This window comes from Variovorax rhizosphaerae, from assembly GCF_037889975.1.
GTDB classification, from domain to species: domain Bacteria; phylum Pseudomonadota; class Gammaproteobacteria; order Burkholderiales; family Burkholderiaceae_C; genus Variovorax; species Variovorax rhizosphaerae.
Genome location: NZ_JBBKZT010000013.1, coordinates 1 through 113,140 on the forward strand (window position 1 = coordinate 1; position 113,140 = coordinate 113,140).

At 61.8% G+C, this 113,140-nt stretch carries 106 protein-coding genes and 2 pseudogenes (1 of these 108 cut by a window edge); 68 read left to right on the top strand and 40 right to left on the bottom strand.

The annotated features are described in order from the left end of the window. Both WKW82_RS25445 and WKW82_RS25450 read right to left on the bottom strand, forming a co-directional pair. The coding region (locus tag WKW82_RS25445; protein WP_340345210.1) for a hypothetical protein at positions 1-354 on the bottom strand (354 nt) is incomplete at its 3' end. A gap of 121 nt (positions 355-475) precedes the next feature. After that, complete coding sequence (locus tag WKW82_RS25450; RefSeq protein WP_340345212.1) at positions 476-1,840, bottom strand: replication initiation protein; 1,365 nt, start codon at positions 1,838-1,840, stop codon at positions 476-478. 607 nt (positions 1,841-2,447) lie between these two features. Between WKW82_RS25450 and WKW82_RS25455 the strand changes: the two genes are divergently transcribed. From WKW82_RS25455 to WKW82_RS25485, 7 genes are all read left to right on the top strand, one after another. Beyond that, the gene (locus WKW82_RS25455; RefSeq protein ID WP_340345213.1) at positions 2,448-3,605 is read left to right on the top strand and encodes an AAA family ATPase; all 1,158 of its coding nucleotides are present in this window, start codon (positions 2,448-2,450) and stop codon (positions 3,603-3,605) included. Between the two features lie 205 nt (positions 3,606-3,810). Then, positions 3,811-4,896 (top strand): ParB/RepB/Spo0J family partition protein, encoded by a 1,086-nt coding sequence (locus tag WKW82_RS25460; protein WP_340345214.1) that lies wholly within the window; start codon positions 3,811-3,813, stop codon positions 4,894-4,896. A gap of 1,414 nt (positions 4,897-6,310) precedes the next feature. Continuing rightward, entirely contained in the window at positions 6,311-6,601 is a 291-nt protein-coding gene (locus WKW82_RS25465) for a hypothetical protein (protein WP_340345216.1), read from the top strand. Beyond that, complete coding sequence (locus WKW82_RS25470) at positions 6,589-7,494, top strand: phage integrase family protein (RefSeq protein ID WP_340345218.1); 906 nt, start codon at positions 6,589-6,591, stop codon at positions 7,492-7,494. Before WKW82_RS25465 ends, WKW82_RS25470 begins: the two co-directional genes overlap by 13 nt. After that, a complete protein-coding gene (locus tag WKW82_RS25475) occupies positions 7,495-8,541 on the top strand; it encodes a tyrosine-type recombinase/integrase (RefSeq protein ID WP_340345220.1) in 1,047 nt (348 codons plus the stop codon). It begins immediately after the preceding gene. Between the two features lie 130 nt (positions 8,542-8,671). Further along, entirely contained in the window at positions 8,672-8,929 is a 258-nt protein-coding gene (locus WKW82_RS25480) for a hypothetical protein (RefSeq protein ID WP_340345221.1), read from the top strand. Between the two features lie 44 nt (positions 8,930-8,973). Then, positions 8,974-9,453, top strand: a complete 480-nt coding sequence (locus WKW82_RS25485) for an SET domain-containing protein (protein WP_340345223.1) — start codon at positions 8,974-8,976, stop codon at positions 9,451-9,453. A gap of 457 nt (positions 9,454-9,910) precedes the next feature. On the opposite strand, the gene WKW82_RS25490 is transcribed toward WKW82_RS25485, so the two are convergent. After that, positions 9,911-10,219, bottom strand: coding sequence for a hypothetical protein (locus WKW82_RS25490; RefSeq protein WP_340345504.1), 309 nt, complete (start codon positions 10,217-10,219; stop codon positions 9,911-9,913). Here WKW82_RS25490 and WKW82_RS25495 point away from each other — a divergent pair. After that, positions 10,143-11,729: an MFS transporter gene (locus WKW82_RS25495; RefSeq protein ID WP_340345224.1), complete on the top strand. Its 1,587-nt coding sequence runs from the start codon at positions 10,143-10,145 to the stop codon at positions 11,727-11,729. The two genes, WKW82_RS25490 and WKW82_RS25495, sit on opposite strands and share 77 nt — an antisense overlap. 371 nt (positions 11,730-12,100) lie before the next feature. Here the strand turns inward: WKW82_RS25495 and WKW82_RS25500 are convergent, their stop codons facing one another. Next, positions 12,101-12,997, bottom strand: coding sequence for a LysR family transcriptional regulator (locus WKW82_RS25500; RefSeq protein WP_340345225.1), 897 nt, complete (start codon positions 12,995-12,997; stop codon positions 12,101-12,103). Between the two features lie 94 nt (positions 12,998-13,091). Here WKW82_RS25500 and WKW82_RS25505 point away from each other — a divergent pair, with 94 nt between their 5' ends. The 14 genes from WKW82_RS25505 (at position 13,092) to WKW82_RS25570 (ending at position 27,440) form a co-directional block, all read left to right on the top strand. Continuing rightward, on the top strand, positions 13,092-13,775 hold the full coding sequence (locus tag WKW82_RS25505; RefSeq protein WP_340345227.1) for an RraA family protein: 684 nt from the start codon (positions 13,092-13,094) through the stop codon (positions 13,773-13,775). Positions 13,776-13,825: 50 nt separating this feature from the next. Beyond that, the gene (locus WKW82_RS25510; RefSeq protein WP_340345228.1) at positions 13,826-14,809 is read left to right on the top strand and encodes a Bug family tripartite tricarboxylate transporter substrate binding protein; all 984 of its coding nucleotides are present in this window, start codon (positions 13,826-13,828) and stop codon (positions 14,807-14,809) included. Positions 14,810-14,888: 79 nt separating this feature from the next. Further along, positions 14,889-15,527, top strand: coding sequence for a 4-carboxy-4-hydroxy-2-oxoadipate aldolase/oxaloacetate decarboxylase (locus WKW82_RS25515; RefSeq protein ID WP_340345229.1), 639 nt, complete (start codon positions 14,889-14,891; stop codon positions 15,525-15,527). Between the two features lie 174 nt (positions 15,528-15,701). Beyond that, the gene (locus tag WKW82_RS25520) at positions 15,702-16,304 is read left to right on the top strand and encodes a 2-hydroxychromene-2-carboxylate isomerase (RefSeq protein WP_340345230.1); all 603 of its coding nucleotides are present in this window, start codon (positions 15,702-15,704) and stop codon (positions 16,302-16,304) included. 355 nt (positions 16,305-16,659) lie between these two features. Further along, the gene (locus WKW82_RS25525) at positions 16,660-17,436 is read left to right on the top strand and encodes a GntR family transcriptional regulator (protein ID WP_340345491.1); all 777 of its coding nucleotides are present in this window, start codon (positions 16,660-16,662) and stop codon (positions 17,434-17,436) included. 239 nt (positions 17,437-17,675) lie between these two features. Continuing rightward, positions 17,676-18,926 carry a CoA transferase gene (locus WKW82_RS25530; protein ID WP_340345232.1) on the top strand — a complete coding sequence of 417 codons (1,251 nt, stop codon included), beginning with the start codon at positions 17,676-17,678 and terminating at the stop codon, positions 18,924-18,926. A gap of 31 nt (positions 18,927-18,957) precedes the next feature. After that, positions 18,958-20,271, top strand: a complete 1,314-nt coding sequence (locus tag WKW82_RS25535) for an MFS transporter (protein ID WP_340345234.1) — start codon at positions 18,958-18,960, stop codon at positions 20,269-20,271. 84 nt (positions 20,272-20,355) lie between these two features. Then, on the top strand, positions 20,356-21,216 hold the full coding sequence (locus WKW82_RS25540) for an HTD2 family dehydratase (protein ID WP_340345235.1): 861 nt from the start codon (positions 20,356-20,358) through the stop codon (positions 21,214-21,216). A gap of 124 nt (positions 21,217-21,340) precedes the next feature. Further along, positions 21,341-22,120 carry an enoyl-CoA hydratase/isomerase family protein gene (locus WKW82_RS25545; RefSeq protein WP_340345237.1) on the top strand — a complete coding sequence of 260 codons (780 nt, stop codon included), beginning with the start codon at positions 21,341-21,343 and terminating at the stop codon, positions 22,118-22,120. A 76-nt stretch (positions 22,121-22,196) separates the two neighbouring features. Then, positions 22,197-23,180 (top strand): tripartite tricarboxylate transporter substrate binding protein, encoded by a 984-nt coding sequence (locus tag WKW82_RS25550; protein WP_340345239.1) that lies wholly within the window; start codon positions 22,197-22,199, stop codon positions 23,178-23,180. 10 nt (positions 23,181-23,190) lie between these two features. After that, entirely contained in the window at positions 23,191-24,327 is a 1,137-nt protein-coding gene (locus WKW82_RS25555) for a CaiB/BaiF CoA transferase family protein (RefSeq protein ID WP_340345240.1), read from the top strand. 17 nt (positions 24,328-24,344) lie between these two features. Continuing rightward, entirely contained in the window at positions 24,345-25,202 is an 858-nt protein-coding gene (locus WKW82_RS25560) for an HpcH/HpaI aldolase/citrate lyase family protein (protein ID WP_340345242.1), read from the top strand. Next, on the top strand, positions 25,199-26,749 hold the full coding sequence (gene citF / locus WKW82_RS25565; RefSeq protein ID WP_340345244.1) for a citrate lyase subunit alpha: 1,551 nt from the start codon (positions 25,199-25,201) through the stop codon (positions 26,747-26,749). The genes WKW82_RS25560 and citF overlap by 4 nt, the downstream gene beginning before the upstream one ends. Before the next feature lie 40 nt (positions 26,750-26,789). Beyond that, entirely contained in the window at positions 26,790-27,440 is a 651-nt protein-coding gene (locus WKW82_RS25570; RefSeq protein ID WP_340345245.1) for a DUF2889 domain-containing protein, read from the top strand. A 142-nt stretch (positions 27,441-27,582) separates the two neighbouring features. Here the strand turns inward: WKW82_RS25570 and WKW82_RS25575 are convergent, their stop codons facing one another. After that, positions 27,583-28,515, bottom strand: a complete 933-nt coding sequence (locus WKW82_RS25575; protein WP_340345246.1) for a LysR family transcriptional regulator — start codon at positions 28,513-28,515, stop codon at positions 27,583-27,585. Between the two features lie 328 nt (positions 28,516-28,843). Between WKW82_RS25575 and WKW82_RS25580 the strand changes: the two genes are divergently transcribed. The 8 genes from WKW82_RS25580 (at position 28,844) to WKW82_RS25615 (ending at position 37,568) form a co-directional block, all read left to right on the top strand. Next, complete coding sequence (locus WKW82_RS25580) at positions 28,844-29,833, top strand: Bug family tripartite tricarboxylate transporter substrate binding protein (protein ID WP_340345248.1); 990 nt, start codon at positions 28,844-28,846, stop codon at positions 29,831-29,833. A gap of 163 nt (positions 29,834-29,996) precedes the next feature. Next, the gene (locus tag WKW82_RS25585; RefSeq protein ID WP_340345492.1) at positions 29,997-31,256 is read left to right on the top strand and encodes an MFS family transporter; all 1,260 of its coding nucleotides are present in this window, start codon (positions 29,997-29,999) and stop codon (positions 31,254-31,256) included. Then, on the top strand, positions 31,253-31,906 hold the full coding sequence (locus WKW82_RS25590; RefSeq protein WP_340345249.1) for an alpha/beta hydrolase: 654 nt from the start codon (positions 31,253-31,255) through the stop codon (positions 31,904-31,906). The genes WKW82_RS25585 and WKW82_RS25590 overlap by 4 nt, the downstream gene beginning before the upstream one ends. A 141-nt stretch (positions 31,907-32,047) precedes the next feature. Beyond that, positions 32,048-33,208 (top strand): acyl-CoA dehydrogenase family protein, encoded by a 1,161-nt coding sequence (locus WKW82_RS25595; protein WP_340345250.1) that lies wholly within the window; start codon positions 32,048-32,050, stop codon positions 33,206-33,208. 41 nt (positions 33,209-33,249) lie between these two features. Continuing rightward, complete coding sequence (locus WKW82_RS25600; RefSeq protein ID WP_340345251.1) at positions 33,250-34,764, top strand: class I adenylate-forming enzyme family protein; 1,515 nt, start codon at positions 33,250-33,252, stop codon at positions 34,762-34,764. A gap of 25 nt (positions 34,765-34,789) precedes the next feature. Beyond that, positions 34,790-35,680 (top strand): amidohydrolase family protein, encoded by an 891-nt coding sequence (locus WKW82_RS25605; protein WP_340345253.1) that lies wholly within the window; start codon positions 34,790-34,792, stop codon positions 35,678-35,680. Further along, a complete protein-coding gene (locus WKW82_RS25610) occupies positions 35,677-36,471 on the top strand; it encodes a crotonase/enoyl-CoA hydratase family protein (protein ID WP_340345254.1) in 795 nt (264 codons plus the stop codon). Before WKW82_RS25605 ends, WKW82_RS25610 begins: the two co-directional genes overlap by 4 nt. A gap of 14 nt (positions 36,472-36,485) precedes the next feature. Continuing rightward, complete coding sequence (locus WKW82_RS25615) at positions 36,486-37,568, top strand: hydroxyacid dehydrogenase (RefSeq protein WP_340345255.1); 1,083 nt, start codon at positions 36,486-36,488, stop codon at positions 37,566-37,568. A gap of 432 nt (positions 37,569-38,000) precedes the next feature. Here the strand turns inward: WKW82_RS25615 and WKW82_RS25620 are convergent, their stop codons facing one another. Genes WKW82_RS25620 through WKW82_RS25640 form a run of 5 tightly spaced genes read right to left on the bottom strand, consistent with a single transcriptional unit; the run spans position 38,001 to position 43,316 of the window. Then, a complete protein-coding gene (locus tag WKW82_RS25620; RefSeq protein WP_340345256.1) occupies positions 38,001-38,891 on the bottom strand; it encodes an SMP-30/gluconolactonase/LRE family protein in 891 nt (296 codons plus the stop codon). A gap of 18 nt (positions 38,892-38,909) precedes the next feature. Beyond that, on the bottom strand, positions 38,910-40,136 hold the full coding sequence (locus WKW82_RS25625) for a CaiB/BaiF CoA transferase family protein (protein ID WP_340345258.1): 1,227 nt from the start codon (positions 40,134-40,136) through the stop codon (positions 38,910-38,912). Further along, the gene (locus WKW82_RS25630) at positions 40,137-41,105 is read right to left on the bottom strand and encodes a hydroxymethylglutaryl-CoA lyase (protein WP_340345260.1); all 969 of its coding nucleotides are present in this window, start codon (positions 41,103-41,105) and stop codon (positions 40,137-40,139) included. Between the two features lie 31 nt (positions 41,106-41,136). Beyond that, positions 41,137-42,066, bottom strand: coding sequence for an HpcH/HpaI aldolase/citrate lyase family protein (locus WKW82_RS25635; RefSeq protein WP_340345261.1), 930 nt, complete (start codon positions 42,064-42,066; stop codon positions 41,137-41,139). Then, positions 42,063-43,316: a CaiB/BaiF CoA transferase family protein gene (locus WKW82_RS25640; protein WP_340345262.1), complete on the bottom strand. Its 1,254-nt coding sequence runs from the start codon at positions 43,314-43,316 to the stop codon at positions 42,063-42,065. The genes WKW82_RS25635 and WKW82_RS25640 overlap by 4 nt, the downstream gene beginning before the upstream one ends. Positions 43,317-43,489: 173 nt before the next feature. On the opposite strand from WKW82_RS25640, the gene WKW82_RS25645 reads away from it, so the two are divergent. From WKW82_RS25645 to WKW82_RS25655, 3 genes are read left to right on the top strand one after another with little or no spacing between them, the layout of a single operon-like run. Then, positions 43,490-44,467: a Bug family tripartite tricarboxylate transporter substrate binding protein gene (locus WKW82_RS25645; RefSeq protein WP_340345263.1), complete on the top strand. Its 978-nt coding sequence runs from the start codon at positions 43,490-43,492 to the stop codon at positions 44,465-44,467. Between the two features lie 32 nt (positions 44,468-44,499). Continuing rightward, positions 44,500-45,471: a Bug family tripartite tricarboxylate transporter substrate binding protein gene (locus WKW82_RS25650; RefSeq protein WP_340345264.1), complete on the top strand. Its 972-nt coding sequence runs from the start codon at positions 44,500-44,502 to the stop codon at positions 45,469-45,471. An 8-nt stretch (positions 45,472-45,479) separates the two neighbouring features. Continuing rightward, a complete protein-coding gene (locus WKW82_RS25655; protein WP_340345265.1) occupies positions 45,480-46,310 on the top strand; it encodes an amidohydrolase family protein in 831 nt (276 codons plus the stop codon). A gap of 20 nt (positions 46,311-46,330) precedes the next feature. On the opposite strand, the gene WKW82_RS25660 is transcribed toward WKW82_RS25655, so the two are convergent. From WKW82_RS25660 to WKW82_RS25670, 3 genes are all read right to left on the bottom strand, one after another. Continuing rightward, positions 46,331-47,185, bottom strand: a complete 855-nt coding sequence (locus WKW82_RS25660; RefSeq protein WP_340345267.1) for a LysR family transcriptional regulator — start codon at positions 47,183-47,185, stop codon at positions 46,331-46,333. 631 nt (positions 47,186-47,816) lie between these two features. Continuing rightward, a complete protein-coding gene (locus tag WKW82_RS25665; protein ID WP_340345268.1) occupies positions 47,817-49,445 on the bottom strand; it encodes an FAD-dependent oxidoreductase in 1,629 nt (542 codons plus the stop codon). Between the two features lie 8 nt (positions 49,446-49,453). Further along, on the bottom strand, positions 49,454-50,434 hold the full coding sequence (locus tag WKW82_RS25670) for a tripartite tricarboxylate transporter substrate binding protein (RefSeq protein ID WP_340345269.1): 981 nt from the start codon (positions 50,432-50,434) through the stop codon (positions 49,454-49,456). 143 nt (positions 50,435-50,577) lie between these two features. Between WKW82_RS25670 and WKW82_RS25675 the strand changes: the two genes are divergently transcribed. Further along, positions 50,578-51,465 (top strand): LysR family transcriptional regulator, encoded by an 888-nt coding sequence (locus WKW82_RS25675; protein ID WP_340345271.1) that lies wholly within the window; start codon positions 50,578-50,580, stop codon positions 51,463-51,465. Here the strand turns inward: WKW82_RS25675 and WKW82_RS25680 are convergent. The 3 genes from WKW82_RS25680 to WKW82_RS25690 are packed head-to-tail and all read right to left on the bottom strand — an operon-like array spanning position 51,460 to position 54,071. Further along, positions 51,460-52,068 (bottom strand): hypothetical protein, encoded by a 609-nt coding sequence (locus WKW82_RS25680; RefSeq protein ID WP_340345272.1) that lies wholly within the window; start codon positions 52,066-52,068, stop codon positions 51,460-51,462. The two genes, WKW82_RS25675 and WKW82_RS25680, sit on opposite strands and share 6 nt — an antisense overlap. Beyond that, positions 52,061-53,095 (bottom strand): zinc-dependent alcohol dehydrogenase, encoded by a 1,035-nt coding sequence (locus tag WKW82_RS25685; protein ID WP_340345274.1) that lies wholly within the window; start codon positions 53,093-53,095, stop codon positions 52,061-52,063. Before WKW82_RS25685 ends, WKW82_RS25680 begins: the two co-directional genes overlap by 8 nt. 16 nt (positions 53,096-53,111) lie before the next feature. Further along, positions 53,112-54,071, bottom strand: a complete 960-nt coding sequence (locus WKW82_RS25690) for a Bug family tripartite tricarboxylate transporter substrate binding protein (RefSeq protein WP_340345275.1) — start codon at positions 54,069-54,071, stop codon at positions 53,112-53,114. Positions 54,072-54,195: 124 nt separating this feature from the next. Here WKW82_RS25690 and WKW82_RS25695 point away from each other — a divergent pair, with 124 nt between their 5' ends. Together WKW82_RS25695 and WKW82_RS25700 are read left to right on the top strand one after the other, a co-directional pair. Further along, positions 54,196-55,113, top strand: coding sequence for a LysR family transcriptional regulator (locus tag WKW82_RS25695; RefSeq protein ID WP_340345277.1), 918 nt, complete (start codon positions 54,196-54,198; stop codon positions 55,111-55,113). A 556-nt stretch (positions 55,114-55,669) separates the two neighbouring features. Beyond that, positions 55,670-56,416, top strand: a complete 747-nt coding sequence (locus tag WKW82_RS25700) for an aldolase (RefSeq protein WP_340345278.1) — start codon at positions 55,670-55,672, stop codon at positions 56,414-56,416. On the opposite strand, the gene WKW82_RS25705 is transcribed toward WKW82_RS25700, so the two are convergent. Beyond that, a complete protein-coding gene (locus WKW82_RS25705) occupies positions 56,409-57,131 on the bottom strand; it encodes a helix-turn-helix domain-containing protein (protein ID WP_340345279.1) in 723 nt (240 codons plus the stop codon). The two genes, WKW82_RS25700 and WKW82_RS25705, sit on opposite strands and share 8 nt — an antisense overlap. A 332-nt stretch (positions 57,132-57,463) precedes the next feature. Here WKW82_RS25705 and WKW82_RS25710 point away from each other — a divergent pair, with 332 nt between their 5' ends. The 7 genes from WKW82_RS25710 (at position 57,464) to WKW82_RS25740 (ending at position 64,950) form a co-directional block, all read left to right on the top strand. After that, entirely contained in the window at positions 57,464-59,218 is a 1,755-nt protein-coding gene (locus tag WKW82_RS25710; protein WP_340345281.1) for an MOSC domain-containing protein, read from the top strand. 17 nt (positions 59,219-59,235) lie between these two features. Further along, positions 59,236-59,793, top strand: coding sequence for a nuclear transport factor 2 family protein (locus WKW82_RS25715; RefSeq protein ID WP_340345283.1), 558 nt, complete (start codon positions 59,236-59,238; stop codon positions 59,791-59,793). 18 nt (positions 59,794-59,811) lie between these two features. Next, complete coding sequence (locus WKW82_RS25720) at positions 59,812-61,062, top strand: metal-dependent hydrolase family protein (protein WP_422823582.1); 1,251 nt, start codon at positions 59,812-59,814, stop codon at positions 61,060-61,062. A gap of 63 nt (positions 61,063-61,125) precedes the next feature. Further along, positions 61,126-61,935 carry an ABC transporter permease gene (locus tag WKW82_RS25725; RefSeq protein ID WP_340345285.1) on the top strand — a complete coding sequence of 270 codons (810 nt, stop codon included), beginning with the start codon at positions 61,126-61,128 and terminating at the stop codon, positions 61,933-61,935. Between the two features lie 24 nt (positions 61,936-61,959). Beyond that, a complete protein-coding gene (locus WKW82_RS25730; protein ID WP_340345286.1) occupies positions 61,960-63,030 on the top strand; it encodes an ABC transporter ATP-binding protein in 1,071 nt (356 codons plus the stop codon). A gap of 6 nt (positions 63,031-63,036) precedes the next feature. Next, positions 63,037-64,113, top strand: coding sequence for an ABC transporter substrate-binding protein (locus WKW82_RS25735; protein ID WP_340345287.1), 1,077 nt, complete (start codon positions 63,037-63,039; stop codon positions 64,111-64,113). A 3-nt stretch (positions 64,114-64,116) separates the two neighbouring features. Continuing rightward, positions 64,117-64,950, top strand: coding sequence for an ABC transporter permease (locus WKW82_RS25740; RefSeq protein WP_340345288.1), 834 nt, complete (start codon positions 64,117-64,119; stop codon positions 64,948-64,950). Between the two features lie 353 nt (positions 64,951-65,303). Here WKW82_RS25740 and WKW82_RS25745 read toward each other — a convergent pair whose 3' ends face one another. The 9 genes from WKW82_RS25745 to WKW82_RS25785 form a co-directional block, all read right to left on the bottom strand. After that, positions 65,304-66,788, bottom strand: coding sequence for a mannitol dehydrogenase family protein (locus tag WKW82_RS25745; RefSeq protein WP_422823593.1), 1,485 nt, complete (start codon positions 66,786-66,788; stop codon positions 65,304-65,306). Between the two features lie 61 nt (positions 66,789-66,849). Next, positions 66,850-68,058 (bottom strand): D-mannonate dehydratase ManD, encoded by a 1,209-nt coding sequence (gene manD, locus WKW82_RS25750; RefSeq protein WP_340345290.1) that lies wholly within the window; start codon positions 68,056-68,058, stop codon positions 66,850-66,852. Beyond that, a complete protein-coding gene (locus WKW82_RS25755) occupies positions 68,055-68,996 on the bottom strand; it encodes a sugar phosphate isomerase/epimerase family protein (protein ID WP_340345291.1) in 942 nt (313 codons plus the stop codon). The genes manD and WKW82_RS25755 overlap by 4 nt, the downstream gene beginning before the upstream one ends. Then, positions 68,993-69,775 (bottom strand): amino acid ABC transporter ATP-binding protein, encoded by a 783-nt coding sequence (locus tag WKW82_RS25760; RefSeq protein WP_340345293.1) that lies wholly within the window; start codon positions 69,773-69,775, stop codon positions 68,993-68,995. The genes WKW82_RS25755 and WKW82_RS25760 overlap by 4 nt, the downstream gene beginning before the upstream one ends. Further along, positions 69,772-70,431, bottom strand: a complete 660-nt coding sequence (locus tag WKW82_RS25765; RefSeq protein ID WP_340345294.1) for an amino acid ABC transporter permease — start codon at positions 70,429-70,431, stop codon at positions 69,772-69,774. The genes WKW82_RS25760 and WKW82_RS25765 overlap by 4 nt, the downstream gene beginning before the upstream one ends. After that, a complete protein-coding gene (locus WKW82_RS25770) occupies positions 70,428-71,093 on the bottom strand; it encodes an amino acid ABC transporter permease (RefSeq protein ID WP_340345295.1) in 666 nt (221 codons plus the stop codon). The genes WKW82_RS25765 and WKW82_RS25770 overlap by 4 nt, the downstream gene beginning before the upstream one ends. A 36-nt stretch (positions 71,094-71,129) precedes the next feature. Next, the gene (locus WKW82_RS25775) at positions 71,130-71,981 is read right to left on the bottom strand and encodes a substrate-binding periplasmic protein (protein ID WP_340345296.1); all 852 of its coding nucleotides are present in this window, start codon (positions 71,979-71,981) and stop codon (positions 71,130-71,132) included. Positions 71,982-72,067: 86 nt separating this feature from the next. Beyond that, on the bottom strand, positions 72,068-72,799 hold the full coding sequence (locus tag WKW82_RS25780) for a FadR/GntR family transcriptional regulator (protein ID WP_340345297.1): 732 nt from the start codon (positions 72,797-72,799) through the stop codon (positions 72,068-72,070). Positions 72,800-73,557: 758 nt separating this feature from the next. Continuing rightward, complete coding sequence (locus tag WKW82_RS25785; RefSeq protein WP_340345298.1) at positions 73,558-74,232, bottom strand: GntR family transcriptional regulator; 675 nt, start codon at positions 74,230-74,232, stop codon at positions 73,558-73,560. Positions 74,233-74,434: 202 nt separating this feature from the next. Here WKW82_RS25785 and WKW82_RS25790 point away from each other — a divergent pair, with 202 nt between their 5' ends. The 10 genes from WKW82_RS25790 to WKW82_RS25835 all read left to right on the top strand — a co-directional run bounded on the left by WKW82_RS25790 (position 74,435) and on the right by WKW82_RS25835 (position 86,538). Next, the gene (locus WKW82_RS25790) at positions 74,435-75,001 is read left to right on the top strand and encodes an NAD(P)-binding domain-containing protein (protein WP_340345299.1); all 567 of its coding nucleotides are present in this window, start codon (positions 74,435-74,437) and stop codon (positions 74,999-75,001) included. A gap of 77 nt (positions 75,002-75,078) precedes the next feature. Beyond that, positions 75,079-75,720: a 4-carboxy-4-hydroxy-2-oxoadipate aldolase/oxaloacetate decarboxylase gene (locus WKW82_RS25795; protein ID WP_340345300.1), complete on the top strand. Its 642-nt coding sequence runs from the start codon at positions 75,079-75,081 to the stop codon at positions 75,718-75,720. A 23-nt stretch (positions 75,721-75,743) separates the two neighbouring features. Beyond that, a complete protein-coding gene (locus WKW82_RS25800) occupies positions 75,744-76,718 on the top strand; it encodes a Bug family tripartite tricarboxylate transporter substrate binding protein (RefSeq protein ID WP_340345301.1) in 975 nt (324 codons plus the stop codon). A gap of 127 nt (positions 76,719-76,845) precedes the next feature. Continuing rightward, positions 76,846-78,180: an MFS transporter gene (locus WKW82_RS25805; RefSeq protein WP_340345302.1), complete on the top strand. Its 1,335-nt coding sequence runs from the start codon at positions 76,846-76,848 to the stop codon at positions 78,178-78,180. A gap of 113 nt (positions 78,181-78,293) precedes the next feature. After that, a complete protein-coding gene (locus WKW82_RS25810; protein ID WP_340345303.1) occupies positions 78,294-79,238 on the top strand; it encodes an amidohydrolase family protein in 945 nt (314 codons plus the stop codon). Between the two features lie 77 nt (positions 79,239-79,315). Then, complete coding sequence (locus WKW82_RS25815; RefSeq protein WP_340345304.1) at positions 79,316-82,282, top strand: FAD-binding and (Fe-S)-binding domain-containing protein; 2,967 nt, start codon at positions 79,316-79,318, stop codon at positions 82,280-82,282. 363 nt (positions 82,283-82,645) lie between these two features. After that, entirely contained in the window at positions 82,646-84,241 is a 1,596-nt protein-coding gene (locus WKW82_RS25820) for a Re/Si-specific NAD(P)(+) transhydrogenase subunit alpha (protein ID WP_340345305.1), read from the top strand. 13 nt (positions 84,242-84,254) lie between these two features. Beyond that, positions 84,255-85,667 carry a Re/Si-specific NAD(P)(+) transhydrogenase subunit beta gene (gene pntB, locus WKW82_RS25825; protein WP_340345306.1) on the top strand — a complete coding sequence of 471 codons (1,413 nt, stop codon included), beginning with the start codon at positions 84,255-84,257 and terminating at the stop codon, positions 85,665-85,667. An 89-nt stretch (positions 85,668-85,756) separates the two neighbouring features. After that, a complete protein-coding gene (locus WKW82_RS25830; protein WP_340345308.1) occupies positions 85,757-86,254 on the top strand; it encodes a Rossmann-fold NAD(P)-binding domain-containing protein in 498 nt (165 codons plus the stop codon). Then, entirely contained in the window at positions 86,164-86,538 is a 375-nt protein-coding gene (locus WKW82_RS25835; RefSeq protein ID WP_422823583.1) for a LysR family transcriptional regulator, read from the top strand. Before WKW82_RS25830 ends, WKW82_RS25835 begins: the two co-directional genes overlap by 91 nt. Before the next feature lie 77 nt (positions 86,539-86,615). On the opposite strand, the pseudogene WKW82_RS40670 reads toward WKW82_RS25835, so the two are convergent. The 3 genes and pseudogenes from WKW82_RS40670 to WKW82_RS25845 all read right to left on the bottom strand — a co-directional run. Beyond that, a pseudogene (locus WKW82_RS40670) lies at positions 86,616-86,912 on the bottom strand (Crp/Fnr family transcriptional regulator); the annotation flags it as partial. Positions 86,913-88,587: 1,675 nt separating this feature from the next. Further along, entirely contained in the window at positions 88,588-89,055 is a 468-nt protein-coding gene (locus tag WKW82_RS25840) for a PaaI family thioesterase (RefSeq protein WP_340345310.1), read from the bottom strand. A 16-nt stretch (positions 89,056-89,071) separates the two neighbouring features. Beyond that, entirely contained in the window at positions 89,072-89,956 is an 885-nt protein-coding gene (locus WKW82_RS25845) for a beta-keto acid cleavage family enzyme (RefSeq protein WP_340345311.1), read from the bottom strand. A gap of 252 nt (positions 89,957-90,208) precedes the next feature. Between WKW82_RS25845 and WKW82_RS25850 the strand changes: the two genes are divergently transcribed. The 5 genes from WKW82_RS25850 to WKW82_RS25870 all read left to right on the top strand — a co-directional run bounded on the left by WKW82_RS25850 (position 90,209) and on the right by WKW82_RS25870 (position 94,265). Further along, entirely contained in the window at positions 90,209-91,186 is a 978-nt protein-coding gene (locus WKW82_RS25850; protein ID WP_340345313.1) for a fumarylacetoacetate hydrolase family protein, read from the top strand. 10 nt (positions 91,187-91,196) lie between these two features. After that, the gene (locus WKW82_RS25855; RefSeq protein WP_340345314.1) at positions 91,197-92,204 is read left to right on the top strand and encodes a fumarylacetoacetate hydrolase family protein; all 1,008 of its coding nucleotides are present in this window, start codon (positions 91,197-91,199) and stop codon (positions 92,202-92,204) included. A gap of 60 nt (positions 92,205-92,264) precedes the next feature. Beyond that, on the top strand, positions 92,265-92,837 hold the full coding sequence (locus WKW82_RS25860) for a cupin domain-containing protein (RefSeq protein WP_340345315.1): 573 nt from the start codon (positions 92,265-92,267) through the stop codon (positions 92,835-92,837). Between the two features lie 84 nt (positions 92,838-92,921). Next, a complete protein-coding gene (locus WKW82_RS25865; protein WP_340345316.1) occupies positions 92,922-93,326 on the top strand; it encodes an MBL fold metallo-hydrolase in 405 nt (134 codons plus the stop codon). Positions 93,327-93,581: 255 nt separating this feature from the next. Next, positions 93,582-94,265 carry a TetR/AcrR family transcriptional regulator gene (locus WKW82_RS25870; RefSeq protein WP_340345317.1) on the top strand — a complete coding sequence of 228 codons (684 nt, stop codon included), beginning with the start codon at positions 93,582-93,584 and terminating at the stop codon, positions 94,263-94,265. Between the two features lie 90 nt (positions 94,266-94,355). Here the strand turns inward: WKW82_RS25870 and WKW82_RS25875 are convergent, their stop codons facing one another. From WKW82_RS25875 to WKW82_RS25890, 4 genes and pseudogenes are all read right to left on the bottom strand, one after another. Beyond that, positions 94,356-94,727 (bottom strand): Bug family tripartite tricarboxylate transporter substrate binding protein, encoded by a 372-nt coding sequence (locus tag WKW82_RS25875; RefSeq protein ID WP_340345494.1) that lies wholly within the window; start codon positions 94,725-94,727, stop codon positions 94,356-94,358. A gap of 46 nt (positions 94,728-94,773) precedes the next feature. Then, positions 94,774-95,166, bottom strand: a pseudogene (locus WKW82_RS25880) (Bug family tripartite tricarboxylate transporter substrate binding protein); the annotation flags it as partial. 217 nt (positions 95,167-95,383) lie between these two features. After that, positions 95,384-96,268, bottom strand: coding sequence for an ABC transporter substrate-binding protein (locus WKW82_RS25885; protein ID WP_340345319.1), 885 nt, complete (start codon positions 96,266-96,268; stop codon positions 95,384-95,386). 21 nt (positions 96,269-96,289) lie between these two features. Continuing rightward, positions 96,290-97,270: a Bug family tripartite tricarboxylate transporter substrate binding protein gene (locus WKW82_RS25890; protein ID WP_340345320.1), complete on the bottom strand. Its 981-nt coding sequence runs from the start codon at positions 97,268-97,270 to the stop codon at positions 96,290-96,292. Between the two features lie 283 nt (positions 97,271-97,553). Here WKW82_RS25890 and WKW82_RS25895 point away from each other — a divergent pair, with 283 nt between their 5' ends. The 6 genes from WKW82_RS25895 to WKW82_RS25920 are packed head-to-tail and all read left to right on the top strand — an operon-like array spanning position 97,554 to position 101,515. Beyond that, the gene (locus WKW82_RS25895) at positions 97,554-98,501 is read left to right on the top strand and encodes a VOC family protein (RefSeq protein WP_340345321.1); all 948 of its coding nucleotides are present in this window, start codon (positions 97,554-97,556) and stop codon (positions 98,499-98,501) included. Positions 98,502-98,510: 9 nt separating this feature from the next. Beyond that, positions 98,511-98,876 (top strand): Rieske (2Fe-2S) protein, encoded by a 366-nt coding sequence (locus WKW82_RS25900; RefSeq protein WP_340345322.1) that lies wholly within the window; start codon positions 98,511-98,513, stop codon positions 98,874-98,876. 10 nt (positions 98,877-98,886) lie between these two features. Continuing rightward, entirely contained in the window at positions 98,887-99,537 is a 651-nt protein-coding gene (locus WKW82_RS25905) for an MFS transporter (protein WP_340345323.1), read from the top strand. Then, positions 99,482-100,042, top strand: a complete 561-nt coding sequence (locus WKW82_RS25910; RefSeq protein ID WP_340345325.1) for an MFS transporter — start codon at positions 99,482-99,484, stop codon at positions 100,040-100,042. Before WKW82_RS25905 ends, WKW82_RS25910 begins: the two co-directional genes overlap by 56 nt. A gap of 16 nt (positions 100,043-100,058) precedes the next feature. After that, complete coding sequence (locus WKW82_RS25915) at positions 100,059-101,171, top strand: FAD-dependent monooxygenase (RefSeq protein ID WP_340345326.1); 1,113 nt, start codon at positions 100,059-100,061, stop codon at positions 101,169-101,171. Next, positions 101,168-101,515 (top strand): hypothetical protein, encoded by a 348-nt coding sequence (locus tag WKW82_RS25920; protein WP_340345327.1) that lies wholly within the window; start codon positions 101,168-101,170, stop codon positions 101,513-101,515. The genes WKW82_RS25915 and WKW82_RS25920 overlap by 4 nt, the downstream gene beginning before the upstream one ends. Positions 101,516-101,546: 31 nt before the next feature. On the opposite strand, the gene WKW82_RS25925 is transcribed toward WKW82_RS25920, so the two are convergent. From WKW82_RS25925 to WKW82_RS25955, 7 genes are read right to left on the bottom strand one after another with little or no spacing between them, the layout of a single operon-like run. Then, positions 101,547-102,539: an SMP-30/gluconolactonase/LRE family protein gene (locus WKW82_RS25925; RefSeq protein ID WP_340345328.1), complete on the bottom strand. Its 993-nt coding sequence runs from the start codon at positions 102,537-102,539 to the stop codon at positions 101,547-101,549. A 17-nt stretch (positions 102,540-102,556) separates the two neighbouring features. After that, entirely contained in the window at positions 102,557-103,453 is an 897-nt protein-coding gene (locus tag WKW82_RS25930) for an aldose 1-epimerase (RefSeq protein ID WP_340345330.1), read from the bottom strand. A 15-nt stretch (positions 103,454-103,468) separates the two neighbouring features. Next, positions 103,469-104,266, bottom strand: a complete 798-nt coding sequence (locus WKW82_RS25935) for an NAD-dependent epimerase/dehydratase family protein (RefSeq protein WP_340345331.1) — start codon at positions 104,264-104,266, stop codon at positions 103,469-103,471. 8 nt (positions 104,267-104,274) lie between these two features. Then, positions 104,275-105,114: an ABC transporter permease gene (locus tag WKW82_RS25940; protein WP_340345332.1), complete on the bottom strand. Its 840-nt coding sequence runs from the start codon at positions 105,112-105,114 to the stop codon at positions 104,275-104,277. Between the two features lie 2 nt (positions 105,115-105,116). Continuing rightward, the gene (locus tag WKW82_RS25945) at positions 105,117-105,977 is read right to left on the bottom strand and encodes an ABC transporter permease (RefSeq protein ID WP_340345333.1); all 861 of its coding nucleotides are present in this window, start codon (positions 105,975-105,977) and stop codon (positions 105,117-105,119) included. Continuing rightward, the gene (locus WKW82_RS25950) at positions 105,974-107,035 is read right to left on the bottom strand and encodes an ABC transporter ATP-binding protein (protein WP_422823594.1); all 1,062 of its coding nucleotides are present in this window, start codon (positions 107,033-107,035) and stop codon (positions 105,974-105,976) included. The genes WKW82_RS25945 and WKW82_RS25950 overlap by 4 nt, the downstream gene beginning before the upstream one ends. Then, entirely contained in the window at positions 107,032-108,237 is a 1,206-nt protein-coding gene (locus WKW82_RS25955; protein WP_340345337.1) for an ABC transporter substrate-binding protein, read from the bottom strand. Before WKW82_RS25955 ends, WKW82_RS25950 begins: the two co-directional genes overlap by 4 nt. A gap of 124 nt (positions 108,238-108,361) precedes the next feature. Here WKW82_RS25955 and WKW82_RS25960 point away from each other — a divergent pair, with 124 nt between their 5' ends. From WKW82_RS25960 to WKW82_RS25975, 4 genes are all read left to right on the top strand, one after another. Further along, positions 108,362-109,288, top strand: coding sequence for a LysR substrate-binding domain-containing protein (locus WKW82_RS25960; protein WP_340345339.1), 927 nt, complete (start codon positions 108,362-108,364; stop codon positions 109,286-109,288). An 87-nt stretch (positions 109,289-109,375) separates the two neighbouring features. Then, a complete protein-coding gene (locus WKW82_RS25965; RefSeq protein WP_340345341.1) occupies positions 109,376-110,464 on the top strand; it encodes a mannonate dehydratase in 1,089 nt (362 codons plus the stop codon). A gap of 14 nt (positions 110,465-110,478) precedes the next feature. Then, the gene (gene araD, locus WKW82_RS25970) at positions 110,479-112,209 is read left to right on the top strand and encodes an L-arabinonate dehydratase (RefSeq protein ID WP_340345495.1); all 1,731 of its coding nucleotides are present in this window, start codon (positions 110,479-110,481) and stop codon (positions 112,207-112,209) included. A gap of 265 nt (positions 112,210-112,474) precedes the next feature. Further along, positions 112,475-113,140: the start of an MFS transporter gene (locus tag WKW82_RS25975; protein WP_340345342.1), read on the top strand. 690 nt of this gene lie beyond the right edge of the window; the window shows 666 of its 1,356 coding nt (coding positions 1-666); it begins with the start codon at positions 112,475-112,477; the stop codon falls past the right edge of the window.

Consider the following 113,140-nt stretch of genomic DNA (forward strand, 5'->3'; position numbering starts at 1 on the left):
GGCTGGAATCATGTACGTCGTGCCTTCAGCAGTGGTAAGCCGACGATCGAGCCAAGTGAGCAAGGCGAAGGGCGATGCTTCGAAAGCTGTGAGCAGCCATTCGCTGTCGATTGCGCCTTTGTTGTCCAAGTTCTGCTCAGCTTGCGAGACTGCGCGGAGTGCCTGATCGACCGATGTGCCCGACTCGTGCGCCGACGATCGATTGCTGTAGGCAGCTTCGTCATCGAATACCAGGAATGCCATGGCCAGCGCCAGTGCTCGACTCTCTCGGCCGTCCTCCAAGTAGGAAGCGACGAGGTGACACAGATTCTGGAAACCGATCTCGAACATCGTCTCTTCAATGCGATCGGTCACGCTGATCGTCCCTCGTCAAAATGCACCGCAGATTTCGGACATAAATCCGAGTTTGGATTGTGAGTTGGAAAATCTCTCGCCGCCCTGCCCCATCCAACGACCAGCGGCGACAGCGGAGACTTCAGACACCGACCACACCGCGTTGCAAGGCGAAATCAAGCAGCACGCGGTCGGTGGGTTCTTCTGGCCAAGTCTCCTGAGCCAGCCATTTGAAAAACGTGGTGGCCGCGATGCGGCTCGCAGGCCCGTCTCGCCGCCAAGCTCGTGCGATTGGATTTGCCACCCGCTCTAGCCGCTCGGCCTCGAATCGAGTCTTCACTTCGGACTGCATGCTTTCGGGCATTTCGTTGAAAACGACTTTCGCCTCCCCCATCCTGTGGTTTTCCCAGAGTTCGCGAATGCGCCGAATTCGGTCAGCCTCTGACAAAGTCGGGCTGGGCGCCACGGGCGCGGGCACGGGCACTGGAGAGGACGACGGCACTGCGGTGACACCCGCATAGCCTTTCTTCAACGCGTCCTTGAAGTACGCAGCTGGCGACTTGAGAGGGGGCATTGCCGCGTTGCGCAGGCGAACATCGACATGCTCAAGCGTCGCTCGAATCTGTCCTTCATCTGTCGTTGCATAGAGATCCTGAGCCTCCTCCTGCTTGAGGCCTAGTGCAATGAGGCGTCCCACCAACTCCAGGTCGAACACGTTCCGGTTGGGCGCATCCATGTCGCCAAGGCGCTGTTGAAGCTTCGGTACCACCCTGAACTGAATCTCTTCAATCTTCCGTCCTCGCTTGTGCTCGATCAACTCAAGGCCGAAGTCTTCGCACAGCGCATCGATTTCCGCCAGCGCCTTGGTTATCACATCACGCTTCAGAAACCGATAGTCGACTTCCTTGATGTCGCTGCGACCCGTCAGCACCGCGGCCCACCAGATCACATCCTCCCGCATTGAAAGCCGTCCTGGAGACGTCAGGTAACGCGCGCCGATTTCATACAGCACCGCCGCCGAATAACTGCGCATCTGACTACTCATCTCGAGAAGGACGCGCGTGTACTGATGGGGTTTGACCAAGCGCTCCTTGATCTCGTCCGGGTAACGCCAAGTCACCATGCAGGGCCTTCCCCTCCCCTGCTCTTCTATGGTGACGGTTCCCAGGAGCTGGGAGGACACCCAGCGCTTGAGCGAACTGCTGCTGGTGGACCATTCGATTGTCGTCGCCTGCATGTCTCGCAGATGAGACTTGAGAAGCTCAGTGTTGTTTGAATTGAAGCGCGCGTCGCCGATCAGTTCGCTCAATGCGAGGCGATAAACCGGTTCGTCCACGCCCTGGCGCTGTGAGTGGTAAAGCAGCGCGTTGTAAATGCGCCGCGAAAGCAAGGTCAGGCGTCCGCGTTTCGGACGAATTGCGATCGCTTCATTGGCTTTAGAGACGGCCTGCTCTTCTGCAGTCGGTGCCTGGCGAGGCAAATTTCGCGAAGAGTCTTCCTCGGCCATCGGGCAGGTTTGTATCAGTTGGCTTCACATCATGCCTGTCTATTGTGATTTGGTCAATTCACAGAACCTTGCAACAGGTGTCTTGCTATGTTTGCAGTTAAACACTTGGGGGATTGAAGAGTTTGAGCGGGCGCTTTCGCTAATGCCGACAGTCACTTAGGAGCATCGACGTGAGGACCGTTGGGATTCATTGTGAGGTCCGATGGGATTTGCAGTGAGCGGATTTGGGTTTCTGATGACGCTGCGGTGAGTCCCGTTGGGCTTTGATGTGAGTGGATATGGGAAAGTGGACGACCAGACCCGCTACTGGTCCCCCTTCACTACGTCGCTGAGGCTGCAACCGGCCTTTTTCCCTGGCTCGGGGCTCTTTTGTCGTCGGTTTGGGCGCTTGGCCGCAGTACGCCACGACGGGGTTCCCCAATCCTGCTCACAATAGAGGAGCCAGCGGGAGAGTGGTGTTTTGCGAAACTTGTTCATTCGACGGATTCTCATAGAATCGCAGAATTCCGTTGAATGAGGGGTCTCGCTAATGTCAGTTCCTGCGTCCTTACTGCCTGGAAACCAGGTTTCCACTGAGCTTCAATCGCCGCCCCGCCAAGGCATAAACATGCAGAAGATTGCGGCCCTTGCCACGCGTGCAGGGTCGATGGTCGAGCAAATCCGGGGCATGCTTTTGGCGCCCGAGTCCCGAAAGCTTCCCCCGACCTACTCAACTGCGCAACTGGCCGGATTGTGCGGGGTAGACAAGGCGCATGTCGCCTATCGGATCACAAAAAACGATCTCCCCTCAGGACGCTTGACGCCATCGGGAGGCAAGCGAACCTTCGGGCTTGATGAACTGAGACTGTGGACCCGTACGTATCGCGGCGAGAAGATGCGCCCTGCCGGCCGCAAAGCGATCACCATCGCGGTGGGCAATTTCAAGGGCGGCGTTGCCAAGACGACGACAGCAATGGTTCTCGCACAAGGATTGAGTCTTCGAGGGCACCGCGTCCTCGCGATCGATACAGACCCACAGGGCTCATTGACTACGCTGCACGGCCTGCTCCCCGAGGCCGAAGTTACCGAGGACATGACCATTGCTCCCCTTTGCGAGGGCTCAGAGGCAGATATCCGTTATGCGATTCGGTCGACCTATTGGGATGGTATTGACTTGGTTGCTGCGGCGCCATTCTTGTTCTCGGCAGAGTTCGCATTGCCGGCCCGCCAGATGCAACAGCCTGGCGCCAAGTTTTGGGACGTCCTCAATGAAGGCTTGGAGTCAGTCCGGGACCTATACGACGTGATCATCATTGATACCCCGCCGTCTCTTTCTTATGTCACGATCAACGCCCTATGGGCGGCCAATGGAATTGTTGTGCCGGTTCCACCTTCTGGACTGGATTTCGCCTCCTCGGCGCAGTTCTGGTCTCTGCTGGCCGATCTCGGTGGCAACTTGGACGGACAGAGCAAGGATCGCGAAGGCAAGGCATTTGATTTCCTTCACGTCTTGCTCAGCCGGGTGGACGCTGCTGATCCTGCTATGCCTGCGGTTCGGCAATGGATTCAGGCGACTTATGGCGAATACACGCTGCCGGTTGAAATTCCCAAGACCAGTGTCACCAGCAACAAGGCCGCAGAATTCGCAACGGTGTACGACGTGCAAAAGTATGAAGGTGCCGCGAAAACGTACAAGCGTGCTGTCGACGCTTACGACTCGTTCGTTGAACTCGTCGAACAATCTGTGGTGGGTGCGTGGGCTGCTCAGGCACGGGCGACTTCATGACGTTGGCCACCTTATCTCGCACTGGAAACCAGGTTTCCATCCGAACGACCGGCAGGGTGGTGGAAACCTGGTTTCCAGTGCTCATGTTGAGAAAGTTCAGATGCATGATGCGCCTGAATGCGGGCGTCATACATTCTGAAGTGCGCGCCACCGCACCCGCGTCGGCAATGACGAAAACAAACTCGAGCCAGTTGGAGATATAAAAATGGCAAGTACCCGAAAGCGGCTTGAACTGTTGACAGCGGGCCTGTCCCTGCCGACCGACACGGCGAAGGAACCCGCTCCCGCTCGCCAAGCAGCGTCAACCAACGATGCACCGCCATCGGCCGCAACTGCAGTGGAAACCAGGTTTCCACCGGCGGTCGCCGGTGCGTTGGCTCCGCGAACAGCTCCTGGACAGATGATGGCGTTCCGCGGTCAGATCCAACAGGTCGAGGGCGAGATGGCGGCGCTACGCGACAGGCTTCGTGAGTACGAGGGCTCGTTGCCAACACGAAAGATGGATCCCAAGTCGATCCGGCCGAGCCGTTGGGCAAATCGCCACGAGGCGTCATTTGCGACCAGCGAGTTTGCCGGTTTGAAAGCCGACATGGAGCATGCTGGCGGCAATGTCCAACCGATCTTGGTTCGACCATTGACAGGGGAGGCCGGCCAATTCGAACTGGTCTTTGGTCACCGACGCCATCGCGCGGCCCTCGAGTTAGGCATCCCGGTGCTCGCATCGATTTGGGTCGACGAGTTGGGTGACGCGGCGTTGTTCGCCGCAATGGATCGCGAGAACCGGGAGCGCTCAGATTTGTCGGCCTACGAGCAGGGAGCTATGTATCGCCGGGCTCTCGAGGAGCAACTTTTTCCGACTCAACGGCAGCTAGCGGAAGGTCTTGGCGTTAGCCATACGTGGGTCCGCAAGGCGCTGATGGTGGCACAGCTCCCGGACGCGGTCGTCGAATGCTTTCGCAGTCCGCTCGAGATTACTTTCCGCCATGCCGAGCAAATTAATTCGGCCATGGAAAAGGATAGGCGCGGATTCCTCAGGCGGATCGAGAGGGTCCGCGGTCACGGCCTTTCGCCGTCCATGGTAGTGGCCCGACTCCTTGATGCCAAACCAGGCTTCGAACGGACAGAACGCTTGGACGTCCAAGCCGGCGGAGAAAAGCTGGGGGCGCTCGTCCGTTCTAAGACCGGGGAAATCGTTATCACGATCACACCGGAAGCAGCTGCGGCCGCCAGCCAGGAAACTCTCGAGGCAGCAATCGCCGAATCGTTAAAGAAAGCGCGGAGCTTGGGGTAGGGCTGATCTACAGCGCCAGCAGCTAAATGTGAGAGCCGTTGGGAATTGATGAGGCGAGCGGCGGCAAGGGAGCTTGCCGCGCAGCGCTCGGCTGACGGGTTGGAGTCCTTGCTTCGCGCGCGCAGCGTCTAGGTCCGCGAGTTGGTGCGTTGCCCTTGGCCTCTGATTGTCCTTCTTTGGGACCTCTCCCCGTTGGCGTTCCTGCTCGTTGTGATGGAAGGGCAGGGTAGGCAATGTGGTACCCGCTTGAACTAACAACGAAGCAATCCGGCTCGCAGGAATGCCCTCGCCGCGCCGCGCCGCGAAAACGCTCCCACTTTGTATATGGGCTCGCGCTGGGGGTCGCCGCGATGTCGAAGGTGTTCGCCGAAGGGTGCTAGCGATCCGCGATCTCGCGGTCCAGCACTGAGTATCGGAATGGGATAGGTACTCTCGTCATCTGTCGCTGATTGCAGCAACCTTTCACCCTTCAAAAGCTGATAGGGGCCTCCCGGTCGGGCGTCACGTCAAACCCTAACACTGCCCGGAAAAATCGTATGCTCAATGGAGGAGCACTTCCGCACAGAGTCGTTTAGTTGGCTTACCAACCTACACCCAATGGCCGAGAATCAAGCACGTCATGAATCCTGTGCCACGCCTCAACCCTATCCCGTGGGTGTCGGCACCGGAATCCCCAACTCCCAAGCTTCGGCCTCGGCCAGTTCGCTGGCCCCTTTGGGACGGGTGGGCAGGGCACGCCATTTCGACGTGACGAGACCGCCCCCGGGCCGTTTGCCCGTGCCGATAGGATCGATGCGGTGTAACCTCGACGCACCCTCGAAAGGGCCTCGATGAGGGCGCCTCGGGCCGATGGGCAAGGCGGTTCCATTTGTCTAGCGGTTCGCTTACATTAAGGGAGCGGCCGCCTAAGTTGTTGATTTCATTGGATTTCAGCACAGCAACTTCTCAAACTGCGGTTTTGGCTTCGCATTTCTGCACTGATGATAAGTTTAGTTATCATCAACGAAATCACGCTGGCCAAGTTAAAGTGGAGTCTGAACCTGTTTGAGGCGGCAAGGGAAGAAGGGCGGCCAAGTGCGCGATGGGATTCGTTGCTCGGAAGCGCCTTTTGAGCGCGATCCCCAAAGCGTCCGTGTTCTGCGTGGATCCTGCTGTCGGCCAGTCAGGCCCCCCAGAAGGTGAAAACCGGCCACCGTTCAAATTGCTACAAATCGAGTCGTTGATGAGGTTTGAGAAACAAGCGCTATGTGCCCGTCGTGTTTGGCAAAGTACGAGCCGGGCCCTGCGAGGCCGTGTAGAGGCGCAACTGCGCTGCGCGACCCCGAAAATCGCGCTTTGACGGACCCCCTCCCGAAACCTTGGTTGTCCTGTGGGCGGATCGTCCGCGGTTTACTCGGGTAGCCTCCGGATGATGATGGAATTTCCGACCTTGCAGAACGTTTCAGAACTCGACGACGAGCAGCTTGCGAGCCTGGCCGCCAACTGGCGCATGCGCGCGGGCTATGGGGACCGCGAGGCCTTTGGCGCGGCGCACATCCTGGAAGTCGAGCGGCGCCGGCGAGTGCGCCTCAGCGGGGTTGAAACGCTTCCTGCGTCTGTTCTGTCGCCGCCGGACTCCAAGGTCCCCTGGTGGAATTTCTGGTCCCGATCCCAAGGCCGCCCGGATCACCTCGGCACGCTCCCGCCGCGCAAATGGAAAAGATAAACCAGGCGCCAAGGAAACTTCACAGCGGGCATTTCGCCTTCATGCGCGCGCTCGCCCAGGGGCTGGACGAGAAGGCCAGCTGGAATCGGTACCTGCACCTGGAGGGCGAGTACACGGACGTGCGCACGGTGCGGCGCACGATCGCCTGGATCCGCGACCAGTTCGCCGCGGCCGCGCGGCGCGAGAACAAGCCGGGCACCGCGCGGCTGATCCTCATGGACGCCGAGCGAATCACGGCGGAGGCGCCGGCGGCGCCCGCGAAAGCGCTGCCGAGCCTGGCGGAATTTGCCGCGGCCAACGGGCTGGAGGATTTCTCGGAGGAAGAGCAGCTCGAGGCCTATCAGGACGCCTATCCCGCCGGAAAGAAGGAGAACGGGGCAGGGCAGGGCGGCGGCAGCAAGGGTCAACGGTCTCGCCGTGCGCGCGTGGTCGAGCGGCAGCTTGAGGCGCTGCGGTGGCTGCAGGCGCTCGTGGCTCAGGATCCCAAACCGGGCGACAGCGTCGCGGCCTGGATCAATCCATCGATGGCCGGTCGCCTCGAGCGCGCCGGACTGACGACGCTCTCATCATTGGTCGCGCATATCAACGGGGTCGGCGCGCGCTGGTGGGGCATGGTGCCGGGGGTGGGGGAGGGCAAGGCGGCGCGCATCGTCGAGTGGCTGCAGGCCAACGAGGCCGTGCTGGGCCTGCGGGTCGGCGTCCACGTGGCGCAGCCGCGCATGCAATTGGCGAGCGCCACGCTGGAGGCCGTGGTGCCGGCGGCGACGGCGATCCGGCCGTACGAGAAATTCGTACTTCCCGCTGAGCTCGACGGCAGGGCAGGGCGCTTCAGGGCGCCGCCGGAGAAATGCCTGCTCATGGCCGGCAACGACCACGAGGCGATCGGGGCCTAGTTGTCATCGAAGGCCGCGGGTGCCAAGGGAAACCTGTCGGCGACGCAGCGCGCCTATCGCAAGGAAGCGGAGCGGCTGTTGTTGTGGGCGGTGTTGGAAAGGAAGAAGGCACTTTCCTCGCTCACGCTCGAGGACGCGACGGCGTATCGGGAGTTTCTGGCCGACCCGCCGACGGGCTGGTGCGGGCCGCGCCACCACCAGCGATGGTCGCCGCTGTGGCGCCCGCTTGAAGGGCGGTTGAATGGCGTGACGCTGCGGCACTCGCTGACCGTGGTGCGCAGCCTGTTTGCCTTCCTGATGCGCCAGGGCTACCTGGTGGGCAATCCGTTCGTCGCTGTGGCCCTGCCGGTTCAGCCCCTGCGGCCGCTCGGATCGAGCCGGACCCTGACCTTCTCGCAATGGGATCACATCGACGCGTTGCTGGAGAAACACCAAGAGACGGAGGCGGACCGGCGCCTGCGGCGTGGCATGCGCTGGCTCTATGCGACGGGGCTGCGCCTGGCCGAGATCACGAGCGTGAAGTGCGAAGACCTGACGCCGGTCGAATACCGGGCCGCCGACGGAACCATGGCCACGGACTGGCTGCTGGCCGTGATCGGCAAGGGCAACCGCAGCCGCGAGGTGCCAGTGCCGGCCGAGCTCGTCATGGAACTCGGCGATGAACTGGCCCGGCATGGCTTCGAGCGACAGGTGGGGGCGGTGAGCAACCGCGGCGTCCATGTGATGAGCCGGTTTGACGATGACCTGAAACGGCCGGTGGCGTGGTCGGCGTCGGGGCTGTACCAGGCGATCAAGGCTTTCCTTGCCCAGGCCGCCGAGGGGCTCGATGCCGCCGATGCGTCTCAGCTAAAGAAGGCCAGCACCCACTGGCTTCGCCACGCGCATGCCTCGCATGCACTCAATGGAAGGGAAGGGCACTCGCCCGTGCCGCTGCAGATCGTGCAGAACAATCTCGGGCACGTTTCGTTAGGCACGACCTCAATGTACATCACCTCGGAACGCGACGAAAGATTGAAGGCGATGCGAGCGTTCTGGAAGACGAGTTGACTGCACGTGAGCGCACCCGGGTCCAAGTCGACGATTCGACGCATCCTCTACTTGCAATACGATCTCGACTCAAAATGATGACCCGTGTTGGATGTCGATGCAGCGAGGAGAGTCGGCGCTCTGGAAAGCCATGGCATCGAAGAAGACGAAGCACCACGCACCCGAAGATCTCGCGAAAGTCGCGAGGATGGACAGGCTGCGTCATGGGTTGCCCCTGGCTGCAACGCGCCTGAAGCAAGGCCAGGCTGACCGGATCGACAGCGGTGACATCGATGCGTACGTCCAACTGGACTGGCTCGAATGGCACGGAGGGCGCCTGCGATTGACGGACACGGGGCGCAATGTGTGCGCCCAAGAGGTGTTGAATTCGGCGCAGGATGATGAGTAACCGGAACCGGCGGCTGTCGTCGGTCATTCCAACGTTCGAACGACGTGAGCACCCGTACCCCGTACCTGCAAGTTGCCGACAGCCGCGTTCACGGGCTGGGCGTCTTCGTGACGCAGGATCTGCCGACGGCCACGCTTCTGGGTACGTATCAGGGTCGACGTTTCTCGGAAGACCAGTTGTGCAGGCGCCACTGGGATGACAGCCTGTCATACCTGTTTTCCTTGTCGAACGGCGAAACGATCGACGGAAGCCGCGGGGGCAACGCCACACGACACATCAATCATTCTTGCGAGCCGAACTGCGAAGCAGTCGAGGAGATTGACGCGAAGGGACGCCTGGCTCTGAGGATCTATGCGCTCAGACCGCTTCTTGCGGGCGAAGAGCTCTTTCTGGACTACGGGTTGATCGTGGACGAGGCGGCCACCGCGTCCGACTACAGGTGCCTTTGTGGTGCCACCTTGTGCCGGGGAAGCATGATCGCGGCCTTAGCAGAACAATCTCCAGCTCGCTGGGAGCGTGGCTGAGAACGGCAGGTCGCAGGGGCGTGTCAGCGGGCGAATGCCGGCGCCGACCGACGCGTTGGTGTGGATGGCTTGCGGACATTCAGGCCTTCGACAATCATCGTTGCTACAAGTCATGAGGCTGACGTGATGCGCGTGCTCAAAACTGCGGATGAGATTCAGGCGGAGGTTGCTCGCCTTGTCCACGAGAGCGATGCCGTGAGCAGCGATGGGGAAGAGGTCCATGTGTCGAGACCTGTCCTGCTACCGTCGTCCGAGCAGAAGGACGGATGCAATTGGACGATCAGGAGCTTCGGCAACGCGAGCGCATATCGGGCTGAGGTCGCTCAAGCGCTCGGTGCGGTCCAGGCGAAATGGAACCTAAATTCTTGATCGCGGCCCACCGACCAGCCCCGCTGCTGAAGCATCAACACCGCAGCTTCCGCCCGGCTGGCGGAGCACCGCCCAGTGATCACGCCTTCTATGTCGTGTGCAGGATCAACACCTGCTGCGCAGGGCAGTGCGCCGAGCGAGCGCATCCATCGTGAGGCGGCAGGAAGATCTCGACGCTCGCGCTCCCTGGAGCAGTGATCACGGTGTCGATGACAGTTGGGGCGGCTTCGAGTAGCCGATGATCCCGCGCGAATGAAACAATGAAGGCAATGCGCGGATTCTGAAAGATGCCGGCAACGCGACCGGCGCGGAAAGCAACGATGTCCCCATCACCCCATTCGCTTTGGGCGCCGTTGCGGCTGCCCGATTTTCGCGGCCTCTGGGCCGGCAGCGCCATCTACTTCACGGGCAATGCGATGCAAGTCATGGCGGCTTCGTGGCTGATGGTGGAACTGACGGGTTCGTCCTTTCTTGCTGCGTTGGTGCAAACGGCCGTGTTCTTCCCGATGTTCCTCCTCGCGCTGCCCGCGGGCGTTCTGGCTGACACGACGGATCGCAGGCGGCTGATTCTCAACGCACTGTGCGTCCAGGTTGGGGTCCTCCTGATCCTGTCCTTGCTTGCGGTGCTGGGCTGGGCGGGGGCCGCGACACTTTTGATTTTTACCTTCGCCGCAGGCTGCTGCACGGCGCTGCTGTCGCCGGCCTGGAGTACCAGCATGGCGGATGCGGTGCCGCGTGCACAAATGCCGCAGGCTATCACCGCAATGTCGATTGCGTGGAACAGCGCGCGCGCGTTGGGCCCCTCGATTGCGGGCTTCGTGTTTGCCTGGCTAGGAGCGGGCTGGGTGTTTGTGATGGCCATGATGAGCGCTCTGGCGATGATGCTTGCGGTGCGGCGCTGGCCGCCAGCCCCGCATGCGAAGTCGCCGTTGCCTGCCGAGCGCCTGTGGAGCGGCACGCTGGCGGGCCTGCGCTATGCGCGGCACTCCCCGATGATCCTGGCGCAGTTGCTGCGCACGGTCGCCTACAGCGGTACAGGTTCGGCGCTGTGGGCGTTGCTACCGGCCATCGCCGCGCAGCAATTGCAGTTGGGCGCCGCAGGCTTTGGGTTTCTCATGGGCTGCCTCGGCACGGGTGCGGTTGCCGCTGGCTTGGTGCTCGGAACATTGCGCGCGCGCCTCGGCTTGGAACGGCTTGTCGCGACAGGTTGTATCGTCTTTGCGGCGGTGATGCTTGTCGCGGCGTTCGTGCGTATCCCGGCGGTGATCTTCGTGGCCTTGGCCATTGGCGGTGCCGCGTGGATGGCCGTCATGGCCACCTTCAACACTGCGACGCAATCCAGCGCGCCACCCTGGGTGCGTTCGCGCGCTGTCGCGCTGCACACCCTCAGCGCGTTGGGCTCGTTCGCTATTGGCTCGGCGTTCTGGGGTGCCGTCTCCGGGGTCGCGGGGCTGCCGATCGCATTGGGGGTCGCAGCTGTGGCGATGCTGTCGGGAGTATTCCTCGCACGCTGGTTTCCGCTGCGAATGGGCGAAGCACTGGAGGTGACGCCGGTCGCCTTGTGGGACGACCTGCTGATCAAGGAGCAGCAGCCCCTCCCGGACGATGGTCCGGTTTCGGTGGAGGTGAGCTATCGCATTCGCATGGGCGAAGCCGAAGAATTCCTGCATGTGGTGACGGAACTGCGCGCCTCGCGAAGACGCGACGGCGCCACGCTCTGGCGCGTCTACCATGACTTGGGTGATCCGTCACGCTACGTGGAACGCTTCATCGTCGCCTCCTGGGCCGACTACCTGCATCAGCGTTCGCGCGCCACGCTGGCGGACCAGGAAGTCGAGGCCCGTGTTCGCGAGTATGTCGCGCAGGGCGAAGTCGTGACGACCCAACACTACATTGCCTTACGTTGAGCGGGCGGCCGGTGTGGGGCAGCCGCGTGGCCCATTGATACGAGATCCAGGCCTCGGTTTCTCCCCGGTTCGCTAGAGCAATGCGTAGCCGTCCTAGCCGCAATCCGATAGGGCTCTATAAAACCGCGTTATCGAGCTTTAAAGATCGGCCAGCGTCGCAACGCGGCCAACGCCGCGGCACAACGGACCGGCGGCTTCTTTGAGCGTCCACGCGACGCCGTGCCGGATATGCAGTTGCTATCGTCGATCGCCTAGCGGTGCCCGTCCGAGGATGTGCTTCTGGGCGCCGTTGGCACCTCTGGAAATCTCCCAGCAAACGGTGATCTGATGGAGTTGCGTCTCTACGCAAACTGGCGGGGCGCCACGAACTGCTATCTTGTCATCGACTGCAACAGCACGATGTCGAGAAACGCATCGACAAGTTGATGTCGAGCGCCTTCCAAGTAGATCGCGAAGACGTTCGCTGTCGTCTTGACGCCGCTGAGCGGAAGGAATCGGACGTCGCTTCGATTGTTGTCCGCTACAGATTTACCGACCAGCGCAAACCCCAGCCCGGCAGCCACGAGGCACAACGCCGTGTGGATTTCCTTCGCTTCATAAGCCACGCGAGGTTTGAGACCGGCTTCTTCCAGCGCCTGAAGAGTGTGTCTTGCGAAGCTGCTGTTTGGATCCTTCGGGTAGCTGACAAAGGGTATCTGGTCCAGGTCCTTCGGCATGAGGATCTTTCGTCGAGAAAGTGTGTTCTCTGATGACAACGCCACCAGCAACTGGTCGGTGAAAAGGGGAACGCACTCCAGGTCTTCCTCAATGCCGAACGGGCCGATCGTTCGTGCCAGGCCAACGTGGATCAATCCGTTGCGCAAAGCGTCGCCCTGATGCTCCGTGAGGATTTCGGTCAGATCGATCCGCACTTTCGGCGCGCTCGCGCTCAAGCTGCGCACAGCATTCGGCAAGACCGAGAAGATCGTGGAGCGTGTGAAGCCAATGCTGAGCCACCCAGATCGACCCAACGAGAGGTCTATTGCCTCTTCCATCATGCGCTGTGAATCGGACAGCAGAAGCTTGGCTTTCGGATAAAGAAATCGGCCAAGGGGAGTCAGCTTCATCGGGCGTGTCGAACGGTCAAACAGCTTGCCTCCAAGGAGACCCTCGAGCTGCGCGATCTGCATGCTCACCGCCGTCGGCACCACGTGCAATCGGCTTGCAGCCAGGCTCGCACTGTTGGCATCGACCACCTCGCAAAAATACCGAAGCGACTTCAAGTTCATGAAAATTGATCTTAAGGTCAGAAGACATTGGTTGTGTAACTGCTTTCGTGCACTGAGCATCGGGTTTGTTCTTTCCCAACCCTTGGAGACAAACTTGACTTCCGATGTGAACGAGCCGCAATGGCTCTCCCAGGCCCGATCGCTGTCGACCGCTGAGGTATCCGACGCGCTCGACTTCTTCAATTTGCCCGGCAGCGCCTTGGGCGTTCGGCCGGTCGCAGGACCGGCCAGGATCTTTGGGCAGGCCTTCACGGTTCGCTTTGCGGCGATCGACCACTCTCGACCCGGCACCGTGGGCGATTTCCTGGACCGGTTGAAGCCAGGCAGTGTCGCAGTGATGGACAACGGAGGAAGGCTGGATTGCACCGTCTGGGGCGGCATCCTGAGCCAGTTGGCCGCGCAGAAGCGCATCGGTGGCACCGTCGTCAACGGGGTCTGCCGAGACACTGCGGAGGCCGACGAGGTGGGATACCCGCTCTATGCATGCGGCAAGTTCATGCGTACCGGCAAGGATCGCGTCCAGGTCGAGGCCTACGAGCAACCTGTGATGCTCGGTGACGTTCGCGTGTGCCAGGGCGACCTGGTCATCGGCGATGCAGACGGCGTCGTCGTGGTGCCTCACCTGCGGATGCAGGAAGTGCTGACAAGGGCCCTCGAAACACGTGTCGTCGAGGCACAGATCCTGGACGCGGCGCTGGCGGGCATGCCTTTGGCCGAGGCCCGAAAGAAGTATGGCTATCACACGCTGCAGCGGTCGGCGACGACCCTCACGGCCTGAGCGGCTCGCGCTCTCGTCGACATCGATCAAACGAACCGGAGACCCGACTCATGAACGCAACATTCCAATTCCTTCGTTCTGCCGCATTGTGTGGGGCTGCAGTCGCGGCCGCCTGCGGTGCGCTGGCGCAAGAGGCGTACCCCTGCAAGGTGGTGAAACTTGTCTCGCCCTATCCGCCTGGCGGCACGACGGACATCCTTGCTCGGCTGGTCGCGCCCGGCTTGGGGAAGGAACTCGGCACCCCCGTCATCGTGGACAACAAGGGTGGCGCAAGCAGCAACATCGGCACCGAGTTCGTTTCAGGCGCGCCGCCAGACGGTTGCACGCTGCTGCTGGGCAACAACACGGGCATCGTCATCAATCGCAACCTGTACAAGCTGCGTCTTGATCCGGTGAAGTCGCTCGTGCCGATCGTCGAGGTGGCATCCGTGCCGCTGGTGCTCTACGTGAACGCGGCCGAGCCTTCGAAAACGGTCGAACAGTTGAGTGCAGCGATCAAGGCTGCGCCAGGAAAGTACAGCTTTGCTTCAGGCGGCAGCGGCAGCCCGCAACATCTGATGGGGGAAATGCTCAAGCTCGAGTTCAAGTTGGACATGACACACATTCCCTACCGCGGCCAAGGGCCCGCGCTCCAGGACGTGATCGCCGGCCAAGTGCCCGTTGCGTTTGAAACGACCACTGCCATCGCCTCTCAGTTGAGCGGCGGCGGGCGCATCCGCGCGCTTGCAACGACCGGCAGCGCGCGCTCGAAGAACCTTCCCGACGTACCCACGATGAAGGAACTCGGCTATGGCAACTTTGTGGTCGAGAACTGGTACGGCATCTTCGCTCCCGCCAAGACGCCGGCGGCGCTGACAGAGCGCTTGAATCGCGACCTCGTCAAGGTGCTCAAGAGTCCCGAGGTGTCCAAAAGTCTAGCCGACATGGGCTCCCGTGACGTCGCTGGTACTTCCGAGCAGTTCAGCCAGTTCATCGCCAAGGAACTGCCTTACTGGGAATCGCTGGTGAAACGCTCTGGTGCAAGGGTCGATTGAGACGCGCCCAAGCTTGTACGGGCCGCGGCTGCAGCCGGTGCGCTCATCCATCCAAAACAGTTTGCTGAAAGGATTTTCCATGGCTTCATCCGAACAAATCAATCAGCTGCGCGCTCTCGGCGCAGCGACCGTCTACGAAGCGCACGGCGCCAAGGGCGCACTCGACCATGGCATGAAGCCCATCGATCCGACCGTGCGTCTCGCCGGGCCAGCTCTCACGGTCGATTGCCGCCCGGGCGACAACTTGATGCTGCACTATGCGGTGGTGAAAGCGAAGCCCGGCGACGTGCTCGTGGTCGATGCCAAGGCGTTCATGGAAGCCGGGCCATGGGGCGACGTGCTCACGATCCAGGCGCAGAAGGTCGGCATCGCCGGCCTCGTCATCAATGGCTGCGTGCGCGACGCCAACCTCATCATCGAACTGGGTTTCCCCGTGTTTTGCCGTGGCTTGTCGATCAAGGGAACCGGCAAGAATCAACCCGGAAGTATCAACGTACCCGTCACCATCGGCGGTGTGCTTATCCACCCCGGTGACATCATCGTTGGCGATCGTGACGGCGTCGCCGTGGTTCCGAAAGATGAAGTCGATTCGGCGATCGTCAGCAGCTTGGCGCGCGAAGACAAAGAGGCTGGGCAACGCCGGGCCATCGAAGCTGGAGCCATGACCGCCGACTTGCTCAACCTGACAGATACGCTCAAGCGTTTTGGACTCGTCTGACGGCGAGCTGCATCGCTGACGGGCCAAACAGGGTTGTTGCCCCGATCCGTGCGCGCGGGCAAAGTGGCGCCGTGATTTCGTTGGGGGTCATCGCAGCACCGCCAGCCTTTGCTCCATGCCTCGACGGCGTTATCGCGCAGTGAGATGGAGGCGCGTATGAGAGGGAGCCTTGAAATGTCTACTCTGGAGTTCTGGTACGACTTCGCCAGTCCTTACTCGTACATTGCTGCCTCTCGAATCGCGACCCTTGCTTACAAGGTGCCACTTCGCATCTGCTGGAGACCATTCCTCTTGGGGCCGATCTTCAAAAGGCGGTCTGGCGGGGCGAGTGCGTTTCAGAATCCAGATGATTCGGAACGTCGCTATCGGCGACGAGACGTGGAGCGACTCTGTGAGCAGTACGACATCCCATTGCGTTGGCCGTCTGTCTATCCACGGGGGAGTCTTCTTGCCAGCCGGATCGCGCTCCTTGCCGCAAACGAGGGCTGGTGTGGCGAGATAACGCGCGCCTTCTTCCACGCCAATTTTTTCGATGACCGGGACATCGGATCGGAGTCGGTTGCTCGCGAACTTCTGACGTGTCTTGGAAAGGACGCGGACGCCATCCTTGCCGAGGCGACGTCGGCGGCCAACAAGGAACGGCTGGCCATGCAGGTGGAGGAAGCCATCGCCAGAGGTATTTTTGGCGCTCCAAGCTTCTTGACTGGAGGAGAACTTTTCTGGGGAAGCGATCGCCTGGAGCAGGCGATTGAATGGGCGACGCGCGACAAGACTTGAATGGAGAGCGCCTGCTATGACCAGGCCGAATTCCCATGGAGGGTTGCCGGCAGCCTCCGCTGCAAATCTCATTCGAGTCGAAGGCAATGGAGTTTACCCTAATGCGTCTCGATAGGGCGGACATTACAATGTACGGACATTACAACATGACCGCCAATGAACCCAGTTTTGTCCTCCGCTCCAGCGTCCGTTTCTTACGTTTTTTGTGCCCGCTGGCTGCAAGATGGACCGGAGGCAATCCGTTCAAAAGTGGCTCAGAAGGATGCGCGAAAATATGCTGAGGTGTGGAAGCTTGTGGTCTCTCGCGGGTGGCGCGAGGAAGGCGCGGCTGCCGCGACGGAAGGATACGAGAGCGATGGAAATTCAATCGACGGCGCAGGAACGCTTGGAACGCGTCGCGGGGCAACAGCCTCTCTATGCGGCCTTGGCAGGCATCTTGTCGCGCGACATCCGCGGCGGGAAGCACCAGCCGGCCAGCGTGTTTCCGTCCGAGAAGGAATTGACGGAGCGCTATGGCGTGAGCCGCCAAACGGTGCGGCAGGCGTTGCGGGTCCTTCGCGACCAGGGGCTCATTTCCTCCCATCCGGGCATCGGCACCATCGTACGGGACGCGGCGCAGGTGCGCGACCGGTTCAATGCGGTCAACTCAACCGAAGAGTTGCTGCAGTTCGTTGGCGACACCGAGATGCATGCGGTCTCGCGCAAGGAAGTGGTGGTCAATGCGGAGCTCGCTGCCCAACTGGATTGCGAGCCCGGAACTTTGTTGTCGGAAGTGGCGTTCCTTCGCATGACACCGGGGGCCGAACTGCCGATGAGTTATGTGCAGATCTACGTGCACCCGCGCTATGCCGCTGCGCAAGAAACTCCGCTGGTCTCGAGCAGTCCGATCTACCAGAACATCGAACGATTGTTCGGGGTGCGCGTCCACGAAATCCGTCAAGACGTGACCGCGACCGTTCTGGAAGGCAAGCTGGCCAAAGTGCTGGAGGCCAAGGCCGGGGAAGCTGCCTTGCAGATCACGCGCTTCTTCTACGACGAAAACAAGACACTCATCCAGGTCTCTGTCAGTTACTACCCCAGCAGCCGGTACACGCAATCGGCACGCTTCCGGGTCGCGACCAGCGCAGCCTAGCGCCTCGATCAGCCTGCATTGCAGGCGACTTTTTTAGGGCGCGACGCGCTCTTTCGGAAGCGGCTTGGCGCCCATCAGAAACGGGCGCGGTTGAAGCTTGTCCATCCCACTTCGGCTCCGCGCTCCGCGCTCGGCGCCTGAGGCGTACGTGCCTGTACTCATCACCTGCCCACCGTGCGCTGGGCAGCTCTTGCTCCTGAGCCGCTCCTCGCGGTCTCGTCTTCCTCTTTTCTACTCCCATGACCTACCCATTCCTCGGTCGACTGCGCGTGATCGAAAGCTCGGCTTTCATTGCCGCACCCCTGGCCGGCCTGACGCTCGCGCAATACGGCGCGGATGTGATCCGCATCGACATGATCGGCGGCGGCATCGACTACGCACGCATGCCCCGAATGCCTCATCCGGAGGGCCGCGGCCGCAGTCTCTATTGGACTGCCTTGAATAAAGGAAAGCGGTCGGTCGCGATTGACTTGCGCAAGCCTGAGGGCCGCGAGTTGATCCAGGCGCTGGTGACGGCACCAGGTCCGGATGCTGGGTTGCTGCTGACCAACATCGGCACGCCTTGGCTCTCGCACGAATCCCTCGCGCAAAAGCGAGCGGATGTCATCAGCTGCACGATCCAGGGAAACGGCGACGGAAGCACCGCCGTCGACTACACGGTCAACTGTGCGACCGGGTACCCCGTCATCACGGGCGGTGGCTCATCGGCCGCACCGGTCAACCACGTATTGCCGGCCTGGGACATCGCCTGCGCCTACCAGGCGGCATTCGCAGTGCTCGCTGCAGTGGATCATCGACGCCGCACAGGGCAGGGCGCCGAACTCAAGCTAGCGCTTTCCGACATGGCGTTCACGATGCTCTCGCATCTGGGCGTGCTTGCGGAGTCCGAACTTCTGCACCAGGAGCGGCCATCGATCGGCAACCATCTCTATGGTGCGTTCGGGCGCGACTTCGCGACCGCGGACGGCCAGCGCATCATGGTCGCGGCGATTTCCGCGGGGCAGTGGAAATCACTGGTCAATTGCTGCGGCATTTCCGACTCCATCGCTCAGGTCCAGCGCGAGCTGCAACTCGATTTCGCCGACGAAGCACAACGCTTCGAGGGGCGCGATGCCATCGCAGCGCTTGTGGAGCCCTGGTTCGCGCAACGCAACGCACAGGAGGCCGAGGCCGCACTTGAAGCGCACAAGGTGTGCTGGGGCCGTTACAGCACCGTGCAGGAATTGCTTGCGCAGGACGCACGTGTCAGTACCGACAACCCCGTGTTCGAACGGATCGATACGCCCGGAATCGGCCAGCACATTGCCGCCGGTGCGGCCGTGCGCGCGCCGGCCATGGAGCGCGCGCCGACCTCGGCGGCAGCACTTTTGGGCACTCACACGGACGAGGTGCTGGAACAGGTGCTCGGGCTGAGCCCAGAAGCGGTAGGTCGCCTGCACGACGCCGGCATTGTCGCAGGACCTGAGCGCGATCCGTCCGCCGCTGCCTGAGCCTTTCACGACTTTCATTCTGGAGACAACCATGAACCAAATTGCAGAAGCGAACATTCCTGGATCGACGGCCCACAAGAAGTGGCTGATCGTCATGCCGGCCGTGTTCGTGATGTACATGATTTCCTTCTTCGACCGCGTGAATATCGGCATGGCCTTGCCGTACATCACGAAAGAGATGTCGCTGTCGTCAGTTCAGGCCGGCTGGATTGGCAGTGCCTTCGCGTGGGGCTACCTGATCACCCAGCTCCTCGCGGGCTACCTCGCATTGCGATTTGGACCAAGACTTCTAATTGGCGCGTGCCTCGTATTGTTCGGCGGGATCGCTGTCGCAACTGGTTTCGCCAGGACCTTCGAGGAACTTCTGGCGATCCGCTTTCTGCTCGGCCTGGCGGAAGGACCGATCTACGCCGCCACCTCGATGCTGCTCGCACAATGGTTCATCAAGTCGGAGCGTGGCCGTGCTTTCGGCATCTGGAACTTGAGCGTGGCTGCGGGGGGTTTCCTTGCAGGTCCTGTGTCCGCAGCGATCCTTGCGCACCACGATTGGCGCATGATGATGGTCATCGAAGGTGCGCCCGCGTGGCTGTTCTGTCTGATCTGGTTCTGGGCGATCCCCAAGAGCCTCAAGAGCGCGAAATGGCTCGCAGCGTCTGACCGCGAGGCGATTGATCACAGCCTGGCCACCGAGCAGGCGTTGCACGGTGACAAGGCGACCGACTCTTGGGTTACGACATTCAAGGAGCCGTCTGTCTGGCTTCTCATGCTGGGCTTTTCGTGCAGCCAGATCATTCTGTATGGGCTGACCCTGTGGTTGCCCACCATCTTCAAGACACACGAACACCTCAGTGGGATGACGGTGGGGCTCTTGTCCGGCGCGCCATTCATCATGGCCATGTTCGGTGCCTACTACATCACCCATCGGTCCGACAAGCACGGACAAGAGCGCCGGCTGCATGCGGCCATCCCGATGATCATCATCGGCTTGATGCTCACGGCGCTGGCGAATATTCCGGATCGCCTCTTGGCCGTCCAGATCTGCTTGATCCTGCTGGTGGGATTCATGATGAAGATGCCCACGCCGCTGATCTCTTCCTACCTGACCGAGATACTTCCGCTGCGCCGGGCCATCCCCGCCGTGGGCGTCGTGATTGGCGGCGGGAGCTTTCTCGGACAGTTTCTCGGGCCACTGTTGATCGGCTACCTCAAGTCCCTCTCGCCGGGCTTTGGTTCGTCCTTCCTCGCACTGGGTGTCCTTGGCATCGTCGGGGGCAGCCTCCTGCTCGCGGCACGTGCAAACAAGAAAGTGCTGGCGCCGACCCTTGCAGCGTCTGCGTCGTCTTGAGTTTCGGCAGGTGGGCGCCGCGAAGGCAGTCGCTGGTCCGGCACCTCCACTTCGTAACAGCAATCTTGAAGGACGGAGTTTGAAATGACAATGAACGATTTCAACGACTGGGTCGGGCGCACAGAGACAAAGCACGCACTCATCGACCCGACGGCAATTGCCGCGCTGGCGGCCACATTGGACGTGGCGGATGCACCAGGCAGCGGCGAGTCGGTGCCGCCTGGTTGGCAATGGCTGTTCTTCAATCCTGTCGCGGCGCAACGAGTGCTCGGGGAGGATGGGCACCCGCGCAGGGATGTCGAAGGCAGTTTCTTGCCCCCTATCCCGCTGCCACGCCGCATGTGGGCTGGCAGCCGGATCAACTATCTCGCTGCTGTCCCGATCGGTTCGCAAGCGGCGCGGACCAGCCAGATTCTCAAGATTTCGCCCAAGGCAGGGCGCTCGGGCAGCATGTGCTTCGTGACCGTGTCTCACACCATCGCCGTCGACGGTCGCGTGTGCGCAGTGGAGGAGCAGGACATCGTCTACCGTGAGGCGGCCACTGCCACGGCGACAGCCCCGGTGGTGGCCGAAGCCGCATCCCCAGCTCCTGTGCAGTGGCGCGACCATCTCGTCCCCAGCACGACGCTGTTGTTCAGGTATTCGGCGCTCACCTTCAACGGACACCGGATCCACTACGACTTGCCTTACGCGCGCGACGTGGAGTTCTATCGGGGCCTGGTGGTTCATGGACCGCTGACGGCCACGCTGTTGCAGCAATTCGCAGCTCGCTGCAAGCCTGGGCAGCGGCTGGCGAGTTTCGAGTTCAAAGGGGTGAGCCCGTTGTACTGCGGAGAGCCGATGGAGCTACAAGCCTGGGAGGACCCATTGACCAGCGCACTTCACCTGCGGGCAGTCAATGCTCAGGGGGCGGCAGGGATGCAGGCGTCGGCCAAATGGGCATGAACGTAGTCGCCCGGAGCTAGGAAAGCAGGGTTACTACCAGTGATCTGCCCACATTCTTCGTCTTAGAATGTACGTACATTACAACATCCGACTATTCGCATCAATAGGAGGCCAAAGACACCACATGACCGATACCAAGCTCAATATCGAACGGGGTGACCGCTATGCCGTCATCTTTCTGGACAACCCGCCGATGAATGTCGTGTCGGCACCGCTCACGAGGCAGCTTTATGCCGCCTTGAAGTCGATGGAAACCGACGGCAGTGTGAGGGCGGTGGTGCTCACAGGTGCAGGCGATCGCGCGTTCTGCGCGGGCTCGGACATCTCCGAACTCACCGAGATGTCGGCGCCTGGCGCCGCGCTCGAGAAGAAGCTGATCTTCCAGAACAAGGTCTTCGAGTTGCTGCGCTCGTTTCCCAAGCCGACCATTGCCGCCCTGAACGGCTACACCTACGGCGGTGGACTCGAAATCGCCGCCTGCTGCGATCTGATCGTGGCCGAGGCGCAGGTCAAGCTGTGCCTTCCGGAGATCAAGCTCGGCGTGTTCCCGAGCAGCGGCGGAACCTACCGGGTGGCGCGTCGCATCGGCGAATCCCGTACGAAGGAAATGATCTTCCTTGGCGAACCGATCACGGCCGCGCAGGCCCACGCTTGGGGACTGGTCAATCGTCTGGTGGACCAGGGCGGCGCTTTGGCGGAAGCGAAAGCGATTGCGCAGAAGCTTGGCCGCGGCCCCGGCATGGCCTTGCAGGCCGCCAAATCCATCGTCAATCTTGCATTTGACCGTTCGGATTCGGAAGCCGTCGGCGAGTCGCTCAGGGCCAGCGACCGCGTGTTCTGTTCCGCCGACGCCAAAGAGGGCATTGCCGCATTCATGCAGAAACGTCCGGCTGCGTTTTCCTGAGCCGTCCCGGGCGACCGAGGCGTCGTTTGCCTTGCAACCGATGTTCCACCGTTCAACTTTCATTGGAGACAACACCGTGAACTCTTTTCATCGCCGTTCCTTGCTGGCCGTGGCCGCCGGGGCCGCGCTATTCGCAAGCGTTCCAGCCCTGGCTGCCAACGACGCCTATCCCTCAAGGCCGATCAAGGTCATCGTTCCATTCCCAGCTGGCGGAACCACGGACACCCTGATGCGAACCGTGGCGCCCCGATTGAGCAAGGCGCTGGGCCAACCGGTCGTCATTGAAAACAAGTCGGGCGCGTCGGCCACGGTCGGTGCAGACTTCGTCGCCAAGTCCGCCCCTGATGGCTACACGGTGCTCGTCGGTGCGGCACACCACACCATCGCGCAAGCGGTGTTCACCAAGCTGCCCTACAGCTTCGACCGCGACCTGACGCCTGTGGGGATGATGGCGCTGGTTCCGAATGTCGTGGTCGTCAACGTCGCGGTCCCGGCCAAATCGGTGCAAGAACTCGTTGCCATCAGCAAGGCAGACCCCGACAAGTACAACTACGCCTCCGCAGGTCCAGGGTCCGCCCATCACCTGATCGGTGAGATGTTCAAGCTGCGCACCGGGGCCAAGCTCACGCACATCCCATACCGAGGCAGTGCGCCGGCAGTCGCCGACCTGCTCGGCGGCCAGGTGTCCGTGATGTTTGACACCGTGACGTCTTCGCTGCCGCACATCAAGGCACAAAAGCTCAGAGCACTTGCCGTCACGACCGCCAAGCGCTCCAGCGCACTCCCGGACGTCCCGACCCTTGCCGAGGCGGGTGTTCCCAACTTCGACGTCGGCACCTGGTTCGGACTGATGGCCCCTGCGGCCACGCCGCCCGCAATCGTCGACAGGTTGAATCGCGAAGTGACCACGATCCTGAGGGACCCCGAGGTCCAGAAGCAGTTGCTTTCTCAAGGCATCGAACCCATGCCCGGCACACCCGCCGAACTGAAGACTCGCGTCGCCAAGGAGCTGACCGAGTTCAGCACACTGGCCAAGCAAGCCAAACTTTCTGTTGAATAAGGAGCATCTCTTGAAACCCCTCGAAGGCTTGCGCATTCTTTCGATCGAGCAGTTCGCTGCTGGCCCCTACGGCTCGATGTTCCTCGCGGACATGGGTGCCGAGGTCATCAAGATCGAGAACAAGGACATTGGCGGCGACCCCGCACGGTTCATGGGACCGTACTTTCTTGGCACGGGCGACAGCCTGGTGTTCCAGGGCTGGAACACGAACAAGCAGAGCGTCTCCCTCGACCTCAAGACACCACAGGGCAGGGCCGAATTCGAACAACTGGTTGCGGGCGCGGATGCGGTCGTGAACAACCTGCGCGGCGATCAGCCCGGCAAGCTCAAGCTCGAATACAAGGATCTGGAAGCCATCAAGCCGGAGATCGTCTGTCTTCATATCTCAGCCTATGGCCGCCACAACTCGCGTGAAGCCTGGCCCGGATATGACTTCCTGATGCAAGCCGAGTCCGGCCTGATGGATTTGACGGGCGATCCGGAAGGCGAACCTGCGCGCTTCGGTGCCTCGGTGATCGACTACATGACCGGGATCACCGGCATGCTGGGCCTGCTCGGCGCAATTCGTCGCGCGCAGATCACGAAGAAGGGCTGCGACGTGGATGTCAGCCTCTTTGACGTGGCGCTGCATCAGCTCGGCTACGCCGGCACGTGGTATCTGAACGAAGGCCATGCATCGAGGCGGCTGCCGCGTGGTGCCCACCTGTCCGTGACACCAGTGCAGACCTTCAAGACCGGGGATGGCTGGATCTACATCATGTGCATGACCGACAAGTTCTGGCATGCGCTGCTTGGCGTGATCGGCGACCCGGTGCTGACGGCCGACGAGCGGTTCAAATCACAGAAGCTTCGCGCGGAGCACCGCGCGGAGTTGACCGAAGCGCTTGACACGGCATTCGGGAAGAAACCGACGGCTCACTGGCTGCAGGTGCTGACCGGTGTACTGCCGATTTCGCCGGTGCTCAACGTCCGGCAAGCCCTGGACAACCCGTTCCTGCAGGAAATTGACATGGTGAAGGACGTGCCACATCCGGCAGACCCCGAGATGAAGCTGCTTGCCAACCCCATTCGATTCGATGGCGGCCGGCTGGAGCAAGTGGCCTGCCGGCCGCTTGCGGCGGCGCTGGCCGAGGCCGTTACGGTGTGACTACTTCGAAGGGCACCATGTCAAATTTGAAGTCGAAACGATGCGATGCCGCACGGAGCTTTTTGTTCGTGCCAGCCAATCGACCGGAGCGATTCGAAAAAGCGTTGAAGAGTGGCGCCGACGTCGTGATCCTCGACCTCGAGGACGCGGTGCCAACGCAGGACAAGTCAACGGCGCGCGAGGCGATTGCCGAACACTGGCCACGCATCGCGTCGCATGATGTCGCTGTAGTGATCCGGATGAACGCAGAAGGCAGTCCTGCGTGGGATGCCGACATCGAACTCGCTGGCCAGCTTCCCGGTCTTGCAGCAATCATGGTTCCCAAAGCAGAGGCACCGGCGACCCTGCAAATCCTTGAAGAACGCCTCCCTGGACTGCAGGTCCTTCCGCTGATCGAAAGCGCCGCCGGGCTTGAGAATCTCAAGGCGATTGCGAAGATGCCGAACGTGCTTCGCCTCGTGGTGGGCCACATCGACTTCATGGCCGACACTGGCATCACCTGCAGCGAAGACGAGCGGGAACTCGATCCGCTGCGATTTGCCGTGTCGATGGCATCGCGAGGTGCCAGCCTTGCACCTCCGGTAGACGGCGTCACAGTGCAGACTGGTGATGCGCAACGTCTTCGGGCCGACACCCATCGTGGCAAGCGTTTTGGCTTCGCCGGCAAGCTGTGCATTCATCCGCAGCAGGTCGCCGGCGTTCACGCAGCGCTGGCCCCTTCCGACGAAGAGGTGTCATGGGCGCGCCGCGTCGTGGAAGCGGACGCAAGCTCGAATGGCGCTGCCGTCCAACTCGACGGTCGCATGGTCGACTTGCCGGTTGTCTTGCAGGCTCGGAGGACCTTGGCGATGGTCGGAACGGCGGCGGTTCGATGACTGCTTCTGCCGCGCGCGCCGTTCCATCTCAGATCGATGGTTACGGACCGACTCGCCCGTTCACCGGCGTAGGCCTTCCACCTGACGTCATCACCCGAGCATCGGCCAAAGTCTCTCCATCAGTCCACGGCCGAGACAAGCAACTCAGGAATCTTGAAGCTGCCTTCGATGCGTGCGGCATTCGGGATGGCGCCACGCTGAGCTTTCACCATCACCTGCGCAATGGAGACCAGGTGCTGAATCAGGTCTTGGCAGTTGCATCCGCGCGCGGTCTGCGCGACCTGCGCATCGCAGCCAGCTCGCTATTTCCCGTTCATGCCCCGCTGGTTGACCACATCCGAAACGGAGTAGTGACGAGAATCTGCACGGCCTACATGTCGGGTCCGGTCGCGGATGCCGTGTCCCGCGGCCTGCTTGCCACCCCTGTGGTCATGCAAACCCACGGCGGGCGCGCACGCGCGATCGAGGCAGGTGAGCTCCAAATTGATGTGGCGTTCGTGGGCGCGCCGGCCGCCGACCGGTGCGGAAATCTCAGCGGCGCCGAAGGACGCGCAGCCTGCGGACCACTGGGCTATGCGATGGTCGACGCGCAATACGCCCGGAGGGTCGTCGCCGTGACCGATCACATTGGAGAGTACCCCCTTGTGCCAATTGACATCTCGCAGGAGCAGGTGGACTTTTTGGTGCTTGTGGACAGTATCGGAGACCCCGCCGGCATTCTGTCGGGAAGCACGCGCCCGACGACCGATCCTGTGAGCCTCCAGATCGCCGAGACCGCAGCAAGGGTGATCGCGGCTTCTGGTCTTCTCGTCGATGGCTTTTCGCTTCAGACGGGCGCCGGAGGGATCTCCCTTGCCGTCTCCCAGTATGTCCAGGCATCCATGCGCGAGCGCAAGGTGCAGGGCAGCTTTGGCGCGGGTGGCGTGACTGGCTACCTCGTCGACATGCTGGAGGAGGGGCTTTTTCGCAGCCTCTTCGATGTCCAGTGCTTCGACCTCAGGGCGGTAGAGTCGTACCGGCGTGACCGGCGTCACCAGGCAATGTCGGCCTCTATGTACGCCAATCCACACAACCGAGGCGCCATTGCCGATCAGCTCGACGCGATGCTGTTGGGCGCCGCCGAAGTGGATCTCGATTTCAACGTCAACGTGACAACGGGCAGTTCGGGCCGCATCCTGGGGGGATCGGGTGGTCATGCTGACACTGCGGCCGGCGCGAAGCTTGCATTGGTTGCCACCCGCTTGGTGTCAGGGGGAGGGCCAAAGATTGTTGAGAGCGTTGGTTGCGTCACGACGCCGGGAGAGTCCATCGACGCGGTCGTGACCGAACTCGGTGTTGCGGTCCACCCAGAACGAGTTGAGTTGCGCGATCGCCTGTTGCACTGCGGAGTCAATGTTCTCGACATCAGCGTCATGCGTTCCAAAGCAAACACCCTCGCTCAGAAGGCACCCGCCACACCCGAGCCAGGTCGACGCGTCGTGGGCGTGATGGAATACCGAGATGGTCGCGTGATAGACGTGATTCGAGAGGTTAGCCAGAATCGTTAATTGGTGAACGCTTGCGTTACACGAGCGGGGCGTCACTGCAATGCATAACGCAGATGAGTGCAATCCTTCAACCTGCGCGGCGCAGATCGACCGCAGAATTGAGCACATGACAGTCTTGCCACCGGCGGCCCGCCGTCAACCGATCCATCAACGGGCGATTACGACCCAAGGCTACCTGCGCGATGATGGACTGTGGGACCTTGAGGCGGAACTCGTAGACACCAGGGCCTACACAGCCAAGACGCACGACGAGGGCGTTCGCATCGCCGGCGAACCGGTGCACCACATGCGCATCCGCCTGACCATCGATGACGATTTCGTCGTGCACAATGCGGTCGCTGCAATGAGCAGCACCCCCTTTCCTGAATGCGCACCGGCCGTGGACCCGTTCGTTGGATTGGTTGGCGCGAGGATCGGGGCAGGGTGGCGCAAGCAGGTCGACGCGATCATGGGGGGCACCATCGGCTGTACGCACTTGCGGGAGTTGCTCGGCGTGATGGCAACAGTCGCCTTTCAGACCGTGCCAGGATACCGGCGGCATGAACAGCGAATGCGGGGAGAACCTGTTTTGGCTGCCGCTGATCCGGCGCATCAAATGGGCAAATGTCTGGCTTGGGATTTCGATGGCCCAGTAATTGCGCGGGTTGCGCCAGAATTCATCGGCTATCGGCGCAAAAAGCCTGCAGTCTGAAAACGCCGTTTCTCTGAAACGCAGGGTGCCTAACGGCAACGTGGCATTTGTCAGCTAACGAAGCGTTCGTCGCAAGGTCCCCGGATGCAGACCCTTCTGAAAAGACAACGATTGGACGTTCATCGAGAGCCGGATAACAAATTCACGCCCCAAGCCAGCGCGCTTCGAACCATTCACCACCCCGGGTTGCTTCCTCTACGCAGCCCACAAGCAAGTCCGACACGCGTCGCACAGGCGGGCCGACAACCCGGTTGGCCGGGAGCGCCAAGACGATCTTGCGCGTGATTCGCGGGTCGCTCAAGGGTGCTGCCGAACCTGATTTGCGAGCCATGTCTTCGGCCACGGCAATCGCCGGAAGGATCGTCAAGCCGTGTCCACCGATGGCCAGGCTGCGCTGCACGCTCATCGCATTTGTCTCGGCGGCAATCGTCAATTCGACACGCGATACGGCACAGGCGTGATCGACTAGCGTGCGGATGCCGTGTGACGTGCTGGGCAGGATCATCGGCTTGCCGACGAGGCTCGCGAGCGTCACGGGCTGGTTCTTGCGCAGCTTGGCGGACGTCGGCCCAAGCACCCACAGAGCCTCCTCGATAAGAGGGGTCGCTTGAATATTGGATGACCGCTCCGCTCCGTAGAGCAACGCAGCATCCACCTCGCCCGACTCCAGCCATTGCGCCAGCGTGCCGGCGTAGCCCGTCACGATCCTGATGCGGATGCCCGGGTGTGCATCTGCTACCGCTTTCACGAGCGGGCTGGATAACAGTTCGCAGGTGCTCGGAAGCAGTCCCAATGTCACGAGGCCGCTGATACCGGTCGTCGAACCGCTGATTTCGGCTCGCGCGCGGTCCAGTTCGAGCATTGCGCGCCTTGCGTAGCCGACCAGTGCCTTGCCTGCATCGGTGAGCACCATGCCATGGCGTTCTCGTTCGAATAGCTCCGTGCCGACATCCTCCTCCAGCAGACGGACTTGCCTGGAGACCGCGGGTTGCACGAGGTTGAGCAGCTCCGCGGCACGGGTCACGTTGCGCGTGTCGCAGACGGTGAGGAAGGCACGCAGTTGCTTGAAGTCCATGGCTGGTCCTGTGCGATGTCAATCGTTGATGATGACATCACTTCTTACTATTGGATTTGAAGTGGCATCAGATTCTATGATTTCTTTATCACGTCTTTTCCAACAGCGGAGTATTGATCGCAAGCGAGCACCGTCTCGGCCGACACCAATGTGCCGTGGGCCTCACCCTTCGGTGGTTGCAGGAAAGCAGGCCCCGGCCGCGAGAACGGCATCGACGCGATGTGGGAATACGTGCAGGTCAGTAACGTGAGGATCAACAGCGATGCGGTTGCGGGCAATCCGTTCGTCATGCGCTGACCCGGTCGAAACAATCAACGGAGACAAGAGCATGAACATTTCGAACCTGTCGCGGCGCGACCTGATGAAGTGGGGCGTGGCCTCCACGCTCGGCGCCCCCCTAGCATCCGCATTCGCCCAGGCGTCGAAAGGGCCCATCACCCTGGTCGTGCCCTTTGCGGCGGGGGGCGCCACGGACGTCGTTTCCCGCCTGGTCGCCCAGAAGCTCACCGAGCGCATCGGTCGCAGCGTCATCGTGGAGAACGTCGCCGGAGGCGGCGGCGCCATCGGTGCGGCCAAGGTGGCGAAGGCGACGGCCGACGGCAGCGTGCTCTTGATGGGCACGGTCGCGACGCATGCCATCAATCCACTCTCGACACCGCCGGCGCCCTACGACGCACAGCGCGACTTCACGCCCATCTCGCTCGTGGCGACCGTGCCCAACGTATTGCTGGTCAGCAAGAGCTTCAAGGCAAAGGACGTGCGCGAACTCGTCGCGTTGTTGAAGGCAGAGCCTGGCAAGTTCAGCTATGGCTCGTCAGGTGTCGGCACGCCTCCGCACCTGTCGGGGGAGCTGTTCAAGTCTATGACGGGCGTCGACATCGGGCACGTTCCGTACAAAGGCGGCGGCCCGGCTATGACCGACTTGGTCGGCGGCCATATTCCGATCCTGTTCGACGTCTTGACAGGTGCGGCATCGCACATTCGCGCTGGATCGGTGCGCGCGCTGGCGGTGACGACCAGCAAGCGCTCGCCGTCATTCCCGGACATTCCGACGCTCGCGGAGGCAGGTGTTCCCGGCTATGAAACGTACACCTGGAACGCCGTCTTTGGCCCCGCGAAGTTGCCGGCCGCGTTCGTCGAATCGACGAGCCGTGAAATGCAGGCGGTGGTGGCGCAACCGGACGTTCAGGCCAAGCTGAAAGAGCTGAGTGCAGCGCCGGTCGGGTCGACGCCCGAAGTGCTCGCCACGCTGGTCAAGACCGAGCTCGACAAGTGGGGCGCGGTGATCAAGTCCATCGGTGGCCTGAAGCGGGATTGAACCCTGCGTAAGTGACCCTCCGCTTTCGAATGACGAGCACCCGCAGAGGCCCGCCGTCATCCATACCGCATTTTGAGAATGAAGGAGACATACCGTGTCTGAAGTGTTGTCCGCGCGCGGCCCCCACGAGGTCGGCGGCTTTTCCCCATCGCCCGTTCCGAAGCTGTCGGCCATCAAGTCGATCCTGATTGCCTCGTCGGGCAACATCGTCGAATGGTTTGATTTTTTCGCCTACGCATTCACTGCGATCTATTTCGCCCCCGCGTTCTTTCCATCCAGCAATCCGACAACGCAGCTGCTCAACACCGCGGGCATCTTTGCAGCCGGCTTCTTCATGCGGCCGCTCGGTGGTTGGGTGTTCGGCCGGATCGCAGACCGGCAGGGTCGGAAGACGTCGATGGTCCTGTCCGTCATCCTGATGTGCGTCGGCTCGCTGATCATCGCGTGCCTGCCGACTTACGAGTCCATCGGCTTGTGGGCGGCCGCGCTGCTCCTTGTCGCGAGATTGCTGCAAGGGCTGTCCGTTGGCGGGGAGTATGGAACGAGCGCGACGTACATGAGCGAGGTTGCGACCGAAGGCCGGCGCGGTTTCTATGGGTCCTTTCACTACGCGACCATCATCGCGGGGCAGCTTCTTGCGGTGATGGTGATCGCCGTGCTGCAGCAGGTGCTCTCGCTGGATGAGCTAAAGGCCTGGGGCTGGCGCATTCCGTTCTTCATCGGGGCGGCGGGCGCGCTGGTGGCCCTGGTGGTTCGGCGGTCGATGGTGGAGACGAGGGAAAACAACCACGGCAAGGATCCCGAAAGCGGAACGATCCGCGGCGTTCTTGCGCATCCGCGGGCCTTGCTGATCGTGCTCGGCTTCACCGCGGGCGGATCGTTGATCTTCTACACCTTCACGTCGTACATGCAGAAGTACCTCGTGAACTCGGCGCACATGGACGCGAAAGTGGCCAGCCACGTGATGACCGGCGTGCTCTTCATCTTCATGTGCATCCAGCCGCTTTTCGGTGCGCTGTCGGACCGCATCGGCCGCCGCAACTCGATGCTGATCTATGGCCTGTTCTTCACCTTTGCGACCGTTCCGTTGATGACGTCGATCGGTGCCGCGCAAGATGCCGGCACGGCCTTCGCACTGGCCCTGGTGGCACTGGTGGGGATGAGCTTCTATACCTCGATCAGCGGCCTGGTCAAGGCGCAGATGTTTCCCGCACAGATCCGCGCCCTCGCGGTAGGGCTGCCCTATGCGATTGCCAATGCGATGTTCGGCGGCACCGCCGAATTCGTGGCGCTGTCGTTCAAGGCGAACGGCACAGAGAGCCACTTCTTCTGGTACGTCACGCTGATGGGCGCCGTGGTGTTCATCTCCGCGCTGCTCATGCCGGACGAGCGAAAGAGTGACTACCTCCGGGCCAGGCAATGACGCAAGCCCGTGTCGAGACCGGCACCATGCTGCTCGACGGACCGGTCGGATCGATGGAGGTGATCGTTGATGCGCCCGCCGATCCTCTGCGCGGCATTGCGGTGGTGGCACATCCGCAGCCGCTGCTCGGTGGGAGCGCCAGCCACAAGATCCCTCATTTGCTCTCGCGGGCGATGAGAGACGAAGGTTGGCTTGTCGCGCGACCCAACTTTCGCGGGGTTGGCGCCAGCCAGGGCACGCATGACGGCGGCGTCGGAGAGGCGGACGATGTGGTGGCAGTGGTTGAGTGGCTGCGCTCCATGCATCCCGGAATGCCGCTTGCACTTGTCGGGTTTTCCTTCGGTGCCTTCGTGCAATCACGCGTGGCGCGCAGGCTGGCAGATCTAGGAGAGCCTGCGCGCCACGTTGTCCTCGCCGGCCTGCCGGCTGGCGAGGTCGAGGGGCAGCGGCGCTATGAGCCTGAGGGCGGGTTGTCCGGCGTGCTGATCGTCCACGGTGAGAACGACGACCGCGTCGCCCTAGGCGCCTTGCTTGACTGGGCGCGCCCGCTCAGCCAGCCAATCATGGTCGTTCCCGGGGCCGATCACTTCTTCACAGGACGCCTGCCGGTCTTGCGTTCTCTCGTGTTGTCACACCTAGCCCGCACCTGACATTTCCGGAGAGACCACAAGGTCCTTTGGACCATGCCAAGCGGTGATGGTGGAATCACGAATATCTATTTTACAGAGAAAGCAATCACTTCTTATGATTCCACATGGCCAGTCAGCCATACCAAACAGGAGACAAACAACATGGCACTTTGGAGAGAGTTCGAGGACGCATCGGTCGTCCAGTCGTTCCGAGAATTCGCCCGCACGCACGTGCAGCCGGTGGCAGCCGAGATCGACCGCGATGACCTCTATCCGGCCGATGTCGTGCAGCGCGCGGCGGAGCATGGGTTCAACGCGCTTATCGTGCCTGAGCAATACGGTGGTGCCGGCTGTTCGTTCCGCCGGGTGGTCTCATTCTTCGAGGAAGTGGGGGCGGCCAGCGCGTCGGTGGGCATCTCGTTGAACTCGAACTTCCAGGCGCAGAACGTGATCCTTCGCGTGGGCGCTGAGAGCTTGCGTGAGCGCTATCTCCCTCAATTCGCGCAAGGCTTGAAGGCCTCCTACGCGCTGACCGAACGCAACCACGGCAGCGACATCCGCACGCTCGACACGCGTGCCGTGCGCGACGCGGAAAGCTGGGAACTGAACGGGCAGAAGTCCTTCATCACGTCCGGCACCGGCGCCGACCTGTTCATCATCCTGGCGCAAACCGACGAGGGCCTGGGCGTGTTCGCCGTACCGCGCGACACGCCGGGCGTCAGCACCTTCGCCAGCGACCGCAGCGAGACCTTCGGCCTGCGCAACGGACCGCACGTGGAGTTGCTGCTGCAAGGCGCTCGGATCCCTCATGACCACCTGATCGGAGAGGTGGGCCAAGGGCTGAAGGTGGTGGTGCGCAACCTGAACTACTCGCGCACGCTGAACGCCGCCATGTCGATCGGCCTTGCGCGCATGGCCTTCGAGGAGTCGCTCGCCTACGTGCGGCAGCGTAAGGCCTTCGACCAGTTCGTCTACGACTTCCAGGGCATCCAGTGGTACTTCGCGGAATCGCTGGCCCAGATCGATGCCGCCCGCTTGCTGCTGTACGAGGCGGCGGATGCGATCGACGAACAGCGTGACGTGGAACGCCATTCGAGCGAAGCCAAGCTGATGTGCTGCACCGTGGCCAACAACGTGACGGCGAAGGCGATCCAGGTCTGCGGCGCCTACGGGACGATGGTCAATTCGCCCTTCAATCGCTACTGGCGCGATGCCAAGACCTTCGAGATCGGCGGCGGTTCGATGGAGGTGCTCAAGAACACTGTCGGGCGCTATCTGGGGCGCTTGAACCTCGATCAACTGGCGGCCTCGCCAGTCGCCTGACACGGCCTTCCCATCAATTCAATCACCTCATCGATATCCCCATGTTCAGCAACCAAAATCTTGCACAACTCATCATCAGCGCGGCCAGGCGCTCTCCGCAGGCGCTCTTTGGCACGGACCAGGTGTCCCGGCCCTTGATCGACGCCGTGAAAGTGGCCGGCGACCTGGCCCGGCACTTGGCCGCCTCAGGCCTGCGCCGGGGCTCCACGGTTGCATTTATCGGCGCCACCAGCGAGCACTACCTGATCCTCTGGATGGCCGCCCAACTCATGGGCGTGCGCACCGCGCTCATCAATCCGCACTATCCGCAGGAGCTGCTGCGCGACATGCTTATGGACCTGAGGCCCGACGCAGCGGCGTACTTCGACGACACGTACGCCGCGCCTGCCAGCCCGGCTTGGGGGCAGGTGGATGCACGTCGCGCCTGGGACGGCCAAGTGACGCTGACGCCTGCTGAAGGCACCAGCGCATGCAGCACTGCCGATGCGGGCGACGCAGCCGAGTGGGGCGCGCAGTGCGCTGGCGGCGACATCGCCAGCTACATGCATACCTCGGGCACCTCGGGGCGTCCCAAGTTCTGTGCGCAGAGCCACACCTACTTCATCCGGCTCGGCCGCTTCATCGCCGACTCGATGGGCTACACATGGCGCGACGTGGTCTACGCGCCCATGCCCATGTTCCACATCAACCCGCTGGGCTATGGCGTCGTCGCGGGCTTGACCGCGGGGGCCAGCACACTCGGCACGAGCCGTTTCTCCGCGGCGGATTTCTGGGCCACCGTGAAGCGCATCCGCGCAACGGCCGCGGTGCTTCACGGCACGCCGCTGAAGATGCTGGTGAGGGATACCACCATGCAGGACAGCGATGGCCACCAATTGCGTTCCGTGTTCTTCGCATCGGAGGAGTTCCTGACGAAGTTCAACGTACCGATGGGCATCACGCTCTATGGCTCGACGGAGGCCGGTGGCCTGTGCCACCTGTGGCAACTGCGCCCGGGCGATGCGGAGCCCGCGGACGAGGGCCCGACGCAGTACGCCGGGCGTGTGCGCTTCGACATGGACGCCAAACTGTCTGACGAAGGCGAGATCCTTGTGCGGGAGCTTTCCAAAGACACCATGTTCTCGGGCTATTTGCGCGACGGTGTGATCGACCCCTCGCTGGACGCGCAGGGCTGGTTCCACACCGGCGACCGGGGCCGCGTCGATCAGTACGGGAACCTGGTCTTCATCGAGCGCCTGAGCGAGGCGATCCGCGTGAATGGCGAGTACGTGCCCATCGACTACGTGGAGCGCAAGCTGGAGACCGAGGCGGGTCTGTCCGAGTTCGCGCTGTGGAGCAAGCCGGATGGGGTCAGCGGCCAGCGTCCGGTGCTGTTCGTGACCGACCCCGACCTGGATCTCGCGCGCACCACGGCGGTGATCAAGTCGTTGCCCGGAATCATGCGGCCCGTGGAGATTCTGCGGATCGAAGCCCTGCCGCGCGACACGGGCGTCAACAAGGTGCAGCGCCGCCGCCTGGTGGACCAGGCTGTGTTGTGGCGCCACGCGCTGGCTTGATCTACCTTGCTCTAACGGACGAATCATGAAGATCGAATCAAGCTGCCTGACGCCGCCAAAGACATTTCGCCCGGCCACGTATGAGGTTCCACAAATCGCGTGCGACACGCACGCACACGTCGTCGCGGCAGACGAGTCGGCGTACCCGCTGGTCGCAAACCGAAGCTACACGCCGGTGCCCACGCCCGAAGCCGACTATCTCGCGATGCTGGACGCCACCGGCATGGATCGCGGTGTGCTGGTGCAGATCAGCGTCTACGGCACGGACAACCGCTACATGCTCGAAGTGCTGCGCCGTCATCCGGATCGCTTGCGAGGCATCGGCGTCGTATCGCCCGACGTGTCGGAGCGCGAACTGACCGCGATGCATGAGGCGGGCGTGCGCGGACTGCGTCTCAACGTGCTCTATGGTGGCGGTGTGGGGCTGGACGCGGCGCAAACCTTGGCCGCAAAGATCAAGGACATGGGCTGGCACCTGCAATTGTTGCTCGACGCGCAGCAACTGCCGGAGCTGATGCCGCGCCTCCAGAAGCTCACAGTGCCCATCGTCGTCGACCACATGGGCCACATGCCGGTGGCACTCGGTACGCAGCATCCGGGCTTCCAGGCGCTCCGGCACTTGTTGCGCGAGCACGGCTGGTGGACCAAACTTTCCGGCGCGTACCGGATCAGCGAAGGGCCGGCGCCGTATGACGACGTGACACCCTGGGCGCAAGCGCTTGTCGAGGCTGCGCCCGATCGGGTCGTGTGGGGCAGCGATTGGCCGCACGTCGCGGTCGCGCCGATGCCGGATGCCGGCGAGCTGCGCAACCTGCTGGCCACCTGGGTGCCCCAGGCGGCGCAACGACACCGCATCCTCGTCGACAACCCGGCACGGCTGTACGACTTTCCGAGGACCGAAGGGAACGCATCGTGAGCACATTCCTGAAGTACGAACAGCGGGACCACGTGGTCACGCTGACCATGTCGCAGCCCGAGCAGCGCAATCCGCTGACAGGCAACACGGCGGTCGAGGAGTTTCTCGAAGCGATCGACAGGATCAGCACCGATCGCAGTGTACGAGCGGTCATCCTCACGGGTGAAGGGCCCGCCTTCAGTGCCGGAGGCGACATCCGCAAGATGAAGGAGCAATCCTCCGGCCATGTAGACGGCATGCGCATTCGCGAGGACTACCGGCAAGGCATCCAGCGCCTGCCACTCGCGCTCTTCAGCCTGGAGGTTCCAGTGATCGCCGCCGTCAACGGCCCGGCCATCGGCGCGGGCCTCGACCTGGCCTGCATGTGCGACCTGCGCATCGCGTCGGAGAAGGCGCGCTTCGCCGAGAGCTTTGTGAAGATGGGCATCGTGCCCGGCGACGGCGGTGCCTGGCTGCTCCCGCGGGTGATTGGCTTGTCGCGCGCGGCGGAGCTGTCGTTCACCGGCCGCGTGATCGATGCAGCCACCGCGTTGCACTGGAATCTGGTCTCCCAGGTGGTGCCGCACGATGAACTGCTCTCGGCAGCCAACCGATTGGCGGATGAGATCGCAGCCAATCCGCCGCAGGTCACGCGAATGACCAAGCGGTTGATCCGCGAGGGCATGCACATGAGCCTGGCTTCGCTGCTCGAACTGTCGGCCGCGCATCAGGCGCTGGCGCATCAAACGGCGGACCACCGTGAAGCAGTGTCGGCCTTCCTTGAAAAACGCACGCCGCAGTTCGGCGGCTGATGGACCATGCCCTCATGAACGCCGTACAACACTCAAGCGTCCGCCAGGACATCGCCACTCGCCCATTCAATGTCGTGCGGTTCGGCTTCTGGATGGACCCCGAATTCGACCGCATCCTGTCTGCCGAATCTTCCATCTCGCTACAGACCTGCGCCATGGACAGCCCGGATGGGGTGCTTGGGGCGGCGCTGGCCAGCGCGCAGGTGCTGCAAACCAACTCGGCCAGGGATGAACTGCCGGCTCACCTGTTCGCCGACGGCGCGCTGCTAGAGCGCTGCCCCCGCTTGCTGGCCGTGTCAGCCAATGGCTCGGGCTGCGACACCATCGACATCGACGCATGCACCCGGGCGGGAGTCATGGTGCTGAACCAGGCGGGAGGCAACGCCGACTCGGTGGCCGAAATGTCCCTGGGGTTGATGCTGGCGGTGCTGCGCCGTATCGCCGAATCAGATCGACGGCTCCGGGCCGGCGACCGCGGCTTCAGCCGGGAGGATCTGATGGGCCGTGAACTGCGAGGCCGCACGCTGGGCCTGGTCGGCATGAGCGCCATCGGCAGCCGCACCGCTGCGCTGGGTCGCGCCTTCGGCATGCGCGTGCTGGGCAGTGACCCGGGGCTGGACACGCAGGAGATGGCGCGGCGCGGCGCTGAAGCGGTGAGCTTTGACGAGCTCCTGCGGCAGTCCGACATCGTCTCGCTGCATTGCCCGCGCAACGCACACACGCTGGGCCTGATGAACGCCGCGCGCTTTGCCAGCATGAAGCCGGGCGCAATCTTCATCAGCACTGCGCGCAGCGGCATTCACGACGAGGCCGCGCTCGCCCAGGCACTGGTAAGCGGCCACTTGGCAGGAGCGGGGCTGGACGTGTGGCAGCAGGAGCCTCCGCCCGCGACGCACCCGCTCCTGGCCTTGCCCAACGTGGTGGCCACGTACCACACCGCCGGCGTGACACAGGAGGCACGGCGCAACAACGCCGTGCTTGCTGCCACGCAGATCACGCAACTGCTGACCACCGGCCAGCGGCCCGAGCGACTGGTCAACCCTGAGGTGTGGCCGCGTGCGAGTGTGCGTCTCGAGGACCTTGCAGTGCGGGTTTGAAAGGTGTGTCGTGGCGTGAATACGACGGCTCCGTAGTAGACACTTCGGCTCGGCGCCGGTCCGGCATTTTGTGCAGCTTGGTAGTTGCGCTTTCGGATCGCCGAGTTGATCTCCGTCGCCGCGAATGTCTCATGTGGCAGCCCCAGTGACTACGCTCCACCAGGGACTTCGCGACAGTTCAAGTAGCGCGACGCGCTTGCATCGCTTCAGTTGGAAAAGACTGAGGCGATGAGATTGACGACACGGAACGGCAGCCTGTCGAAGTTCCGAATATTCCCCGAACGAAGGCCACAGGCATAGGTGCGCCTGACCCTAGACGCTAGCTCAAAGTTGGCATCGCCAACGCGACTCAGACCGTTGAAAATTCAAGTTTGTCGGGGTGTCTTGTCGGCGCCGTGGCGCGGTAGTGGAACGGGCCGACTTGCGTGGTTGTCAGCGCAACTCTGCTTCCAGGATGGATCCGCTGTGGGATTCGGTCATCACAACGGATGAAGTTTGAGGGCGAATGGCGACATTGGTGACAGTTTGGCCAGCGGGACTTCGAATGAAGTGCGTGATTTCGCCACGAGCGTTGAGGACGAACGCACCACCCAGGCTGGCGTGTGCCACGATCAGCCCTCCGTTCGGCGTGGTCGCGAGGCCGTCCGGACCGCTGGTTCCGAAGAAAGTCCTGAACGCGCCCATTTTGCTGATGCTGCCGTCTGCCATGACAGGCGCCCGCCAGACCTGGTTCGCGCGCGTTACTGCGACAAACAGGACGGAACCATCCGCAGTCAGGGCGATACCGTTGGGACTGGGCACGTTGTCCACGACCAGGTCAAGGCGCCCGTCTGGCTCTAGCCGATAGACCCGTCCGCTCGGGTCGTGCAAGCCACTCTGGCCCTGGTCGGTAAAGTAGAGGTTGCCGCGCGCATCAAAGCACAGGTCATTGAGGCCGCGGAACGCTTCGCTGTTGCGATGCGCAAGCATCGTGTCGATCTTGCCGGTGGCGCACTCGCAGCGCAGCAGGCCTCGACGATAGTCTGCAATCCAGAGGCTGCCGTCGACGTGAAGAGCCATTCCGTTGGGCCATCCGCCGGTCTCGGCCACCAATTCCCAGGTTCCGTCGGCTGTGATACGGAAGAGGCGCCCATGCGGAATGTCTGTGACGTGCAGGACGCCGTTTGCGTCGAACGTGGGACCCTCCAGAAAGCAGTCAACGAGCTGTCCTGGCTTGTTCGCCTCAGCCCAGTCCGTTCGGACGGCGCGGCGAAGTTCTGCGGGCATGCGCGTCAGCACGCGTGCCTCGATCACGATGGGCGGAGCAAAGTTCAAATTCCACATGGTCGATACGTAGTGCGATCACACGTTTGGGGATTCTGCGATGCGACGGTGAAGCAGATCGGCGAGGCGGTCTTCGTCATAGCCCACCTCGCGCAACAACTGCGCGGTATGTTCCCCGATCCGAGGCGGCTGCAAGCGCAGTCCCGGTCGAGCGCCCCCAATCATGAGGGGAAGCAGCGGTGCCTTCGAGACCTGGCCGTTGTCCAAGTGGATCGGCACGAGTGCACCGGTGGCCAGCAAATGCGGGTCGTCGAAAAGCTCCTCGGGCCGCGTGATGGGCGCGAATGGAAGTCCTTCCGCTTCGAAGACGCGAGCGACCTCGCGAGCGTCCACGCCAGCCAGGCGCGCACGCAGCAACGGCATCATCCAGTCCCGGGCCGCCACGCGCAGCACGTTGGTCTCCAGCCTCGGGTCTTCCAGCCAGTCGAAAAACTCGAAGGCCTTGCAGAAAATGCGCCATTGCTTGTCGCTCACCACCGCCAAGAAGATTTGCTGATCATCCTTGACTGAGAAGACGTCGTACACCGCCCACGAAGACACACGCGTGGGCATCGGTGGCGCGGGCTTGCCGGTGGCTGCGTACTGAAGCATGTGCTGACCCACCAGGAAGACGCTGTTTTCGAACAACGACGCCTGCACTTCGGTTCCGAGGCCAGTCGCAGCTCGCTGAGACAACGCGGCCATCGCGCCCATTGCGCCGAATATCCCGCCCATGATGTCGTTCACGCTGGAACCTGCGCGTAGCGGGTCGCCCGGGCGGCCCGTCATGTACGCGAGTCCGCCCATCATCTGAACCACTTCGTCCAGTGCAGTCCGGTGCTCATACGGCCCCGGCAAGAAGCCCTTGTGCCCGACATAGATCAATCTCGGGAAGCGCTTGCGCAGCGTGTCGTAGCCCAGGCCCAGCTTGTCCATCACGCCCGCCTTGAAGTTCTCGCTGACGATGTCGGCACTTTCGATGAGCGCCAGGGCGGCTTGAACTCCCTCGGGCTGCTTCAGGTCCAGAACGACCGACTTCTTGTTCCGGTTGAACATGGGAAAGAAGCCCGCACCGGCTCCGGGTAATTCCCGGGTTCGATCACCGCCAATCGGCTCGATCTTGATGACGTCCGCGCCAAGGTCGCCCAGCACCATTCCGCAGGTGGGGCCCATGACCATGTGCGAAAACTCGATGACGCGAATGCCTTCATAGGGCAAGCGATTGGCGCTGCCGTGGGTGTCGGCCGAAGAAGTCGATTCAGGCATTCACGCCTCCTTGCTGAGAAAATCCATTGATTGGATGAAGCCTTTTGGAAGTCCGGCTTCGTGAACCATGCCGTAGAGAGGCTCGCCCGGCAGGCCTGCCTGCAACGCTGCACGCGCCTCACGCAGGAGCGCTATGTCAATTCCGGTCGATACGCCCATGGCTTCGAACATGAAGACAAGGTCTTCAGTGACGACGTTGCCCGAAGCGCCGGGCGCGAACGGACATCCCCCGAGCCCACCTTGCGAACTGTCGAAGGTTGTCACCCCTTCCTCGTAGGCGGCGAGGCAATTGGCGAGACCCAAGCCGCGGGTGTTGTGCATATGTGCGGCGCCGGCACGCGGACCAAGCTCCATGCGAAGCCGGCGGAACAGCCGGCGAACCTGCGCCGGGTTGGCATATCCCACCGTGTCCGACAGTCCGACCTCGTCGGCACCTGCATTCGCGCAAAGAACGGCTGTTCGGATTACGTCGTCTTCGTTGACGACGCCTTGGAGCGTGCAGCCGAATGCGGTGGAGATGCCGGCCTCGATACGGGCCGATGGCGCGATGTCCTGCCGGAGCTGCGAGATTGACCTCACATCGTCGATCATCTGCTCACGTGTCCTGCGGACGTTTGCGAGGGAGTGCGCAGTGCTCGCAGAAACAGGCAGCGTCAGCTTCTGTGCACCCGCTTGGAGCGCGGCATTTGCGCCGCGCAGGTTGGGCACCAGCGCCATGACCGTCACGCCTGGTAGCGTGCACGCGTGCTTCGTGACCTCGGCGGCATCAGCCATCTGCGGCATCAGTTTTGCGGGGACAAAGGACGCGACTTCGATCTCGCGCAACCCGGCCGCCGCAAGCGCGTCGAGCCAGCGCATCTTGTTCATCGTCGGCATTGTTGTAGCGATGGATTGCAGGCCGTCGCGTGGCCCAACTTCACTGATTAGGACGTCGATCTTGGGACTACTTGAGAAGGGCGGTTGTGGCATGACAGGTCAGATAGGAGGGGACATGTCCGATTCAGGACAGCGATGCAGTTCTTGAGGCGTGGATCACCGCGCGTGCGAGCGTTCGCTTGGCACGTTCAAACATCGGCAAGTCGACCATGCGGCCGTCGAGCATCAGCGCGCCACGTCCCTCGCCAGCGGCAGATTGGTAGGCTTGGATCAGGCGTGTGGCTTGCGACGCCTCTTCGACCGAAACGCCGAACGCTTCGTTCAGTATGGGAACCTGAGAAGGATGTACGCAGGTGGCGCCTTCAAAGCCGAAGCGCCGCGAGCGCTGCACCATCGTGCGGAACGCATCCAAGTCGCGGAAGTCGGCGACGCTACCGATGTAGCCGAGCGGCTGTACGCCAGCTGCGCGCGCCGCGATGATCATCGACTGCTTCGGCATCAGCAGCACATCCGCAAGTGCTTCAGCGCCACAATCTAGCGCGAAGTCCTCGCTGCCGAGCATCAGCGCTGCGACTCGAGGCGATGCTTCTGCGATCGCCTGCATTTGGCCGAAGGCATGGGCGGTTTCGACTATCGCGATCAAGCGGGTGCGCACTGGCGTGCCGCTGCGTTGCTCCTCAACCGCCACAAGCTCGTCAAGCAAGCGTACATGCTCGGCACTTGCCACCTTGGTTAGCGAGATCGCATCGGCTCCCGCGCGAATCGCTGCCTGGATGTCGGGGACAGCGAGCTCCAGTGGCCGGTTGACGCGCACGAGTACGCCCACTCCATGGCCGCGCAGTTGCGGCACGGCCTGCGCAAGTGCGTCGCGCGCGGCCGTCTTGACTTGAGTCGGAACGCTGTCCTCGAGATCGAGCTGGACGGCGTCAGCGCCACTGCGTCCCGCCTTGTCGAGGTAGGCATGCCGATGCGCGGGAACAAACAGGATCGAGCGCCAGGCCCAATCCTCGATTTGCTTGGCGGAAGGATGCTTCTGGACGACGCACGATCTCATAGCGCGGGCTCTGCCGAAGCCTGGGTAGCAGCGCTGTGCAATGCGCCGCTGGATTGAAGCAAGTCAATTTCTTCGGATGTGAAACCGACCGATCGCAGCACGTCGACGTTATCCTGCCCAAGCTTCGGCGCGGGTGTGCGGACGCTACCCGGCGTACCGGAGAGTCGAGGCACGACGTGATGCATTGGAAAGCTGCCCATCTGGTCGTCCGGGTAGTCAGCCAGTACTTCCCGGTCAACGAAATGCGGGTCGTCCAGGATCTGAGAAATGTCGTAGATTGGACCGATGGTGACTTCGGCCGCCTCAAAGAATGCGACGTTGTCGGCTTGACTTCGCTGCATGACGAACTCGCCAATGATTTGATCGAGGTCCTCTGCATGCCTGACGCGCTCCGCGTTGGTCGCGTACCGAGGGTCTTGGATCAGTTCGGGCCGTCCGATGGAAGCAAACAGGCGCGCGGCCATCTTTTGCGTCGAAGCAGACAACGCGACATACCGCTGGTCCTGGGTGCGGTAGACATTGCGCGGTCCAGAGTTCGTGGAGCGGCTTCCGGTGCGTGGCTTCACTTTGCCAGAAAGGCGGTAGTTCGCTGCCTGCGGCCCGAGCACGGTAAACACGGGATCGAGCAACGGGAGGTCAATGACTTGGCCTTGGCCGCCATTCACCTCGACCTGACGCAGAGCGATCAGCACACCCGCGGCCCCGTAGAGCCCGGCATAGCTGTCGGCCATGTAGGTTGGTGGCAGCACCGGTTCGCGATCGGAGAAACCGTTGAAGGACGCGAAGCCGGAGATTCCTTCGACCAAGGTGCCGAAGCCGGGCCTGGGGCTGTAGGGTCCGGTTTGTCCCCAGCCCGAGATGCGTACGATCACCAGGCTCGGGTTGCGGCGCAGGAGTTCCTCCGGATCAAGGCCCATACGCTCCAAGGTGCCAGGCCTGAAGCTCTCGACAAGGACATTCGACTTCTCGATCAGGCGCATGAGCACCTCGTGGGTCTTGGGATGGCGCAGGTCAATGCACAGGCTTCGCTTGTTGCGGCTGTAGAGCTTCCAGCTCGTCTCTACATCACAGGTGGTCCACCCTCGAAGCGTGTCGCCATCGTGCGGTTCGACCTTCACGACCTCTGCGCCGAAATCGCCAAGCATTTGAGTGACCGTGTTCCCTGCCACCAGGCGGGAAAGATCGAGCACACGCACACCCCTAAGCGGCGCTGGTGCATCTGGCATGTAGTTTCGATGGTGCAAGGGCATGGGAATGGGTGATGTCGCGGTGCCCAATCTTCAAGGGCTGGTATGCGTGCAACAAGTCGTACCAGGCTCATTCAGAACCAGCTGTTTGCTGCTTCTTGTTGATTGCACTCGAGGCCACACTCGCACTTGATTTGCCGCAACGCCACTTGCTACATCTTTCCCTACGGAGACCCATGACACGCTTTCCAACCCGCCGCGACATGCTCTTGTCTGCCGCCGCGCTCTCCTTGGGCGCCGCGCACGCCCAAGATGCATGGCCCTCACGCCCAGTGCGCCTCGTGGTGCCGTTTCCGCCAGGTGGCGGATCTGACACGCTGTCCCGCCACATCGTGGGCAAGTTGTCAGCCCAGAAAGGCTGGACTTTTATCGTCGACAACAAGCCTGGCGCCGGGGGGAATGTGGGCTTGGACCAAGTGGCGAAAGCCAAACCCGACGGCTACACGCTCGGCATGGGCCAGACCGCCAACTTGGCGATCAATCCGACCCTTTATCGAGCGATGCCTTTTGATGCCGCACGGGACTTCACGCCCATCTCCATGGTGGCTACCCAGCCGCTGATCTTCATCGTGCGCTCCGAATCCAGGTTCAAGACGTTGGCGGACCTCGTAAAGACCGCACGCGAGCGCCCCGACACGGTCACGATGGCCAGTGCCGGCAACGGAACTGCGGGACACTTGACCGGGGAGTACCTGGCCAGGCAGGCCAATGTCCGCTTCTCGCATGTCCCCTACAAGGGCTTCGGGCAGGCCATGACCGACTTGCTCGGAGGTCAAGTGGATTTCTTGGCGACATCTCCGCAAAGCTGTATCGGCCAGATGCGTGCAGGCAAGGTCCGCGCACTGGGGGTCACATCCCTCAAACGCATGGAGTTGTTTCCGCAGGTTCCGAGTCTCGACGAGTTGGGTTACACCGGATTCGAGGCCGCGGAGTGGAAGGTGCTGCTAGGCCCTGCGGGCATGCCAGCCGACATCGTTCGACAGATTCATGCGCAAGTGCAAAAGGCTTTGACGGCCCCGGACCTTATTGAGACCTTGGCCTCCGAAGGCGCGACTCCGATGAGCAGCACACCCGAAAGCACCCGAGCGTTCATTCTGGCCGAACAACGGCGTTGGGGCGCAGTCGTGAAACAAAGCGGTGCGGTGGTCGATTGAACACCCAGAGTCGCAGATACAGGAGTTCCATCATGTTCCGAAGACTCTTCTCGCTGACTTGCGCAATCGTCGGCACTGTCACCGCTACCTTGGCGGCGGCGGATTCATATCCTTCCCGGCCGATCAAGTTGATCGTACCTTTCGCAGCGGGATCCTCGACAGACGTGCTTGCAAGGCTGGTCGGCGACGGCCTAACGCGCGCGCTCGGCCAGCCGGTCATAGTCGACAACCGCGCGGGCGCGGGCGGCATGATTGGCACCACCGCAGGAGCCAAGGCCCCCGCTGACGGCTACACGCTGACAATGGCAGGCAGCGGTCCATTCGCCATAAATCCTGGCATCTATTCAAAGCTTGGATACGATCCGCTGAAGGACTTCTCGCCGATCATCAACATAGCGAACACCCCGCAGGTGATGGTGACTTCGTCCACCAGCCCCTACCGAAGCCTCAACCAGTTCATCACCGACGCCAAGGCAAGCGGAAAGCCGATCGACTACGCCAGCATCGGCTTGGGATCGACCAGCCATTTGGCCGGGCAGCTCTTCCAGAAGGTGTCTGGCGTCGCGATGAACCACGTCCCGTTCAAGAGTAATGGTGAGGCGCAGATCCAGGTCATTGGCGATTCGGTGCCGGTGATGTTCGACGCATTGCCGGGCATACTGACCGGTGTGAAGGGCGGGCGACTGCGCGCGCTGGCAGTGGCAGCGAAAGAGCGTTCGCCCTTCGCCCCGGACGTGCCTACTTTTACTGAACTCGGCATGCCCTCCATGGTAGTAACAGGCTGGATCGGCTTGGTCGCGCCTGCTGGCACTCCGACCGAGGTGCTGGATCGTCTCAATTTGGAACTCAACAAGATGCTCCTTCAATCCGACGTCAAGGACAAGTTGAAGCTGGTGGCTTTCAGAGGGGTCGGCGGTACGCGCGCCGAATTTTCGGGCTACATCCGCGGCGAAATTTCGCAATGGTCGCAGGTAGCGAAGGAAGCCGGCGTACGTTTGGATTGAACCTGCCTATGACCCCCGCGATTCCCTCTTTGCCGGCCGGTGCAACGGACTGTCATTTCCACATCTTCGATGCGCGCTTTCCGACAGCTGCGGGACGGCAAGCCCGCGCCTCCGCTACTGTGGCGGACTACCTGTCGTTTCACGACGGACTGGGATTGGCGCGCGGTGTCGTGGTCGCGCCGTCGACTTACGGCCATTCGAACGAGTGCCTCTTTGAATCAATGGAGCGATTCGGGAGCCGCGATTTCCGCGCCGTGGCCATGCCACCGGTCGATCTGAAAACTCTCGACTGGGAGGGGTGGCATGCACGTGGTGTGCGCGGATTGCGTCTGTACACGGGTCATGCAGATTTTCCGGACCCGGTAGGCTTGCAGGAACTCGGGAGCAGGGCGGCCGAGTTCGGATGGCACCTGCAAATGGTCGGCGAGCAGGCTCGCGAACCTTTCGCTGAAATGGTGGACGTTTTGGCCAAGCTTGCTTGCTCAATCGTGTTCGATCACTTTGGTTTTGCGCCGCAACCTGACGCGGCGCGCAGCGTCACCGCAAGCGCGCTGCACAGGCTGCTCGACCTCGGCCGTACGTACGTAAAGCTTTCGGGCATGTACATTCAATCGAGGCGGCTGGACAACGACTGCGACGATTTCGATGAGATGGCGATCGACCTCGTGCGCCGCGCCCCTGGTCGATTGCTGTGGGGATCGGATTGGCCACATACGTTGGCGGCGACCAAGCCCGACGGCCACCGACTGTTGCAGCGCCTTGAGTATTGGGTTCCCGCGCTGGCGGCGCGCCACGCCATCCTCGTCGACAATCCTGCTTCCCTGTATTGGGCCGCTTAATCCGGGATGAGGACGAGTGTTCAGAGCGCTTCAAGCAGTAGCTTGACGAGACCCGCCTTGGCCGAGGAGCGCAGCCACAGCAGCCCCAATGTGCGGCTCTCGAACTCCTGCGGAAGAGCTATCTTGGCAACTTTGAGTCCAGCGGGGAGAGGCGGGTCGGCGTCTGGTATGAGCGATACCCCCAAACCGCGATCGACCATCATTGCTATCGCGGTTAGCGACGTCAGCTCAACTCTTTCAGAGGGCGAGATCCCTACGGAGCGCAAATAGCGTTCGGCGGACTGCCCGCCCCACTCGGTGCGTCCATATCTGATCAACGGCCCGCGCCGTAGCAATTCGTGCGGATCCTGCTTTGCCATGCGCGCAGGTGCCAGGACCACGAGCGGCTCCCGGCGCAGCGTGCGCCAACCGATTGTCTTTGGCAATGTGAAATGCGGGTGGACGCAAAGTGCAGCATCAACATCGCCTTGCTGTACGGCGTCATAAAGCTTCGTCGATGTGTCCTGCGCGATGTGCACCTGTATTTGCGGCTGACGTTCAACCAAGCGCATCAACAAGCCCGGCACGATCGAGTGCAGTGCCGTGTGGATCGACCCCAATCGAATTATTTGAGCCGGTGCACCGGATCGGGCGACGTCGCGCAGCTCTTGCATTGAGCGCAACACCTCACGCGCTCTGGCAAGGACATCGTAGCCAGCCGGCGTGAGTTGCACCGTGCGCCCGGCGCGGGCCAGGAGGGCTGCACCGAATTCCCGCTCCAAGACCTTGAGCTGCTGGGCGACCGAGGTAGCCGAAAGGTTGAGGCGGCGAGCTGCCTCGGCCATCGAACCGGTCTCGGCAACCAGAACAAAGGTCTGCAGGTAGTTGGTCTCCATAGTCAGTGACTCCTGGCGAATACGGGGTTCTACATCGGATGCCACCGTGGCGGAGCGCGATTGTCCAAGCGTTGGCTTCTGTTGCGGGCGACTATTTCCGCCTTTCCAAGCAACATCAGGAGCTGATCGCCCATCTTGCCCCCCGCGCAATGTTACCGAGCCCTCGATGGAGGATTGCTGTGTTCCATTGATTCGGGCCACCACTGCGCATGACCTGGCGATGGGCAACGCAAAGCGTTGTCCACCGCCTTTCCCCTTTGATAATTTTTCTAATGTCTTTGCCGGGCGCGCAGCGCCCGGCCCCCCTTCAAATTGCTGTGGCCCTGAGCGGCAGTGATCCGTTCAATTCCGCTTCTTGCCGGCATTGATCAATCCATTTGACGGGTTGCGTCTGCGCGCCATGTTGCAACAGCACGCTGCACCGGTCGCAGGTGGTTGGCCGTTAAGGTTGTACGGGCGCAATCTCTTCCTCCGCACGGCTGGCAAGTCTGATGAGTGGGCACTTAGGGCCCTGAGCAGAATTTCGATTCGCGATTGAGGCCTTCTGCAATGCTGGCCAAAGCAGTCGTTCGAGGTCTCGCGCTCGGACTCGTTCAAGCTGTTCAAGCTGAGCTTGGCGAGATCCGAAACGTCAGCGATTGGCGTGCTTGTAGCCCACGCGCTGAACTGGCGTCAACGCGCCGAAACTTGGCCACGCCAGTAGTACACCTTGTAGTTCCAGCGTGCGCTGGAAGTCGCCGAGCAAGTCCTTGTCGGCACGCACTGCGCGCAGCGGTTGCTTGCGCGCGAGGGAGAACGCCGCCAATGTGCCTGCTGCTTCGCCGATGCTCCATTCGGTCGCATGCTCACGGTACGCGCCGTTCGTGATGCGCGTGGTGCCCAGGTTTTTGCATGCGGGCAATAGGTTCTCGACGCGTGCTGGTATCAGCGCCCCGAGTGGGATCTGGAAAGGGAACGAGTCGATGTCGACCGTGTTGCGCCCTCGCGTGCTCGGGTGCAGGTCGATTCGATAGGCGCCAATGCCCACGCTGTCGGAAAAGTGCTCGGCGCCAGTCTCGCCAGGTCGCGCCGCCACGCCGATGTGCTGTTCCAAGACAGTGAACTCGGCCCGAATCCTGCGCCCCTCGCGGTAGTAGGCCTGCTTGGCCAATCCATCGGCCGTGCCCAGGACGTCTCCACGCAATCTCAATCCACGGTAGCCATGGCCGCCATCGTGGCGCGGTGCATCGGTCTGCATCCAGTAAAAGAAGGCCAGGCTGAACTGCCGCGATTCTTCCAGGGCCAGAGCCTGCGCCTCGGGCGACACGCCGACGACGGGCTTCTCCCAATAGTCCATCTGAGGCCAGTTCGCCAGAGTGATGTCGCTGGCGTAGCTGCCAGGCTCGAAGTTCTGCCGATAGGCAATGCGCCGCGCATGCCACAGGTCGTAGAGCGAGTCGGTGTCGGTGGGCCCGACGAACAACGGCCGCTCACGCGGCTGGTGCGTGACGAAGTCACTCAGTGTCCAGCTCAACTGCGGGCCCGGCCAGCAATCGAGTTGCAGTGTCTTGAGCCGCTCGTAGTCGGTTGGCTTGTCGATCGTATGGTCCTCGTCGGGGAGGTAGTCTGCGGCGAGGCACCAGGTGATGGCCTGCTGGTCGAACGGATCCGCTTCGGGCAACGCGTGCAGTTCGTTCGTCTGCGACTGCGCTTCCGCACCGAATACATGTTCGACCTTGGCCATCTCGAGCAGGTCGCCGATTTCCGTGGCGTCGACAAATATGGGGGCGATCAGCACAAGCTTCGTATCGGCACCCAGGTCGCGCACATGCACGGCGCGGATGCGATCTCCATCAGTCTCGGTTTTGAGCAGGCGATGCCGCCGCAGCACGGTCACGCGGCCGGCCGCAACGTGTGGCGCCAGCAGTTCGTCGATCGCCTTCACCGCAACCCACGGTTCGTGGCACAGCGAACTGACGTTGCCCTGCCCAGGGTTGAGGCGAACACGCGCGCGGGCGACATCCGTCAGCGGCATGTGTCGCCGGTAGTAGTTGCGGATCGTCTCGCGAAACGTGGCGTAGCTCTGCGAGGCCGTCAGGTACTCGATCCAGGGATACTCGTCGGGCGGAACGGCTTGCGAAGTCAACTGGCCGCCGAGCCAATCGAGCTCCTCGACCAGGATGACCTTCGACCCCAGCCGTGCGGCCGCTAGCGTGGCGGACACGCCGCCCAGGCCGCCGCCGATGATGACGACATCGGCGATTCTTTCAGTCGCGTTCATGTTGCGGCTCACTCCGCCTTGATGCCGAGCTTGCGGATCGCGTCGCCGTAGCGCTGCGTCTCGCTGGCGATCAGCTTGCCGAACTCGGCGGGGCTGCCCGGAGCGCCTTCGACGCCCATAGCCTGCAGCTTGGTCTTCGTCTCCGGATCGCTCAGTACCGCGTTGATTTCCTTGTTCAGCTGTGCAACCACCGCGGTGGGCGTGCCGGCGGGCGCCAGGACGCCAAACCAGCCGGTCACCTCGAACCCGGACATGCCCTGCTCCGCAACCGTGGGCACATCGGGCAGCACGCTCGATCGCGTTTTAGTGGTCACCGCAAGGGGGCGCAGCTTCCCTGCCTTGATGTGGGGCAGTGCGCTGGACGGAATGTCGAAACCCAGATCGACCTCGCCCGACAAAAGCGCCGTCAGCGCCGGGCCAGAGCCCTTGTACGGCACCATGACCATGTCGATCTTCGCTTCGTTCTTCAGGAATTCGGCCGCGAGGCTGGTGGTCGTCGCGCCGCCACCGCCGGCTGCGTAGTTGAGCTTGCCGGGACTCTTGCGAGCCGCATCGATCACGTCCTTCAATTGCTTGTAGGGCGCCGATGCCGGAGCCACGATCACGACGGGCGATGCGCCGACCTTGGCGACAGGCTCAAAGCTCTTCTGCGTGTCATAGCTGAGCTTGGGGTACAGCGCTGCACTGCCTGCATGGCCGCTGGTGACCATCAGCAGCGTGTACCCATCCGGCTTTGACGCAGCGACCGCTGCCGTTGCAATGGTGCCGCCCGCGCCCGGCTTGTTGTCGACGATCACCGGTTGCCCGAGCGCGCTGCCGAGCTTTTGCGCCAGCAGTCGCGCAAGGTTGTCGGCCGAGCCGCCCGCCGCGAAGCCGACGACCAGGGACACGGGCTTGGTGGGATAGGTCTGTGCTTGCGCGGTGCACAGTGCCAACGCGGCGGCCGCGACGAGGAGGCCTTTGGACAAGGGGCGGAGGATCGGGGTCATGGTTTGTCTCTTTACAAGGATTGTGTGAATGGCATCGATGCTAGGAACGTATGCCACCTCGGTCCAATACCAATCACGGCGCAGGCTATAACATCAGGTTCTTATAGAGGGTTTTCACCGTACAAACTGTAGTAGGTACTCGCGTGAATCTGCGCCAGATCGAAGTATTCAGAGCCGTCATGACCACAGGCTCCACGACCAATGCGGCCAAGCTGCTGCATGTGTCCCAACCGGGGGTCAGCCGGCTTATCCGACACCTTGAAATCCAGTTGGGCGTCACGCTCTTCGAACGTCGCAATGCCCGCCTCATTCCCACGCCGGAGGCGCACACCTTACAGGCTGAAGTCGACAAGGTGTACCGCGGCGTACTGCATGTGCAGAACGTGGCGACCCACCTGCGCTTTGGCGACCATGCCACGCTGCGGGTGTTGTCGAGCGCCAATACGGCGCTGCAACTCGTGCCGTTTGCTACGGCGAAGCTGCTTGAGCGATTCAACCACTCCAAGGTGTTTTTCGAGTCCCTGCCAACTCGCGAGATCGTCCAGACGCTGGTCGCCGAGGAGGCAGATGTCGCGATCTCCAGCGCTCCGCTCGAGCATCCCGTATTGGAGGTCCGCGAGATCGGGCGCTGGACGCTGCAGTGCGTTGTGCCCAAGGGCCACGTATTGCTGGAAAAGAAGAAGTTCGACTTGGCCACGGCCTTGCGCCAGCGCCTGGTCGTCTACAGCCCCGAAGCGCCGCAGAGTCGCGTCATCGATGGCTGGATGGAGAAATTCGGCATTGCGCGGCAGGTCGTAGTGGAGGTGCGCTCGGGTTATGCCGCCTGCGCGATGGCTGCGAGCGGCGCGGGTGTCGCGTTCGTCGATGACCTGTCCGCGCGGGCACATCGTTCGGAGAACCTTTCGCTGATCGAGATCCCGCACGCGCCCCGGTTTCCCATCTACAGCGTGACCAACGTCAACCGGCCACCCTCGCAGCTCGGACAGACATTTCTCGAACTGGTGGCCGGCGAGTTGGCGAGCCTTTCATAGCGCCGATTGAGGCGGTCGAAGCAGGCTGTACAAGGTCGCGTCCGGGACCGGCGCCGGTACAGCCACGGCTTCGCTTGGCAGTCCGACCGCCACGAGCCAACTGCCCTCGATCGCATGCGCCTGGCCGCCCTGAAGCCATGGCAGGGGTGCTGCATCGGGCGACCTCTGGGCGAGCAGCAAACCATCGTTGGAAGCGTGATCTGTCGCGCGCAGGCGCGCGACGGATTCTGCATCGACGGTCCACACCGCCAGGTTGGTGGACGAACCGAACGCTTGGGACTCGCGAACGTCGCAGACCCAACGTGACAGGTTGCAAAGATGTGGACGCATGCGAGCGCTCATGGGCGTTGGATCGCTCAGCAGTGCACGGTAGGCATCGCTCTCCACCACACGCGCATCCCGCATGCCATAGATCGTGAGGTAGCGCGGTGCAATGCCGGCGCCCAGGCGGCGATAGCGCCGGCCCCACAGCATCCCCGGCACAGTCAGTCGTTCAGGCACGTGTTCGTCGGCATGCCAGGCGTTGTATTCGGCATCCAACTCGGGCGCAACGTCGTTCCAGAGTGCCAGGACGGCACCTGCGGCGGCGATGACCTCATTCATCGCATGGACCCGGCTTCAGCAGCACCTTGCTCGCTGACTTGGCATGCGCCAGTGCGAACCCCTCTGCTGCTTGGGACAAGGGCAAGACATGACTGACCATCGGGCGCATGACCTCATCCATTTCGCCAATCAGTTCAAGGGCCAGCGGCCAATCGGACTCGGGTGGACGGAATGAGCCGCGCAATTGCTGCTGGTTGCGCACCATCGGGGTGAGGTCGAGCGCCAGCGGTCGAGCGTGAATGCCAGTCACAACGACGATGCCATTTCGCCTCAGAAGCGCCAGGCATTCCGTGACGGTCTCGGGCACGCCCGCCGCTTCGAAGATCACGTCGAAGGACTCTCCGCCCGTGTGCTCACGGCAGCCTTCGGCGAGCGATTGCCTCGCCACATCGACCAAGGCCGCGAAGCCCATGCGACGCAATGCATCGAATCGGGCAGCGTCGTCGAAGCCACTGACGACCACCTGCCTGGCCCCGGCGCGCCGCGCCAGCGCCGCGATGCCTTGGCCGATGGTCCCAGGGCCCATGACGAGCACCCGCTTGCCGGCGACATCGCCAGCGATGCGAAGCGCCTGCATGGAAATGGTGAGCGGCTCGGTGAGCGCTGCGAGCTCGTCGCTCACGCTGTCGGGCACGGGCACGCAGTTGCGCAGCGGTACCTTGACCCAAGGTGCAAAGGCACCATCGCGCGTCATCCCGATGCCGCGTCGCTTTTCACAACCATCATGGTCGCCCGCCTCGCAAGCGGCGCACAAGCCGCACGTCACCGAAGGACGCACCACGACGCGCTGGCCTGCGAGGGGCCCGGTTTGCGCCACCCCGACGAACTCATGCCCGATCGTGACGGGAATGCTCTGGGTGATGAAGGCGTAGCTGGGCGTCCAGTCGTCCACGTGCAGGTCGCTGCCGCAGATGCCAGTGGCGCTGACTTTCACCAGCACGTCGGTGGATCCCGCGTCCAGCATCGGCGCCGGAACATTCACCAGTTCGAGGCCCGCTTCCGGGCGTGTCTTGCGCAAGGCTTGCATGATGTGGATTCCGGGATCAGTCGATGCTGATGCCGACCTTCGTGATGATGGCGCCCCACTTGAGGCTCTCGGCCGCGATGAAGGTCTTGAACTCATCGGGCGAGCCACCGCCGATGATCAGGCCCTGTTTGGCGAAGGCTTCGCGCACGCCCTTCTCCTTCATCACCTCGTTGACGTCCGCATTGATGCGGCGCACCAGATCCGGAGACGTGCTGGCGGCCGTGAAGAGGCCGTTCCAGGCCAAGGCTTCGAAGCCGGGATAGCCCGACTCGGCGACCGTCGGCAGGTCCTTCATGGTCTCCGTACGCTTCAGGCTGGTCGCGGCCAAAAGGCGGATGCGCCCGCCCTGGATCAGCGGCAGCAGCGCGGGGGCGACGGTGAACAGCGCTTGTGTCTCTTCGGATGCCACCGAAATGCCTGCAGGTGGCGAACCGGCAAACGGCACATGCGTCGCCTCGAACCCCGCGGTGCTCTTGAACAGTTCCATGGTCAAGTGCGAGGAACTGCCTGCGCCGACGGAGGCGTAGTTGATCTTGTTGCCCTGCTTCTTCGCCCATGTAACGAATTCAGGCAACGTCTTCGCGGGGTGGCTCGCCGCCACCGCCAGTACATTGGGCTGGGACGATGTCAGCACGATGGGCAGCAGATCCTTTGCGGGGTCGTATGCCATCTTCTTGTACATGTGCGGGCCGAAGGCGATCGGCCCGTTGAAGCCGATGCCCAGGGTGTAGCCATCGGCTGGCGCCTTGGCGACGGCCGTCATCCCCAGCATGCCACCAGCGCCGGCCTTGTTCTCGACCAGCACCGGCTGCTTCCAACGTTCGCGCAGCTTGTCTCCCAGCGTGCGGGCGATGAAGTCGAGCGAGCTGCCGGCCGGCGCCGGCACGACGAGCTTGACCGGCTTGGTGGGCCAGGTTTGAGCCGAGGCTGCCAGGCCAAATGCGCATCCCGCAAGCAGGGCGAAAGTTTTCTTCATCTGTATGTCTCCGTTGGGTGGGCGGCGCATCGGCGCCAGGAATGAACGAATTTTGGGCGTTCAGCTTCGATATTCCAAACACCGATAAGCTATGGGTTCTATACCTCGTGGATATGGAGTCGACATGACGATGGAACTGAGGCACTTGCGCTATTTCGTCGCCGTGGCCGAGACCGGCAACCTGAGCCGGGCCGCCGAAAAGCTGTTCATCGCGCAACCGCCGCTGTCCGTGCAGATCCGGCTGCTCGAAGAGGAGATGGGCACTGCGCTTTTTGTGCGCCATCCCAAAGGTGTTCGCCTCACAGCAGCAGGCGAATCCTTGCTACCGGAAGCGCGCTATCTGCTCGATCGGGCTTCACGCATGAAGGAGTCTGTGACGGGAAGCGCGAGCAGCGGCCACTTGGCACTCGGCTTTGTGCCATCTGCCAGCAGCACCGTGCTGCCGAAGCTCATCCGGCTTCTGAAGAAGGCGCATCCGGCCCTTCATATCGAGCTACGCGAGATGATCAGCAGCGAGCAGGCCGAGGCGATAGCTGCGGGACATCTCGATGCCGGTATCGTGCGCAGCAAGCCGCATCACCTACGGCTTACTGTGGCGGCGCGGATGGCCGATCCCTTTTGTCTTGCTATGACAACCCAAGAGGCGCGGCGAGCCGGCGATCTGGTCGAGCTTCGGAGCTTTGCGGACCACGATTTTGTCGCGTTCACCCGCCACAAGGGGCCGGCATATTTCGACCAGTCAATCTTCTTATGCGCCAAGGCAGGATTCAGCCCTCGCATTCGGTATGAAGCTAGCACCGTTCATGGCGTACTCGACCTGGTCGGCGCGGGTCTAGGCGTGGCCTTGGTGCCGTCTTCGTGCTCACTGCTTGGGACCTCAGGTACGACCTTCTGCCGACTGAGCCAATCAGCGGTCATCGAGGCACTCATGCTCCTCAGACGCAAGACAGACGCGAATCCCATGCTGCCGATCCTGGCAGATGCAGTAACTGCGAACTTTTCCGACCTTCGACTCCGTATGAGCAAGGTGCTCGGTCGTTGAGTCGTCCTTTTCTCTAGTGATCGCTTCAGTAGAGATTTAGACCAACCGAGATCGAGGTCGAGATCGACCTACTGCCCGGATTGAGACCCGCCGTGTACTGGCCTTCGCTCGATTGAGATTTAAGACGGCACCATCTTTTAAGTGATCGGGGCGGGTAGCCTCCTGTTTCGTCAACGGCGTCTCAAGGTGACGAGCCTATCCGGGCTCCCCCTCGGAGGGACCCGATCAGGGCAGTCGGCGCTGAGCCGGTGCAGCGCCCGTCCATGGGCAAATCGAGGATCCGCCGCAGCAGATACATTGATTCGCACACGACGGCCCTTCGATTTGCGATCTGTGAGGGTGTCCGCGAGAGGTGGCCCGCCGACTGCGATGCGCGCCCGGAACCGCACGTCAACTCGAACGTTTCTAGTTTCCTCCTCACTTTCGCGTACGCATGCGAATTCACATGGGTTGACCGCAGGACAACGCTGTTGTCTAATCAACTCCAGTCGTTCGCGCCAGACTCCGAGCGGTTGTCGTTCACTTTTCACCTTCAGCAATGATCTAGGACTCCATCATGCCCACCGATAAGGTCGTTTTTACCGAGGAAGCCGTTCGTCGCATGTCAAAGGGGCTCGATTTTGGTCACTGGACAGAAAAACAGAAGATTGCACTGACCTGCCAAATGTTGGCCGAGGAAGGACATTCAAGAACACTTGCCGGCCAGATCTCTGTTCGATTGGATGACGGAACGTATCTGACAACGCCGATGGCAGTTGGGTTCGACGAAATAGAAGAATCTCGAGTCATAAGGATAAATGAGAGGCTCGAAGTGTTGGATGGAGTGGGGGCGGCAAATCCAGCAATTCGGTTTCATATTTGGGTCTACAAGGAGCGGCCGGCAGTAAACGCCATCGTTCATACGCACCCACCATTTGTCTCAGCGTTGTCAATGACGGGTCGTCCATTGAGAGTGTCCCACATGGATGCGACTCCTTTTCACGAGGACTGCGCCTTCCTTAAAGAGTGGCCGGGCCTCCCAATTGCAGACCGTGAAGGCGAAATCATATCCGCGGCGCTCGGGAAATGCCGAAGTATCCTGCTCGCACACCATGGCTTTCTTTGCGCGACCAGTTCGATCGAAGAAACTGCATATTTGTCGATGCTGATTGAACGAGTCGCGGAAATTCAGCTCTTGGCCGAAGCCACCGGTCCCATTTTCGACCTGAACCCGGAGTTGGCGAGGGAATCGCACGATTTCCTGCTGAGACCGGAGATTGTCAAGTCGAGTTTTGCGATGTTTGCGCGCCGAGTTATCAAGTAGGGATCGAACCCTTCGACGGCAACGACTCACTTAGGGCTTTGGCATCACTATCGAAGTTTGTGACGACGATTAGGACGTCGGTGTTGGCTTGAAGGGCCTTAAGTTTATGTTTGACCCAACCTGGAAATTGAGCGAAATCACCGGCCCGCAGCAAGACCGAAGTCGTTTCCAGCAGGAGCTCCAACGAGCCGCTCAGCACGTAAAGCATTTCTTCCCCTGAATGATGCGCGTCGTTTTGCATCAAGCATTCTGTGTTGAGCTTGGCAATAAAAGCACTGGAATGCAGATCACTTTCTCGAGCGAGCGGAACGTATTCATAACGCCCCTCATCAGCGCTCGCCGGATGGATTTTTTGGTTGTCAGATCTGACAACGTGGACGATTCCCGCTTGAGGCGCCTCCCCAAGCAGCGTTGCCACAGAAACGCCTAAAACTTTGGATAGCCGCATTAATACCGAAACCGAAAGTGCCTTTTCTCCACGTTCAAATCGCGACAAATGTCCTTTTGAAACATCAATATGGTTGGCAACAACCTCAAGCGTCATACCTTGACGCCTTCGAAGGTCACGGGCAATCTTTCCGTTGATTGGCAATGAATTTGTGTTTGTCATTTTGCGCAAGAGGGTAGCAGATTGTTTGAACGAGCAGTGGTGATGCAGACAATGCACCAGAGGTCGCCGATTGCGCTCCATCGTGGTGCGCGCGGCGGGACTCACGATGAAAGTCGGTGCGAAACGGATCCTTCAGCATCCGTTGGACGGGCACGAAAACTGCGAGTAGAGTCTACAAGACAACTCAGTTGTCAATCCAACAAGCAGAGACGGGTCATTGAAAATTCCGTCCCAAATGAAGAAAGAACCGGTTCCATGGCACTCCTTCCAGCAGCCACACGTGCGGCGCGATACGTGCGTGCAACGAGCCCGTATGAATTCGCGCTAGTAAACCTCTGCCCGTGCAACAACGTCTCTCTGTTGGGGACAACTCGAAGCTCGGCCGGCATCATGGTCCGGCCAGTTCGATTGAAGCAGTCATTCGGGCTGGGGCTGGTATGACCTCCACGCCCAAGCGCAGGGGCTCGGTCATCGCGGTAAGCGCGTCCCTGCCCCAGTGGCACGACATCAACGGCGTGCTGATCTACACATCGATCGTGAAGGTGGCATCCCCGGTGCCTCTGCACTTCGGCCTTTCCGGACCAGATGGAAACGGTCTGGCGCTTCACTCGGAGTCGACATATGCGTTTGCTGCGGAGCACTACAACTATTGGGCTGACAGCTTCGAGGTCGATAGGGCCTCATGGGCGCCCTGCCAATGGGGCGAAAACCTCATGATTGCAGGACTGCACGAAGACGAGTTGAAAGTTGGTGACCTCCTTCACTTTTCCGGAGGCGCTGTTCTTGAAGTCACCGGTGCCCGCACACCCTGTCACAAGCTGTCGTGGCGTCTAGGACTGCCGGGTTCGGTATTGAAAAAGCTGACGCGCAAGGGCTGGTTGGGCTGGTACATGCGCGTGATCGAGAGCGGATGCATCGGCCCCGGCGATGTCGCTGAAGTCAACACTGCATTCCCAGACAACCTTTCGGTTGGCGAGCTCGGCCGATTATTGGATCGTGGGACTTCTGGCGAGGTTATCGATTTGAGGCGGGCCGCAGAGATGCCGAAGCTCTCATATCAGAACAAGGAGCAGTTGCTGCACACCATAGATCACGTGGAGGACATGCAGCGTGAGCGCATTGGTCGTTGGCCCGGGTGGCGCGAGTTTCGGGTCACACGGAGATCCGAAGAGGCCGCTGGTGTCGTATCCCTGGAGCTTGTGCCCAAAGATGGCGGCGCGGTGGCGCCTTTCCGTGCCGGCCAACATGTGACTGTGCAACTTCCAGGTAAAGATGGGCAACCAATTCAGCGATGCTGGAGTCTTTCCGACTTCTCGGAAGTGTCCGAGACCTACAGGTTGACGGTCAAGCGCGTCATCGACGGGCTTGGGTCAGACGCTTTCCATCGGCTCGAGGCAGGGTCGGAACTTCGTCTGAAGCCCCCGGCCGGCCAATTCAAGATCGAGCGATCCGGTCTGCGTCCAATTGTGTTGATCAGCTCTGGAATTGGCATCACGCCAATGCTCGCGATTCTCAAGTCCCATTTCTCAGGATTTGCACCAACACCGGTGACGTGGCTGCATTCGACTCAGTCGAGCAAGACTCATGTGTTCAAGCGAGAACTTGACGATTTTCTCAATAAAAAGATCGGTGTTCGTCAGCAGGTTCACTACACGCAAGCGCTGCCCGGAGATGTTCAGGGACGGGATTTCCATCGTGCGGGCCGCATCTCCAAAGATGATCTGCGCGAACTCGTGGAGAGGCCAAGCCGCTATCTTCTGGCAGGAAAGGAGATCGAGTTGAGTGGGCGGACGCAGGACTTTTATGTGTGCGGCACGGCCGAATTTCAATCCGAGATCGCGGAAGCACTCAAGAGCCTTGGTGTACCGGCGCATCTCATTCGATCGGAAAGCTTCGACGCCGCGCAGGCACAGGGTTCAGAAGTCGTGCCGTCAAACTTTGAAGTTATCTATGCCTTATCGGGTATCCAAGCGAAATGGGGAATCGGGCCGGCCAATCTTCTCGATCACGCTGAAGCATGCGGAGTCGATACTGAGTTCGGATGTCGAAATGGGAGCTGTGGTGCATGCTCGGCCTACCTGGAGAAAGGGGAAGTGGGCTACGTACACGCTCCGACCGCGGAGGTGTCGGACGGGCGAGTGCTTCTCTGCTGCTCGATTCCGAAGACGGCTGCTGTAACTCTTCGACTTTGATCCTCTACCAAGTGACTATGACACGCTCGAAGCTTAGAGACTTCCTTGCCAGAGAGGCAATCCGTGAATGCCTCGTGAGGTACTGTCACGCTATCGACAGGGCTGACGCAGACGCGCTCTATGCGCTCTACTGGGACGATGCGACCGACGACCATGGTCCATCCTACAGTGGTCCGGCGCGGGGATTTATCGAATATGCGCGCTCCACATTCGAGCAATCTCCCCGCAACGTTCATCTTTTGGGCAATGTGCTAATCGAATTCGTCGAGCCCTCAATCGCGGTGTCCGAGGCGTACTTTTCCGCGTGGCAGACCAAGCGAACCCTCGACGGTGAGGAAAATACGCGCCATGCTCTTGGCCGCTTTTGCGACATTTTTCAGCTGCGTGGTGGCGAATGGAAAATATGGAAGCGCCGTCTCGTCATGGACCTCTACCAGTCCGGATCGCGCATGCAATTGGCGGATGAAGTCCAGTTCAACGGCTTCGTTCCAATCGGCGCCCCATGGCGATCAGACACCTTCAGCGAGGTGGTGGCCGAGGCGCGTCTCCTTTCAACAACTGCCACTGCCTTGTAAAACAGAAACGGTTCGTGAATGCCTACAAATTTTCTCTTCCGAAACGGAATGCTGGTGGATCCCATCAAGGGGCATACCGTCGGCGGCTTTGAAGTCTTGACAGAACATGGATTGATCAAAGAAGTTTCCGACAAGCCGATCAGCGCGGGGAAAGCCCGAATTGTCGACCTTAAAGGGAAGAGCCTGATGCCGGGATTGATCGATTTGCACGCGCATGTCGTCGCGGTGGATCTGAACGTCGCGCGCATGGCGCGCATGCCCAACGTATTGGTGACGCTGAAAAGCGTTCCGCTTCTCGAAGGCATGCTGCGCCGGGGCTTTACAACCGTCCGAGATGCGGGTGGTGCGGGCTTTGCCCACAAGCAGGCAGTCGATGCAGGACTATGCAAGGGTCCAAGGTTGTACGTCTCAGGCAGGGCCTTAAGCCAGACGGGAGGTCACGGCGACATGCGAAGTCGTTCCGACTTCATCGAGGACGACTTGCCCTGTCCCACGTGCGCCCGAGTGGGCGCGCTCAGCCGGATTGCAGATGGCGTTGACGGCGTACGCAAGGCCGCTCGAGAAGAGCTGCAGATGGGGGCGGACCAGATCAAGATCATGGCATCGGGCGGGGTTGCATCCCCGACCGACCCGATCGGCGCGGTTGGATTCTGTGAGGATGAGATTCGGGCCATTGTGGGCGAAGCGAACTCGCGCGGCACCTACGTCATGGCACATGCGTATACGCCGGCGGCGATCCAGCGAGCCATTCGGTGCGGCGTGCGAACCATCGAGCATGGAAATCTTGTGGATGAGGAGACGGCATTGCTCATGCGCCAGATGGGTGTCTTCGCCATTCCGACACTGGCGACCTACGATGCTTTGGCGAGCGAGGGGGAGAGCCTTGGACTGCCCTCCGAAAGTGTGCAGAAGGTGGAGAGAGTTCGGCAAGCAGGACTGAGGTCGCTCGAGATATTCAAGAAGGCGGGTGTCAAGATGGGATTCGGATCCGACCTGCTCGGTGACTCCCAACGACTGCAGAGTAACGAATTTCGGCTTCGCTCCGAAGTGTTGACCGCAGCGGAAATCCTGGAGAGTGCAACCGTGACGGCGGCCGAGGTAATTGGTATGGGCGGGCGACTCGGCTGCATTCAAGCGGGTGCGTTCGCCGACCTGTTGGTGGTCGATGGAGATCCGTTAAAGGACATTTCCTGCCTGCTTGGGCAGGGCGAGAGAATTTTGTTGGTTATGAAGGGCGGTGAGATTCAGTTCGATCGCCTATCGATGTGAGCAACTCAAGAATCTCGTTAACAAGTGAAGATTCAATTCGTCAAAACGCCGGAAAGCTGACTGATGTCGTCTGAGTTTTACCTGCGCATGGCTCGCAAGTTCGCGGTGCTGCTTGCATACTTCCTTATGTTGGCGCCGGTCGCTACAGTGATTGCAATCAGCTTCTTCAACCAGGAAATGGTGAGTTTTCCTCCCAACGGTTTCACGTTGACTTGGTACGAGAACGCGTGGGCCAAGAAGGAGTTTGCCAATGGCTTTTTGACCAGCCTCAGGATCGCGCTCTTGGCCACCATTATCGGCGTCCCGCTGGGTACCGCCGCAGCGCTTGGATTGAATCGCTCCGACATCAAGGGGAAAGGCGCTCTCAACACCCTCTTGCTATCCCCCTTGGCCGTTCCTGGCGTGGTCTTGGGCACGGCACTGTACATGTTCTTTGTCCGACTCGAGAACGTTGTCAACGGAGAAATCATCGCCACAACATCCAGTCTGGTGGTCGCCCATGTGATGCTGACCATCCCATGGACCATTCGACTAGTTGGCGCAAGTTTGATCAATTTTGACAGGTCGGCAGAAGAAGCTGCGACCAACCTTGGGGCGTCGTCGTTCACTGTGTTTCGACGAGTTACTTTGCCGCTTTTGAAGCCGAGCCTGGTGGCGGCGTCGGTTTTTTCATTCATCGCAAGTTTTGAGAACCTGGAGTTGTCGTTGCTTTTAGTTGGGCCCGGCGTCACTACGCTGCCGGTCGCGATGATGAGCTATCTGGAATTTCGGGTTGATCCTACCGTGTCTGCTGTTGCAACAGTTCAGATTCTGCTCGTTGCTTTAATGCTCTTCATCACTGACAGGTTTGTAAAGCTAACCAAGGTGATCTGAACAAACTTTTCCTTGCAAAACAAAATGGCAAACCTTAACCTTGTGAAAATTGGGAAGCGTTATCCCACGGCGACGGTTGTCGACAATCTAGACTTGGAAGTCGCAGATGGGGAAATGGTTGCTCTGCTGGGTCCTTCAGGCTGCGGTAAGACCACCACGCTTCGAATGGTTGCGGGCTTCGTAGCGCCCACCGCTGGTCAGATATTGATTGGTGGGAAGGACGTGACGACCACGCCTGCGTACAAGCGCGACACCGGCATGGTGTTTCAGTCCTATGCGCTTTTTCCACACATCAGCGTTTTTGCGAATGTCGCCTTCGGCTTGGAGATGCGAGGTATCGCTCGCGCTGAGCGGGAAGTGCGGGTAAAGAAAGCGTTGGACTTGGTGCAATTAGGACATCTCGGAGATCGAATGCCGAAGCAGTTGTCGGGCGGGCAGCAACAGCGGGTCGCTTTGGCGAGAGCATTAGTGGTGAACCCATCCGTATTTCTTCTGGATGAGCCGTTGTCCAACCTGGATGCGAAGCTCCGTAACCAAGTGAGACTGGAAATTCGCGCTTTGCAGCAAAGGCTCGGACTTACGACGTTGCTCGTGACGCACGATCAGGAAGAGGCACTGACAATGGCGGATAGGCTCGTCGTCATGGCGGGCGGTCACGTACAACAGGTGGGCACGCCAGAACAACTCTACGAGCATCCGACCAATTCATTCGTCGCGGGCTTCGTTGGTCGATGTAATTTGCTCGAGGGCGCAATGGCCGCCGATGGCGAATTCCAAACGAGTCGAGGCAATCGGATTTCTTGTGTGCCAGGAGAGGCGGACCAGCACAAGAAGATCGTCGCGGTTCGGCCGGAGCGGATGCGGATCTCAGCGACAGACAACGGTGTAGGAATGAGCACCGGCAGCCTCGAAGGGACTGTTTCATCCATTTCGTATCTCGGTGCTCAAACCGAGTATGTTGTCGCCGTGGGCGGCGATGATTTCATTGTTACTCATGGGACGCCCTCGTCTTCTGATCCCCTGCACGGAATTGTGTCGGGCTCCAAGGTCTTTCTTCAATGGGACAGGGCTTCGGCCCGCCTGCTCAGCGAATGAAAGCGCGTGTTTTCTTTACGTTCTTCGCAATCACTGAAAGTCAATATGCTCAATCGTAGAAATGTCCTTGGACTTGCAACCGTTGCACCGCTCGCGAGCGCTTTATACGGTCTTCCACGAATTGCAAGGGCAGAGGAAAAGCAGGTGATCGTGGGCACTTACGGAGGTGACTACGGCGAATTGCTGCGTTTGAATGTGGACTCTTCGGTGGCTTCGACCAAGGGTATCCAGGCGGTCCAGCAGATTGGAGCGCTGGATCGTGTCACAAAGCTGACTGCCGAGCGGCAATCGCGAAAGGGTAGTTTCGACGTGGTCTCGCTCACGGATGCTGAGATGTTCACGATGAACGGGTTGGGAGTTCTGCAGTCGGTCCCGGAAGCGAAGGTGCCAAGACTTGCAAATGTAATTCCTAGTTTGCGCAAGACGTACAGCGTGCCGCACATTTATTCGGCCATGGTCCTTCTCTACAATCCGCAGAAGGTAAAGATCCCCCCCACGTCTTACGCGGACTTGTGGGATCCCAAGTTCAAAGGAAGAGTCGGCTTTCCCGATCCTCTCTACGCCCAAATGATGGCAATTGCGTCTCTAGTCGAGACTGGCAGGCCGAATGATCTCGAGGCAGCTAAGAAGCGAATGATGGCATTACGATCGCTTGATGTTCACTTGTACCCGTCCAACGAGGCGCTGGCAGCGGACATCAAGTCGGAAGAGGTATGGATTACGCCGATTTGGCTGGCTCGCGGCGTTCAATGGCGCAACGCCGGACTGCCCATCGCTAAGTCGGTTCCCAAAGAGGGCGCACTCTCCGTGTCCTTCGAACTGGCGGTGCCCAAAAACGCAAGAAACCCTGATAACGGCTGGGACTACTTGAACGAAGCCCTACGCCCCGAGGCGCAGGTCGAATTTGCGAAGAAGATGGGCTATCTTCCGACAGTGAGCGACGCGAAGTTGCCCGGTGAACTTGCCAAGGAAATTGACCTGTCCGCCGCGGATCGGGCCAAGCTTGTTCCTACAGACTACAAGTTTATCCAGCAGAATGGCTTGGAAATGAGCGACTTCTGGAACAAGCAGTTTAAGGCTTGACCGATGGCCTTTCTCATCCTTCCGGCGGCGCTTTTAGTGATGTTGACCCTGCTAGCACCTATGGCGCTCCTCGGCCGAATTTCTCTCAATCTTTATGACGCCGTCGACTTGATGAAGGAAGCATTGACGCCCCTTAACTACGTCAATGCCTTCGCAGATCCCTATTACAGGGCGGTACTCGGCAATTCGCTTCTCATCGCAATCACCTGCACCGTTCTGACCTTGATGCTTGCCTTGGCGCCGGCGTATTGGCTCTCTAGATTGGGGCCTCGCTGGAAGAGCCCCGTCATGATCGTGACCTTGCTTCCATTGATGGTGGGCAATGTTGTGCGTTCGGCAGGTTGGATGGCGCTGTTGGGAACGCAGGGTGCGGTGAACACGTTTCTCGTATGGGGGGGCTTGAGTGACGGGCCTGTAAAGATGATGTCCACTACAGGTGCCGTGGTGGTGGGCATCGTATCCGTTGTTCTGCCCTACATGATTCTTACCGTATCGTCAGTGATCGATTCAGTCTCTTCGACTGTGGAAGAGGCCGCGTCCAATCTCGGGGCAGGACCCTTGACGGTCTTTCGGCGCGTCGTAGCCCCACTTGCCGCGCCGGGCATAGCGGCCGGTTGCGTCCTGACTTTCATCCTCTGCATCAATGCCTATGCGACCCCTGTACTTCTGGGCGGCGCGAGGTTCAAGATGATGGCTCCTGCGGTGTTTGATCAGTTCACTCGAGCGGCCAATTGGCCGTTCGGAGCAGCACTAGCCATAATTCTGTTGATAACTACTCTCCTGATGACCATAGCAGGGAATTATTTTCTGTCTAGGCGCTACGTGGTTTCTGCTTAAGTTTTCATGATAAGGCCGACGGCTAAGTTCGAGGGGCGACCTAAGGGATCACCGCAGAGGCCTTGCGCATGCGGGCGCCGAACCGTTGCATCAGCTCGGTGGCCTCCCCGCTTGCGCGAGGGCTTCAAAGTTTTTGTGTCAGGACATCCTGCAGCATCGCCTTGTCAAGGCTCAGGTCTGTCGGCACCGGCTGGAGTTTGACCCGTGGCCTAATATCCAAGTATCGGCTGCAACATAAGGGTTAAGCGGTATCAGAACTGGTGACTGCCTCCGTTGGGACTTCATTGACTCATTCGCCATCGCGCCCCGTGCGCGATCCGGACCCGAGTCGACCGCAGCGTGCACGCAGAAGCCTAATTTGGCGAAAGCAGCCCGGTCATGCCGCTGTGACGCAGCGTGGACAGATGGCCAGCCAAACGCTCCACAAAATCTGGCGGCCAAGTCTGCGTACCGAAAACGGGTCGATGCGACAGTGCCGCGCTAGCCGCGTTGAAATCACTACCGGCTTGTCGAAGGAGAGATGCCAGTGCTTCAGCACCGGGGTCATTGATGACTAACGGGGTACCATTGTCGTCCCGGCCGATTGCCACGTAATGAAGCCAGCCTGCCAATGCACGCTCCAGCACCGGTCGCTCGATGCCGAGGGCCAGGCTCTCGCGCAGCGCTGGCAGCCAGCGCACGGGGATTTTCTGTGTGCCGTCCATTGCGATCTGTTGCGTTCGATGTTGCAGCGTCGGATTCTCGAAACGCTTGAGTAAATCATGGCAATAGGACGTCACATCGTAGCCCGGTGGGGGAGACACAGTGGCGCACAAATCCTCCAACATCAGGCGCCGTGCAAACGCGCCGACCAAGGGGTTCGCCATGGCGTCAGCCACGGTCTCCAATCCACACAGTTGCCCCGCGTACGCGAGCGCGGAGTGCGTGCCATTGAGCAGGCGCAATTTCATCGCTTGGAAGGGCCGGACGTCGCTGGTCAATAGCGCCCCTGCATCCTCCCATGCGGGGCGAGTACCGGCGAACCGGTCTTCGAGCACCCACTGCGTGAATGGCTCGCAGACGATGGCCGCTTCGTCGCGCAGGCCAAGACGCGCTGCGGCCCATTGAAGCGAGTTGGGTGTCGCGGCAGGGACGATCCGGTCGACCATGCTGTTGGGACACCCGATCTCTGCTTCAATACGGCGCGCTAAGCCTGTATCAAACAGGCTCGTGTACTGCACCAGCAATTTGCGCAACGTGTCGCCGTTGCCGGCCATGTTGTCGCAGCAGACCAAGGTCAAGGGCGCACTTGCAGGACGATGACGAATGCCAGCAGCCAGAACCCCGAGGGTGGTCCGCGGTACGTCTGGATTCTCGATGTCATGACGTACGTCCGCATCGCCAACGTCAAGGTCTGCGCTCGCAGGATCCTGGTTGTAGCCCTTCTCGGTCACCGTGCTGGTCACAATGGAGACGAGGGGGTCGGCGATGGCCGCAATGACCTTGGCCAAGTCATTGCGGGCAAACAGCGCGCCTTTGAGCACACCGACCACACGAGTGTGCGCTTCGTCGCCGTGGCGTTCAGTCACCGAGTAGAGATTGTCTTGTGCCGTCAGCGTCTCCGACACTCGCGCGTCGCGAAGACTCACGCCCAAGATGCCCCAGCGAAGGTCCCCGTTGGCAACCAGTGCGTCGGTGTAGAGCGCTTGATGCGCCCGGTGAAACGCGCCTAGGCCCAGATGCACCAAGCCACGTCGAACACCTGTGCGATCGTAGGTCGGCAGACTCGCTGCATGGGTGGCGCGCACTACATTGCTCGCGGAAAGGCGCTCGCTGCTGATAATTGTCCCTGACGCCATTCTTAACCCCACAATCCATTGATACCAAAGTGATGCCATAGGCCGCCGTCGCGGCGGCCGACTACCAGTTCCACATCGAGCCGTCGGCGAGGCGTGCTACCGGCAGGTAGGCGCGCTCGTACGGATACTTCGCGGCCAGTTCCTCGTTGATGTCGACGCCCAGCCCGGGCACCTCGTCCATGACCAGGTAGCCGTCTTCGTAGCGATAGTTGTGCGGGAATACTTCGTCCGTCAGCGGCGAATGCGGCATCAGCTCCTGGATGCCGAAGTTGGGCACCCACATGCCGAAGTTGACCGCCGCCGCCATGCACACCGGTGACAGGTCCGTTGCACCGTGGAAGCCCGTGCGCACCTGGTACATCGCCGCGAAGTCCGCGATGCGACGCACATGCGTGATCCCGCCGGCATGCACGATTGTCGAACGGATGTAGTCGACCAGCTGTTCGCTGAGCAGGTCTTTGCAATCCCAGATCGAGTTGAACACTTCACCGATGGCCAGCGGCGTGGTCGTATGCTGGCGGATCAGGCGGAAGGCTTCCTGGTTCTCCGCGGGCGTGGCGTCCTCGATCCAGAACAGACTGTGCGGCTCCAACTCCTTGCCGAGCCGGCCAGCCTCGATCGGCGTGAGCCGGTGGTGCGCGTCATGCAGCAGGTGCGGCTCGAAGCCGACCGCGTCGCGCACCTTGCGGAACAGCTCCGGCGTGTGGCGCAGGTAGAGCGAGGTGTCCCATGGTTCCTCCGGCGGCAGGCCCTTTTCGGCTGGCTCGTAGTGGCCCTTGGTCTTGCCGACGCCATAGGTCTTGGCCAGCCCCGGCACGCCTGACTGCACGCGGATCGCCTTGTAGCCTTCCTCGATGTGCTTCTGCACCGCCTCGATGGCCTCGGCATGGTCGCGGCCGTTGGCATGGCCATAGACCATCAAGCCGTTGCGGCTCTTGCCGCCGAGCAGCTGGTACACCGGCATGTTGGCAAGCTTGCCCTTGATGTCCCACAGCGCCATGTCGATGGCGGCGATGGCGGTCATCGTCACTGGCCCGCGCCGCCAGTAGGCGCCGCGGTACATGTACTGCCAGATGTCCTCGATGTTGCGCGGATCGCGGCCGATGAGGCAGGGGACGAGGTGGTCCTCCAGGTAGGACTTGACCGAGAGTTCGCGGCCGTTTAGGGTGGCATCGCCGAGCCCGACCACGCCCTCATCGGTGACGATCTTGACCGTCACGAAATTGCGGCCCGGACAGGTCACGATGATCGAGATGCGTTCGATTTTCAAGATGAAACTTTCAAGGCGCGCTCGGACGAGCGCACGCCGCAAAGGCCGGCGGATGACTGGGATACTGATTTCGAACGCTCGCGTGCGTCGTTGATAAGTGCGATTCCTGCGTCGGCGACATCGCATGAATAGTCAAAGAGATCGCGCCAGATCCCTATTGCGCCGCCAATCTCTTCCGAGATGTGATTGCGCGAGAAGGCTTCGATGCCAACAATGTCGTCGTAGCCCGAGGCAAACAACAGGCTTAGCAGAGGATCGAAGTCGATCGCTCCCTGGTCGGGCCGGCCGCGGTTGTTTTGGTCAAGCTCGAAGTAAGCCAGGACCGGCAATGCGGCTTCAAGAGCCCGACGCATGTCGGCCTCCTCGATGTTCATGTGGAACGTATCGAGGTGCAGGAAGACGTTGTCCGATCCGACGCTGCGGAGGAAATTCAGGGCCTGATCAACGGTATTGATCAGGTTTGACTCATATCGGTTGACGATCTCGATCGCCAGCCGAATACCCATGACTTTCGCTTCCTCGGCGAGTACGGATAGCGAATGGGCCGCATGCTTCAATTGTTCGGAAGTTGCGGGACGTTCGTGCTTTCGCAGAACGCCATAGAGTACGCCGCCCACATGATGCGAACCCATGTCGCGCGCAAGACGCAGCCCCTGGCGTACGCGCTCGATCCCACGGTGGCGGATGTCTGGATCCAAGCTGGACAAATCTGCGTGCGGCAACAGATTGACAGAGTTGACGGGACTCAGCTGGTTGGCTTCGAAAGTCTTCGCGATCGCGGCTGGGTCAATGGCTTCGAAGTTTCTCAGTGGAACCACCATATGGGTGTAGCCCGCCGAACTCGCGGCCGCTGCTGCAGATGGGGCTCTGTTGCCAGACCACTCTGGCATGTACACGTAAGAGTGGATACTGCACAGCGGGCGCACCACCGTTTTCATGCGTGCCAGCCCAAGTGACCGAGGAAATCACGCGTTCGTTCCGCAGTGGGGTTGTCGAAGATCTGCGCCGGCGGCCCCTGTTCGACAACCTTGCCATGATCGAACACAACGACCCAGTCGGCCACTTGGCGTGCGAAGGTCATTTCGTGCGTTACCACCACCATGGTCATGCCTTCATCGGCCAAACGCTTCATCACGTTCAGCACTTCGCCAATTGTCTCGGGGTCAAGAGCCGAGGTTGGCTCGTCGAACAGCATCACCTCGGGTTCCATCGCCAGAGCGCGCGCAATCGCAACTCGCTGCTGCTGGCCCCCTGACAAACTGGCCGGATAGTTGCCAGCCTTGTTCCCCAGTCCCACCTTCTCCAGCAGAGCCATGGCACGCTCGCGCGCCTTCGACTCGCTGAGGCCGAGAACGGTGATGGGCCCCATCGCCACGTTGTCCAGCGCACTCTTGTGCGGAAACAGCTCGAAGTTCTGGAACACCATGCCCATGCGCTGACGGATCTTGCGCATCTCGCCTTCTGTTTCTGGCAAAGGCTGCCCATCAAACATCACTCGTCCGCCATTGATGCGCTCGAGAGCGTTGGTGCAGCGAAGAAGCGTCGATTTGCCGGACCCCGAAGGTCCGATGAGGCACATGACCTCACCCTTGTTGACTTGCACCGACACACCGTCGATGGCTACGAAACTGCCGTAGTTCTTTCGAACCTGGTCGTAAACGACCACCGGCGGGAGATCCGAGCCCGTGCGTGCAGGGCGATTGAGAACATCGTTCATTCTTTGACCTCAAATTTCTTTTGAACCCAGTCGGCCAGCTTGGCCTGCGGGTATCCCAGGAGCCAGTAGATGGCAGCCATGGCGGTGAGCATCTCCAGCACGCGAAAGCTTTGCGAGCGAATCTGCAACGCGACATGGGCGAGTTCGCCAACCGCAATGACCGACACCAGCGACGTGTCCTTGAACAGAGACACCCAAGTGCTTGCAAGCACCGGCAAGACGCGCCGCCAAGCCTGCGGGATGATGATCTGACGCATTGCCTGCCAGCGGCTCATGCCCATGGCCGTTCCGGCTTCGAGCTGACCCTTGCGGATCGAGTTGATTCCGGCGCGAAACGTCTCAGCGTTATATGCCGAGACATTGAGGCAGAGCGCAACGAGACCGGTCGTGAAAGCCGAGAACTCGACGTTCAAAAATACCGGCATCACGTAGAACGCCCAGTACACGAGCAGGATCAACGGCAGGTTGCGGAAGAACTCGACGAAGGCCGCGCTTGCACCCGAGATAACTCGCGATTGCGACAATCGTCCGAGTGCTAAAAGAATGCCGCCGGGGACGGCCGCAGCCATTGTCAACACCGTCAACAGCACCGTCATGCCAATGCCTTCGGCGAGGTCGAAGCGATGCTGCCAAACAATACTCCAGTCGAGTGTCATGACCGCCCCAAATGCGCCACGCGCTTGTAGAGGTTGTCGATCAGACGAGTTCCCGGAAAGAGGATCAGGAAGTAGACCAGCATTGCGAAACTGAATACCTCAATAGGGTGGTAAGACTGCCCCGCAATCGTCTCGGAACGCTTCATGAACTCCGGTACCGCGATGACCGTCGCGATGGCCGTGTCCTTGATGGTGACCGAGTAAAGCGACGCCATTGAAGGCAACATGCGCACAAAGGCCTGGGGCAGCACAACCTTGCGCACGATCTGGGCTCCGGACATGCCGAGTGCGCGGCCCGCCCTGAGTTGCCCGGGTCGAATGGACTGGATGCCGGCGCGCACGACCTCGGCGACATAGGCCGAAATGTGGAGCGTGAGCGCGAACAGCGCGGCCCAGAACGGCGGAAAGTTGAATCCGCTGAGGACCGGGACTGCAAAGTAGATCCAGACCAAAACAACCAGTACGGGAACCGCGCGGACGGAATCTATGTAGAAGGTCAGCAGTAGCGACAGCCAGCGCGGTCCGTATAGACGCAGGAGCGCCAGACCTGTTCCGGCTGCCGCACTGGCGACTAGCGTTAAGGCAGACAACCAGAGGGTGATGGCGAGACCTCCGAGAAGGTACTGCCAGTTATCCCACAGAGGTGAGAAATCGAGTTCCATGTATTGCCCGGATATGTAGGGGTCGGACCAGGCGGATCAGTTGAGTGCGCCGACAATTCGCTGCTCGTCAGCAGCAAGCTTGGGTTCCATTTGCTTTTCTACGGCACGCAGCCATTCGAGGTAGGCGGGCTGGTTCTTGTCAATCGCCAAGCCGACGGGACTGGCCTTCTCCGTGCTGTCCTGGCAATTGTTCTCGCGTGGCAAGGCGGCTAGGCCCTTAACCTTCTTGCCGAGCGCGACCCAAGGCACGCGATTGATCGGCGCGGCGTCTGCACGCTTCGCCATGATTTCCTCAACGGGTGCGGCCGAGCCCGAGCTGGAGACGCCGCGGAGCTTGGCTTTCGAGAAGCGTTCCTTGACCCAGTTCTCCTCGGCGCCTCCGGTGAAATAGGCGATCGTGACGTCCGGCTTGTTGAGGTCGTCGACCGATTTAGCATTGGCGATCTTGGGGTTGTCCGCGCGCCCGAAGAGGCAAACGCTGGTGCGGGAAAACAGCACAAAGTCGACGACTTTCAGGCGCTCCGGAGTTTCAGCCAGCGGTGTGATGCTCATGTCCACTTGATTGGAGGCGAGCACTGGAATTTTTGTTTCGTGGCTCACCAGAACCGGCTCAAGTTTCACGTTGAGCAACCGTGCGTATTCTTTGGCCAGCAACCACGCGGGGCCGCTCCACGCTTCGCCACTACCACCACTCGTGTTCTCCACCAGCCAAGGCGAATTGGAGAGCACGCCAACTCGCAGGGTCCCGGACTTCTTGATCGCATCAACGCGCGGACTGGTACCGGGAGCCGGAACCTGTTGTGCGCTGGCGCTTGCCCAGGCACAGCTTAGCGCCAGGACTGCGAGCGAATGGGTCAAAAGATGCCGTGTTGCGAAAGGGCTTGTCATGGTGTGTTTCCAGGAAGTTGCACGCTAAAGTGCTTGTGAAGGCCGGTCTGAATGCGGCCCGAAGTTGATAAGGGGAGGCCGGCCGGTCAGCGCCATGCCTTGGTGAACTCGCCGATTACGCGCTCGAGATGCGCGCGCATTGCGGCACGCGCGGCGGTTGGGTCGCGAGCCACGAGCGCGTCGAACACTCGCTCGTGGTCCTGTTGTGAGGCCAAGCGGAGATCGGTGTGATGGAAGTGCTCGTCGATCTTGGCCCAGAGCGGGCCTTTTGCGTGGTCCCACATTGCCGTCACTACTTGCAGCAGGACGCTATTTCCGGTGGACTCTGCGATGCGCAGATGAAACTGCCGGTCTGCGGCTTCGTTGAGGATCTTGTCGTCCATGTGCTTTCGCATGTCGACCAAGGACGAAAAGATGCGGTCAAGGTCACTGTCTTTGCGCGTTCCCGCTGCAGTGGACGCGATCTCCGATTCGATAAGGCAGCGGGCGCGCAGTACCTCGAAAGGGCCAGGTCCATCCACGGCCATGAAGCTGGGCGAGGCCTTATGAGCGGAGGTTTGGCTTACGTATATCCCCGAACCGCCGCGCACTTCGACAGCACCCTGCAACTCCAACGCGATGATTGCTTCACGGACCGACGTTCGGCTCACCTCGAAGCGCTCGGCCAGAGCTCGCTCTGCAGGCAATCGATCGCCAGGTTTGAACTCGCCCTGAAGCACGAGCGCCCGAATTTGCGAGGCCAGCTTCTGATACGGGCGCTCCACCTCGAATGAGGTCAGGTTTTCAGGATCCGTCGCAATTAGTTTTAATGACGTCATTGGTAAGACCGCAATCACCTTGGTTGGACCATCACACAAGGGTGGAGCGGATGGTTTTCTCTGAAAGTGGTTAGACCAATAGTAGTCATGGTGAACCAAAAGATGCATTCTGGTTTACCAGCATGCGCCCGGATTGGTTGAAGCTGCAGTCGATCGATGTGCGATGCCGCCGCCATCGACAGGCGGCAACAGGTCGAGTTGCAACTTGAGCGTCGCCCCAGAGATCGGCTCAGCGCCCAACCCTGATGCGATGTTTCGAGGGAATGCTCGTCAAGCTGCCTCGAGGAAAAAAATCGGGTCAACACTGACGCCTTATCGCCGCTTCGGCGCTCGGCGTAGCCCGGCCCTGGTCGCTTCGTCGTATTTGCGTCGGCAGTGCATGTCGTATCCTGCGGCCGCGCGCTTGGGGTACACGCAGCGTCCACCGCCGAGTGGTAGCCGGCGTACTGGTCCGTCAATAGCGTCCCGTTCCACGTACAGTCCTCGGGGCGAGTAGCGCCACGGGTACTGGCGGCAACGGCCAGGCAGGGCTCGACGATCACGCCGCGCTGCGCGTCAAGTTCGCCGCGCGCTTAGGCCAGACTTTGGCCGTGCGGGCTTTGCCTGCCCACGGATCGAGCAGAGCCACCGGAGGCTCGTTGGCATGCGAGCGCCGAGGAGGACGCGCCTGTGCGCGTCACACAACGGCTCCAGTGTCGCATTGGCACACCCGGGTCCAAGCCGCGAGCGCTGGGCTTAAGTCCCCAGTCGCTCAGGAATCATGTCTTCGCGCCGTTGATGGTATCCCGCCTGTACTCGCTTCGGTGCCGCATAAAGCGAAGATACGACATACGAAGGTGCAGTTGCATGACCTGCCGTGCCAGCTCACCATCCGCCGCCCGAACGGCCAGCGTCAGGTCGCGGTGATGGTGAAGGCTTTGCTCCAGTTCCTGCGATGTGTAGATGTAGAACGAGCGCTTGATGATCGGCATGTCGATCATCGTCTCCAGGATTGCACGCAGTCGGGGGGATCCAGACGCGCCAAGCAGGGCGTGATGAAAGTCGCGATTGGCGGACTGCACCTGTGCAATGCCGTCCTTGCCCTTTGCGATGCCCGCAGCCATCGTCTGATTGCTGGCGTCTAGTTGCTCCGACAAGGCCGGTCCCCCGCGCTTCGCAGCGAGGAATGACGCATAGGGCTCCAGCACCATGCGAAGCTGAAATGTCTCTTCAACATCCCATTCACTCCATTCTGCAACGCGAATGCCCTGACCCGCGGCATCGGTCGCCAGCCCATCGTCGACCAAGCGGCGCAAAGCCGTTCTCACCGGCGTCCTGCTCAGTCCTAAGTCGCGCGCCAAAGGCTCTTCCTTGAGCTGTGCGCCGGGGCTGTAGTGCCCACCCACGAGTCGTTGTCGAAGAATGTCGTAGGCCTTGTCTCTACCGTATTGCATGTCGCTGTCCCGTGCTCTTGTGGTTAGAGGATTGTACGTGGCAACGTTACATGTTTGAGCGCCGTCTGTACATAGAAAAAACATGTGGTACTGAGTTTGTTCTCTTGAACGAGTCAATCACCTGATAGATAGGTAAAAACCCTCGATGCTATTGCTTTGTTTGTATGTGTTTTGTATTCTCGTGCATCCAAAAGGACAAAACATGAACATTGCAAGCATGGGTTTGGGTAAAGTCGGACGTCGTAACGCGGCGCCCTCGTATCAAGCGGGCTACAAGTTGACGCTTCGCATGACACGTCCCTCGGCGGCTTTTGAAGAACTCGCTTCTCCGTCAGGCTTGGCGAGCAATGAGCGTGCGGGCGGCTGGCTGCACAACGCGGACTTGTCACTCTCATGCGTTGCCGGCACGACGACGCCGCCAGTGTTGGCGCACGCACTGTCGCAGCTCTCGTGGAACGCGCCGGTTGCGGATTTCACAACCACCAGCCCGAAGGTCAAGCGCGAGGGTGCGGCCTTAGCGGCAGCGGCGGGCATCCCGTACGTTGACAACGCCATCTTGGGCGCGATTTCGCTCAATCTGGTGCCCACGCCGCTGCCGGCTTCCGGGAACGGCTCCGAAGAACTTGAGGAAGTCTTCGAACGCGCAGGGGCTCGTGTGCAGCCGAGCCCGTACACGGCTTCCGCACTGGACCGAAGTCCGCTTCAATTAGCCGAACCCACAGTCGACGAGGCCCTGAGCTGGCTTTTGACCAGCGCTCCGGCGCGCTGAGGAGCGTACCCCTTTCTCTCTTGCCTTCACCGGTGACTGCGCGTCACCTTCCCCTTCTTTTCCCAACGGATTTACTCATGACCGCAACTCTCGACCAAATCAAGCAACTGCGCGACCTCGGCGCAGCAACAGTTTATGAAGCTCAGGGCGCCAAAGGCGCTTTGGACAATGGCGTCAAGCCGATTGACCCCACCGTGCGCATGGCGGGCCCCGCGCTCACCGTCGACGCGCGTCCTGCCGACAACCTGATCCTCCATTACGCGGTTCTCAAGGCGAAGCCGGGTGACGTACTGGTTGTCGACGCGAAGGGCTTCATGGAAGCCGGTCCGTGGGGCGATGTGCTGACGATCCAAGCCATGAAGCTTGGAATCGCGGGACTTGTCATCAACGGCTGTGTGCGAGACGCCAACCTCATCATCGACCTCGGCTTCCCGGTCTTCTGCCGCGGCCTGTCAATCAAGGGCACGGGAAAGAACCAGCCCGGCAAGGTCAACGTGCCGATCGCCATCGGAGACGTCCTGATCCAGCCCGGCGACATCATCGTGGGGGATCGCGATGGCCTTGTCGTCGTTGCACAAGGCGACGTCGAGTCGGCAATCGCCAGCAGCCTCGCCCGTGAAGAGAAGGAAGCGAAGCAGCGCAAAGCAATCGATGAAGGCGCCACGACAGCGGAACTTCTCAATCTTACCGACACGCTCAAGCGGTTCGGCTTGGTCTGACCTCAACCCAAACGGAGAACATCATGCGCAAGCTCATCACTACCTTTGCACTTTTTGGCGCTGCCGCGCTTGTCACTTCCGCCGCGCACGCCGCCGACATCTACCCCTCCAAGCCAATCCGCATGGTGGTAGGCTTCGCTGCTGGTGGCTCCGCCGACATTAATGCGCGCATCGTTGGCCAGCAACTGGGCAAGGAGTTGGGCGGCACGATTGTGGTCGACAATAAAGGTGGCGCTGGCGGCAACCTCGGCGCGACGGAGGCCAAGCGCGCTGCACCGGACGGCTACACCTTCTTTTACGCCACCTCGGCCGTTGTGCTCGCGCCGTCGTTGTACGCGAACCCCGGCTTCAACCCTTACGGGGACTACACCCCTATCTCTCTGACGGCGACCATTCCGTTGCTGCTGGTCGTCAATCCGAAAGTTCCCGCCAAAGACGTGAAGGAACTAGTTGCCCTAGCGAAGGCGAAGCCAGGTGAGATGAACTACGGCTCCTCGGGCTCTGGCGCCCTGCTGCACCTTGGTGGCGCCCTTTTCACCAAGGAGATGGGCATTCAGGCCACGCACGTTGCCTACAAAGGCAGCGCCCCCGCTGTGGCCGACCTGCTTGGCGGAAGCACGCAGTTCATGTTCCTGCCAATCAACGAAGCTTTGCCCCAAGTGAAGAGCGGTGCCTTGCGCGTGCTGGCCATCACGAGCGAAAAGCGATCCGCCCTGCTGCCTGACGTTCCCACCATCAAGGAAGCGACCGGAAAGAGCACGATGGATATGGGCGCCTGGCAGGGCTTGATGCTGCCGAAGGGCGCACCGGAGGATGTGGTCAGCAAGGTCACGGCAGCACTGAAGAAGACGCTTGCGGACAAGTCCCTGCAAGAGCGGCTGACCGCTCAAGGCTCAGTGGTTCTCGGCGGAAGCGCCAAGGAGTACGCCGACTACATGAAGCTGGAAGGCGACCGCTGGGCACGCGTGATCCGTGAAACCGGCGCGAAGGTCGAGTGACGCTAGTCACCACCGCGCATCCTGCACGAGTGATCCAGGCAGTCCCGCCAAGGACCGCTGAGCTGCTCACCTGAAGCAGCGCCACATCCCATTGCTCCGCAGTATTCGAACAACACAGGAGACACCTATGACAACACAAACCCAGCCTGACCTTCACGCGGTGACGATCCGAAAGATCAAATGGCGCATCCTGCCATTCCTCGTCGTGCTCTACATCATCGCGTTCATTGACCGATCCAACATCGGCTTTGCGGCACTCAAGATGAATGGTGACCTCGGCATTACCTCAACGCAATTTGGCATTGCAGCCGGATTGTTTACCGTGGGCTACTTCCTCTTCGAAGTGCCGAGCAACATGCTGATGGGCCGCTACGGCGCGCGAAAGTGGATCGCACGAATCCTGGTCACGTGGGGCGCAGTCGCTGCGCTGACCGGACTTGTTCAAAACTACATGCAGCTCGCGGTGATCCGTACGGTGCTCGGCATCGCCGAGGCAGGCTTCTTCCCTTGCGTGCTCCTGTACCTTACCTACTGGTTTCCCCAAAGGGAACGCGCACGGGTCGTGGCCCTGTTCATGGTCGCCTTGCCCATCGCGACGCTGGCGGCAGGACCACTCTCCGGGCTGATCCTGGACCACATCCACTGGGGCGGTATTGCCTCTTGGCGCTGGGTCTTCATCCTTGAAGGCATCCCCGCTGTCTTGCTGGGCATCCTCGCGCTCTACATCCTGGTCGACGGACCGCGCGCTGCGAAATGGTTGTCGCCCGCCGAGAAAACATGGCTGATCGGTGTGCTCGAAGCCGAGGAAAGCGCCAAGCTCAAGCAATACGGTCATGTCTCCTTTTGGAAAAGCCTTAGCGGCGTTCGGATCTGGCTGCTTGCATTCATCTACTACGCCAAGTCCGTAGCGGTCTATGTCCTCGCGTTCTATTCGCCGCAGATCTTGAAGGGCCTCGGCCAGGATCTGAGCAATACGGCGGTCGGCCTCCTTAACGGATTGCCCTATGCGGTTGCAACTGTCGTGATGGTGTGGTGGGCGCGCCATTCGGACCGCATGCAAGAACGCCGCTGGCATGTGGCGCTGCCTTTGTTCGTAGCGGGTGTCGCCCTGGTGCTGATGGCACTAACCAGCAGTAATTTGTGGATCTCGCTTGCGCTGCTGACGATCATCACTGCGGCAATCTATGCACCGTACGGGCCATTTTGGGCGATGCCTTCACTGTTCTTGTCGGGCTCGTCGGCAGCCGTTGGCCTGGCGGCAATCAACTCGATCGCGAATCTGGGTGGCTTCGTCGGCCCGGTGGTGTTCGGCACGCTGAAGGATTCGACCGGGTCCATCTACGCGGGGTTGGCTTTCGTGAGCTTAACCCTTGTGCTCGCCGGCATCCTTGTCGTGCGATTGCGTTTCGTCAAAGACGCGGAAAGGCGAATGCGAGCGTTGCAGCCGACGTTGGCTTCTTGACGCGCGCGTCGCTGAAAGCGCCTCACCGCCGGCCGCCTTGTCCCGCCACGCCACCACCCAACCTTCTCGCCCAGTCGGTGGCGTTCAACCCCATTTCTTTGGAGTAATCGCTCATGGTTCAAGACACTCTTCTCGATCGACGCCAGTTCTGCGCACTGGGCACCGCAGTGCTGGGCCTCGGCGGATGCGCGGCAAGCGCAGACGGTGTCGTTCCGTATTCCGCGGGAGTGGATCGCCCCAAAACCGCGGCACCGGCAGGGGCCACGGATTGCCACATGCATTTCTTTGACAAGCGCGTGGCGACGGTGCCTGGTGCACCGGTGCTGCATCCCGATGCATTGGCACCTGACTACCGCGCCTACCAACGTCGAATAGGCACCCAGCGTTGTGTGCTGGTGACGCCCTCGGCTTACGGAACCAACAACCAGGTCATGGTGGAGGGCATGGCTGCGATGGGCGCTGCCGTTTCGAGAGGCGTCGCAGTTCTTCGCGCCGACGTTTCCGACGCCGAGCTCAGGCGGCTGCACACGCTGGGCGTTCGCGGCGTTCGGTTCAATCTGGTTCAAGCAGGCGCTGTGACGATCGACCAAGCGAGGCTCCTGTCCCCTCGCTTGGCCGATATGGGCTGGCACATCCAATTCCATCTGCTCGGTGAACGTTTGCCCGACGCGTACGAACTGCTGGGTGGCCTGCCTTCGCGCATCGTATTCGACCACATGGGGCGTATTCCCTTGGCAGAAGGCACTTCGAGCGCTGGCTATCAAGTCTTGCGCCGCTTGATCGACAAAGGGAACACCTGGGTAAAGCTATCCGGACCTTACCTAAGTTCGACGCAGGCGCCGCAATACCCAAATGCGTCCGCGCTTGCTAAAGCACTTGCAAAGGCAGCGCCAGAGCGCATGGTCTGGGGCAGCGACTGGCCTCATGCCACCGAGAAAACCAAACCCAATGACGCCGTCATTTTCGATCTGCTGGCCGACTGGGCGCCGGAAGCGAGTGTTCGTCGACGCATTCTTGTCGACAACCCGGCGAAGGTGTACGACTTTCCCGCTCCCTAGAAACCGATTCATGATCGCCTGAATCGCGCCGCAGCTTGATCGAAACATCTCAACGGAGGAGCCTCAGGCTTCATTCAATGACAAAACTTCCTGCTCCCCTGCCGAACGACCCCAAGCTTATCGATGTGAGCGCTTTGACGGCCCGCTTGACCGCCGCGCTCAAGGGCGAGGTGCGCTTCGACAATGGCGCTCGCGCGCTCTACAGCGCCGATGCGTCGAACTACCGTCAAGTGCCTATCGGCGTCGTCATACCCCGGACGACCGAGGACCTCGTCGAGGCTGTGCGTATCTGCCATGAGTTTGGGGCGCCGATCCTCCCCCGAGGCGGCGGTACGTCGATGTGCGGCCAATCCGTCAATGTTGCGGTGGTGATCGATGCGTCGAAGTATCTCAATCATGTGCTCGACGTCGATCCAGTGAATCGCTGCGCCCATGTCGAGCCGGGCGTGATTTGTGATGCGTTGCGCGACGCCGCCGAAGTCTTCAACCTGACCTTTGCACCGGACCCCAGCACACACAGTCGCTGCACATTGGGCGGCATGATAGGGAACAATTCGTGTGGTCCGCATTCCGTAATGGCTGGCAAAACTGAAGAGAACATCGAGGCGCTCGAGATCTTGACCTACGACGGTGCCCGCTTCTGGGTAGGACCGACTTCGCCCGACGAACTCGAACGGATCATTGCCGAAGGCGGGCGGCGTGGGGAAATCTACGCAGGCCTGAAGGCCTTACGCGACCGCTACGCCGACGAGATTCGTTCGCGCTTCCCCGACATCCGCCGGCGCGTCTCCGGCTACAACCTCAACCAGTTACTGCCTGAGAACGGTTTCAACGTCGCTCGTGCGCTGGTTGGAACCGAGGGCACCTGTGCGCTGGTGTTGCAGGCAAAGACGACCCTCGTATCGAGCCCGCCAGTCCGCGTGCTTCTGGCCCTGGGATACCCTGACATTTACCTTGCCGGCGATGCCGTGCCAAGCCTGATGCCGTTCAAACCAATCGCGCTGGAAGGTGTGGGCGACGGCATTATCGAAGGCTTGCGCGAACGCGGGTTGAAGCTCGACGACATCGCGTTGCTGCCCAACGGCAACGGGTGGCTGCTGGTCGAGTTCGGGGCTGACTCGCGGGAACAAGCAACAGCGCAGGCCGAGGCGCTGCGGGAGTACCTTCAAGCCCAACCGGAACCGCCGGACATGCGACTCATCGTCGAGCCCGTACTCCAGCAGCGTATCTGGTCGATCCGTGAACTCGGCACGTCGGCGACACAACTGAGTGATGTGCCGAGCAAGTCCGACGCCATCGTCGGGTGGGAAGACGCCGCGGTGGATCCCGCGCGGATGGGCGACTACCTGCGCGAGTTCCAGAAGCTCATCGACCGGTACGGCTACAAGACTTCGTTGCTCGGGCACTTCGGGGACGGCTGCGTCCATGCGCGGATCGATTTTGATTTGCGCACGCTTGAAGGCTTGAAAACCTGGCGGGCTTTTCTTACCGAGGCAGCACACTTGGTCGTCAAGTACGGCGGCTCGCTCAATGGCGAGCATGGTGATGGACAGGCCAAGGCCGAGTTCTTGCCGATCATGTTCGGCGAGCGTCTGATGCAGGGATTCCGCGAGTTCAAGGAGATCTGGGATCCCCAGCATCGGATGAACCCCCGCAACCTCATCAATCCGCACAAGATCGAGGAAAACCTGCGCATGGGGCCGGATTACAAGCCGCGACCCGTGAAGACCTTCTTTGCCTTCGCCGACAAGCAGGGCAGCTTCAATCGCGCGGTCGAACATTGCGTGGGAATGGGTAAGTGTCGCGCGAAGGAGGCTGGCACCATGTGCCCCAGCTACCGCGCGACTGGAGAAGAACGATATTCGACGCGCGGCCGGTCTCGCCTGTTGTTCGAGATGTTGCGCGGCGAAGTCATCACCGACGGGTGGCGTAGCGAAGAAGTCAAGGAAGCGCTCAGCATGTGCCTTGCCTGCAAAGGCTGCAAAAGCGACTGCCCAACCCATGTCGACATGGCCACCTACAAAGCTGAGTTCCTGTCGCACTATCACGAGCACAAGCGCCGACCGATCCAGGCGTACTCGATGGGCATGATCGGCAGTTGGGCAGGCCTGGCAAGCGCACTGCCGTGGCTGACCAATTTCATGACGCAAACGCCTGGCCTGCGAAGCATCGTGAAAGCCGTCAGTGGCATTGCGCAACAGCGCACCATTGCAAGGTTCGCGTCGCAGACGTTTCGCAAACGCTTCAGTTCGCGCGAGCCGAGCGTGGGCCACCGTGGCCAAGTACTGCTCTGGGCCGACACCTTTAACAACTACTTCCATCCCGAGACCGCGATGGCCGCCGTCGAGGTGTTGGAACACGCCGGCTATGAAGTGATCATCCCTTCGGTTCGCCTGTGCTGCGGGCGCCCGCTGTACGACTTCGGCATGCTCGACCAAGCCAAGCGGCAGCTGCGCGACATCCTCCAGGCGTTGAGCCCTCAAATTAGTGCCGGGATTCCGATCGTTGGTCTTGAGCCTGCCTGCGTTGCGGTTTTCCGCGACGAGATGGTCAACTTGTTTCCGCAGGATGCATGCGCCCGCAAGATGGCCTCACAGACCTACTTGCTTTCCGAGTTCCTCGTCAAGCGTGCTGACTACGTGCCGCCAAAACTGGACCGCAAGGCGCTCGTGCATGGCCATTGCCATCAGAAGGCCATCGTCGGCATGGCCGACGAAGTGAAGCTGCTCAAGGCGATGGGGCTCGATATGGATCTGCTCGATTCGGGGTGCTGTGGCATGGCCGGCTCGTTCGGTTTCGACAAGAAGAAGTTCGACGTCTCGGTGAAGATTGGCGAATTGGTGCTGTTGCCTGAAGTGCGAGCCGCGGCGCAGGACACGTTGATTATCACTAACGGATATAGCTGTCGGGAGCAGATCGAACAGTGCGGCGATCGAAGGGCGCTGCACCTGGCCGAGGTCCTACAGATGGCGATCCGAGCATCCCGCAGCGTTGAGCGCCACCATCACGCCGAGAAGTCCGAAGGCCCCGTTGAGATTTGGTGACGCATAACCGAAAGTGAATGACCTGGAGTCCTGACGGTGCGGACTTGCTGCATCCCGTTCAGTTGCTGCTGGCCTTCGTGATGGCCAAACCACAGAGAAAGCGACATGTGTCGCAGCAGAGCGCCGTCATAAGCGCGACCGAGCATTGCGAGAAGTTTTGAAGAGCTCCTTTGATCCGTGTGGATTCATCGTATGCACTGCGCCGGCGTGGTTCTAACTCGCCGATGCGATTGGGAATGAAGGATCTTCATCGCATCGCGAGAGAAAGTTATCAAGGCCACCTTGGCAAAGCTCAATTGAGTTCGCCTTGCGGTGTTCATATCGGATTTGGTGTCAATGGACACGACACGAGGAAATTGAGTCATGGCATTAGTTGTTGGAATACCTAAGGAAACGGCGGCGGAAGAGAAGCGCGTCGCGACCGTTCCCGACGTGGTTGAGAAGCTGATCAGGCTGGGATTCTCGGTGGCGGTGCAGAGCGGGGCGGGCGACGCGGCCAACTTCGACGACGACGCCTACCGCGCGGCCGGCGCGCAGGTGCTACCGACGGCGGCGGACCTCTGGGCCAGCAGCGACATCGTGTTCAAGGTGCGTCCCCCGTCCGCGGTGGAGGTGGCTCTGATGCGCGAAGGCGGCACCCTGATTGGTTTTGTCTGGCCCGCGCAAAACCCCGAACTCATGCATCGGCTGGCGGACAGGAAGGCCACCGTGCTTGCCATCGATGCCCTGCCGCGCCAACTGTCGCGCGCGCAGAAGATGGATGCCCTGACCTCGCAGGCCGGCGTCGCCGGCTACCGCGCGGTGATCGAGGCCGCCAATGCGTTCGGCCGCTTCTTCAACGGCCAGATCACCGCCGCCGGCAAGATTCCACCTGCCAAGGTCTTCATCGCCGGGGCCGGTGTCGCGGGCCTGGCCGCGATAGGCACGGCCGCCGGCTTGGGCGCCATCGTGCGCGCCAACGACACGCGCGCCGAGGTGGCCGACCAAGTCGTCTCGCTGGGTGGCGAATTCGTCAAGGTCGACTACGAGGAAGAGGGCTCGGGCGGTGGCGGCTACGCCAAGGTGATGAGCGAGGGCTTTCTGCAGGCGCAGCGCGAGATGTACGCCAAGCAGGCGAAAGAGTGCGACATCATCATCACCACCGCGTTGATTCCGGGCAAGCCGGCACCGCGGCTGATCACCGCCGAAATGGTGCGCAGCATGAAGCCGGGCAGCGTGATCGTCGACATGGCGGGCGAGCAAGGCGGCAATTGCGAGCTGACCGAACCAGGCAAATCCGTGGTCAAGCACGGCGTGACCATCGTGGGCTACACCGACCTAGCGAGTCGCTTGGCCAAGCAGTCGTCGACGCTGTACTCGACCAACCTGCTGCGCGTGACCGAGGAGCTGTGCAAGACAAAGGACGGCGTTGTCAACGTCAACATGGAAGACGATGCCATCCGCGGCCTGACGGTCATTAACGACGGCGCCGTCACTTGGCCGGCACCCCCAATCAAGATGCCGGCCGCGCCGCAGGCCAAGGCCGCGGCAGCGTCGGTTGCCGTTGCCAAGAAGGGGCACGGCCACGGCACCAGCGAGCCCATGTCCGCCAAATCGCTGGCCATCACCTTTGGCGTCGGCGCGATCGTCTTCCTGCTCGTCGGGCTGTTCGCACCGGCCAGCTTCCTCGCGCACTTCACTGTGTTCGTGCTGGCCTGCTTCATCGGCTACATGGTGATCTGGAACGTGACGCCGGCACTGCACACGCCGCTGATGAGCGTGACCAATGCCATCTCGTCGATCATCGCCATCGGCGCGCTGATCCAGATCGCGCCGCCGCTCGTTGCCGGTGCCGACGCCGCCAACCGGCCGGCGCTGCTGATCCTGGGCCTAGCCGTGTTCGCGCTGGCGCTCACGGCCGTCAACATGTTCGGCGGCTTCGCGGTAACGCGTCGCATGCTGGCGATGTTCCGCAAGTAACAAGGAGCCGGACATGACCGCAAGCCTCTCCACCGTCTCTTACATCGGCGCGACCATCCTCTTCATCCTCAGCCTCGGCGGGCTGGCGAATCCCGAGACCGCACGTCGCGGCAACGTCTTCGGCATGGTCGGCATGAGCCTGGCCGTAGTGGCAACGGTTCTCGGCCCGAACGTCACGCCGGCCGGCTACGCGTGGATCGTCGGTGCGCTCGTCATTGGCGGGGCCATCGGCCTCATCGCCGCCAAGAAGGTGCAGATGACGCAGATGCCCGAGCTGGTGGCGTTGATGCACAGCTTGGTGGGCCTTGCCGCATGCCTGGTCGGGTTCGCCAGCTACGTGGACGCCTCGACGGTGTTTCTGACAGAGGCCGAGAAGACCATCCACGAGCTGGAGATCTACATCGGCATCCTGATCGGCGCCATCACGTTCTCCGGCTCGTTGATCGCGTTCGGCAAGCTGTCGGCCAGGATCGGAGGCAAGCCGCTGCTGCTGCCGGGCCGGCACTGGATGAACCTGCTGGGCTTGCTAGTCGTGATCTGGTTCGCACGGGTGTTCTTGCATGCCGACAACATCTCGGCCGGCATGATGGCGTTGCTTGTGATGACTTTGATCGCGCTGCTGTTCGGCGTGCACATGGTGATGGCCATTGGCGGGGCCGACATGCCGGTCGTGGTTTCCATGCTCAACAGCTATTCGGGCTGGGCGGCGGCGGCCACGGGCTTCATGCTGAGTAACGACCTTCTGATTGTCGTGGGCGCGCTGGTGGGCTCGTCGGGCGCAATCCTGTCGTACATCATGTGCCGCGCCATGAACCGCAACTTCATCAGCGTGATCGCGGGCGGCTTCGGTTCGGCCGCCGGCAAGCCTGCCGCGGCGGGCGGCACGCAGCCGGCCGGCGAGGTGGTGGCGATCAGCGCAACGGAAACCGCAGAGTTGCTGCGCGAGGCTAGGAGCGTTGTCATCGTGCCCGGCTACGGCATGGCGGTGGCGCAAGCCCAGCATATGGTGTGTGAGATCACCAAGATCCTGCGCGCTAAAGGCGTGAACGTACGCTTCGGCATCCATCCGGTGGCCGGCCGCATGCCAGGCCACATGAACGTACTGCTGGCGGAGGCCAAAGTTCCCTACGACATCGTGCTGGAGATGGACGAGGTGAACGAAGATTTCCCGGCCACCGACGTGTCGATGGTCATCGGTGCCAACGACATCGTGAATCCGGCCGCGCAGGAAGACCCGGGTAGCCCGATTGCCGGCATGCCGGTATTGGAGGTTTGGAAGGCCAAGACCTCCATCGTCATGAAGCGAAGCATGGCGTCCGGCTACGCCGGCGTGGACAACCCGCTGTTCTACAAGGACAACAACCGGATGCTGTTCGGCGATGCCAAGAAAATGCTCGAAGGAGTGCTGGCGGCGCTGAACGCGTGAGGCACGGTCTATTGCCATGAGGTCAATTCGCGAGGTAGTAGCAAGTTCAGCTACATCCCTACATATAGAAGAACCGTTTTGGAACTCCGATGAAACAAGAAAACACTGTCATCACCGAAGAGGAAGCCCATCCCAACGCAGTGGCGCTGTTGAAGGACTACCGGCTCATCTACACCGGTGCCAAGTTCACCCAGGATGAGCTTGTGGCATTGGTCGAACGAGAACAGCCGGTTGCCGTTCTTTCCCGCCATGGAACGATCGATGAGCAGGTGCAGACGGTATCCAAGAAACTCGGGGTGATCGGCCGGCATGGCGTGGGGATGGACTCGATCAACAAGGTGGCGGCGAAGCGGCTTGGCATTAGGGCCATCGCGGCGACCGGCTCGAACAGCGAGGCCGTGGCGGAATTGGCGCTCGGATTGATTCTGCCGTGCGCTCGTCGGATGACGCGGTTGGACAAGCGCATGCATGGGGGCCATGGGACAAACAGACCTACATGGGCTTCGAACTTTCCGGCGCGACGCTTGGAGTGGTCGGATGCGGCTCTATCGGCGGCAGGGTGGTCACAACTAATGATGAAACCATGACCTTAAAGCAACTTGAAGCCTTTTATTGGGCCGCAAAGTTGGGCAGGATGAGCATAGCGGCGCCTCGTCTGCATGTCACTTACGCCACCCTCGCCAGGCGCATTGCGGACCTTGAGGAGTCGGTGGGTGCTCAACTCTTCGACCGCTCGAGTAAGCCGGCAGATCTAACGTCTACGGGCCGTAGGCTCTTTCCGCTGGCTGGGAAGATACTTGACCTGAAAGAGCAGATCTCGAACGAAGTTGTGACCGTTCCGGCCGCGCCGAAGTACGTCGAGCTGAGATAACCGTTGTCCACACGGGGAGCGGCGCACTCGCCCGACGACCGATTTTGTGAGCCTTTAGGTTTCCGAGACCGCAGCATATGGCGGATGCAAACCGCTGTCTGTGACATCTGGGCAATGAGGGCCTGGGTGCCTGGGTGTAGTAAGCAGCAGGCGCAAGACCGGCCCGGCTCGAGTGAATTCGGCATTGGACGCATGCGCACGAAGCCGGTAGCCTGGCCCGCACTCTGCACGAGCGCCCGATTGGGCGTCGAGTTGCCGCCCATGAAGCGCGAAACGCGTGCCAAGCCCACCCTGCGGACGACCGCAAACTCGGCCAACGCACCATTCTCCAGAACGTAAAGCAGAGAGACGATCGCCGTCGTTGGAAAGTAAACACGGGTCTTCCGCACTTTGTGTCCTTTGTGTGACGCAGCTGCCGCGAGAGCACGTCATGCGGGGCCAAGCCCCGTCGCAGAAGGGGATCGCCAGTTCGGAAAGGAAATGTGATACCGCTGCGCCAATCGTTCCGAAGGTCGCCGCGTCGTCTTCGCGGGCGATCGGATTTTTCAGCCGATGGTCGCGCGCGCCTTTTGCTCGAGCGTCCTGCATTCCGTCGGCGGCGCGTAGCCGAGAGTGAAATTTCAACTGCGGCGGTGCTTGCAGCGGAAAGGCGCGTCCAGCAACCGTGCATCGACTTTGTATGCCGAGCGGCGACCGCATTTTCGACAGACATCGCGCCGGGCGTCACCGTGGATCGGACAACGCACATCTCGCTCGAGCTGGAATAATCGGTTGTGATAGGCAGCGCTGATGCATCTCGGACAAAACCGGAGTAAAGGGCTTGTGTCGTTTCGTGCCGCGATGCATGCCTTCGCGCACGTTGCGCGGGGGGAGGCCTAGCAGCCGCGCAACCCCTGCGATGTCGACGTCGGCAGGCACGGTACCCTCAGAGGGATCGATCGCACGGCCACACCCAGGAGCGCTGAAACAGTATTCCAGTCGCTGGAACAGCGGGTGTTCATCGAGCGTAGTGTCAGCAGTGTCACAACGCCGGCCCCTTCATTGCGTCATTGCAGTACTGCACGTCAAGCGACGATGCTGCTCAGCGCATTGCTGACCGCCCGCCGCGATTGGATGTAGCCACAACTGCGCACGGCCCGATCCCACATGGCGCGATCGGGCTGGTAGCCGGGCGCAAATGGCGAGAGAATTGGATGGCCCACTGCGGGTTGCGTAGAGCGGCGCGTCGCAGGACAGTTCCTGGGTGCAAGGTGGCGTAGCTGAGTCAGGTGCCTCTCTCAGACTCGCGCGCGCGGCCGCGGCGTAGGAGCTCGAACACGGCGCCACGTACGACGGGCGGATCGCCCATCGCGAATGCCTGCTCAAGACCAGAGAGGGACACGGGTTCGTGAACGTAGTGGTGTGGCTTGCGTGGAAACGATCGGCGGCAACATCCGCTGCCAGTTGACGATCCACATCGCGGCCGCAGCAAGCTCAGCAACTGCGACACGTCTCAGCGGGATGTCTCTCACGGTGGGGAACAGGATTTCATCCTCGTCGTCAGTGACCAGCAGCAACTGTTCGCATCGTTACGCCGAACCCAGAAATCGACGGGACTAGATTTTGGTGCGGGAGTCAAGCGAAGAAGACGTTCACAAAAGCACAGCACCGTCAGATCGCCCTCCAGGCGTTTCCACTGATCGAAGGTCGCACGATCGAATAGGCGAACCCGCCTGCCCAGCTTGGGCCTGATGCCCTCGAGCAGCCGGACACCGCGTGGCCGTGGTACGGGTGTCGAGAAGCGTGGTGCAAACTCCTCATGGTTCAACACCTTACGCAGCCCCCGAGGAACTGGATTCGCGAAGTATCGAATTTGCTTTGCGCGGCTAGCACGTACAAGATTTACTTTTGTTTCTGGTGAGGGTAAATCTGTGAATACGCGAGGCGCCACAGGTAGACGGCGCACTCAGTCGGTACTAGATTTACTTTCTTCTACGGGTAAGGCCTCGATCATCCGAACGCTTGCGGACCTGATAAATGCTCGGGCCGCGTGGCCATAACGGTAGCGCGTCACAACCGCATGGGTATGACAGCGAGTGACGACGTCGCGTTTGCAACAAGCCGGGAACGCTCCGCGTCAAAGAGTCGTGCGTCTGCAAAGGCAATTTGCCGTCCGATTCTGTCGACTCGCGCCACGGCGATGAAATTCCCCTGCTGGCCGGCGCTCTGCATGTTCACCGTCAAGCTGATGGTGGCACATGTATAGCCGGGCTTTAGCTGCGCGAGTACCGCCATGGCCATGGCAAGGTCCAGCATGTTTGCCAATGTGCCGCCGCCCACCACGCCGTTGCCCTGCGTGGCACTTTGCGGCGCGGTGAATCTGATCACGAGTCCGGCGCCCTCGCTTTCTAAAAGCAGGGCAGACAAGCCGGCCAGTGCGGGATTGACGTCCAAGGGAACGTTTCGGCCTCCGGAGACCATCGCGTTTGCGATGTAGGCCCGCGTGGGGTTGTCTGCTGCCAGCAGGGTTTCCGACATCTCGTTCGACTCCCGGTCAGCCCAACAGGGATTTGCGCGCGTTGTCGGGCGAGGCGACTTGGTAGCCGAGGTCCTCGATGATCCTCGAAGCCTTGGCCACCAACTCAGCGTTGTCGCGCGCAAGCTTGCTTGGCGAGACATACAGATTGTCTTCGAGGCCGACCCGCACGTGCCCTCCCAGGATCGCAGCCATCGCGACCATCCGAAACTGCTCCGGACCGACGCCAAATGCGCTCCAATGAGCGCCTAGCGGCAGCAGTCGCTGCATTTCGGCCAAGACCGTTGGCGTAGCCGGTGCGCCCCAAGGCACTGCCATGCACAACTGGAAGTAGGCGCTGTTCGGGATGACGCCCGTTTCAATCAAGTGAGTGGCCAGGCGAGCATGGCCGAAGTCGAAGACCTCCAGTTCCATGGTGACGCCGCATGCCTGAATCTGCGCGGCCATTTCGCGCAGATGGTTCGCGGGGTTGACGAAAACTGCGTCGCCAAAGCTCATGGTGGCAACGTCCAAGCTGCAAATATCCGGCTTGAGTCGGACGACGTGCGCCACCCGTTCGCTTGGCGTCATGAGTTCGGCGTTGGGAATCGACTCCACTCGAAACGGCGCATCAATGGGCACTGTCAGCATCGTGCCGGGACCCGTGGTGAGGTTGATGAGCACGTCGCAGCGGGAGGCGCGAATGCGCTGCACCACTTCTTCGTAGTAGGCGTACTTGGTTGAAGACTTGCCGGTCTCGGGGTCTCTCACGTGGATATGGACGACCGAGGCGCCGGCGTGCGCGGCATCAATGGCCTGATCGGCTATTTCCTGAGGCGATGCTGGAACGGCGGGATTCTTCGCCCGGGTGTCTGCGGCGCCAGTAAGGGCGCAGGAGATGATGACGGGAAGGCGCTTGCTCATGTGATGACTGCCAGGTTGGAGAAGAGGGGATGGCTCGAGCAGCACAGCTGGACTACATCTTGCCGTCACGTTACGAGACGAGTCGTATCGATGAAACTATAAGAGTTTGCCGCAACCGCGTCAACCGCCAAATCCTATCGCCCTTCAGTTGGATTGCTAGGGGTAAACACCAAAGGGCTTTGAGTAATACGAAACGTACAGTATCGTAAGTGTCCACCAATAGGAGTCCCAGTGAAACTTGGAAGATTTGTGATGCAGGGTCTGGACGGCCCGGTTCAACGCATATGTCTGGTGCAGCCCGAGAAATCTCGTGTCATTGACCTGCGTGCCGCGGAGGTACTGAGGCAGCAGTCGCGCGGTGCGTCCCGCGAGGCTGCTCTGCGCTACGCCTCCGTCGTATTCCCTCAAAGCATGTCTTCAGCCATCGCTCTTGGCGAGGAGTTTCTCGCGACGGCCCACGAAGCGGCACACCGGTGCGGGGACGATGCCTCCAAGCCGTTTGAAGGCTTGCAATGGGCCGCGGCTTGCGATCCGTCCGTGGTGCGCGACGGTCTCACATTCACGAAGCACATTCGGCAGTTTCATGAACGCATGAAGCTCACGCCCGCGCCGGCGTTGCTGCAGGTGCCCGGCTACTTCAAGGGATCCCCCTGGACGGTGATTGGGCATGAAGCGGAAGTGCCGTGGCCGGCCCGTGCCGAGAAGATGGACTACGAGCTGGAGATCGGATGGGTCATGGGCCGCACCGCCCACAACATCACACCAGATACCGCACGCTCGCATCTGTTCGGCGTCACCATCTTCAATGACTTCTCAGCTCGCGATTTGCAGGCCAACGAGTTTGCAATCGGCATGGGCCCGACCAAGAGCAAGGACTTTGCCTATGGCATTGGGCCGTGGATCACGACGATCGACGAGTTCCCCGACCTTGAGCGCATCCGCATGGCGGTTCGAGTGAACGGCGAGACATGGGGCGAGGGCGACACTTCGGAGATGCTCTGGAGTGTCGAAGAGCTCGTCGCCTACGTTTCGCTGGGGGACCAAGTTCAGCCGGGCGACGTGATCGGTTCCGGGACGATGGGGAACGGCTCGGCGCTCGAGCTCGGCCGCAGCCTCAAGCCCGGCGATGTCGTGGAGCTTGAGGTGGCGGGCGTCGGCGTGCTGCGCAACCGCATGGGTCCGCGCGAGCAGGGCACATGGTGGCCGACGCCGCGCACGGCATTCATGTGAGTAGGCCGTGATGACATTCACCCTCGGGACCTTCTCGAACGATGGTAGCGAGCGATTCGCCGCCATGTGCATCGACCAACGCGTTCTGCCTTTGCATGCGTTGCATGCTGAGGCGCTGGTTTGCGGAGCCGTATGGCCCGAAAAGGCCTCTGTGCTGGACCTGCTCCAGGACTGGTCGCGGAACTTGGAAGCGCTGCGCGCGCTGCGGGAGCTTGTTCCCGCTTGGCACGCTTGCGAGTTGTCCATGTCCGACCTGCGCGTTCATCCCCCCGTGGATTTGCCGCGGCAGGTGCTTTGCACCGGTGCCAACTACCGCAAGCATGTGGTCGACCTCACGCTGGACATGGGCGTGGGGCCGCAAGGGCTCGAGGGTCCCGCGCTGCGCAAGTGGGCTGAAGACATGATGGATGAGCGGGCGGCTCACGGAGAGCCCTATGTCTTCCCTAAGTTGCCTTCGGCCATCACGGGAGCCTTCGATCCCGTAGTGCTCCCCGCAACGACCCTCAAGCCCGATTGGGAACTGGAGCTCGCCGTCATCATCGGACGCCCGGCGCGCAACGTGAGTCGCGAGTGCGCGCTGGACTACGTGGCCGGCTATGCGATCGTGAACGATGTATCGGCGCGCGACCTGATCGCGCGCACGGACTACAAGATGCTCGGGACGGACTGGCTCAGATCCAAGTCGGCCCCGACCTTCATGCCGTTTGGGCCCGTCCTCGTACCCGCATGCTTCGTGCCGAATGCGCAGGACCTGCGCCTCACGCTGAAGCTGAACGGCCAGACCATGCAGGACGAATCCACTGCCGACATGCTGTTCGATGTGGCGCAGCAGCTTGAGTACATCACCGCGCACGTACAACTCTGGCCTGGCGATCTCATCGCAACCGGCTCGCCTGCGGGGAACGGCACCCACTACAACCGATTCCTGCGCGATGGCGACGTGATGGAGTCGTCTATCGAAGGTCTTGGCCGCCAGCGCAATGCGTGCTTTGGACCCCTGACGCCAAAGTCGGTTTGATTGCTCAGTTCGAGCAAGACCAGGCAATTCGACATACCGCCACCAAAAAGGATTCTGGGCGTGAATACTGAAGCATTGATCGAGACACAGCAAGGCGCAAAGGCTTCCGCGCACGTGCGGCCGGTACGTCGTATCGTCACCGGGGAGAACCAGCAGGGGAGATCCATCTTCGTGTCGGATGGACCGGCGCCGAACCACACGACGGACCCAAAAACGCCGCTCGCCCACGTGCTGTGGGTGACCGGCGAAGCCTGCGCGCCGGGCCCCGATCCGGCCCCCGCCGGAGAAGCGTTCGGGTTCCACTCCAAGGGAGGTTCTCTCCTGCGCGTGGTCGACTTCCCGCCCGATGAGGCTTACGAGCCGGAGAAATTGGCGCAGTTCCTCGACGAGCACGGTGTGCGGGACAAGGGTGACGCCCGCCATTTCTGGTTCCACAAGACGCAGTCCCTTGACTATGCAATTGTCCTGGAGGGCGAGATCCATGCGCTCATGGACGAAGGCGAGACCCTGATGCGCGCCGGCGACATCCTGATACAGCGAGCGACGAACCACAGTTGGGCCAACCGATCAGGTAAGCCCTGTCGCATGGCTTTCGTTTTGCTCGACCTGGAGGGCGGAACCGAAGACAGGTGAAATGAAAGCACAACGATTCCGCCCGGCCATCGCTGCGGTGCTGCTGGATTTGGCCAGCATTGCTGCGACTGCACAGACCCGCGCGTGCTATCCCTGAAGCGCGGTCGGCTCGCCAACGCGGTCGTCGTCGCGGACAGAATCTATTTGGTGGATGCGGGGAACGGCGTGGGACGCCAGCTGCTGGCGTCTGGCCTAGATGTAAGGAAGGTGGACAACATCTTCATCACGCACAACCACGATTTTCACAACGCCGACTGGGGAGCGTTGGTGGTTGTCTTCAGTGGCGACAGCGGCAAGTGCCCTGCCATGGAGCAGTTCGCACGCGAAGCAGACACCCTGTTCCATGCAGTCGTGGACTTGCCGTCCATCCAGCAGATGTTGCTGCGTGAGCTTCTGCCGGGCCTCGCACAGAGGGCCTCTGCCAGCACATGGTCGAGGACCACACCACCGCGGAAGACGTTGGCCGGTTGGCTGAGAACGCAGGCGTGAAGGAGGTGGTACTGACCCACCTGATTCCCGGGCGTGGCGAGCCCGATTCGCTCTTCATCGACGGGGTGCGAAAGCACTTCCGTGGCCCTTTGAGGGTAGCCCGCGACTTGATGGCGTTTTAGGGCATTCTTTGACATCGCACGCAGGTGAGACGCGCCGCTGTGATTGGGACTTCGCAGCGAAAGCAGCGCCCCGGATAATGAGGCCTACGAAATAGTGACCGGAATTTCCTTGCCTACCAAAACTACTTCCAAAGTGACCGCGGCCAAGGCCGGTGGACGCGCCTCCGCGGCCAAGCTGGCCGCTGCTGCGCCCCGCCCGCGCTCGCCCGGACGCGCTCGCAGCGATGCGTCGCGCACTGCCATCCTCGAGGCCACGCTGAAGCTATTGGAGACCACGCCCGTGCAGCAGATCTCGATCGAGTCGATCGCGCGGGAGGCGGGGGTGGGCAAAGCCACCATCTACAGGTGGTGGAGTTCGAAGGCGGCGGTGGTCATCGAGGCGTTCCTGCACACCCATTTGAGCCACACGCTCATGCCCAAGGTCGCAAGTCCGCGGGAGGCTCTCATGCGCCATATCCACCTGCTCATCGATGAATACAGCGGTTGGTCGGGGCGCATCGTTTCGCAGATCATGGCCGAGGGGCAAAGCGACCCGGATGTCCTGCGGGAGTTCCGTGAGCGCTTTTGGTACGGCCGGCGAGCGGTTGTTCGTGAGGTGCTTGAAGAAGCGCGCCGTCGAGGCGAAATCCGCGACGACCTTGACTCGGAGTCGCAGATGGACCTGCTCTATGCGCCTATCTATTTTCGGTTGCTCATGCGGCACATGCCATTGGACAAAAAGTTTGCGGACGAGCACTGCGCCGCAATCATGCTCATGCTAGCGCCCCCCCAGAATGATGCTGGGGTAGCGCCAGCCAGAAAGCGCAAGCTGGCCTGAGCCGCCTCGCGCGGCACTCGTGCCCACATGCCATTCGAGGCGTCCGAGATGATCGTCGCGCTGAAGAATCCGCACGCGCGCCTTGGGAAATCATTCCGCGCTGATGTTCTTGGTACGGATCACTTCGGCCCATCGCTGTTGTTCCATCGCCCACAGGTTGCGCAGGTCTGCGGGGCTGGTGGGCGAGGGCTCGGCGCCGCTCTTGGCGAAGAAGTCCCGCATGTCCGGTTGGTCTCGCACTCTCCCAATCGCCGCGTGTAGGTGGGCGACGATGGCGGGCGGCATTCCGACCGGACCAGCGAGGCCCGCCCAGAAATCGGCGGGCGCATCGAGCACGCGTTCTTCGATAAGCGTTGGCACGGCCGGGAGCAAAGGAGGCCTCTGGGCCGATAGGACGGCCAGCGGTTCACCTTGCCGGCTTCGATCCAGGCCATCGAGGTCGTCAGGTCCCCGACTGCCAATTGCACTTCGTCGTAGACCAGCGCCTGCAGCATGGGGGCACCCCCCTTTAGGCTATACGGGTGATCTGAGTGCCGGTGCGATCCTTGATCAATTCCGTCACGAGATGGGGCGCGCTTCTTATGCCCGGCGTGCCGTAGTTCAACTTGTCCGGGTGATGCTTGGCATACGCCACGAACTCCTTGAAGCTGCCCACGGGAACACGTTGGCTCGCGAGCAGGACGACTGCCATGCGCATGAAGCCGCCGATCGCGGTGAAGTCCTTGACGCAGTCGTACGGCGGCTGGGGCGAGAGGAACGGGCCGGTGATCTGTGTCGAGAGCGTCGACATGACGAGTGAGTTGCCATCTGCCGGCGCTTGCAGGGCCGGTGCCGTTCCCAGCGTTCCGGCTGCGCCAGGTCGGTTCTCCACGACGAACGGCTGACCGAGTTCGCGGGCGAGGCCGTTGGCAAGCGCGGGCCGCGAAGTCCGTCGGGCCGCCGGGCGGGATCGGGGCGATCAGGCGTATCGGGTGCGCCGGATACGTGCCCTCTCCTCGTGCCTGCGCGTGGCCTGCCGTTGCAGCCATGCGGGCTGCGGCCAGCAGAACCGAACGCCGGGAGTGAAGAGTGCTCCGTTGCGATGCGATTTGGGAGCCTGGTTGGCTGCGCCAGGGGGCCTAGTCGTCATTGAATCGGTCTCCCGTCTGGCGATTGAGCCCGCGAAGGGAATTGTCCACCAGCTTCTCGTAGGTCGTGGCAGCACCAGGCAGACCGGCTCGGCGGCGCTGCTCGATGAGCAGTTCGATACCGGCCCGGTCCGGAACAAGAGAGGCCGGCGTAGCACCCAGCATGGCGTTCACCGCTGCAGCGGAGAAGCCTGCCATCCCCAGTGTTTGTCGCGCAGAGTCAGGTACATTCTCCATGCTCTGACGAGCGCTTTCGAGGCTATGGAGCCATGCGGAGAGTGCGGGGCGCAACCGCTCCATGTCCGCAGCGCTTACCACGAGCCCCTGTCCCGGAAAGGCGGGGTAGCGTTCCTGCACTGTTGCAATACGGTTGAGACCAGCCTCGATGGCCATTGCATCAAACGGAGGGCCTAGCAGTGTGGCGTCGCCACGTCCGGAGACGATGGCGTCGTGTCTTTCCTTTACTCCACCCACGCACTCCAGCGCATACGCTTCGGGGCCAATGTCCGCTTCGGCCAGCATGGCGCGCAAGGCCACGATGAATCCATTGCGCGGCGCATCGACCAAGATGGTGGCCGCACGCAGATCCTCGAGCGAAGTGCGGCCTCTTTGACCGACGAGGGTCAAGGGTGTCGTGCGTTCGAGTTGCGCAACAACGCGAAAGTCCTGTGGCCCATCACGCAGGTTCCACTCCATCACGTTGTCCATGGCGGTGACCACGGCGTCCGCCTGGCTGGATACCAGCCCCTCGAATTGCTCATCGGACGATGCGTTGCGCCTCGAACTGACGGTGACGCCAGCGGCCCCTGTCAAGGTCTGGGCCACGAGCGCCACCGGCGGAGGGACGAACCAAAGAAGCCGCAGTGTTTTCGACATAGGAAGGACTCTTTCCCGTCTTCAAATCAACTCGAGCTTGATGCCTGAGCGCTTCACCACCGGAACCCACTTTTCTCGCTCAGAGCGGATGTAGGCAGAGAACTCTGCCGGCGTGCTCCCGACAGGTTCGCCACCGTAGTCGTGATACCTCTGGATTACCTCCGGCTTGTGTGCCAAGGTGGCGCATGCAGCAGCCACCTTTTCCAGTATGGGCTTGGGGGTGCCTGCGGGCGCCAGAAGGCCGAACCAAGTCGATGCGTTGAATTCCCTGATACCCAATTCCTCAAACGTCGGCACGTTCGGAAGCAGCGGATGCCGCCCCTTGCCCGTGACGGCCAACGCCTTCAGCCTACCCGCCCGGATATTGCTCATCGAGGCTGGAAGGGCATCGAACATTACTTGCGTCTCGCCTCCCAGCAGCGCCGTGTACGGACTGGTCGTGTTGTAGGGGACGAACTGATAGCTGGTTCCCGTGATCGCTCCAAACCACTCGCCAAGCAGGTGCTGGAATGTGCCGATGCCGACCGTACCAGCTGGGATGGTTCCGGGCCTGGCCTTGGCCAACTTCACGAGTTCGGTCGCCGTGTTGGCAGGCAGACCCGGATGGGCAACGATCACACTGCGCAGTGCGGTGAGCTGGCTGATGGCTTCGAAATCGTTGGGGTTGTACGGGAGCTTCGTGTACAGCTCGGCCATGTAGCACAGCGAACTCGGGATGCCGACGAGCAGGGTGTAGCCATCAGGGGATGACTTCGCGACCAGCGAGGTGCCGATGGTCGTGGCTCCGCCAGGTCGGTTGTCGACGAGCACAGTCTGTCCCAGCAACGATGTCAGCCCCGCGGCCCAGAAGCGCGAATCGGCGTCCAGGCCTGACCCCGGTGGGTTCGCTACCACGATGCGCACCGGCTTGTTGGGGTAATCCTGCGCCGACGCTTTGCCGGCAAGCGTTGTCATCAGCATCGCTGCGCTGGTGCCCAGCACCTGTCGTCTTGAGATCATCATGGCTTTTCTCCGTAGGTTGGGCGTCTCGATTGACCTATGCCCGGTAGATGTGTTGATTATTGCAAGACGATGCGTATTGCAAATATCGGGAAACCACCTACGCATGTCACGCGGCACTGAATTCTTCTAAAGCCCGAATGAAAGCAAGCTTTCCGAGCGGCGACAGCACGAGGTCACCCCCAAGGGTTTTTACCTAATTAATATCAAAACGATGCGTCTAGTATCGATGCGGTTGCGGCCAGCTTTGGCTGCCATGCCTTCCAACTCTCGAAAGGAAACAAGGATGAACATCCTCGGACCTGACTGTCTGGTCTTTGGCGTTGATGACGTCTCGGCCTGCGTTCAATTCTTCACCGACTACGGGCTGACGCCGATCGGCGTCAGCGAATCCGGTGGCCGCTTCGAGGCCGTCGATGGCACTTCCATCGTCATCGCGCGCCGAGACGATCCCTCGTTGCCCGCACCAATGGAAACTGGAACCATGCTGCGCAAGACCATCTACGGTGTCGCGGATCGCGCGACGCTGGACGCTATTTCCGATGAGCTTGGCCGCGACCGCGACGTCAAGCGCTTGGCCGACGGCTCTATCGAAGCCTGCGACGACATGGGTTTCGTCCTCGGGTTCCAGATCACGGTGCGGCGCAAGCTCAACGCGCCCGGCGAAGCGTCGAACTCGCCTGGCAGCAAGCCGGCTCGTGGCCCCAATGTCCTGGGTGCGAACGCGGATGCGGAGCACCGTCCCCTGACTCTCTCGCACGTCGTGTATTTCGTGCCTGACCAAGCCAAGGCCGCCAGGTTCTACGTGGACCGGTTGCGCTTTCGCTGCACCGACCGCTTCACCGATGCGGGCAGCTTTCTGCAGCCCGCGGGAACGCTGGACCATCACACGCTCTTTCTGATCCAGACACCGCCCTTCATGAAGGGAGTAGAGCACTTCACGTTCCACCTCTCGGGTCCGACCGCAATGCTTCAATGCGGATCCCGCTTCGTCGCCAAGGGCTACCAGAGCTACTGGGGTCCCGGGCGTCACAAGTTCGGGTCCAACTGGTTCTGGTACTTCAACAGCCCCGTGGGCTGCCATGTGGAGTACGACGCGGACATGGACCTGCACGATGACACCTGGGTTGCTCGCGAAGCACCCATGCAGGTGGATGAATCACAGATCTTCCTTTTCCAGCACCGCGAGAAGTGGGCGCCTGGTGGGGCGCCACCGCCCGGCGAGGCGCATTAAGAACTGGCCATGCGAACGTACCTGTGCAGGCTCGACGAACTCGCCGACGGGGCGTCGCGTGGCTTTGATGCCGCAGGCATGTCGCGGACTCCGATGTTCGTAGTCCGGCGCGGCAATCAGGTGCATGGATGGCTGGATAGCTGCCCGCATGTCAATGGCGCGCCGCTGGCCTGGCGCAAGGATGCATACCTGAGCGCCGACGGTAGTTCGATCGTCTGCTACGGGCACGGCGCCATGTTCGACATCGAGAGTGGCGTCTGTTTCAAGGGCCCGTGTTTGGGGCGAGCGCTGACGCCCGTGGCGGTGGAGCGCGACGAAGAAGGTGCGCTGTGGACCAACTCAGCGCTCCCTGCCGAGAGACAACCTGTTTATTAGGGTTTGAAATATGAATGCGACAGACAACCTGCGCGCGCGAATCGCGCTGATGGCCGCGCATTGCGCGGGAATGGTGGACATTGTCGCGCTGCCGGTGTGGGTGGGCACGCTCATCGCACGCTACGGCTTTGACCCCCAACAGGCAGGCGCTCTTGCGACCATGTTCCTGGCCGGTGGGGTCGTAGCGAGCCTGATCTTGGCGCCGCGCTTCAATCGCTTGCGCGGCCGCTGGATAGTCCCTGTCGCCTACGCCATATCGGGCGCTGCATTCCTGGCATGCACCCGCACCAGCCAGTTTGAAACGCTCGCATTGCTGCATACGCTGGGGGGTCTGGCCACCGGCACAGGGTTGAGCATCACGCATGGCACCGTCGCACTCACGCGCAATCCGCATCGGATGTTCGGCCTCATGCAGGTGGCGGTGGGGGTGTTCGGCGTTGCCTACATGGCCGCCGCGCCCCAGATCATCGCAGCGCTCGGAGGGGCGGGACTTTTCGCCATCTTCGGGGGCGTCATGCTCGTTGCATGCGTCATCACGTCGGTGGAGCCACACCGCGATGCACGATGCACGACCGGCTGCGCTGCCCAATGCTGCATGGTGCGCCATGGCCGGCATCGGCCTGATGAACGTGGTGCAGGCCATGGTGTTCAGTTTTCTTGAGCGCATGGGCGCCGATCGCGGATTCTCGCCGTTCAACTTGCAGCTCGTGCTCATCGCCGTCGGGATCGTGAACCTGGCGCCGGGGGCAGTGGCTGCGTTGTTGCAGCAAAAGCTGAATGCCCGAAGTGTCGTGCTTGGCGGCGCTGTGTCGCAGGCCGCTCTGGCGGTGGGGCTGGTATCGAGTACGACATTTCCCGTTTATGCGGCGGCGGGTGCCTTCTTCGTGTCCGCGGTCATCTTCACCCACATCTTCACCTTCGGCGTGCTCGCCAAATTGGATCCGTCGGGGCGGGCCGTTTCCGCGACGCCCGCAATGCTGATGATCGGTTCCGCCATAGGCCCGGTTCTTGGCGGCACTTTTGTCAAGTTCTTTGGCTACGGCGCCATCGGCTGGGCAGCCGTGGCCATTGATGCCATAGCGTTCTGCTTCTACCTGTCAATGCGAGAAAGCAGCGCACAGCTCGCAGCGCCAGCGGCGCCGGTCCTTGCATCAACCCATCACTGAAACAGGAGACTCCTTCATGAAAAAAGCCAAGCGGGTGCTTGTTGTCGGAAGCGGCATCGGCGGCGCGACTGCGGCCTACACGCTGGCCCGGGCGGGCGTGGAAACGCATTGCATCGACATCCAGCCGACGAGGTCAACGGTCGGATCGGGAATTTGCCTCCTTCACAACACGATGCGCGCACTCTCGGAGATCGGCCTGGCCGAGCCTTGCCTTGAAAGTGGCCTGAAGTTCGAAGTGTTCAAGCAACACGATGCCGCCGGCAACTTGCTCATGTCGAACCCGACCCCTCCTGGCATCGGCATCCGCCGTCCGGAACTTGCCCGGATCCTCGAGACCGCAGCCAGCGACGCGGGAGCAACGATGGAGCGCGGTCTCACGGCCGACACGGTCGACGATCGCGGGGACCGGGTGGAAGTCAAGCTTTCCGATGGACGAGAGGCAGCTTACGACTTGGTGGTTGCGGCGGACGGTGCGTACTCCAAGCTGCGCGAGCGATTTTTTGGGTCTGGGCATCGCGTGTGGTTCGCTGGTCAGAGTGCCTGGCGTTTCAATGCCCCGCGGCCGCCCGAGGTGGATGGCTTCTGCCTTTACCGTTCGCCAGACGGCAAGCGTACTGTGGGCGCGCTGCCGACTTCCAAGGAAGCGTGCTATCTCTTCTTCCTCGAGAACAGCGCCCAGCACATGCATTGGCCAGACGACCAATTGGACGTTCTCGTACGCGAACGGCTGGCCGAATTTACAGCCCCAGTGATCCAGGATTCACTGGCGCAGGTCACCACGCCGCAACAGGTCCTGGTTCGTCCTTTTGACGTCAACCTGGTGCAGGCACCTTGGCATAGGGGGCGCATTGTCATGTTGGGTGACTCGGCGCATTCGCCCACCCCCCAGATGACTTCCGGCGGCGGCTTGGCCATCGAGGACGCGGTTGTCCTCGCACAATGCCTGAGGGATTTGCCTGACATCGAGGAGGCCATGGCTGCCTATTCGAACCGACGGTTCGAGCGTGTGTCGACCGTGTGGAACGCCTCGCTGCAGTTGTGCAAATACGAGCAGGAGCCGGTGCCAAATCCGCAGAGGTCCGCTGCACTTCTGCTTCAGACCTACCAATATTTGGGCCAACCCATGTGATCACCGCGCCCGGCAGAGGGACCGTGCGCACATCCGCGCTCAAGCCCATCGTCGACGCCGCCTGGCACCATTTCGTCAAAGTCGCTGAACTGGAGTCGGCTTTGCGCGCGGCTCAGGCAGCTGATGCGGTCCGGGCGAGGGGTGGCCTGACGGAACTCGGGCAGCAGTTGCATCCGCGCATCAAGCGGCTGATCGCCGAATCCGAGAGCCTTGCCGACGAGGTTCGCGCCAGCCGTGGCATGCCCGTCGGCGATGTGCCGCTGGGACCGCCTCCTTCGACGGTGCCTTCGAGCCGCGTCCGTAGCGGGCATCGGCATGCAGATCGAAGGTGGACAGCGCGATAAGTGGCATCACGAACAGCAATCCGTCACTTGGCTATCGCCGCTCCGCACCCCGCGCGTTCACATAGAGCGCGTAGATCGAATGGCTGCTCGCCATGAAGAGCCGGTTGTTGTCGGCGCCTCCGAAGCAGAGATTCGCACAGCGCTCCGGCAGGCGGATGTGGCCGATGGCGCGCCCTTCGGGGTTGAAGACCATGACGCCATCCAGCGCGCCTGCATCCGCGTCGGCCGCGCCATTGCTGCCCCAGCCGGCCCAGATGTTCCCATCCACGTCGCATTTGATTCCGTCGAAGGCGCCCGGGCCCTGCGCGTCGATGTGCAGGGTCTTGTTGGAGAGTTTTCCGTCCTTGCCGACCGCGTAGGCCCAGACGCGCCGGCTCGGCTCGGCACGACTTTCGACCACGTACAGCGTTCGTTCGTCGGGAGAGAAGCACAGCCCGTTGGGACCGGCGAGGTCATCGATGACCTGGTGCAATTGACCGCTGTTTGGGTCGATCCGGTAGACCGCGTGCGGCAGCTCCTGTGCGGCGATGCGGCCCTCGTAGTTGTTGGCCAACTGGAACGGCGGATCGGTGAACCAGATCGCACCGTTCGACTGGCAGACGATGTCGTTGGGCGAGTTCAGGCGCTTGCCTTCGAAGCGATCCGCCAGCGTGGTGATGCGGCCATCGTGTTCGGTGCGGCTGATGCGCCGGGTGACGGCGGCTTCGCAGGTGATCAGTCGGCCCTGCAAGTCTCGCGTGTGGCCGTTCGCATAGTTCGACGATTCGCGGTAGACGGACGCCACGCCGGTGACCTCGTCCCACCGGATGATGCGATTGCTCGCCACATCGCTCGCGAGCAGGAAGCGACCGTCGCCGAACCACACGGGGCCTTCCATCCAGCGGAAGCCGGTCGCCAGGCGCTCCACGCTGGCGGCGAACAGCCGGTACTTGGCGAAGGAGGGATCGAGGATCACCACCGCCGGGTCCGGATAGCGCAGCGAAGGGGCCCATCCTGTGCGCGTTTCCACCGGGAGATTGTTCATCGCGTATGTCGTCATGTTCATTCGAGGCTGAACTCGATCGAACCGGTGAGTGATTGGCCGGGTGCCAGGACCTGCGTGCCGGTGCCGGCGACACCATCGGCCGCGAGGTTGAAGGCGTCGGCGGTATGGCTGGCCGGTTCGATGCAGATGTAGGGCGCGTCGGCCGGCCGGTGCAGGACCAGGTGGTCCAGCCCGGGTGAGGCGACGATGCGCAGGGCAGGGGTCTCGTCATCGTCACCAAGCTGGAACCGCCCGTCCCACTCGCTGTAGCAACGCGTGAATCCTTCGGGCCCGACAGATCGCCCAGCGCCGAAGTCATCTACCGTGTGGACCGGGTCGGCGCGCAGGCTCAGGAAGTCCGGCGTCATGACCCAGCATTTGTGTGCGTTGAATTGCAGGCGCGCGGAGGGGCGGCAAGGGATGTACGGATGCAGGCCGATGCCAGCCGGCATGGGCTTTGCATCGGCATTGCCGACGGAGACTTCGACCCGTAGCGAAGCCGGGCGGAGGGACACCGCCAGCTCGGCGCTGTACCGCCATGGCCAATGCACGTCCGGTTCCTTTTCCAGCCGAAGGGTGAGTTGCGCATCCTCCCGCTGGACGACCTGCCACTGGCTTTGGTGAGCCGTGCCGTGCAAGGTGTGGGGCAGGGCATCCGGATGCGGGCGCAACGCGATGCGCTCGCCAGCATGCCGCAGTTGCGCATTGGCAATGCGACCCCAGTAGGGAACCAGCGGGTACACGCCGCCCTTGGCCCAATGAAGCAGATCGCTGTGTTCCTCCGGGTAGGGATGGAACAGTTCGCAAGTCTGCCCGTGTGCAACGGAGAGTCCACAGCGTGTGATACGTCCGCCGAGCGCAGGCGCCATGCGCACGAAAGCGGCGCCTTGACGCAACTCGATGATCTCGCTCATGTGCCGTCCCGACGGCTACAGCACCGATGCCAGCGACGCAGCCGCATAGGCGCCGCCGACATGGTCGCGACCCGAGGTCTTGGGGTCCATCGCATCGTGGTCCAGATAGCCCGACGCCAGGAAGTCCGCGGCGTTGTCCTGCGGGCGATAGCCGAGTTCCCGCGCACGCAGGTTGGCGAAGAAGGGCCGCGGGCTCTCGGAGACCCCGTACACGATCTCGTTGACCACCTCCGGATGCTCCAGTCCGATGCGAATCAACTGCGCCAGGTCGCGAATGCTGACCCAGATGCGCAAGCGCCGCGCGTCGCCGACTTGCGCATCCGCATTGCCGATGCGGATGACCAAGGCCGCCGGGCCGCCGCGCAAAGCGTAGCTGGCACACGCGGCCTCGCCGAACACCTTGCTCATGCCGTAGTAGCTGTCGGGCGCTGGCGGCAGCGAGTCGAAGAACTCGGCGGCGTCCGCAGGGTACTGCCCGAGCACGTGGTGGCTGCTGGCGAAGACGAAGCGCTGCACGCCGTGGCGATGCGACGCTTCCAGCAACTGGAGCGTTGCCTGGTAGTTGGGTCCGAGCGTCGATTCGAAGCGTGCCGCGGGCCCATGGACACAGGCCAGGTGCAGTACCGCATCGACGCCCGCGACAGCCTTTTGCACGAAAGCCGAGTCGCACAGGTCGCCGGCCATCGTCTCCTCGCCTTCCTGCAGCGCGATGGCCTGCAAGTCGACAAGGCGCAGCCGGTAGTGCTCGCGCAGCAAGGGTCGCAGCGCAGTGCCGACCAGCCCGGCCGCGCCGGTGACGAGGAGAGTTTTCATGGTGTCGCTCACGATGATTTCTGGACCCGGACCTTGCCCACCATCTGCGTCGGGTCGATGAAGCGGAATGCGATGAGCACCCACACCAGCGTGGTCAGCATGTAGATCACTGCCATCGCGTCGATGGACTGCGCGGAGCGAATGCCCGCCGCGAACACGGCGTAGTACAGCGCCACCACCAGCGTCTGGCTGTCCGCGCCGGCCGTCAGGAAGGTGAGCTCGAACATCGAGATGGTGCGCACCAGCACCAGCAGCGAGGCGGCCATGATGCCGGGCAGCAGCAACGGCATCAGGATGCGGCGGAAGATGGTCAGCGTACCGGCGCCGAAGACCCGCGCGGCCACTTCCACCCGCGTGTCGATCTGCTCGATGAAGGGCGTCATCACCATCACCACGAAGGGCGCGCAGGGCACCAGGTTCGCGAGGATCACGCCCCACAGCGAGCCACCGAGGTTGACCTGGTAGAGCACCGTGGCCAGCGGGATGCCGTAGGTCATCGGCGGCACCAGCAGGGGCAGCAGGAACAGCAACGTGACGAGGCGCTTGCCGCGGAATTCCACGCGTGCCAGCACGTAGGCCGCGGGCACGCCGATCAGCACCGACAGCAGCACCACCGCGCCGACCGCGAGCGCAGTGGTCCACAGCACGTCGCCGAGCTGGAACTCCTTCCAGGCGCGGCTGTACCAGCTGGTCGTGAAGGCTTCCGGCAGCCAGCCCGTGAACCACTGCGTGCCGAAGGAGTTGACCGCCACTACCGCGACGATGGCCGCGACGTTGAGGATGATGAAGGCCATCAACACGCCGAATGCGATGCGGAATGCGCTCTGGCCGAGATCACTTTTGTGCATGGTCAACCCTTTCCGCCGCTGGCCGGACCGCGATAGGCCGCGCGGCGGATCGCCAGCGCGAGCAGGACGACCACCAGCTGAACAGCGCCCATGATGAGTGCGATGGAGGAAGCCATCGAATAGTTGAAGTCCTCATACGCGGCCTCGTACGCCGCCAACGAAATCACCCGCGTCGACCCCGCCGGAGACCCCAGCAGCACCGCCGAAGGAAATACCGCGAAGGCCTGCACGAAGACGAGGCAGAAGGTCGTGACGAGGCCCGGCACCAGCAGCGGCAGGTAGACCCGCTTGAACTGCGCGGAGGGCGATGCACCCAGCGTGGCCGCGGCGCGTCCCAGCGAAGGGTCGATGCCCGTCACGTAAGACAGCAGCATGAGGAACGCGAACGGAAACCCCGTGATCACCAGGGACAGGATCACCGCCAACGGCCCATGCAACAGTTGCAAGGGTTGCGAGATCAACCCGAAGCCGAGCAGCGTGCGGTTGAACCAGCCGTTGGGCGACAGATAGGTCAGCATGCCCTGCGCGACCAGCACGGTGCCCAGCGTCATCGGGATCACCAGCGCCGCCGCGATCAGCCGCTGCTTCGTGCTCGGCACGCGCAGCAGGTAGGCCATCGGCAGCGCGATCAGCAGGTTGAAGATGGTGACCGGCAGCGAGATGAGCAGCGTCGTGCCGATGGTCTGGTACAGCCTCGGCTCCGAGAAGAAGCGCACGTAGTTCGCCGCCCATCCACCCTCGGCCGGCTTGAGCGACAGGATCACGCCATAGCCAAAGGGATAGATGAACAGCAGCAGCACTGCCAGCAACGCCGGGATCAGCAGCAGCACGCGCAGGTCGCGCCCCGCGACGGCGCCGTTCATCCGGCCTCCGGCACGAAGGCATCGGTGAAGAGGCGGATGCGCTCGGGCGCCACGCGAAACTGCACGCGTTCGCCCATCGTCACGCGCTCATGCGTTTCCATCGTGACGTGCGTGCCGTCCGCCGTGCGCAAATCGACCAGCCAGAGCTGGCCGCAGTACTCGACTTGCGCGACCTCGGCGGGGATGCCGTCATTCGAGAGCTTCACATCGTCCGGCCGAAACGCGAGCGACGCGGCCGCGCTGCCCACGGGGATGTCCAGTCCATCGAAACGCATGGCGCCGATGCCTTCCCCCACCAGCGCGGTGCGATCCTCGATGCGAACGGGGTAGGCATTGCGATAGCCCATGAAGCGCGCCACATAGAGGTTGTCGGGCGCGTTGTAGAGCGTCTCGGGCGTGCCCTGCTGCTGGATGCGGCCGTCGCGCATCACCACGATGCGGTCCGACAGCGACAGTGCCTCGTCCTGGTCGTGCGTGACGTAGATGGTGGTCAGGCCCAGCGCGTGATGCAGCCGCTTGATCTCGTGGCGCAGTTCCAGCCGCAGCTTGGCATCGAGGTTGGACAGGGGCTCGTCCATCAGCACCAGCGGCGGCTCGATGGCCACGGCGCGCGCGATGGCCACGCGCTGCTGCTGGCCGCCGGAGAGTTGGCCCGGCAGCTTGTCGATCTGGTTGGCCAGCCGCACCGTGGCCAACGCGCGCTCGACGCGCTGGTCCACCTCGGCCTTGGGTACCTTGCGCATCTCCAGGCCGAAGGCCACGTTGCGCCGCACGCTCAGGTGCGGGAAGAGCGCGTAGTTCTGGAACACCATGCCGAAGCCGCGCCGCTCCGGCGGCAGCACGTCGATGCGCTTGTCGTCCAGCGTGATGCTCCCCGACGAGATCTGCAGCAACCCCGACAGGCAGTTGAGCGCCGTCGACTTGCCGCAGCCCGAGGGCCCGAGCAGCGAGACGAACTCGCCCGCCTTGATCGTCAGCGAGAAATCGTCGAGCGCCTTGAAGCCGCCGAAGCGCAGCGCCACACGGTCGAGTTGCAGGGACTGGAAGGTGGCCATCAGGTCTTCACCTTCTGGCCGCCGATCTGCTCGTCCCAGGCGCGGAACATCGCGATCAGGGGCTTGGGTTCCAGCGGCGCCTTGACCGGAGTCGACGCCAGCAAGGGCTCGTAGTACGACAGCCGGCCGAATTCGTTCAGCACTTTCTGGCTTTCCGCAGGCGCCTGCGCCAGCGTGATGCCCTTGCGCGCCGGGCCGGGGTAGAGGTAGCCATCGGCATAGACCATGGCCTGCTGCGGTGGCTGCAGCATGTACTTGAGCACGTCGAGCGCAGCGGCGAGCCGGTCCTCCGGTAGGCCCTTGGGAATGGCGACGAACTGGCCGTCGGCGACGAAGGTCGGCTTGTCGAAGGCGGTCACCGCCGTGTCCTTGGGCACGATGCCCTGCACGCGTGGGTAGATGTCCCAGCCCATCGTCGAGATGATCAGGTCGCGCGAGCCCTGCGCCAGTTCGCGCATGGTCGGGGTGGTGCCGGAGGGGTAGTACTCGACGTTCCTGTTCAACTCCTTGAGATAGGCCCAGGTCTTGTCCCAGCCCTTGACCGGGTCGAGCGGATCCTTGTCGTCCAGCATGTAGGGCAGCGCCATGACGAAGGTGCGGCCCGGGCCGGAGTTGGCCGGGCGGGCGTAGAAGAACTTGTTGGGATTGGCCTTGGTCCAGGCCAGCAGGTCGTCCAGCGTCTTCGGCGGCTTGGCCACGCGCGAAGGTGCGAACTCGAGGATCGGCCCCTGCGGCGAATAGGCGATCAGCATGCCGTTGCCGCCGGCCTGCTTCTGGATGGCTGCCGCGCCGCCGTCGTAGAGATCGGCCGGGTTGCCGATCTGGGCGTAGTAGGGCGACAGGTCCTGCCACACGCCTTGCTCGATGCCCGCGGCGATGCCGTCCAGTCCGGTCAGCACCATGTGCAATTCGACCCGATTGGCCGCCTGCATGGCGCGGATCTTCCCGGCCAGTTCCGGCGCCGGGGAGCGGGTGAAGGTGAAGCGCGAGACGCGTTCCTTGTTGGCGGCGGCGTAGGCATCGAAGACCTTCTGGGTCAGCGCCAGGTTGCCTGCGACGTCGATGACGCCGAGCGGCACTGGAGACGATCCGAACTTCGGCAGGCCTTGCGCCCAAGCGGCGGGCAGAACGGCAGTGGCGGCGGCGCCGAGAGTCGTGCGCAGCAACGCACGTCGCGAGAGAGCGGGGTGGCCCGGAATGTTCATGGTTGTCTCCTGTTCGAAAGCAATGGCTGAAAGCGTCGAGTGGGGCGCAGTTTCAAGCGGCTACTTCTGACTGTCTATTTCCAAATACGCAGCATGTGATACCTAAAAGTTAAGATGTAGCGCCATGGACCTGCGCCAACTGAACTACTTCATCGCGGTCGCCGAGGAGAAGCACATCGGCCGTGCCGCCGAGCGCCTGCACGTCTCGCAGCCGCCGCTGACCCGGCACATCCAGGCGCTCGAAGCGGAACTCGGCGCCACCCTGTTCCGGCGCACGCCGAGGGGCATGCTGCCGACGCAAGCGGGGCAGATCCTGCTGAAGGAAGCGCTCGGCGTGCGCGCCTCGCTCGCGCAGGCGGCGGAACGTGTCAGGCAGGCGGCCCAGGGCCAGGCGGGGCAGATCGGCGTGGGCATCTATGGCTCCTCGGTCTTCGGCGTCATCGCGGAACTGCTGGCGCAATTCACCTCGACGCACCCGGACGTGGTGGTCGTGCTGAACCATGCGCAGACGGCGGACCAGGTCGCGGCGCTGCGCCAGGGACGCGTGCAGATCGTGTTCGAGCGCTGGCTGCCCGACGAGCCGGACATCGTCAGCGCGCCGCTCACGCGCGAGCCCTTGTTCCTCGCGCTCAGCGAGCGTCATCCGCTGGCGCAACGCGAAGTCGTCGAACTGGAGGCGCTGCAGGGCGAGACCCTGATCACCGGCGCCGCACCCAATCTCATCGCCGGGGCGCTGGCCCTCTGCCAAGGCCACGGCTTCGAGCCGCGCTTTGCGCCGCCGGTCCACGACGTGGTGACGGCCGCGCTGTCGGTGATCACCGGGCGCGTGCTTTCGCTGGTGCCTGAGTCGATGTTGAACGTGCGCTTTCCGGGCATCACCTACCGCCCGATCAAGAGCCGCGTCGACGCTTCGATGGAGGTGCACCACTACCGGCTCAAGGATGAGTCCTCGCCCTTGCTGGATGCCTTGCTGGCCACCATCGAGGGATTCGTCCGGGCCCGCGATTCGAAGTTGTCCGGTTCGTCCCACGCCTTGGGATTGAATCGTTGACGCGTTGGCTTGCCCGCCCCTTGGAAGGATGCGGATGGACACGTGTCCATCCAGAATCGACACATCCATCCAACGAGGCAAGAACCCATGTACATCAGCGAACAACTCCTCAACCCCGACGAGCGCCGGCTGCGCCTCTCGACGCAGCTCGGCGTGCAGAGCGTCGTGCTCGACAACCGCGGCACGGAACTGATCTCCGCCACCGGCGGCGTCAGCGAATGGGACGCCAGCAAGCTGCGCGACTACCGGCAATGGGTCGAAGGCTTCGGCCTCAAGCTCGATGTCTTCGCGCTCGATGTCGGCTCGATCCTGCTCGACTCCCTGACTGACATCGAGGGCGCGAAGAAGCAGCGTGCGACGCTGGCCCGGAACATCCAGAAGGCGGCCGACGCCGGCATCACCTGCCTCAAGTACAACGTGCAGATGGTCGGCATCACGCGCACGGGCCTCAAGCCCGGGCGGGGCGGCGCGCAGAACTCCGGCTTCGTCTACGCCGAGTACTCGGCGGCGGATGACCAGAAGCATTCGTACTGGGGCGTGGGCTACCCGAGCAACCAGGAAGAGGGGGGCTCCGCCTCGGCGATGCTCTGCGGCCAGAAGATGGCGCGTGAAGTGCCGCCAGTGACCGAGAAGGCCGGCTGGGAGGCTATCGAGTTCCTCGTCGAGGGCTTGGTGCCCGCCGCCGACAAGGCCGGCGTGCGCCTGGCCTGCCATCCGCACGACCCAGCCTATCCGGTCGGCGGCCTCAGCGGCATCGAGCACGTGGTCGGTTCGGCCGACGGCATCCGCAAGTTCCTGGCACTGTCGCCCAGCAAGAACCATGGCCTCAACTTCTGCCAGGGCACGGTCGCCGAAATGTTCAAGGCGCCGGGCAAGGCCATGATCCCGGTGATCGAGGAGTTTGCTTCGACCGGCCGCATCTTCATGGTCCACTTCCGCAACATCCGCGGCGGCTACCTCGACTTCCAAGAGGTATTCCCGGACGAGGGCGACGTCGACATGTTCGAAGCCGTCAAGGCCTATCAGCGTGGCGGCTATGCGGGCCCGCTCTGCCCGGACCATGTGCCGGTCTCCGAGCTCGACGAAGGTCGTGAGCGCTTCATGTCCTTCGCGCTGGGCTACACGCGCGGCTTGCTGCAGGCGGCCGGCGTGTGGTCGACAGCACCCAGGAACTGACGTACACCCTGTACATGCCCGAACTCCAGAAACTGCGCAGCCAACGCTGGCTCGCCAACAACGACTTCCGCACCTTCAACCACCGCAGCCGCATCATGCAGATGGGCTACGACCGCAAGGAGTGGGAGGGCAAGCCGCTGGTCGCGATCATGAACAGCTGGTCGGACTACAACCCCTGCCACATGCACTTTCGCCAACGCGTGGATGACGTCAAGCGCGGCGTGCTGCAGGCCGGAGGATTCCCGCTGGAGATGCCCACCATCTCGCTGAACGACTCCATCGTGAAGCCCTCCGCGCTGCTCTATCGCAACCTGATGGCGATGGAAGTGGAGGAGATGATCCGCTGCTATCCGGTCGATGCGGTGGTGCTGATGGGCGGCTGCGACAAGACCGGGCCGGCCATGCTGCTGGGCGCCACCAGTGCCGATGTGCCCGCGATCTTCCTGCCCGCCGGCCCGATGCTGCGCGGTAACTCGCGCGGCAAGACGCTGGGCTCCGGCTCCGACGCCTTCAAGTTCTGGGACGACCGGCGCGCCGGCCTCATCACCGAGCCCGAATGGGACAGCATCATCAGCGGCATCGCGCGCAGTCCCGGCACCTGCATGACGATGGGCACGGCCAGCACCATGACCGCGATCGCGGAGGCACTGGGCATGGCCTTGCCCGGCTCGTCGAGCGTGCCGGCGGTCGAGGCGGGGCACCAGCGCATGTCGGCGCAGGCCGGCCGCCGCATCGTCGAGATGGTGCATGAAGACCTGCGGCCTTCGCGCATCCAGAGCCGCAATGCCTTCCTCAATGCGATCACGGTGGCGATGGCGATGGGGTGCTCGACGAACGCGATCATCCATGTCATCGCGATGGCGCGGCGCGCCAAGGCCGACATCAGCCTCGACGACTTCGACGCCATTAGCCGCAAGGTGCCGGTGATCGCCAACGTGCGGCCCAGCGGCACCAGCCAGTACCTGATGGAGGATTTCTACTACGCCGGCGGGCTGCCCGCGTTGATGAAGCGCATCGATGTGCACCTGCACCTGGATGAACTCACCGTCACCGGCAAGACCGTCGGTGAGAACATCGAGGGCGCGCAGGTCTACAACGACGACGTGATCCGGACGCTCGACAACCCGGTCTACACTGAGGGCGCACTGGCGCACCTCAAAGGCAACCTGGCGCCGGACGGCTGCGTGATCAAGCCGAGTGCGATGAGCGCCAAGTTCCTGCAGCACAGCGGACCGGCCGTGGTGTTCGATGACTATCCGTCGCTAAAGAAGATGCTGGACGACGAAGACGCCGACATCACCGAGGACCATGTCATCGTGCTGCGCAATGCCGGTCCCAAGGGCGGCCCCGGCATGCCGGAATGGGGCATGGTGCCGATCCCCGTGAAACTTCTCAAGCAAGGCGTGCGCGACATGCTGCGCGTGAGCGATGCGCGCATGAGCGGCACCAGCTACGGCGCCTGTGCGTTGCATGTCGCACCGGAGGCGTACATCGGCGGCAACCTCGCGCTGGTGCGCACCGGCGACATCATCCGCATCGACGTGCCCAATCGCTCACTCGACATGCTGGTGAGCGATGAAGAATTGGCGCGCCGCCGCACCGAATGGACGCCACCGCCGCCACGCTTCGGCCGTGGCTACGGATGGATGTTTACCGAGCACATCCTTCAGGCCGACCAGGGCTGCGACATGGATTTCCTCCAGACGCAGTTCGGTGAGTCGGCTGGCGAGCCCGACATTTTTTAAGTCCTCCGCAAGAGATCAGGTCGACGTGGCATTGCCACGTCGGCCTGAGCGCGTTTGCGCTGTCCCGCGCAATGGACCGAGCTAGCGATCAGAAGCCTTTCCATCACCCAGCGCGGCCCAAAGGATGGGACGAAACGACGGGTCGTCTGTGCACACGATGCGCACGACAAGCGCCCTCGTCATCCAATAAAGGCATTCGTTGATTGCGGCCCCGGCAACGCCACGGAGCGCAAGAGACAACCCCCAATACGCCGGAGACAAACCCATGTATTTCAGGAACCACCAAAGGTATTTCATCCTCGCGCTCATCACGATCGTGCTGGCCTTCAGCACGGGCGACCGTGCCACCCTTTCCGTTGCCGGCGCCGGCATGTCCAAGGAACTCGGGCTGACCCCCGTGCAGATGGGCTGGCTCTTCTCTTCCTTTGCATGGGCCTATGTGCTCGCGCACATTCCGGCGGGCTGGCTGGTCGACAAGCTCGGCGCCAAGCGCACGGTCATCGGCGGGTTGGTGCTGTGGTCGCTCTGCACGATGTTCATGGGGGCGGCAGGCTGGTTTGCCTCCGCGTTCGCGGCGCTGCTGGTGTTGCGCTTCCTGCTCGGCACTTTCGAGGCGCCGGTGGGCCCCGCCTCCGCACGCGTCATCGCGGCATGGTTTCCGGCGGCGGAGCGCGGGATGGCAGGCGCCATCTTCAACAGCGCGCAATACGTCTCGCTCGCCTTCTTCACGCCGCTCATGGGCTGGCTCGACCACAAGTTCGGCTGGGAGCATGTGTTCTCGGTGATGGGTGGACTGGGCCTGTTGCTGGCGCTGCTCTGGTCGCGTACCTACCATGTGCCGACCGAGCATCCGAAGTTGACCAAGGACGAGTTCGAACTCATGCGTGCCGGCGGTGCGCTGGTCGAGTTGCCGGCGAGCGGGACTGGGGGC

What these genes read in the sequence shown, in the direction of transcription:
- WKW82_RS25525 (WP_340345491.1), top strand. Translation starts at nt 16,660, where the DNA reads ATGGAAATTCAATCGACGGCGCAGGAACGCTTGGAACGCGTCGCGGGG.
- WKW82_RS25625 (WP_340345258.1), bottom strand. Translation starts at nt 40,136, where the DNA reads ATGCCTGAATCGACTTCTTCGGCCGACACCCACGGCAGCGCCAATCGC.
- WKW82_RS25640 (WP_340345262.1), bottom strand. Translation starts at nt 43,316, where the DNA reads ATGCCCTTGCACCATCGAAACTACATGCCAGATGCACCAGCGCCGCTT.
- WKW82_RS25665 (WP_340345268.1), bottom strand. Translation starts at nt 49,445, where the DNA reads ATGAACGCGACTGAAAGAATCGCCGATGTCGTCATCATCGGCGGCGGC.
- WKW82_RS25795 (WP_340345300.1), top strand. Translation starts at nt 75,079, where the DNA reads ATGACCGCAACTCTCGACCAAATCAAGCAACTGCGCGACCTCGGCGCA.
- WKW82_RS25835 (WP_422823583.1), top strand. Translation starts at nt 86,164, where the DNA reads ATGGGCTTCGAACTTTCCGGCGCGACGCTTGGAGTGGTCGGATGCGGC.
- WKW82_RS25535 (WP_340345234.1), top strand. Translation starts at nt 18,958, where the DNA reads ATGAACCAAATTGCAGAAGCGAACATTCCTGGATCGACGGCCCACAAG.
- WKW82_RS25720 (WP_422823582.1), top strand. Translation starts at nt 59,812, where the DNA reads ATGCCTACAAATTTTCTCTTCCGAAACGGAATGCTGGTGGATCCCATC.
- WKW82_RS25560 (WP_340345242.1), top strand. Translation starts at nt 24,345, where the DNA reads ATGTCAAATTTGAAGTCGAAACGATGCGATGCCGCACGGAGCTTTTTG.
- WKW82_RS25530 (WP_340345232.1), top strand. Translation starts at nt 17,676, where the DNA reads ATGACCTACCCATTCCTCGGTCGACTGCGCGTGATCGAAAGCTCGGCT.
- WKW82_RS25755 (WP_340345291.1), bottom strand. Translation starts at nt 68,996, where the DNA reads ATGAAAACGGTGGTGCGCCCGCTGTGCAGTATCCACTCTTACGTGTAC.
- WKW82_RS25650 (WP_340345264.1), top strand. Translation starts at nt 44,500, where the DNA reads ATGTTCCGAAGACTCTTCTCGCTGACTTGCGCAATCGTCGGCACTGTC.
- WKW82_RS25520 (WP_340345230.1), top strand. Translation starts at nt 15,702, where the DNA reads ATGTCTACTCTGGAGTTCTGGTACGACTTCGCCAGTCCTTACTCGTAC.
- WKW82_RS25615 (WP_340345255.1), top strand. Translation starts at nt 36,486, where the DNA reads ATGAACGCCGTACAACACTCAAGCGTCCGCCAGGACATCGCCACTCGC.
- WKW82_RS25775 (WP_340345296.1), bottom strand. Translation starts at nt 71,981, where the DNA reads ATGACAAGCCCTTTCGCAACACGGCATCTTTTGACCCATTCGCTCGCA.
- WKW82_RS25455 (WP_340345213.1), top strand. Translation starts at nt 2,448, where the DNA reads ATGCAGAAGATTGCGGCCCTTGCCACGCGTGCAGGGTCGATGGTCGAG.
- WKW82_RS25765 (WP_340345294.1), bottom strand. Translation starts at nt 70,431, where the DNA reads ATGACACTCGACTGGAGTATTGTTTGGCAGCATCGCTTCGACCTCGCC.
- WKW82_RS25495 (WP_340345224.1), top strand. Translation starts at nt 10,143, where the DNA reads ATGTCCCCATCACCCCATTCGCTTTGGGCGCCGTTGCGGCTGCCCGAT.
- WKW82_RS25700 (WP_340345278.1), top strand. Translation starts at nt 55,670, where the DNA reads ATGCCCACCGATAAGGTCGTTTTTACCGAGGAAGCCGTTCGTCGCATG.
- WKW82_RS25715 (WP_340345283.1), top strand. Translation starts at nt 59,236, where the DNA reads ATGACACGCTCGAAGCTTAGAGACTTCCTTGCCAGAGAGGCAATCCGT.
- WKW82_RS25630 (WP_340345260.1), bottom strand. Translation starts at nt 41,105, where the DNA reads ATGCCACAACCGCCCTTCTCAAGTAGTCCCAAGATCGACGTCCTAATC.
- WKW82_RS25480 (WP_340345221.1), top strand. Translation starts at nt 8,672, where the DNA reads ATGGCATCGAAGAAGACGAAGCACCACGCACCCGAAGATCTCGCGAAA.
- WKW82_RS25790 (WP_340345299.1), top strand. Translation starts at nt 74,435, where the DNA reads ATGAACATTGCAAGCATGGGTTTGGGTAAAGTCGGACGTCGTAACGCG.
- WKW82_RS25805 (WP_340345302.1), top strand. Translation starts at nt 76,846, where the DNA reads ATGACAACACAAACCCAGCCTGACCTTCACGCGGTGACGATCCGAAAG.
- WKW82_RS25915 (WP_340345326.1), top strand. Translation starts at nt 100,059, where the DNA reads ATGAAAAAAGCCAAGCGGGTGCTTGTTGTCGGAAGCGGCATCGGCGGC.
- WKW82_RS25820 (WP_340345305.1), top strand. Translation starts at nt 82,646, where the DNA reads ATGGCATTAGTTGTTGGAATACCTAAGGAAACGGCGGCGGAAGAGAAG.
- WKW82_RS25780 (WP_340345297.1), bottom strand. Translation starts at nt 72,799, where the DNA reads ATGACGTCATTAAAACTAATTGCGACGGATCCTGAAAACCTGACCTCA.
- WKW82_RS25500 (WP_340345225.1), bottom strand. Translation starts at nt 12,997, where the DNA reads ATGAACTTGAAGTCGCTTCGGTATTTTTGCGAGGTGGTCGATGCCAAC.
- WKW82_RS25590 (WP_340345249.1), top strand. Translation starts at nt 31,253, where the DNA reads ATGACGCAAGCCCGTGTCGAGACCGGCACCATGCTGCTCGACGGACCG.
- WKW82_RS25635 (WP_340345261.1), bottom strand. Translation starts at nt 42,066, where the DNA reads ATGAGATCGTGCGTCGTCCAGAAGCATCCTTCCGCCAAGCAAATCGAG.
- WKW82_RS25745 (WP_422823593.1), bottom strand. Translation starts at nt 66,788, where the DNA reads ATGGCGTCAGGGACAATTATCAGCAGCGAGCGCCTTTCCGCGAGCAAT.
- WKW82_RS25490 (WP_340345504.1), bottom strand. Translation starts at nt 10,219, where the DNA reads ATGGCGCTGCCGGCCCAGAGGCCGCGAAAATCGGGCAGCCGCAACGGC.
- WKW82_RS25910 (WP_340345325.1), top strand. Translation starts at nt 99,482, where the DNA reads ATGGCCGGCATCGGCCTGATGAACGTGGTGCAGGCCATGGTGTTCAGT.
- WKW82_RS25510 (WP_340345228.1), top strand. Translation starts at nt 13,826, where the DNA reads ATGAACGCAACATTCCAATTCCTTCGTTCTGCCGCATTGTGTGGGGCT.
- WKW82_RS25690 (WP_340345275.1), bottom strand. Translation starts at nt 54,071, where the DNA reads ATGAAGAAAACTTTCGCCCTGCTTGCGGGATGCGCATTTGGCCTGGCA.
- WKW82_RS25680 (WP_340345272.1), bottom strand. Translation starts at nt 52,068, where the DNA reads ATGAATGAGGTCATCGCCGCCGCAGGTGCCGTCCTGGCACTCTGGAAC.
- WKW82_RS25660 (WP_340345267.1), bottom strand. Translation starts at nt 47,185, where the DNA reads ATGGAGACCAACTACCTGCAGACCTTTGTTCTGGTTGCCGAGACCGGT.
- WKW82_RS25895 (WP_340345321.1), top strand. Translation starts at nt 97,554, where the DNA reads ATGAACATCCTCGGACCTGACTGTCTGGTCTTTGGCGTTGATGACGTC.
- WKW82_RS25845 (WP_340345311.1), bottom strand. Translation starts at nt 89,956, where the DNA reads ATGAGCAAGCGCCTTCCCGTCATCATCTCCTGCGCCCTTACTGGCGCC.
- WKW82_RS25740 (WP_340345288.1), top strand. Translation starts at nt 64,117, where the DNA reads ATGGCCTTTCTCATCCTTCCGGCGGCGCTTTTAGTGATGTTGACCCTG.
- WKW82_RS25575 (WP_340345246.1), bottom strand. Translation starts at nt 28,515, where the DNA reads ATGGACTTCAAGCAACTGCGTGCCTTCCTCACCGTCTGCGACACGCGC.
- WKW82_RS25515 (WP_340345229.1), top strand. Translation starts at nt 14,889, where the DNA reads ATGGCTTCATCCGAACAAATCAATCAGCTGCGCGCTCTCGGCGCAGCG.
- WKW82_RS25655 (WP_340345265.1), top strand. Translation starts at nt 45,480, where the DNA reads ATGACCCCCGCGATTCCCTCTTTGCCGGCCGGTGCAACGGACTGTCAT.
- WKW82_RS25645 (WP_340345263.1), top strand. Translation starts at nt 43,490, where the DNA reads ATGACACGCTTTCCAACCCGCCGCGACATGCTCTTGTCTGCCGCCGCG.
- WKW82_RS25595 (WP_340345250.1), top strand. Translation starts at nt 32,048, where the DNA reads ATGGCACTTTGGAGAGAGTTCGAGGACGCATCGGTCGTCCAGTCGTTC.
- WKW82_RS25540 (WP_340345235.1), top strand. Translation starts at nt 20,356, where the DNA reads ATGACAATGAACGATTTCAACGACTGGGTCGGGCGCACAGAGACAAAG.
- WKW82_RS25960 (WP_340345339.1), top strand. Translation starts at nt 108,362, where the DNA reads ATGGACCTGCGCCAACTGAACTACTTCATCGCGGTCGCCGAGGAGAAG.
- WKW82_RS25730 (WP_340345286.1), top strand. Translation starts at nt 61,960, where the DNA reads ATGGCAAACCTTAACCTTGTGAAAATTGGGAAGCGTTATCCCACGGCG.
- WKW82_RS25900 (WP_340345322.1), top strand. Translation starts at nt 98,511, where the DNA reads ATGCGAACGTACCTGTGCAGGCTCGACGAACTCGCCGACGGGGCGTCG.
- WKW82_RS25840 (WP_340345310.1), bottom strand. Translation starts at nt 89,055, where the DNA reads ATGTCGGAAACCCTGCTGGCAGCAGACAACCCCACGCGGGCCTACATC.
- WKW82_RS25800 (WP_340345301.1), top strand. Translation starts at nt 75,744, where the DNA reads ATGCGCAAGCTCATCACTACCTTTGCACTTTTTGGCGCTGCCGCGCTT.
- WKW82_RS25460 (WP_340345214.1), top strand. Translation starts at nt 3,811, where the DNA reads ATGGCAAGTACCCGAAAGCGGCTTGAACTGTTGACAGCGGGCCTGTCC.
- WKW82_RS25710 (WP_340345281.1), top strand. Translation starts at nt 57,464, where the DNA reads ATGACCTCCACGCCCAAGCGCAGGGGCTCGGTCATCGCGGTAAGCGCG.
- WKW82_RS25930 (WP_340345330.1), bottom strand. Translation starts at nt 103,453, where the DNA reads ATGAGCGAGATCATCGAGTTGCGTCAAGGCGCCGCTTTCGTGCGCATG.
- citF (WP_340345244.1), top strand. Translation starts at nt 25,199, where the DNA reads ATGACTGCTTCTGCCGCGCGCGCCGTTCCATCTCAGATCGATGGTTAC.
- WKW82_RS25685 (WP_340345274.1), bottom strand. Translation starts at nt 53,095, where the DNA reads ATGCAAGCCTTGCGCAAGACACGCCCGGAAGCGGGCCTCGAACTGGTG.
- WKW82_RS25450 (WP_340345212.1), bottom strand. Translation starts at nt 1,840, where the DNA reads ATGGCCGAGGAAGACTCTTCGCGAAATTTGCCTCGCCAGGCACCGACT.
- WKW82_RS25855 (WP_340345314.1), top strand. Translation starts at nt 91,197, where the DNA reads ATGACATTCACCCTCGGGACCTTCTCGAACGATGGTAGCGAGCGATTC.
- WKW82_RS25695 (WP_340345277.1), top strand. Translation starts at nt 54,196, where the DNA reads ATGACGATGGAACTGAGGCACTTGCGCTATTTCGTCGCCGTGGCCGAG.
- WKW82_RS25580 (WP_340345248.1), top strand. Translation starts at nt 28,844, where the DNA reads ATGAACATTTCGAACCTGTCGCGGCGCGACCTGATGAAGTGGGGCGTG.
- WKW82_RS25810 (WP_340345303.1), top strand. Translation starts at nt 78,294, where the DNA reads ATGGTTCAAGACACTCTTCTCGATCGACGCCAGTTCTGCGCACTGGGC.
- WKW82_RS25470 (WP_340345218.1), top strand. Translation starts at nt 6,589, where the DNA reads ATGGAAAAGATAAACCAGGCGCCAAGGAAACTTCACAGCGGGCATTTC.
- WKW82_RS25760 (WP_340345293.1), bottom strand. Translation starts at nt 69,775, where the DNA reads ATGAACGATGTTCTCAATCGCCCTGCACGCACGGGCTCGGATCTCCCG.
- WKW82_RS25830 (WP_340345308.1), top strand. Translation starts at nt 85,757, where the DNA reads ATGAAACAAGAAAACACTGTCATCACCGAAGAGGAAGCCCATCCCAAC.
- WKW82_RS25955 (WP_340345337.1), bottom strand. Translation starts at nt 108,237, where the DNA reads ATGAACATTCCGGGCCACCCCGCTCTCTCGCGACGTGCGTTGCTGCGC.
- WKW82_RS25620 (WP_340345256.1), bottom strand. Translation starts at nt 38,891, where the DNA reads ATGTGGAATTTGAACTTTGCTCCGCCCATCGTGATCGAGGCACGCGTG.
- WKW82_RS25465 (WP_340345216.1), top strand. Translation starts at nt 6,311, where the DNA reads ATGGAATTTCCGACCTTGCAGAACGTTTCAGAACTCGACGACGAGCAG.
- WKW82_RS25885 (WP_340345319.1), bottom strand. Translation starts at nt 96,268, where the DNA reads ATGTCGAAAACACTGCGGCTTCTTTGGTTCGTCCCTCCGCCGGTGGCG.
- WKW82_RS25545 (WP_340345237.1), top strand. Translation starts at nt 21,341, where the DNA reads ATGACCGATACCAAGCTCAATATCGAACGGGGTGACCGCTATGCCGTC.
- WKW82_RS25965 (WP_340345341.1), top strand. Translation starts at nt 109,376, where the DNA reads ATGTACATCAGCGAACAACTCCTCAACCCCGACGAGCGCCGGCTGCGC.
- WKW82_RS25725 (WP_340345285.1), top strand. Translation starts at nt 61,126, where the DNA reads ATGTCGTCTGAGTTTTACCTGCGCATGGCTCGCAAGTTCGCGGTGCTG.
- WKW82_RS25570 (WP_340345245.1), top strand. Translation starts at nt 26,790, where the DNA reads ATGCATAACGCAGATGAGTGCAATCCTTCAACCTGCGCGGCGCAGATC.
- WKW82_RS25890 (WP_340345320.1), bottom strand. Translation starts at nt 97,270, where the DNA reads ATGATGATCTCAAGACGACAGGTGCTGGGCACCAGCGCAGCGATGCTG.
- pntB (WP_340345306.1), top strand. Translation starts at nt 84,255, where the DNA reads ATGACCGCAAGCCTCTCCACCGTCTCTTACATCGGCGCGACCATCCTC.
- WKW82_RS25850 (WP_340345313.1), top strand. Translation starts at nt 90,209, where the DNA reads ATGCAGGGTCTGGACGGCCCGGTTCAACGCATATGTCTGGTGCAGCCC.
- WKW82_RS25605 (WP_340345253.1), top strand. Translation starts at nt 34,790, where the DNA reads ATGAAGATCGAATCAAGCTGCCTGACGCCGCCAAAGACATTTCGCCCG.
- WKW82_RS25785 (WP_340345298.1), bottom strand. Translation starts at nt 74,232, where the DNA reads ATGCAATACGGTAGAGACAAGGCCTACGACATTCTTCGACAACGACTC.
- WKW82_RS25600 (WP_340345251.1), top strand. Translation starts at nt 33,250, where the DNA reads ATGTTCAGCAACCAAAATCTTGCACAACTCATCATCAGCGCGGCCAGG.
- WKW82_RS25770 (WP_340345295.1), bottom strand. Translation starts at nt 71,093, where the DNA reads ATGGAACTCGATTTCTCACCTCTGTGGGATAACTGGCAGTACCTTCTC.
- WKW82_RS25670 (WP_340345269.1), bottom strand. Translation starts at nt 50,434, where the DNA reads ATGACCCCGATCCTCCGCCCCTTGTCCAAAGGCCTCCTCGTCGCGGCC.
- WKW82_RS25925 (WP_340345328.1), bottom strand. Translation starts at nt 102,539, where the DNA reads ATGAACAATCTCCCGGTGGAAACGCGCACAGGATGGGCCCCTTCGCTG.
- WKW82_RS25815 (WP_340345304.1), top strand. Translation starts at nt 79,316, where the DNA reads ATGACAAAACTTCCTGCTCCCCTGCCGAACGACCCCAAGCTTATCGAT.
- WKW82_RS25940 (WP_340345332.1), bottom strand. Translation starts at nt 105,114, where the DNA reads ATGCACAAAAGTGATCTCGGCCAGAGCGCATTCCGCATCGCATTCGGC.
- WKW82_RS25905 (WP_340345323.1), top strand. Translation starts at nt 98,887, where the DNA reads ATGAATGCGACAGACAACCTGCGCGCGCGAATCGCGCTGATGGCCGCG.
- araD (WP_340345495.1), top strand. Translation starts at nt 110,479, where the DNA reads ATGCCCGAACTCCAGAAACTGCGCAGCCAACGCTGGCTCGCCAACAAC.
- WKW82_RS25945 (WP_340345333.1), bottom strand. Translation starts at nt 105,977, where the DNA reads ATGAACGGCGCCGTCGCGGGGCGCGACCTGCGCGTGCTGCTGCTGATC.
- WKW82_RS25935 (WP_340345331.1), bottom strand. Translation starts at nt 104,266, where the DNA reads ATGAAAACTCTCCTCGTCACCGGCGCGGCCGGGCTGGTCGGCACTGCG.